Raw genomic sequence first — 115,054 nt, forward strand, 5'->3', positions numbered from 1 at the left:
CTGAACGCCCCATCCTGGGGCGCAGCGCTTGACGGGCATCCATGCCCGTCACCTCCCTCCGCAAGAACTCCGCTCGGCCTCCTGAAGTCGCAATTGGCGTTGCCTGAACTATCGCGCGCTTAGAAGCAAGATCAAGATCAAGATCAACAGACATGAACCAACTATTGGACCACTGGCAGTGTAGCTAAGTTATAGGCTCTCGGCGACTAGCCGGCTCCCACAGGGATAATTGAACCCCTCAAAGCGCAGCGCTAATTTACTGTTGATCGTTGTAATGAAACTTCGGCATCTCCCAATGAAACCGAATCGCCAACAACCGCACCAGAAAACCACCAAACAATGTCAGCAACATGGCCTGCTCCGCCGGCACCTTGAAGTAAACGCACCCCAGGTAGAACCAAGCCGCCGCGAACGACACACTGGCATAGAGCTCACGCCGAAACACCAGCGGAATATCGTTGCAGAAGATATCCCGCAGGATGCCGCCAAACACCCCGGTAATCACCCCGCTGATCGAAGCAACCAGGAACCCCTGCCCCATCTCCAGCGCGGTCATGCAGCCGATCAGGGTAAACGCCACCAACCCCAGCGCGTCGAGCACCAGGAACAGCGACCGCAGGTGACGCATCAAGGGCGCGATGAAAATCGTCAGCAGCGCCGCGAAGCTGGTCAGCACCAGGTACTCCGGGTGCTTCACCCAGGTCAGCGGGTAGTGCCCAAGCAGCACGTCACGCACCGAGCCACCACCGAGCGCGGTGACGCAGGCGATCAGCACCACGCCGAACCAGTCCATGCCGCGGCGGCCGGCGGACAGGGCGCCGGTCATGGCTTCGGCGGTGATCGCGATGAGGTAGAGCATCAGCAACATGGTGCAGGTCCGTGCGGGAAAGGCGCGCAGTCTACCCAGTCGCGCGGGGCACCAAAAGGGGGCGCGCCGACGATCGTCGGCGCACGACAAGGTCAGACCTTGATGAAGTGCTCGCGATAGTGGCGCAGCTCGCCAATCGACTCGCGAATATCGTCCAGCGCCAGGTGGGTGCTGCCCTTCTTGAAGCTGTCACGCACTTCCGGCGCCCAGCGCGCGGCCAGCTCCTTGAGCGTGGACACATCGAGGTTGCGATAGTGGAAGTAGTTTTCCAGCTCGCGCATGTGGCGATACAGGAAACGACGGTCCTGGCAGATACTGTTGCCACAGATCGGCGACTTGCCCTTCGGCACCCACTGTTCGAGGAAAGCGATGGTCTGCGCCTCGGCCTCGGCCATGCTCACCTTGCTCTCCCGCACGCGCTGGGTCAGGCCCGAGGCGCCGTGGGTGCGGGTGTTCCACTCGTCCATGCGCGCCAACACCTCATCACTGTGGTGAATGGCGATCACCGGGCCTTCGGCCAGGGTGTTCAGCTCGCTGTCGGTGACGATGGTGGCCATCTCGATGATGACGTCGTTGTCCGGATCCAGGCCGGTCATCTCCAGATCGATCCAGATCAGATTCTGTGGGTTCTGCATGAAAAGGCTCCTCGAATAGCCCGTCATATTAGCCTAGCGGGGCGGCTCGTGGGCGTGCCGTGCTAAACTGCCCGCCGTTTTCTTTCTGCCCCGCCGACACGGAACCCTCATGGCCAAACGCCAGCTCAATCGCCGCCAGAACTGGCGCATCGAAAAGATCCAGGGCGAGCGCGCCGCCCGCGCCGCCAAACGCGAGCAGCACGTGCTGCAGGAACTGGAGGGTGGCGATCTAGGGCCGGAACAACTGGGCCTGGTGATCGCCCACTTCGGTGTGCAGGTCGAGGTCGAGGCCCAGGACGGCGAGGCCGCCGGCCAGGTCTTCCGTTGCCACCTGCGGGCCAATCTGCCGGCGCTGGTCACCGGCGACCGTGTGGTCTGGCGCGCGGGCAACCAGGGCATCGGCGTGATCGTCGCGCAGATGCCGCGCAGCACCGAGCTGTGCCGGCCAAACAATCATGGCCAGCTCAAGCCGGTGGCAGCCAACGTCGACCTGATCGTCATTGTCTTCGCCCCTGCGCCCGAACCGCACCCAAACCTGATCGACCGGTACCTGGTCGCCGCCGAGCATGCCGGCATCCACCCACTGCTACTGCTGAACAAGGCCGACCTGATCAACGACGAGAACGCCCCGACTCTCAATGCCATGCTCGAGGTCTACCGCGGCCTGGGCTACCCGCTGCTGGAAGTCTCGGCGCACCAGGGCGATGGCATGCAGCGCTTGCAGCAGACGCTCGATGGTCATATCAGCGTGTTCGTCGGACAGTCGGGCGTGGGCAAGTCCTCGCTGGTCAACAGCCTGCTGCCTGATGCAGGCACCCGTGTCGGCGACCTATCGGAATGGTCCGGCCAGGGCACTCACACCACTACCACCGCGCGCCTCTACCACTTCCCCAATGGCGGTGACCTGATCGACTCGCCGGGCATCCGCGAATTCGGCCTGGGCCATGTCAGCCGTGATGATGTCGAGGATGGATTCATCGAATTCCGCGAACTGATCGGCAACTGCCGCTTCCGCGACTGCAAGCATGACCGCGAGCCTGGCTGTGCGCTGCTCAAGGCCCTGGAAGACGGCAGCGTCACGCAACAGCGAATGAACAGCTACCGCTCGATCATCGCCAGTTTGCCGGAAGACACCTATTGAAGTGACGGCAAGCACGCCAGCATCGTAGGAAATTTTACCGGAACAGGTAGGACCGCTCCGGTTTCGCGGTCTCCTATTGTCCCTCCCACGGTTTTCCCTGATGGTCATGACTTTGTCGTCGGCATTGATCAGGGAGGGCAGCACAGATGCCGGTATTCATCAGTTACCACCAGAACGAACGGCTCGATGCCTTCATCTTGAACGAGCGCCTGCTACTAGAAGGCATTCCCACCCAACTCGTCCCCTTCGACAGTGAAGGACAGACCCACGACGACCTGCATGGCAGCTTTTGCCAACACATGGCCGATGCCACTCACTGGATCGGAGTGCTCTGCGAGGCCTATACCGAAGACTTGTGGACGGCCTGGTTACTGGGCGCAGCGGCCATGGCGGATCGGCGGGTGACTTTCTACCACCCTGACTCGACTGAACTGCCGCAGGGCCTGCGCAAGTGGCCAGTAATGCGGGAACGAGCGCATATAGACCTGTTCGTGCGCGCCTATCATGACGAGCAGACCTTTGGCCGGGCCATGGCCTCACCGGCCGGGGACGGCGTAGTGTCGGACAGGGACAATGCAGATTTCTTCCATGCCGATCTCAAGGCCAAGATCAGGCGGGGGTTCTGAATGCATCGGGGCCGCAAAGCGGCCCCTGTCAATTACTGGTCTTTGGCCTCATCCATCTTCAACACGCCATCCTCGAAGATGTTCAGCTTCTGGCGCAGCTCGCGCGGCTGCATCGGCGTATCGCCCGGTGTCGCGGCCGCACCTGGCGCAGCGCCCGCAGGCGGTGCTTCAGCGGCAGGTGGCGCTGCGTCCGGCTTGCCCTGCTCACCTTCGATATCGCGTTGCGCCTTCTTGGTCAGGACGATGATGTCGATACGGCGGTTGACCGGGTTAAACGGGTTGGCACGGTCGAACAGCGACGACGATGCATAACCGACCACACGGGCCACCTGCTCGTCCGGATAGCCACCGGCGACCAATGCACGACGCGCCGCGTTGGCGCGGTTGGCCGAAAGCTCCCAGTTACCGAAATCGCCGGTACCGGAATACGGCTTGGCATCGGTATGGCCACTGATGCTGATCTTGTTCGGGACCGCCTTGATGGTGTCGGCCATGGCCAACAGAATATCTTCGAAATAGGGCTGCAGTCGTGCACTCCCCAGGTCGAACATTGGCCGGTTCTCGGCATCCATGATCTGGATGCGCAGACCATCCTGGGTGATCTCGAACAGGATCTGGTCCTTGAACTTCTGCAGTTGCGGGTTTTCCTCGACCTTGTTCTGCAACTCCTGCAGCAAAAGCTCGAGGCGCTCGCGCTCGACCTGCTCGGCCATGGTCTCGACCTTGTCCTTGTCCAGCTGCAGGCTGGTGTCGGGCGTCGGTTCGGACTTCACTTCCGGGTTGATGGTCTTTTCCGGCGCCAGTTGCGGCGAACCGCCCAGGTCGATGATGTAGGGCGTGCCGCTCTCGGAGAAGCCGATCGGATCCTTGAAGTAGCCGGCGATGGCGATCTTCTGCTCGGGCGTGGCCGTCGACAGCAGCCAGAGCACCAGGAAGAACGCCATCATCGCCGTGGCGAAGTCGGCGAAGGCGATTTTCCAGGCGCCGCCGTGATGGCCGTCGCCAAAGCGCTTGACGCGCTTGACGATGATGGGCTGATTGTTCTCCATGGCTTAGCGACCGCGTACCGCTTGTTCCAGCTCGGCGAAGCTCGGGCGGTGCGCCGGGTACAGCACCTTGCGACCGAACTCGACCGCCAGCGACGGCGGCATGCCGGAGGCCGAGGCCACCAGCGAGGCCTTGATCGCCTCGTAGACGTTCAGTTCCTCTTTCGCATCGTGGCGCAGGGCGTTGGCCAGCGGGCCGAAGAAGCCGTAGGCAGCGAGAATACCGAAGAAGGTACCGACCAGCGCCGCGCCCACGTGCAGGCCGATGGACTTCTGGTCGCCATCGCCCAACGAGGCCATGGTCACCACGATACCCAGTACCGCCGCGACGATACCGAAGCCGGGCATGCCGTCGGCGATGCCGGTCACCGCGTGGGACGGGTGCTCCAGCTCTTCCTTCATGCTCAGCAGCTCCATGTCGAACAGGCCTTCGAGCTCATGGGGCGCCATGTTGCCTGTGGACATGATCCGCAGGTAGTCGCAGATGAACGCGGTCATGCGCTCATCGCCCAGCACGGCCGGGTACTTGGCAAAGATCGGGCTGGCCGCGGCGTCCTCGATGTCCCCCTCGATGGCCATCATGCCTTCACGACGGCTCTTGTTGAGGATCTCGTACACCAGGCCCAGCACTTCGAGGTAGAAGGTGTGGGTGAAGCGGGTGCCGAACATCTTCAGCGACTTCTTGATTACATGCATGGTCATGTAACCAGGGTTGGCCTGGAGGAACGCACCAAAGGCCGCGCCGCCGATGATCAGCACTTCGAACGGCTGGATCAGTGCCGCGATCTTGCCGTGGGAAAGCACGTAGCCGCCGAGCACGCTCGCGAATACGACGATGATGCCGATAATTTTAGCCATAAGTTGGAAGCACTTGCTGTCGTGGTCAGGGTAGGGAACGGAAGCTTGAAAACTCTTCTTCTACTTATCGGCAGAACTGCGCCAGACTATAGCCACTCATTGCGAAAAGCCAGTTCGGACTGATGTCAATATGCCAATTGAAACCAAGGTGCCAAGTCAGGTTCCGTCGAGTCTAGAGGCCTGGGTAAAGCTGCTCGACGGGATTCGAGTACCCGTGCCGAAAGACAGCCACGACCGCGTTCTACAGGCCATCAACGACAGCCGCCGCTCCCTGCGCGACATCGCCGAACTGATGCAGGACAGCCCCGCGTTGGTGCTCTGCGTGCTGCGCGAGGCCAATCACCCAGCCAACGCCAGCCTGGCGGAGCCTGCCGAAAGCCTGGAAATCGCCCTCAATCGGCTGGGGCTGGCCCGCACCAGCCAGTTGCTGGCGCGGCTGCCGTCGATACCGGCCGACGAGATCCCGCCGGTGCTGCGCCAGTTCCTGTTGATCAGCCAACACGCCACCCAACAGGCCAACGGCCTGTTCGCCAGCCGGCTGGCGCGGCTGTGGCAGGAAATCCACTGGGGCAGCCTGCTGTTCCTCTCGCCGCTGTGGCCGCTGGCCCTGGCTTACCCCAAATTGCTGGATAACTGGGAACTGCGGGTCATCCACAAGAGCGAGGACGCCGCCGAGGTCGAACGGGAACTGTTCGGCGTGCGCCTCATGCAACTATGCCAGGCCATGGCCGAGCATTGGCGCCTGCCCGAGTGGGTGACCCAGGGCTATCGCCTGCTGATGGACGAGCGCGAGCAACTGGCTCAGGTGCTGAACATCGCCCGCGAACAGGACCCGCTGGTCCAGCAGCAGCGCCTGGACGACGAGCCAGCGCTGCGTCGCTGGTTCAACCAGCCACCCAACACCGTGCTGCTGGCCAACGGCCTCGCCCTGGCCGCCCAGGTAGGCTGGGACAACCCGCACCTGCTGCGCTGGCAACTGCTCACCGCGCTATACCTGCAGACCACCCTGGACGATGTCCAGCAGCAGGTTCACCAACAAGCCGCGGCCAGTGCCCGTCATCACGCCCGTGATGCGCTGTTCCACCCGGCCGAGGCGCTGATCTGGCCCTGGCACCAGCGCAGACCGCACCCGGACATGCTTACTCCGCCGCCACCCAGCACCGAGGATCTTGGCCGCTGGCGCGCGCTGTGCCAGGAACTGTTGGCCCAGCCCAGCCCGTTCAGCAATGCCGTGCACCTGGCCACCCAGGCCCGCGACGCCCTGCTGGCCTGCGGCATGCAACGCATCATGCTGCTGAGCCTGGACAAGACCACCGATTACCTGCGCGTGCAGCAGACCGCCGGCCTGCCACGCGAGGCCGCCGCCATGGCGCTGCCCGTCGTGCAGAACAAATTGTTGCAAAAGTTGATGGCAAAAGCCGGGCAACTACGCCTGACACCCGAAAACCATGCCCAGTTCAGTGCCCTGCTGCCGGCACCGCTGCGCGCTTTCTTCCGCGGCGAGCACTTGCTGCTGCGCTCGCTGGCGGTGGGCGACCAGGTACTGATGCTGGCGGTGGCCGACCAGGACGGCAAGCCGTTGGCCGACGTCAGCGTGCAGGCGTTCGGCAAGACCGCGCAATGCGTGGAGCGCGCCCTGGCCGTGTTTGCCACCCGCAATGCCTGACCCTTGCGCTACAATCGCCCCTCTTTCCACCCTGGAGAACGTGGATGACTGACTTTTCCGGCCTATCCCTGGTGATCGAAGCCGAGGACCTGCTGCCGCGCCTGGATTCGCCGCGGCTGATCCTGGTCGACCTGACCAGCGCCAACCGCTATGGCAGCGGGCACATCCCCGGAGCCCGCTTCGTCGACCCGAAACGCACCCAGTTGGGCCAGCCCCCGGCACCCGGCCTGCTGCCGGCCCGTGCCGACCTGGAGAAACTGTTCGGTGAACTCGGCCACCGCGACGATGCAGTGTATGTGGTCTACGACGACGAGGGCGGCGGCTGGGCCGGGCGCTTCATCTGGCTGCTCGACGTCATCGGCCACAAGGGATACCACTACCTCAATGGCGGCATCCAGGCTTGGCCGGCGGACAAGCTGTCCACCGAAACGCCCGAAGTCGCCGGCGGCCCGGTGAGCCTGCACCTGCATGGCGAACCCACCGCTACCCGCGAATACCTGCAAAGCCGCCTGGGCGCCGCCGACCTGGTCATCTGGGACGCACGCGGGCCACTGGAATTCAGCGGCGAGAAGGTGCTGGCGGCCAAGGGCGGGCACATTCCCGGCGCGATCAACTTCGAGTGGACCGCCGGCATGGACCTGAACAACCACCTGCGCATCCGCAAGGACATCGCCGACGTTCTGCAAAACCTGGGCATCACCCCCGACAAGGAAGTGATTACCCACTGCCAGACCCACCACCGCTCCGGCTTCACCTACCTCGTGGCCAAGGCCCTCGGCTATCCACGGGTGAAGGGCTATGCCGGTTCCTGGGGCGAATGGGGCAATCACCCCGACACGCCCGTCGAAGTTTAAGGACGCTCAATGAAATCCCGCTTGTTCATCATCAGCCAGTACCTGCTGCCGCACCACCTGCTGTCGCGGCTGGCCGGCTGCGTCGCCGAGTGCCGCGCACGCTGGTTCAAGAACGCCTTCACCGCCTGGTTTGCCAAGCGCTACCAGGTGAACATGTCCGAGGCGCTGGTCGAAGATCTCAGTGCCTACGAGCACTTCAACGCCTTCTTCACCCGCGCCCTCAAGCCGGGAGCCCGCCCGCTGGACGAAACCCCCGGCGCGATCCTCTGCCCAGCCGATGGCGCCGTCAGCCAGCTCGGCCCGATCGAGCACGGCCGCATCTTCCAGGCCAAGGGCCACGGCTACAGCGCCCTGGAGCTGCTGGGCGGCGATCCGGCCCTGGCCGCACCGTTCATGGGCGGTGAATTCGCCACCATCTACCTGTCGCCCAAGGACTACCACCGCGTGCACATGCCGCTGGCCGGTACCCTGCGCGAAATGGTCTATGTGCCGGGTCGGCTGTTCTCGGTCAACCAGACCACCGCGGAAAACGTACCTGAACTGTTCGCCCGCAACGAGCGCGTGGTCTGCCTGTTCGACACCGAGCGTGGGCCGATGGCCGTGGTGCTGGTCGGCGCGATGATCGTCGCCTCGATCGAGACCGTCTGGGCCGGCCTGGTCACGCCACCGAAGCGCGAGCTGAAGACCTTCCGCTACGACGAGGCCAGCCGTGCGCCGATCCACCTGGAAAAGGGCGCAGAACTGGGCCGCTTCAAGCTGGGCTCCACCGCCATCGTGCTGTTCGGGCCGGAGCAGGTGAAGTGGGCAGAGAGCCTGGGTGCCGGCTCCGCGGTGCGCATGGGCGAGCTGCTGGCGCAGCCGACCCAGGCCTGACTATCCGGTAAGCAAAAGGCCCTGCATGATTCAAGTCATGCAGGGCCTTTTTTTGCCTTGGGATTGCTGGGAGGGCTTCGCCCTCCTTGGGCTCAAGATCAACCGCGCGCTTCGCGATCACGCACGCCCAGCAGGTACAGCACGCCATCCAGGCCCAGCGTCGAGATGGCCTGCTTGGCCGACTGGCGCACCAGCGGCTTGGCGCGGAAGGCCACGCCCAGGCCGGCCTGGGACAGCATCGGCAGGTCGTTGGCCCCATCACCAACGGCGATGGTCTGCTCGAGCTGCAGGCCCTCCTGACTGGCCAGTTGCAACAGCAGGTCGGCCTTGCGCTGGGCATCGACGATCGGTTCGACGGCCACCCCGGTCACCTTGCCGTCGACCACCTCCAGTTCGTTGGCGAATACGTAGTCGATGCCCAGGCGCGCCTGTACCTGCTTGGCAAAGTAGGTGAAACCGCCGGAGAGGATGGCGGTCTTGTAGCCCAGGCGCTTGAGTTCGGCAAACAGGTGCTCGGCGCCCTCGGTCAGGCGCAGCGAAGCACCGATCTGGTCGAGCACGCTCACGTCCAGCCCCTTGAGCAAGGCCATGCGCTCCTTGAAGCTGGCGCGAAAATCCAGTTCGCCACGCATGGCACGCTCGGTGATCGCCGCGACCTGTTCGCCGACGCCGGCGGCCTTGGCCAGCTCGTCGATGACTTCGGCCTCGATCAAGGTCGAGTCCATATCGAACACCGCCAGACGGCGGTTGCGGCGGAACAGGTCGTCTTTCTGGAAGGCGATGTCGATGCTCAGCTCTTCGGACAGCGCGAAGAACGCCGCACGCAGGGCCTGGCCGTCGTTCGGCTCGCCACGCACCGAGATTTCCAGCGCGGCCTTGCCCTTGTCGATCTGGGCGTCCAGCGCCACGCGGGCGGACAGCCGTTCGATGCGCTCGATGGTCAGGTCGTGCTCGCTGATGATGGCGCTGACGCGCTGCAACTGCTGCGGGGTGATCCGGCGGCTGAGCAGGGTAACGATGTGGCGGGCCTCACCCTGGCTGTCGGCCCAGTGCTGGTAGTCGGCCTCGGAAATGGGGGTGTAGCGGGCCTGCAAGTTCAGTTCGTGAGCCTTGGACTGCACGCTCTGCAGCAGCGCCGTGGCCACTTCGTTATCGGGGATGTCGACCAGGATGCCGAACGACAGCGTGCCGTGCATGACAGCGAGGCCGATGTCGAGAATACTCACACCGCCCTGGAGCAGGACGCCGGTGATGGCCGCAGTGAGACCCGGACGGTCTTCACCAGTGATGTTGATCAGGACGATTTCGCGCAAGACCGGGGCTCCAACTCGATGAAAAATGCGCATTCTACCGATTTTCCATGACCGCCGGGCGCCAACGATACTTTGCCGACAAAACGCGTGTCGCTATACTGCGCAGCAACTTTCTCGCCATAAAGAGCCGCGCTCTGTGAACCGGCCCACGCCCGTAAAACCCGACAACTTCTTCCTGATGATCTACCGAGCCCTGAGCCAGCGCCGAATTCCATTGGCCCTGCGCATTGCCAGCCACAACATTTTCCTGGTGGCCCTGGCCCTGGTGATCTATGCCTGCGTGATGGGCCTGCAGTTCAAGCAGGCCATGCACGAGCAGGCCGATGCCGTCGGCCAGAGCCTGACCACCCAGACCGCCACCTCGGCCACCGAGCTGCTGGTGTCCAACGACATCCTCAGCCTCAACGTGCTGCTGGGCAACCTGGTGAAGAACCCGCTGGTGGCCCATGCGGCCATCTACAGCGTGGACAACCGCATCCTCGCCGAGGCCGGCCAGCGCCCGCGCAACAGCCTGCTGGGCGAAACCGAAGGGGTCTACCAGACCAAGATCACCTTCCAGGACGTGACCGCCGGCCAGTTGCGCATCAGCCTGGACATGAACCAGTTCCAGCAACCGATGCTGATCAGCTTGCAGAGCATGGGTATCCTCGCCGCGATCTTGCTGGCCCTTGCCCTGACCCTCAGCCTGCGCCTTGGCCGCTTTATCTCGACGCCGCTGCTGCAGTTGCGCGTGTGGTTGCGTGACCCGCACCCTTACACGCCGGGCATCGACCGCCAGGACGAAATCGGCGATCTGGCGCGCCAACTGCACGCGCGCCTCGCCCCACCGCCGCCACCTGAGCCTGAAGAAGAGGACGAGGAAGACGATTTCGACGACGCGCCAGTTGCCAAGGTCGCCCCACGGGCAAAGGCGATGGTACAGACTGCCGGGCACGACGAGGACGACGACGCCTTCGCCGACCTGATGGATGAGCAAAGCGCTCCGGCCAAGCCTGTCATCGTCGAGTCCGACGAGCCGCAGTTCAGTGCCGTGCTGGCCGTGCAGTTGGGCTCCCAGGAGCAACTGCGTCGCCTGCCACGCACCCGCCTGACCGAGCTGCTGGAGCGCTACCGCGACTGTTTGGAGCAGGCTGCATCGCTGTACGAAGGCGAAGTCCACACCCTGAACGACGGCAGCACCCTGCTGTTGTTCCACAGCCGCGACAGCGGCGAGGACTACCTGACCAATGCCATCTGCTGCGGCGAGCTGCTGCGCGCCCTGGGCCACGCCCTGCAGATCGAGGTGGCCGACAGCGGCATCACCCTGCAGCTGCAACTGGGCCTGGTGCTGGCTGACGACCTGCAAGGCCTGGATCAGGTCGACCTGCTAATGACCGAACAGGCCCAGGACGCCCTGGCCCTGTCGCAGCACAGCCGCAACCTGCTGCTGGTGGAGCGCCGCATCAGCGATGACGCCCTGGTGCGCCAGCGTGCGCGTATTCGGCCGATTGCCAGCCCGGAAGGCGCGTGCTGTGTAGAACGCCTGATGGAGCCTTACCCGTCGATGCTGGAACGCCAGCTGGCACGGATGCACGAGCGCCGCGCCTGAGCGCCACCGCTCATCTAGGACTTGCGTGGGAGCGGGCTTGCCCCGCGATAGCGTCGGGGCAGGCAATGTTGCTGCCCTGGCAAGCCCTATCGCGGGACAAGCCCGCTCCCACGCAGATCTGATAAAGCCTCCCGACCAAAGACACAAAAAAGCCCGCATCGCTGCGGGCTTTTTTGTGGCTGCGGATATCAGAAGCGGAACACTTCCATATCGGTACGAATCGGCGAGGCCATCGGAATCTTCGGTTTCTCAGGCTCTTTCTTCACCTGCACCGGCGCCGCCGGCTTGCGTGGCGTCTCCTCGGCGATGGCCGGCTGGTTGGCCAGTGGTTTAACGGCGGTGCTCAGCTGTTCGGCCAGCTTCTGCAACAATTGCCCCTGAGCCTGGACCTGCGCAGACTCGCTGCCCGCATGGGGCTGCTCGAGGTGGACGATGCGGTTGTCACGCACCTGGCCACGGCGGTCCAGCACACGCCACTGGGCGTCCAGGATCGCGGGCTGGTTCTTGCCCGAGTCCAGGCGGGTAATGGACAGCAGCACCTGCACGTCCGGCGTGAAGCCGGCGCTCGCCGGCGCCAGCACCACGCGCTGGCTGTCCAGGCGCCAGGCCAGCTGGCGCACCAGCAACTGGTCGATATCCGACGAAAGGCTGCCGGCCCAACGGCCATCGGTGGCTGCCGTCAGACTGCCATCGACCTGCCGCTGTAGAAAAGTCTCACGTTGCAGGTAGTCGGCCACCGATACCGGGCCGAGCACCACCGCCATGCCCGCCGCCTGGGTCGGCTGGCCGGGTTCACCGCTGTCGAGCTGATACAAGGCGACCGGCTGATGCATGCTGCATCCGCTCAGGCCCAGCAAGCCGGTCACCAGCAACGCAAATGGAAGGCGCAGAAATTTCATTCATCCCATCCAGGCGGTCGTCTCCAGACTGACCGCAGTGATACTCATGTAGATTCATCCGGGCACCCGGCCACGCCGGCGCCACGCGGGCCCTATCATCCGCGAATTAGCCGCCAGACTCCAGCATTTCCGCCTGAAGCGGCGCCGAAAGCGCCGCAGCAGACAGCCCATGCACTCAGGCGGGGGTTTCCACCATCAAGCTATCCACGCGCTGGAAACCACGTGGCAATTTGCTACCGCGGCGACCACGCTCACCCTTGTAGTGCTCGAGATCATCTGGTTTCAGAGAAAGGGTACGCTTGCCAGCTTGCAATACAAGGGTCGACCCCTCACTGATCACTGCCAGGTCAGTGACGAATTCTTCACGACTGGCTACTCGGTCGCCCGGAACGCCGATGATCTTGTTGCCCTTGCCCTTGCCCAACTGTGGCAGGTCGGCGACCTTGAATACCAGCAGACGGCCTTCGGTGGTTACCGCGGCCAGCCAGTCTTGCTCGCGGTCGGCCACCGGGCGCGGGGTCATCACCTTGGCGCCGTTGGGCAGGCTGAGCAGGCCCTTGCCGGCCTTGTTCTTGGCCTGCAGGTCCTCACCCTTGACCACGAAGCCGTAGCCGGCGTCGGAGGCCACCACGTACAGGGCCTCGTCCTCCGGCAGCAGCACGCACTCGAAGGTAGCGCCGGGCGGTGGAGTCAGACGACCGGTCAGCGGCTCGCCCTGGCCGCGCGCCGATGGCAGGCTGTGGGCCGCCACCGAATAGCTGCGGCCGGTGGAGTCGATGAGCACGGCGAATTGGTTGGAGCGTCCGGCGGCGGCGGCCTTGAAACCGTCACCGGCCTTGTAGGAAAGCCCGGTGGCATCGATATCGTGGCCCTTGGCGCAACGCACCCAGCCCTTCTCCGACAGCACCACGGTGACCGGTTCGGTCGGCATCAGCTCGTTTTCCGAGAGCGCCTTGGCCTCGGCACGCTCGACGATCGGCGAGCGACGGTCGTCGCCATAGGTCTCGGCGTCTTCGATCAGCTCGCTGCGCACCAGCTTGCGCAGCTTGGCATCGCTGCCCAGCAGGGTGGTCAGGCGCTTCTGTTCCTTGAGCAGCTCGTCCTGCTCGCCACGGATCTTCATCTCTTCCAGACGGGCCAGCTGGCGCAGGCGGGTCTCGAGGATGTAGTCAGCCTGGATTTCGGTCAGGTCGAAACGGGCGATCAGTGCCTGCTTGGGGTGCTCTTCGGTACGGATGATATGGATCACTTCATCCAGGTTGAGGAACGCGGTGAGCAGGCCTTCCAACAGGTGCAGGCGCTTCTCGACCTTGTCCAGGCGGTGCTGCAGGCGGCGACGGACGGTACCGATCCGGTACTCCAGCCACTCCAGCAGCAGCGCGCGCAGGTTCTTCAGCTGCGGACGGCCGTCGAGGCCGATGATGTTGACGTTGACCCGGTAGGTACTCTCGAGGTCGGTGGTAGCGAACAGGTGCTGCATCAATTCGGCGGCATCGACGCGGTTCGAACGTGGGATGATGACGATGCGGCAGGGGTTCTCGTGGTCCGACTCATCGCGCAGGTCGGCGACCATCGGCAGCTTCTTGGCCTGCATCTGCGCGGCGATCTGCTCCAGAACCTTGGCCCCGGAGACCTGATGCGGCAACGCGGTGACGATGATGTCGCCGTCCTCGACACGGTACACCGCGCGCATGCGGATCGAGCCCTTGCCGGTCTCGTAGAGCTTGAGGATATCGGCGCGCGGGGTGACGATCTCGGCCTCGGTGGGGTAGTCCGGGCCCTGGATGTGCTCGCACAACTGCTCGATGGTGGCCTTGGGCTCGTCGAGCAGGCGCACGCAGGCGCTGGCCACTTCCCGCAAGTTGTGCGGCGGCACGTCGGTGGCCATGCCCACGGCGATGCCGGTGGTACCGTTGAGCAGGATGTTCGGCAGGCGCGCCGGCAGCACCGCTGGCTCCTGCAGGGTGCCGTCGAAGTTCGGCACCCAGTCGACGGTGCCCTGGCCCAGCTCGCTGAGCAGCACTTCGGAATAGCGCGACAGGCGCGCCTCGGTGTAACGCATGGCGGCGAACGACTTCGGATCGTCCGGCGCACCCCAGTTGCCCTGGCCGTCGACCAGGGTGTAGCGGTAGCTGAACGGCTGGGCCATCAGCACCATGGCCTCGTAGCACGCCGAGTCGCCGTGGGGATGGAACTTGCCGAGCACGTCGCCGACGGTACGCGCCGACTTCTTGTGCTTGGAGTCGGCGTCCAGACCCAGCTCGCTCATGGCATAGACGATGCGGCGCTGGACCGGCTTGAGGCCGTCGCCGATGTGCGGCAGGGCGCGGTCCATGATCACGTACATGGAGTAGTTGAGGTAGGCCTGTTCGGTGAAGTCGGCCAGGGAACGGCGTTCGACGCCTTCGAGACTGTCCAGTAAGTCGCTCATGCGAGCCTCGTCATTTCAGGTTCTGGCGCAGCAGCATGGTGCCGCCGCGCTGGGTAAATTCAAGTTGTTTCAGGGCGCTCATGCCCAACAACACGGCCTGGCCATCCAGGCCCGGCACCACCAAAGCGCGCACGTCGCGCAGGTGGATGTCGCCCAGTTGCAGGCTGTCGAGCCGGGTGCGGTAGCCTTCGGTGCGGCCATTGGCGGTACTCAGTTGCACCGGGGCGCCACGGGCCAGGGCCAGGTCGCGGGCCAGCGCCTCGGGGATCGCCACATCGGTGGCGCCGGTATCGAGCATGAAATGCACCACCTGGCCATTGATCACGCCGTCAGCGACGAAATGGCCCTGGCCGTTGCTCAGCAGGCGAACTTCGACGAAGCCGTCGCCCTGCTCGCTCTGCACCACGGCGTTGGGATTCTGCTGACGCGCCTCCCATTGGCCGAAAAAGCGCGTGGCCAAAAACATCGCCGCCGCCCAGGCAACGATCATCAGCACCCTGCCCGCCCGCTTGCCCGCTGGCTGGCTCATGGCTTGGCACTCCAGCCGCCGGCCGGCGCGCCGAAGCGCCAGACGACCGGCCGCGCTTCACCGTCCGCCCGTGGCCGGTCGTTGTTGTCCACGCCGATCCAGGCGCCGTCCTTGTCGATCACCAGCGCCTCGGCCAGGCCATAGGGCTGTGAATAGCGACGCGATTCCACCAGGGCGTCCGCGGCGAACGACCAGCAGCGCTCCACGGTGCCACTGTCAGCGTCGCGTCGGCAGATGCGATAAGCGTTGCGCTCGAGGGTGAACAACTTGCCCTCGAACCAGGCCAGGTCGGCGAAGTCGCGGGAAACCGGGCGTGCCTCGGGGAACTGAGGCGGCTGCATTTCCACGCCGGCTTCGCTGAGCAGCACGCAACCGCGCCCGCAGGTCCATACCGACTGCTGGCGCTGCACGGCGAGCAGCCCGCGTCGCTCACGCTCGGCGGCCAGCCACAAGCGATCGCCCGCCGGGTTGATCGCCAGCCCTTCGAACAGGGCGTTGAAATGCAGCAGCATGCCGCTGGCTCGCGCCTGGCGCACCATGGCCTGGTCGATTCTCAGCCAGTTCGGCTCGCCTTCCAGGGGCAGTTGCAGCACCGCGGCCTGGGCCTCGCTGACGATGAACAGGTTGCCTGCCTGGTCGCAGGTAATACCTTCGAAATCCAGCGCGCCGCCACGAATAAACGACGATGCCCAGTTGCGCGACTTCAACCCCCAGGGCAACCCGGTATCGGGGGCCGGTGGCGGGGTGAAGGTCAGCGGCTGGGCCTGCCAGGCCGCGCCCTCCTGGTCCAGGCGGTAGATACGGTCGTCATCGCGGTCGGACACCGCCCACAATGCGCCCCGGCACCAGGCCAGGCCCGACAGGTTGCCGCCGCGCATGCCATCGACCACGTGCTCGCCGCTGAGCTTGAGCTGCGGCCAGTCGCCGGCCTGGGCCTGCAGGGCGAACAGCGCCAGGCAGGCCATGAGCAACGGACGAATCAAACCAGGACCTCGGCCAGGTTGCCTTTGGTTTCCAGCCAGTTCTTGCGGTCACCGGCGCGCTTCTTGGCCAGCAGCATGTCCATGATCTCGGTGGTGCCCTGCACGTCGTTCAGCGTGAGCTGGACCAGGCGCCGGGTGTTCGGGTCCATGGTGGTCTCGCGCAACTGCGGCGGATTCATCTCGCCCAGGCCTTTGAATCGGGTGACTTGCGGCTTGCCACGCTTCTTCTCGGCGACCAGACGGTCCAGGACACCATCGCGCTCGGCTTCGTCCAGGGCGTAGTAGATCTCCTTGCCCAGGTCGATGCGGTACAGCGGTGGCATGGCCACGTAGACGTGCCCGGCCTCGACCAGCGGACGGAAGTGCTGGACGAACAGCGCGCACAGCAGGGTGGCGATGTGCAGGCCGTCGGAGTCGGCGTCGGCGAGAATGCAGACCTTGCCGTAGCGCAGTTGCGAAAGGTCGGTGGCGCCCGGGTCGACACCGATGGCCACGGCGATGTTGTGCACTTCCTGGCTGGCCAGGACCTCGCCGCCATCGACTTCCCAGGTGTTGAGGATCTTGCCGCGCAGCGGCAGGATCGCCTGGAATTCCTTGTCCCGCGCCTGCTTGGCAGAACCTCCGGCGGAGTCACCCTCGACCAGGAACAGCTCGGCGCGCATCGGATCCTGGCCTGCGCAGTCGGCCAGCTTGCCGGGCAGCGCCGGGCCCTGGGTGATGCGCTTGCGCTCGACCTTCTTGCTTGCCTTCAGGCGACGGCCGGCGTTGCTGATGGCCAGTTCGGCCAACTGCATGCCCAGTTCGGGATGGGCGTTGAGCCACAGGCTGAAGGCGTCCTTGACCACGCCGGAGACAAATGCCGCCGCCTCGCGGGACGACAGGCGCTCCTTGGTCTGGCCGGAGAACTGCGGCTCCTGCATCTTCATCGACAGCACGAAGCTGATGCGCTCCCAGACGTCCTCAGGCGCCAGCTTGACCCCGCGTGGCAGCAGGTTGCGGAACTCGCAGAATTCACGCATGGCGTCCAGCAGGCCCTGACGCAGACCGTTGACGTGGGTGCCGCCCTGAGCGGTGGGGATCAGGTTGACGTAGCTTTCCTGGATGCTGTCGCCGCCTTCGGGCAGCCACAGCAGGGCCCAGTCCACGGCCTCCTTGTTACCTGCCAGGCTGCCGCAGAACGGCTCGTCGGGCAGGCGCAGGTACTCGCTGACCGAATCGACCAGATAGGAACGCAGGCCGTCCTCGTAGTGCCATTCGACCTTCTCGCCGGTGCCCTTGTCCTCGAAGCTGATGGACAGCCCCGGGCACAGCACGGCCTTGGCCTTGAGCACATGCTTGAGGCGGCTGATGGAGAATTTCGGCGAGTCGAAGTACTTCGGGTCGGGGGTGAAGTACACGCTGGTGCCGGTGTTGCGCTTGCCGACGGTGCCGACCACTTCCAGCTCGCTGGCCTTGAAGCCGTCGGCGAAGGTCATCTGGTATTCGTTGCCGTCGCGCTTGACGCGCACCCGCACCTGGCTCGACAGGGCGTTGACCACCGAGATACCGACGCCGTGCAGGCCGCCGGAGAACTGGTAGTTCTTGTTGGAAAACTTGCCGCCGGCGTGCAGCTTGGTGAGGATCAGCTCGACGCCGGAAACGCCCTCCTCGGGATGGATGTCCACCGGCATGCCGCGGCCATCGTCGCTGACCTCCAGCGAGTGGTCGGCATGCAGGATCACCTGCACCGAGCGGGCGTGGCCGGCCAGGGCTTCGTCGACGCTGTTGTCGATGACTTCCTGGGCCAGGTGGTTGGGCCGGCTGGTGTCGGTGTACATGCCCGGCCGCTTGCGGACCGGGTCAAGGCCCGAGAGGACTTCGATGGCGTCTGCGTTATAGGCGCTAGCGCTGGGATTGGCCATGGGTTCTCGTCGTCAGTCAGGTGAATGCAAAAGTCAAAATACAGAAAAATCCAGCGCCGCATACTGCCCACGGGCAATACCGGCGAACGCCAGCAGGGCCGGGAGTTGCTCGGCGAAGCCCTGGTAGCTGTGGTCGCCACCGGCCTGGATACGCAGGGCACAAGCACGGTAATAGTGCTCGGCGTGGCGATAGTCCAGTGTTTCATCGGCGGTCTGCAACCACACTTGATAGCGGGCGGCGTCCTGCGGCGGCGGCACTTCCAGTTCGGCCAGGGCGGCCACATGATCATGGGTCAGCTCCCAGGCCTCGTCGGTATAAAGGTTGCGCTGGGTACCCAGGTAGCCGTCGAACAGGCGGTGCGGGCCGACCGCCGGGTTGACCAACAAGGCCTTGAGGCCATGGCGTTCGGCCAGATGGGTGGCATAGTAGCCGCCGAGTGAGCTGCCGACCAGCAAGGGGGCGCCGAGCTCATCGATGGCGGCCTCCAGCTGGGCGATGGCCTGGCGCGGGTGGTGATGCAGGGCCGGGACACGCAGCTGGTCGGACAGGCCGATCCGCTGCATCACCGCCTCGAGCTGGCGCGCCTTCTTCGACAGCGGCGAGCTGTTGAAGCCATGGATATAGAGGATGGAACCCGACATGCTGCCCCCCGGACGCAAAGACGCGCAGTGTAGCGTGTTCAAAGGGCATTGGCGCAGCGTGGGGATTTTCGCAGCAAATTCTTCAAACAGCCGGGGGCACGATCTCTGTGGGAGCGGCCTTGTGTCGCGAAAGGACCGCAAAGCGGTCCCCCGACTCAGTAGCCCGGGCTGTCGAAATCCAGTTTCACCTCGAAATCGCGCGCCCGCTCCACCCCGGTCTCCAACCGTCCGTCGGCGTGCAGCCGCAGCCAGCGATAGCCCGGCTGCTCCTCGCTCACCTTGAATTCCTCGCTACGCGGCGCGAACTGGATGCAGGTTGAAGGCGTGGCAAGGAAACGAACGCCGTCGCGCACCTCGTCCCATTCCTGATGGATATGCCCCCACAGCAGCGCCCTCACCTGTGGATAACCGCGCAGGCGCTGCAACAGTTCATCGGCGTTTCGCAACCCGATCGGCGCAATCCACGCACAACCGATATCCACCGGCTGGTGATGGCAGCACACCAGGCAATGGCGTTCGCCCGCACTGTTCAGCGCCTGATCCAGCACGGCCAACTGGTCGTCCGCCAACACGCCGAAGGTGGCACCGACCACTGCCGAATCGAGCATGACAATGCGCCATTGACCAATGTCCGTCACCGCCTGCACCAGCTCCGGCGCCACGGCCTGCATTACCTGGGCCTCGTCATGGTTACCCGGCAGCCAACGCGCTGGCGCCTCCAACTTCGAGGTCAGCTCGCTGAAGGCCTGGTAGGAGGCGGCGCTGGCGTCCTGCGACAGGTCGCCCGTGCACAGCAGCAGGTCGATACGCGGCTGCTCGCGACGCACCTGGTCGATCACATGCCCGAGGCTCGCGCGGGTATTCAGGCCCAGCAAAGTGCCCGCCGGGTCGGCGAACAGGTGGGCATCGGTCAGTTGCACCACATGGACGGGTGACGAAAGTGGGTGTGGTTGCGGCAACGGCCGTCTCCTCGAACGGATTCAGCACCGATTATGGCGGCGGATCGGTTTCGAGCAAGTACTCGAAACCGACGCGCATCACAATTTCAGCGCACCGCTTCCAGTTCGTGGCCGCAGGCCAGGCAGTGGCTCAACCATTCGCCGAGAAACAGATTGAGCTGGGCTTTCTCGTCCGGCTGGTGCATCGCCGTGTTGGGGTACGGGTAGATGCTGCGCAGGCGGCGGGCATGCTCGGCGCTGACCACCTCGGCCATGCGCGCGTCATGGTAGACCTGCACTTCCAGTTCGGGCACCGGCAGCCAGGGCAGACTGTGCTCCTGGCGCACCTTGAGGGTCGTGGTATAGGGACAGGCCAGCAGCACTTCAAGCACCAGCACGCCGAGCATCTGGTCGCCCTGGGTCATGCCGATGCGCCGCGAGCTCTGCGTGGTGCGCATGTCCGGCAGCAGACGCATCAGGCGGGCATAGTTGGCCTCGCAGGCCGACTGCAGCCCGACCAGGTCGACCCGATAGCGCTCACGCAGCAGGTTCACTTCCACATACCTCGAACTTCATCACGGTTGAGTGCCAGCCATTGCAGGCCGATGATCGTGGCGGCGTTGCAGATACGCCCGTCGCGCACCGCCTGCAGGGCGTCCTCGAACGCCCACACGCGAACACGGATATCCTCGCTCTCCTCCTCCAGGCCATGCAGGCCGCCGGCACCTTCACTGATGCAACGGCCCAGGAACAGGTGGACGTACTCGTCGCTGCCGCCTGGCGAGGGGAAGTAGCAGGTCATCGGCCACAGCGCGCTGAAGGTCAGGCCAGCTTCTTCATCGGCTTCACGATGAGCGACCTCTTCCGGCTGCTCGTCCTTGTCGATCAGGCCGGCGACCATCTCGATCAGCCAGGGATTATCGATCTTGCCCACGGCGCCGACTCGAAACTGCTCGATCAGCACCACTTCGTCGCGCTGCGGATCGTAGGGCAGCACACAGACGGCGTCATGGCGCACGAACAACTCGCGGGTGAACTCGCGACTCATGCCGCCGGCGAACAATTCGTGGCGAAGGTGCAGCTTGTCGAGCTTATAGAAGCCCTTGAACAACTGCTCACGCCGGGTGATTTCGACCTGGGTGGGCACTGTATTCAACGTGTCCGTCATGCAAACTCCTTGATACCTCGGTTACCGCATCGCGCAATCCTACTCTGCGCGCCGCCCGGTTTCACCCCTTTCTGGCGACCGTTCAGGCAGCCGGGACAGGCGCGCCGCTCTCTGTTAGCTTAGTGGCGAACTGAAGGCCGCGCAGGCGGTCCAAGGCCGATCATCACCGTTGTGAAAGAGGCAACATGACGCTTGTCAAACTGACTTCCGTGGCCGTCCTGGCACTGGCGCTCGGCGCCTGCCAGAGCCTGTTCACGCCCAATTACCGCGCTCCGCTCGAGGTCAAGCGCGAGGCTTGGGAACACGTCAAGCCCGGCTGCAGCGAGAGCGACTGCCCACTGGTCAACATCGACGTGGTGCACTTCCCCGCCCTGCCCAAGCTCGACGCCCTCGTCGAGAAACGCCTGCTGATGCTCACCGAGGACAACCAGCGCGGCACCCCGCCGGCCTCGTTGCAAGCCTATGAACAGCAGTACCTGGCCCGCGCCGACAAGCGCAACAGCAGCTACCTGCAGGCCAAGGTACGCGAGCAGCATGACGGGCTGGTGATCGTCGAGCTGTCCAGCTACCTGGACAGCGGCGGCGCCCATGGCATGCCCGGGCGCGGCTTCATCAACTACTCGCGAAAGCTGGACAAGGTGCTGACCCTGGACGACATGCTGGTGCCCGGCCAGGAAGCGACCTTCTGGAAGACCGCCGAGGAGTCCCACCGCGCCTGGCTGATCAGCACCGGCATGGACAAGGATCCCGAGTTCGTCAAGACCTGGCCGTTCAAGCAGTCGCCGCACATCGCCCTGACCTACGGCGCGGTGGTGATCAAGTACGAGGTCTACGCCATCGCCCCGTACTCCATGGGCCACGTCGAACTGAAGATCCCCTACCCGCGCCTCAACGGCGTGATCAGGCCCGAGCTGTTTCCCGGCCGCGGCTGAGCGATAGCAGCAGATGCAGCCCCCCTGCCAGCAGCAGTGCCGGCAGGGTCGCCCCAAGCTCCGGCGCCTGGCTGGCCAGCAGGTGATAGGCCGCTACCCCCACTGCCCAGGCCAGCAGCGCCCGCCCGTGCCAGCCCTCGACCAGCACCGGCAGGCGACGGCGACGGACCACGAAGTGATCCACCAGCACCACGCCGAACAGCGGCGCGAACACCGAGCCGATCAGCAGCAGAAAGTTCTGGTACTGGGCCAGCGGTGCCAGCAGGGCGATCAGCGTGCACAACACGCCGATGGCCAAGGCCAGGTGCTCGACCTTGAGCTTGATCAACAGCCCGGTGGAAACCGCTGCGGAGTGAATGTCGGCAAAGGCGTTTTCCGACTCGTCCAGCAGGATCAGCAGCAGCGGAATGCCCAGCCCGGCGCCGGCCAGCGCCAGCAGCAACGCATTCACTTCACCGCTCGGCGCGAAGGCCAGGGTATAGGCCACGCCCAGGCTCATCAGCCAGGCATTGCCGATGAAAAAGCCCAGCGCCGTACCGCCGAATACTCGGCTGGCGCGCTGGCCGAAGCGTGAATAGTCGGCGATCAGCGGCAGCCACGACAGCGGCATGGCGATGACGATGTCGAAGCCCAGGGCCAGGGACAGCGAACCATCCCCCGGGCGCTGCCACAACTCGGCCAGGTCGGCCTTGGCGAACAGGTTCCAGGTCAGCCAGCTGCAAGCGCCCAGCAGCAGCCAGATGCCCCATTTGCGCAGGACCTTGCGCACGAACGCCAGCGGCCCGCAGACCGCCAGCAGGGTGGCCAGGGCGCCGAAGCACAGGGTCCACGGCAACGGGCTGCTCCAGCCGCTGCCCTCGCCAAAGGCGCGGGCACCCAGCAGGCTGGCGGCGTCGCGCATGACGATGATCTCGAACGAGCCCCAGCCCACCAGTTGCAGGAGGTTCAGCAAGGCCGGCAGGCGCGCGCCGTGGCGACCCAGGGTCAGGCGCAGGCTGCCCATCGCCGAGAGGCCGGTGTCGCTGCCGATCACGCCGGCCGCCGCGAGCAATAGCACACCCACCGCCGTGCCAAGCGTGATCGCCAGGATCGAGCCGGCCAATCCCAGGCCCGGGGCAAGCAGGGCGCCGACCTGCAGGACCATCAGGCCGATGCCGAGGGAGAACCACAGCGCAAACAGGTCGCGGGCGCCGAACTGCCGGTGGTGGGTGGGGACGCAATGGTCGGGGGAGAAGTGACTGAGTGTTGTCATGGGGGCTCGCCGGAGTATTGGAGTTGTTGCTGGCGAGGACTGCGTCCTCGTATCGCGACACAAGGCCGCTCCCACAGGCTCCGCGTATGACGTGAGCCATATACAGGACCTGTGGGAGCGGCCTTGCGTCGCGAAAGGGCCGCGATGCGGCCCCCAAGGTCTACTTACACCTTCTGGTACAACTGGCTGCCTTCCTGGCGGAACCGCTCGGCCTGCTCACGCATGCCCTGCTCGACCGTCACATCCACGGTCTCGATCTTGGCCGCATACTCACGCACTTCCTGGGTAATCTTCATCGAGCAGAACTTCGGCCCGCACATCGAGCAGAAGTGCGCGACCTTGGCCGACTCCTTGGGCAACGTCTCGTCGTGGAACGAGCGCGCGGTGTCCGGGTCCAGGCCCAGGTTGAACTGGTCTTCCCAGCGGAATTCGAAGCGCGCCTTGGACAACGCGTTGTCACGAATCTGCGCGCCCGGGTGGCCCTTGGCAAGGTCCGCGGCATGGGCGGCGATCTTGTAGGTGATGATGCCGGTCTTCACGTCATCCTTGTTCGGTAGGCCCAGATGCTCCTTGGGCGTGACGTAGCAGAGCATGGCGCAACCGAACCAGCCGATCATCGCCGCGCCTATCCCCGAGGTGATGTGGTCGTAGCCCGGGGCGATGTCGGTGGTCAGCGGGCCGAGGGTGTAGAACGGCGCCTCGTCGCAGCACTCGAGCTGCTTGTCCATGTTCTCCTTGATCAACTGCATCGGCACGTGGCCCGGGCCCTCGATCATGCACTGCACGTCGTGCTTCCAGGCGATCTTGGTCAGCTCGCCGAGGGTTTCCAGTTCACCGAACTGAGCGGCGTCGTTGGCATCGGCGATCGAGCCCGGGCGCAGGCCGTCACCCAGCGAGAAGCTGACGTCGTAGGCCTTCATGATCTCGCAGATCTCGTCGAAGTGCGTGTACAGGAAGTTCTCTTTATGGTGCGCCAGGCACCACTTGGCCATGATCGAGCCGCCGCGGCTGACGATGCCGGTAACGCGCTTGGCGGTCAGCGGCACATAGCGCAGCAGGACGCCGGCATGGATGGTGAAGTAGTCCACGCCCTGCTCGGCCTGTTCGATCAGGGTGTCGCGGAACAGCTCCCAGGTCAGGTCCTCGGCCACGCCGTTGACCTTCTCCAGGGCCTGGTAGATCGGCACGGTACCGATCGGCACCGGCGAGTTGCGGATGATCCACTCACGGGTCTCGTGAATGTGCTTGCCGGTGGACAGGTCCATGACCGTGTCCGAACCCCAGCGGATGCCCCAGGTCAGCTTGGCCACTTCTTCCTCGATCGAAGAACCCAGGGCGCTGTTGCCAATGTTGCCGTTGATCTTCACCAGGAAGTTGCGGCCGATGATCATCGGCTCCAGTTCGGTGTGGTTGATGTTGGCCGGAATGATCGCGCGGCCGCGGGCGATCTCTTCGCGGACGAACTCGGGGGTGATTTCCTTCGGGATGCTGGCGCCGAAGCTGTGGCCGGCGTGCTGCTGGTCCAGCAGGCCGGCGGCGCGGGCTTCCTGCAGCTTCATGTTCTCGCGGATGGCGACGTATTCCATCTCGGCGGTGATGATGCCCTGGCGCGCGTAGTGCATCTGTGTGACGTTGGCGCCGGCCTTGGCGCGGCGCGGGTTGCGCACATGGGCGAAGCGCAGCTTGGCAAGCTCCGCGTCGTTCAGGCGCTGCTGGCCGAAGTTCGAGCTCAGGCCATCGAGGCGCTCGGTGTCGCCACGGGCGTCGATCCAGGCCGAGCGCACATCGCCCAGGCCCTTGCGCACGTCGATGATGACATTGGGGTCGGTGTACGGGCCGGACGTGTCATACACCAGCACCGGGGCGTTTTTCTCGCCGCCGAAGTCGGTGGGGGTGTCGTGCAGGCTGATCTCGCGCATGGGCACGCGGATGTCGGGGCGCGAACCTTCGACATACACCTTGCGCGAATTGGGCAGGGGTTGCACGGACTGTTGGTCGACTTGGGCCGACTCGCTCAGACTGATTGTTTTTTCTTGTTTGCTCATCACAGGCTCTCCAGACAGCTTCCAGGCGGTGGAATGTCGGGGTGAACCTGAAAGGCGTGGACGCACCCGTGTTGACGGGTGCAGTGCCGGACATGGGGTGCCGTGGACTGCAAGCAGCCGTGACGATCCCGGACCTGGCACAAGAGGCTCCCGGGATGTGAGAGCAATCTTGTTCCCTACGCAGGCGCTAACCTGATCAGGTTCAACGGGATCCGCACCTCTGCGATCTCAGCCTTTGCTTCAAGGCACCCCGACAAGAACATGCGCAGTCTAGACTGGAGTGGCCGGCAAAGCCAAGCGGGTAAATCCGGGGGTGATAAATGGCACAAGTGGCGGATTGTTGATGACGGCGCGCGGCACTACACTGGCGCATCGCCCGATACCCGACAGTACAGTAAATAAAATTTGATCAAGGATTGCCCTATGCTGCGCAAACTCTCACTGGCAATTGCCGTGTCTTGTGCGTCCCACGGAGTGGCCTGGGCAGTGGATACGCCCACGACGGTGAAGACCGACCTGGTCAGCGTCTACCAGGAAGCGGTCGACAATAACGCCGACCTGGCCGCCGCCCGCGCCGACTACGGTGCCCGCCGTGAAGTGGTGCCCCAGGCCCGCGCCGGATTGCTGCCGAACCTTTCGGCCGGCGCCGAGATGATGAACACCCGCACCAAGCTCGACGAACCGTCGGTCACCTCCAACCGCAGCGGCAACGCCTGGAGCGCCACCCTGGCGCAGCCGATCTTCCGCGCCGACCGCTGGTTCCAGCTGCAAGCCGCCGAATCGGTCAACGAACAGGCCGCCCTGGAACTGTCGGCCACCGAGCAGAACCTGATCCTGCAGAGCGCCGAGAACTACTTCGCGGTGCTGCGCGCCCAGGACAACCTGGCCTCGACCAAGGCCGAAGAAGCGGCCTTCAAGCGTCAGCTCGACCAATCCAACGAGCGCTTCGACGTCGGCCTCTCGGACAAGACCGACGTGCTGCAGTCCCAGGCCAGCTACGACACCGCCCGGGCCAACCGGATCATTGCCGAGCGCCAGGTGCAGGATGCCTTCGAGGCCCTGATCACCCTGACCAACCGCCAGTACACGGCAATCCAGGGCGTAGTCCACACCCTGCCGGTGCAGGTGCCCACGCCCAACGACGCCAAGGCCTGGGTCGAGACCGCCGGACGGCAGAACCTCAACCTGCTGGCGACCAACCACGCCGTGGCGGCCGCCGAAGAGACCGTGCGCCAGCGCAAGGCCGGCCATGCGCCGACCCTCGACGCGGTGGCCAAGTATCAGAAGGGCGACAACGACAACCTCGGTTTCACCAACCCCTCGCAGAACGGGGTGCGCTACGGTGGCGATGTCGAGCAGACCAGCGTCGGCCTGCAGTTGAACATCCCGATCTACAGCGGCGGCCTGACCAGTTCTCAGGTACGCGAGGCCTATGCGCGCCTGACCCAGAGCGAGCAGCAACGCGAAAGCCTGCGTCGCCAGGTGGTGGAGAACACCCGCAACCTGCACCGCGCGGTGAATACCGACGTGGAGCAGGTGCAGGCGCGCAAGCAGTCGATCATCTCCAACCAGAGCGCGCTGGAAGCCACCGAGATCGGCTACCAGGTCGGCACCCGCAACATCGTCGACGTGCTCGACGCGCAACGTCAGCTGTACACCTCGGTGCGCGACTACAACAACAGCCGCTATGACTACATTCTCGACAACCTGCGCCTGAAGCAGGCCGCCGGCACCCTGAGCCCCCAGGACCTACAGGACCTGGGGCGGTACCTGAAGGCCGACTACAACCCGGACAAGGATTTCCTGCCACCGGACCTGGCGGCGGCGGCGGCGAAGAACTTCGAACGCCGGCCTTGAGCCAAGGGAGCTCGCGGTCGCTGTAGGAGCGGCCTTGTGTTGCGATAGGGCCGCACCGCGGCCCCGGCAATCTAGCAGTAATGCGCAGATCCCGGGGCCGCTTCGCCCCCCTTTGGCGACACAAGGCGGCTCCTACAGGGACCGCATCGCCTCACAGATCAGCGGATTAGCGCAGCCAGCCCATCCAGCAACCGCTGCAACGCCCCTTGGTTGGCCTGCATCACCGCCCTGCCCGCCTCGCCCATGCGCCGCGCATCCTGTGGCAGCTCGACCAACCGACGCACCGCCCCGGCCAGCCCTTCGGCGTCATCCACCTGCTGCAACGCCCCCGCCTCGCGCAGCATCGCGCTGATCTCGAGGAAGTTGAACACATGCGGCCCCATGAGCACCGGCAGCGCCAGCGCCGCCGGCTCCAGCGGGTTGTGACCGCCGGTGGCCACCAGGCTGCCACCGACGAAGGCGATATCGGCCAGGGCATAGAGGAACAGCAGCTCGCCCATGGTGTCGCCCAGCAGCACCTGGGTCTGCGCCGTGACCGTGTCGCCATTCGAGCGGCGCACTGTGGTGAACTGGCCGGCGCACAGTTCATGCACCGCCGCGAAACGCTCGGGATGGCGCGGCACCAGGATCAGCAACGCATCGCTGTGGACCTTCAGCAGCTCACGATGAGCCTCGAGAATCAACGCGTCTTCGCCATCATGGGTACTGGCAGCGATCCATACCGGACGTTGCCGGGCAGCCCACTGTTCACGCAATGCGCTGGCCCGTGGCGGCAATTGATCGTCGACCTTGAGGTCGAACTTGATCGAACCGGTCACCTGCACGCATTCGTCGCGCGCACCGAGCGTACGGAAACGCTCGGCCTCGGTTTCGGTCTGCACGGCGATCAGGCTCATCTCCTCGAGCATCGGCCGGGTCAGGCCGGCGAAGCGGGCATAGCCACGGGCGGAGCGCTCGGACAGCCGGGCATTGGCCAGCGCCACCGGAATGCCGCGCCTGGCGCACTGGTGGATATGGTTCGGCCACAGCTCGGTTTCCATGATGATGCCCAGGCGCGGGCGCACATGGTCGAGGAACCGCCCGGCCGCCCACGGCAGATCATAAGGCAGGTAGCAGTGTTGCACCCGTGGCTCACCCTCGAACATCGCGCGGATGCGCTCGGAGCCGGTCGGGGTCATGCAGGTAAGCGTGATCGGCAGGTCCGGGTACTGCTTGAGCAGGGCCCGGACCATTGGCGCGGCGGCGATGCTCTCGCCCACCGAGACCGCATGCACCCAGATGCCGCCCTGGCGCATCGCCGGCAGCTGGCAGGCGAAACGCTCGGCGATCCGCGCACGGTACGCCGGCGCCTTGCGCCCGCGCAGAAACAGGCGCAGCGCGACCAGCGGCAGGCCCAGGTGAAACAGCAAGGTATAGAGGGTTCTGTTCATGGCGGCGGAGTTTACTAGGAACCGCGCGAAAAGGCCTGTCAGCCAATCGCCCTCAGGTGCACGGCGAAGCGCTCGGCCAGCCACTGCGCGGCCGGGCCCAACGGTTCGTCGCGCCGCCAGGCCAGCTCCGCTACCAGCGCTGGCGGGCGCCACTCGCTGTCCAGCTCGACCATCTGCGTCTGGTAGGTGGGGTACTGCACCACATGCCGAGGCAGCCAGGCCCAGCCCAGACCGCGCATCAGCAACTCGGCCATGGCGTAGAAACTGTCGGCGCGCCAGACCTGCGGGCTGATCGCCTCGCCGCCAGGGTAGCCACTCTGCTGCGGGGTGATCAGCAACTGGCGATGACGGGCCAGTTGCTGGCGGCTGACCTTGGCCAAGTGTGCCAGCGGGTGGTCGATGGCACACACCGTGACCATCTCGACGCTGCCCAGGGCGCGCCGCTCCAACGAGGCGGGAATGCTTTCATGGTGGAAGAACAACCCCAGGTCGGCACGCCGCTCCACCAGCTTGCGCGCCACATCGCCCTGGGCACCGCTGGCCAGCTGCACTTCCAGGTAGGGGTAGTGCGCCGCCAACTCGTCGAGGCTGTCGATCACCGGCTGGTAGGGCATGGCCTCGTCCTGGGCCACCCGCAACAACGCCTCCTGCCCGCGCATCAAGGCCTGTGCCCGACCATCCAGGCGCTCGCACTGACGCAACAGCTCGCGGGCGTCCTCCAGCAACGCGGCGCCGCTTTCGGTCAGGCGCGGCAGCCGGCCGCTGCTGCGCTCGAACAGGGTTACACCCAGGTCCGTCTCGAGCAAGGCGATGGCGCTGCTGATCGCCGACTGGGCCTTGCGCTGTTCGCGGGCCACGGCGGAAAACGAACGCAACTCGGCGGCCCGCACGAACAGGCGCAGTTGCTCGAGGCTCCAGTATTCTGTCATGACCAACCTATCTCCAAAGTAGATAGGTAATGACTTTACCGCATCCAGGGATTCCCTAGAATGCCATCCAGCAACGGAGGACCCGCACCATGAACGCCTACACCTATCTCGCCATCGCCATCTGCGCCGAAGTCATCGCCACCGCCTCCATGAAAGCGGTCAAGGGGCTGAACACGCCGCTGCCGTTGCTGCTGATGGTCTGCGGTTACGGCGTGGCGTTCTGGATGCTGACCCTGGTGGTGCGCAGCATTCCGGTGGGCATCGCCTATGCGATCTGGTCGGGGCTGGGCATCGTGCTGATCAGCATCGCGGCGTTGCTGATCTACGGACAGAAACTGGATGTGCCGGCGATGCTGGGCATGGCCATGATCGTCGGCGGGGTAGTGGTGATCCAGGTGTTCTCCAATACCGCCGGGCATTGATCCACGGGGAACACTGTTCCCATGTGAACTGTATACTGCGCACCTGTCCCAGTTTTCGAGGTGCCCGCATGCCATCCGCCATTACCACTGACGTGCTGATCGTCGGCGCCGGGGTCGCAGGCCTCTGGCTCAATGCCCGGCTGCGCCGCCTGGGCTATTCGACGGTGCTGGTGGAGCGCGCCAGCCTGGGTGGCGAGCAGACCATCAAGTCGCAAGGCATCATCCACGGCGGCACCAAATACGCCCTGCACGGCGCCCTCAGCGGCGCCTCCGAGGCCATCGCCGACATGCCGAGGCGCTGGCGCGAAGCGCTGGCCGGCAACGGCGAGCTGGACCTGTCCGCTACCCGCCTGCTTTCCGATGCCCATTACCTGTGGTCCCCCGGCACCCTGGCCGGCAACCTCACCAGTTTCTTCGCCAGCAAGGCCGTGCGTGGCCGGGTCGACCAGGTCAAGGGCGAGCAACTGCCGCCGGCCCTGCAGGACCGAGCGTTCAAGGGCAAGGTCTATCGCCTGGCCGAACTGGTCATCGACGTGCCCAGCCTGCTGGCCAACCTGGCGCAGCTGGCGGGCGACAGCCTGCTGGCCGGCGAGCGCGTCGAGCCGCTGCGCGACGGCGGTGACCTGGCCGGGCTGGTGGTCGACGGCCGCGAGATCCGCGCCCAACGTATCGTCCTCAGCGCCGGTGGCGGCACCGAAGCACTGCTGCACGCCCTGGGGCTGAGCCAACCGGCCATGCAGCGCCGGCCGCTGCACATGGTCCTGGCCAAGGGTCCCAACCTCAAGCCGCTGTACGCCCACTGCCTGGGCGGCGGGCCCAAGCCGCGCATCACCGTGACCACCCACCCGGCCGCCGACGGCCAGTGGGTGTGGTACCTGGGTGGCGACATTGCCGAGGCCGACGGCGTGGCCCGCGAGCCCGCCGCGCAGATCGCCGCGGCGCAAAAGGAAGTCGCCAGCCTGCTGCCCTGGATCGACCAGGCCCAGGTGCGCTGGGCCACCCTGCGCGTCGACCGCGCCGAGCCGGCGCAATCGGGCCTGGTACGCCCGGACAACGCCTTCCTCGCCGACCAGCAGCGCCTGCTGGTCGGCTGGCCGACCAAGCTGGCCTTGGCGCCGGACTTCGCTGATCGTGTGCTGGCCAGCTTTGAACGTGACGGCATCCACCCGAAGAACCAGCCGGACCTCGCCAACCTGCCTCGCCCACCGCTGGCGCTGCCTGCCTGGGAGCAACTGCTGCCATGAGCCTGCCGACCCTGCACGATCATCACCGCCCCCTGGGCAGCACCGGCCTGCGGGTGTCGCCGCTGGGCCTGGGCACGGTCAAGCTTGGCCGCGACCAGGGCGTGAAGTACCCCAACGGCTTCACCATCCCTGATGACGAAACCGCCCGCCTGCTGCTCGCCCAGGCCCGCGAACTGGGCATCAACCTGATCGACACCGCACCGGCCTACGGCCGCAGCGAGGAACGCCTTGGCCCATTGCTGCGCGGCCAGCGTGACCACTGGGTGATCGTCAGCAAGGTCGGCGAAGAGTTCGAGGCCGGCCAGTCGCACTTCGATTTCAGCGCCGCCCACACCCGCCGCTCGGTCGAACGCAGCCTCCAGCGCCTGGAAACCGACCGCATCGAGCTGGTGCTGGTGCATTCCGACGGCAACGACCTGGCGATCCTCGAGCGAGAGGGCGTGTACGAAGCCCTCGCCGCACTCAAGCAGGAAGGCAAGATCCTGGGCTATGGTTTGTCTGGCAAGACCGTCGCCGGCGGCCTGAAGGCGTTGGAGCAAGGAGATTGCGCCATGGTCACCTACAACCTCAACGAGCAGGCGGAGCGGCCCGTGCTGGACTACGCTGCCGAGCACGGCAAGGCCATCCTGGTGAAGAAAGCCCTGGCCAGCGGGCATATCTGCCTGGCGCCCGGGGTCGATCCGGTGCAGGCCAGTTTCGAGCTGCTGTTCGCCCACCCGGGCGTGAGCAGTGCCATCGTCGGCACCATCAACCCGGTGCACCTGGCCCATAACGTGGCCACCGTCGCCCGCATCCTGGGCCGGCCCTGAGCCGTCCAGGCGGGGGCCCAACGCAAGGAGGAGCCTCGTGCCGCGTACGCTGATCCGCAAGAATCCGAGCAACTTCAAGACCCTGCCGCTGCACGTCGAGGCCACGCCCGAAGGCCTGACCTACCAGAGTATCGGCATGCCGCTGAATTTCGCCCAGACCCTGCAGCGGCGCAAGGCCATCCAGGTCGCCGACCCCGAACACTTCGTGGCAGAACTGGCCAACCTCGGCGTGTCGGTGCGACTGACCCTGCACTGGCAGGGCCGCGACTACTGGGTGCTGGTCCGCCAGCGCCGACAGGACCGTGGCGATGTAGTGCTCAAACTGATTTCCGGCTACGTCCCGGCCCACGAGCTGAACCTGCCGCTGCACACAGCGATCCAGGAAGTGGCCGAGGAATGTCTGCTGGAAACCCCCGAAGGCTGGCTGGGCGGACGCTTCAACGACACCTGGCTGCCAGCGCCCTATGCCGCTGCCCTGCACTACCGTGAGGCGCTGCCGTTCGTGCTGTCGCCCGAGTCGGGCGCTGCCCGCCCGGTGCATTGCGCCAACCTGATGTTGCTGGAGCGGCCACGCGCCTATGTTCATCTGCCCACGGCGTCGTTGCAGCTGATCTACGACTTGCGCCTGCAAGTGCCCAAGGAGGCCAAATCGCTGAGCCTGTTTCATGTCGACGAGCGCCTGGAGGGCGATCAACTGGTGGCCAGGCTCAATCGCAAGCGGCCGGATCTCTACCTGATGCCGCTCAAGGACGGCCAGCCCGTGGCCGAGCTGTACACCTTGAAGAAGGACCAACTGACACCCGCGGGCACGCGCGGACTGTGGCTGGCAGAGAGCTTCGCCCGTCAGGATGGCTGGGTGGTGCGGGATGAGCGGGTGCGCTGGAAGGATTGGCTGAAGCAGCAGGGGCTGGTCGAAAGCAAGCCCGCGCCGGTGTCGCACCTGGAACGGTTCGGGGACAAGGCTCGGGAACTGCTGGCCCGGGCGCGGACCTCGCTGCATAAATGAACACGGGGCAAGCCCGCTCCCAGCGTTTCGTGGGAGCGGGTTTACCCCGCGACTTGCAGCCTATCAGTGCTTGCGGATCTTCTCGACGATCGCCGTGGTCGAGCTGTTTTCCACCAGGCCCAGCACCTTCACCGTGCCGCCGTAGGCCTTGACGATATCGGCGCCGACCACTTGGTCGATACCGTAGTCACCGCCCTTGACCAGCACATCTGGCTTGACCTGGCGCAGCAGGTTCTCCGGCGTGTCCTCGGGGAAGCTGATGACCCAATCCACCGCACCGAGGCCCGCCAGCACGGCCATACGTCGGTCAACGCTGTTGATCGGCCGGCCCGGGCCCTTCAAGCGGCTGACCGAGGCATCGTCGTTGATGGCGACGATCAGCCGGTCGCCCTGGGCGCGTGCCTGTTCCAGGTAGGTCACGTGACCGGCGTGGAGGATATCGAAGCAGCCGTTGGTGAAGACGATCTTCTCGTTGTGCGCACGGGCATCGTCGATGGCCAGCAGCAGCTGCTCCAGGCCCAGCACGCCCCGCTCCGAGCCCTCTTCACGCTGGATGGCGCGACGCAGCTCAGGCGCGCTGATGGCGGCGGTACCCAACTTGCCGACCACGATGCCGGCGGCCAGGTTGGCCAGGGCGACGGCATGCGGCAGGTCTTCACCCGCGGCAATGGCGGCGGCGAGGGTGGAAATCACCGTATCGCCGGCACCGGTGACATCGAACACCTCACGGGCACGGGCCGGCAGGTGCAGGGCCGGGTGGCCGGTGCGCAGCAGGGTCATGCCATGCTCGCCACGGGTCACCAGCAGCGCGCCCAGATCCAATTCGTCGAGCAGCTTCAGGCCTTTGCCGACCAGCTCGGATTCATCGGCGCAACGGCCAACGATGGTCTCGAACTCGCTGAGGTTCGGGGTGATCAGGCTGGCACCGCGGTAGATCGAGAAATCCTTGCCCTTGGGGTCGGCCAGTACCGGAATGCCCTTGCCGCGCGCGGCCTGGATCAGCGCCTGATGGTTCTGCAGCGCGCCCTTGCCGTAGTCGGACAGCACCAGCACCTTGACGCCTTCAAGCAGGGCATCGACCTCCGCGCCCAGCGACAGCGGGTCGGTAGCGAACGGCTCTTCAAAGTCGATGCGCAGCAGTTGCTGGTGACGGCTCATCACCCGCAGCTTGACGATGGTCGGCTGGTGGGCGATGCGCTGGAAGATCGAGCGCACACCGGCGGCATGCAGGCTGTTGGCAAGGCTGTCGGCAGCCTCGTCCTGGCCGGTGACGCCGACCAGAGAAGCGGGCGCGCCGAGGGCAGCGATGTTCAAGGCCACGTTGGCCGCGCCGCCGGGGCGATCCTCGATCTGATCGACCTTGACCACCGGCACCGGCGCTTCAGGCGAAATACGCGAAGTACCGCCATGCCAGTAGCGGTCAAGCATGACATCGCCGACCACCAGTACCGGGGCTTGATCGAAACGCGGCATGGACAACTTCATGGGCAACCCATTTTTGGAAAAGTGAACAGGGGCAGGATATTAGCACAGGGTCGTGGATGGCTTTACCGCCACCTTCGCTGTGGACAACTGCAGTGACAATCGGGGCCGTGCCGGCCCCGATGCTTGGATTTAGGTGATATCGACGTTTTCCGGCGCATCCAGGCCCATGGCATGCAGACGGGCATAGTAGCCATTGGCCTCAAGCAGCTCGGCATGAGTACCACGCTCCACCAGACGCCCCTGCTCCATCACCAGGATCATGTCGGCCTTCTCGATGGTCGACAACCGGTGGGCGATCACCAGTGTCGTGCGCCCCTGCATGACATGGTCCAGGGCTGCCTGGATATGCCGTTCGGACTCGGTATCCAGCGCCGAGGTCGCTTCATCCAGAATCAGCAACGGCGCATTCTTCAGCAGTGCACGGGCTATCGCCAGGCGCTGACGCTGACCGCCTGACAGGAGCACACCGTTCTCGCCGACCTCAGTGTCGAAACCTTTCGGCAACTGGTCGACGAACTCCTTGGCATAGGCATCGGCGGCCGCGGCCTCGATATCGGCACGCGGTGCACCAGCCAGGTCGCCATAGGCGATGTTGTTGGCCACGGTGTCATTGAACAGCGTGACATGCTGGGTGACCTGGGATACATGTCGACGCAGGTTGCGCAGGCGATACTCCTCGATTTCCACGCCATCGAGCAGAATCTGCCCTTCGCTGTGGTGATAGAAACGCGGAATAAGCGCAGCGAGGGTCGACTTGCCGCTGCCGGAACGACCGACCAGGGCAATCATCTGGCCAGGTTCGGCAGTGAAGCTAATGTCGCTGAGCACCTGACGCTCGGTACCTGGGTAGGTGAAGCTCAGATTGCGCACTTCCAGACGGCCCTGCACACGCGCCTTCTCAACGGTACCGGTATCCACCTCAGGGGCTTCATCCAATTGCTCGAAGATGCTCTCGGCACCGGCCAGGCCTTTCTGGATGGTCGAACTGACCTCCGAAAGCTGACGGATCGGCTTGGGCAGCAGCCCCGCGGCCGTGATGTAGGCAACCAGGTCGCCAGCCGATGCGTCCCCACGCAGGAACAGGACCAGGAACATCAGCGCAGCCATGGCGCTGTAAATCACCAGTTGCAGCAGCGGCGTGTAGAGCGCGCCGGTCTTGGTCATGCGCAACTGCTTGTCGGTGTTGCCCTGGCTGGCGGCGCTGAAGCGCTGCTCCTCGTAACGTTCGCCGCCGAAACTGCGCACCACCCGATAGCCCTGGATGGTCTCGGAGGCAACATGGGTGACGTCACCCATGGCCACCTGGATCTTCTTGCTCTGCTTGCGGAATTTTTTGCTGGCAGTGCTCACCATCACGGCGATCACCGGCAGGATTGCGACCATGACCAGCGTGAGTTGCCAGTTCATCCACAGCAGGTAGGCGAACAGGAAGACCACCGTCAGGCCTTCACGGATCACCACCTTGATCGCGTCGGTCGCAGCGCCGGTGACCATCGTCACGTTGAAGGTGATGCGCGAAATCAGGTGGCCGGAGTTGTGGTTGTCGAAATAGCGGTTGGGCAGTACCAGCAGCTTGTTGAACAGCTCCACGCGCAGGTCGTGCACCAGGCAAAGCGATACCTTGGCCAGGAAGTAGTTGCCTAGGAACGACCCCAGGCCCTGCCAGGCTGCGATCAGGATGATCAGCAGCGGCACGGCCTGCAGCAGTTGCAGGTCGCGCAGGTAGGCCACGTTGGGGAACAGGACGGCCTGGGGATTGCTCAGGCCGTCGACGAAGTACTTGAGGATCCCGGCCAGCATCGGCTGGGTCGAAGCGAAGATCACAAACCCGACGATACTCAGCAGGAAGATGCCGATGTAGGGTTTCACGTACCTCAGCAGCCTGAAGTAGATCTTCAGGCTGGAGGTGTTCTCCACCGGTAGCGGTGTTTCGGCCATCATCGAGCTCGCTGTTCAGATTGAACCGGCGATTTTACCACAGCGTCGTTTCTGGTCATCTGCCCACGGCAACAACATTGCCAGGCCTACTGGCAGCCAGCTGATGAACCATTCGGCCCGTGGCGTGGCGGTCAGGCTGGCGGCATCGAATTGCATGGCCAGGGTGGAAAACACCCAGAGGCCAAGCAGCGCCTTGCCGAATACCGTATGGCGGGCTCGTACGATCTCGCCCAGAGTGAAAAGCCAGATTGCCACCCACAGCAGCATCCCTGGCAAGCCAAGCTCCACGGCGACATGGGTGAACATGTTGTGCGTGTGCTCGAACATCTCTCCGAGCGCCTCCACTCGATAGTAGGCCCCCAACCCCAGTCCAGTAAGGGGATGCTCACCGATCATGTGTACGGCGGACATGAAAATCTCTGGTCGGTAGGACGAACCTCGCGCCATGATCAGGTCGTACATCTGGTAAAACGCCGCCCCCGTGGCCAAGGCGGCAAGGAGCGCGAACAGCCCACTTGCACGATCACGGTGCCATAAAACACCCAGTATGACCGTCACGACCAACGCAAATGCCGCGCCGCGGCTCTGGCTCAGAATCACGAACGCTCCCAGACACGCCAGCGCGAGCGTCCAGGCCAGTTGCAGGCCACGATGACGCGGGCAGGCATACAGAATCCACAGGATGGCGGCGGCAATGACGTAGGCACCCAGAATCGGATGGGAGATCTCGCCTATACCGGCCAGGCGCTCCACCCACGACTGGCCAGACATACCATAGAAGCGCACGATCGATATCAAGGCAGCTATGGCCAGCAGCCCACCACCCAGTTGCAACAGTCGCCAGCAACGCGCGATACCCATTTGGGCCATGAGCGGAAAAGCCATGAGGAACAACAGGATGTATAATAACCGTTTGCCTTCACGCAGACCGTCTTCTGCACTAGACCACATCAGGGTCACGGCGCTCCAGGCCAGCAATACGGCGGTTGCGATCCACAAGGCTGGCTGCCGGCGCCAGGCCTGAAGGAATACGTGCCTGGCGGACCATGCCAACCCCAAGGTCGGCAGCCACAGGAACAGGATCATGCCCTGCTGGTACAACTTGTTGGTTGGCGCCAATGCCACCGCCGCCAGAAACCAGACAAAACCCAACCCCAGCCAGGCCTTTGCCCAGCCCTTCTCATACAACATTCCTTTCCCCCGATGAAACGTAAAAACACCGTCATGGTGCTGGCAGATTTTTTTCGGCATTATTGCCGGTCATTTTGCCTGCCATGAAGACAAGGCTCGAATACATGCAATGTTCCCGGCTCTCCCAGGTCGACTTCGATCGATTGACTCTCGGCGCCAAGGTGCTTGAGGCAGATAGCCACGGCGCCAAAGTCTACCTGCTTGGGGATGGAAATATCCTCAAGGTGTTTCGTCGCAAGCGTCTGATTTCATCTGCACTGCTACGCCCCTACTCGCAGCGCTTCATCGACAACGCCATGCGCCTGAGCCAGGCCGGTTTCCCGACCCTGGAAGTGATCAGCCACCACAAGCTGCCGCTCCCGGGCCGCACGGCAGTGCTCTATCGACCGCTGCCGGGCGAGACTCTGCTGCAACTGTCGCGCCAGGCCGACTTCAGCTGGGACCGGCAATTGCCGCGCCTCGTCGAGCTTATTCGGCGACTGCATCACGCGGGGATCTACTTCCGCTCGCTGCATCTGGGCAACGTGGTCGAGACCCCCGAAGGCCTGCTGGGCTTGATCGACGTGGCCGACATGCGCTTCCTGCGCGCCCCGCTCTCTTCCCGAATGGTGCAACGCAACGTACAGCACATGGTTCGCTACATCGAGCGAGAACCCCTCGCCCGAGAGTTTCCCCTCGATCAGTTCCAGGCGGCCCTGGCGGCGCGCTGACACTCAGCGCGCCAACAGGCTGGCCGAACCGGACCGGAACGCTTGCCATCCCTGCTCCGGCGCCAAGGCCTGCCACTGCTCCGAAGCCTTGGCCCCGGCATCCTGAAAGGCGCAATCGTCAATGACGTCAGCCCAGGCATACGGATCGTCCGTCGGCAGGTAGCGGCCCGCATCAGCCAACTGCTCTCGAAAAACCGGCAGGTCACTGCAGACGACCGGCACCTTGGAAAGCACGGCCTCCTGCAGCACCAGCCCGAGGCCTTCCGAGCGGGAGGGCAGCAGCAACCAGTCGAAGGCCGGGTACAGTCGTATCGAATCTTCACGGTGGCCATAGAACCGGACACGATCACCCACGCCGAGCGATCTGGCCTGCGCTTCCAGCTGCCCACGCAACGGTCCATCGCCGAGTATGACCAGGCGAGCGCCGTGCTGCACTGCGCGCGTCCTGGCGAACGCTTCGATCAACATCTCGAAACCTTTACTCTCGACCAGGCGACCCACCGCCCCCAGCACAAGACCGTCCTCCATCAACGACAAGGCCTGCCTGGCCTGCTCCCGATCCAGCGAATGATCGGTGAAGGCCCGAGGATTCAGCGCCACACGCAAGCTTTGCACCGAACGCCCCAACCCCTGGGCCAGCGAAAGCGCCAATGTCGTGGAGACAGCGGCGACCGTCAGGCGCTCTACAGGAAACTGCCGGAACAGGGCTACATCGCGTCGGGTCAGGCGTGTCGTACCGTGGAACAGGACGGCAACCTGCACGTCTGGAAGCCGTCGCAACAATGGCAGCAGCAGCCGGGCAACGCCCAGTCCGTCCAGCAACAGCACATCGGGAACCACCACCTTCAACGCGCGACGCAGACGCCACTTCACCCAGGACAGTAACAGTCGGTGCGCTAGCCGCCCCTTGAGCACGCGTGGCGACAAATGCCAGCTGCGCGTCTGACCCACGCCGCTGCACAAACCCTCTCCGAGCAGAAGCCAGTTGGTCACCTGCGCACCACTCGGGGCATGCGCCAGCACCTGCCGGTGCACACTGTGGATGGAAGCGAAGGGCGAACCACCCGACCACATCACATTGAGGATATTCAACGGCGTAACGCCCCTTTGATGATTCGGTGGGCCTTGAAGCCAGCCGTTTTGCTGATCCGCGAAATCTTGCTCGAACCAGGTCAGAATCCGAGCCACAAACGCAAGCGCTGCCAGCCGGTCAGCGGCGGATGCGCTCGCAGTGCAGGCACCATGTGCTCGACAATGCTTCGGCCCACAGCGGCAAAACTGAAGCGCGAAGTGGCCAGTTCACGCCCATTCGTAGCGATGAACGCCGCCAGCGCAGGATCCTCGCGTAACTGACGCAGTTTGGCCTGCAACGTCGGGATGCTGTCATACAACACCACGTTGCGCATGTCCTCGAGCCCCAGTGCGCGGTTCTCCGCTTCGCCCTGGTCGTAGGCGAACAAGACGCAACCGCAGGCCATCGCCTCGAAGTTCTTGATCATGTACTCGCCCATACCGACGTCGGCACTGACGAAAAAACGGATACGGTTGAGGGTATTGCAATAGTCCTCGCCTGACTTGGTACGGGTGACCACCAGATTCTCCACCTGCCCCAACTCATCCAGCAAGGCTTTGCGGCCACTGTAGGCGACACTCTTGGTGCTGCCGACGAATGCCAGCTCGATATCGCGTTCGCGCCCCTGGTCGGCCAACAGTTGTTCGTCGTAGCCCTTGGGCACGAATACCGCGTCGAAGCCTTCCTGGCGCAGGCGCTCGCTGACCATGTAGCCAGAGCTGATGATTCGGGCCCAAGGCAGTTGGCGGTAATGCTCGCTGAACTTGCCGGTGTATTTGCAGGGTATGTAGTTCTGGTACGCGTCGTGCTCGAGGATCACCAGGTTGGGAACGCTGCGAATGAACGCAACCTGACGGATTTCCTGCTTGAAACGCAGGAAGAACACGATACGGTCGTAGCGCGTGACGTCCACTTCCCGCTTGAAGTAGCGACGCAGGTTGCGCTGGTCCTCGTCGCTCAGCCAACGCAGATCGCAGTCACAGTTGGCCGCGACGCCGTCGTACAGGCGGTCAAGAATCGCCCGTTGTTCCTTCTGCACCAGAAATAGGACTTTCATTGCTTTCCTTGGGCGCTCACAGGTCGCGACGCCAGAACAGTTCATGTCGGCGCACCGCCTTGCGGAAGAATTCATTCTCTCCGTACGGCGATGGGCGGCGCCCTGCCAGCCAGCGTTGCAACGCACGGCGCAGGCGACGCTTGAAGGGGGGGGCAGGTTGCAGGTCATGCATCATGCCCAGGGCCATGGCCTTGTCGCGCTGGGTGTCGATATCCAGCACCAGGCTGCAGGGTGCCCAGGCTTCGGCGGCTTGCAACTGCGGCGGCAGGGCGACGCCATCACCGCTGTCGCCCATCGGCCAGCGGTCGTTGTCATGCAGGTGGTTGGCGTAGCACAACAACGTTTCAGGCTGCCACGCCAGGCCTTGCAGCGCCTCGAGCACTGCGGCCTGGGCACAGATGTGGTCCGGGTGCGGATCGAGCACCGGGTGCGGCATCACCAGCACCTGGGGCCGGGCCATCTCGAACAGGGCACGCAGGTCGGCCAGCAGGTTGTGCCAGCTTGGCGCACCATCGACATCGGCCGGCAGCGGGAACGGATTGAAACGGCGGAAGGGACGAATGTCGGCCAGGTCGGCTTCACGCGAGCCCACCGGCAGATCCGGCGCAGCCTGCATGACTGGCAATTGCAGGCAGAAGTAGCCCAGCTGCACGCAATGCGACTCCGGCACGCCTGCCCAACGTGGCACGGCGATGCTGTCCCAGGCGCGCAGGCGGCCCTTCAGCCTGGCCGCCTCAGCCTTGGCCAGGCCCATGGCCTGGTAGTGTTCGGCCTCGATCTCACCGGCAGTCAGGGTGACAACCCAAGCTTCGTCGGCCTGGCTGTAGAGCCCATAGGCCGCCAACTCGGCGTCGTCGGCATGGGGGGCAATGACCATCACTCGGCGGTTGCGCAGCTTGACCGCTGGGGTTATCCACAAGCGCGCTGACTCTTTCAATCGGCAATGCCGACCACGCAGACGCAACGTGCCGGCCGCCAATGGTTCGGCCAACCCGGTCAGATTGAGGAATCGCACTCCGTTGACGCCACGCTCGAACGTCTGCACGTCGCTGGCGGCCCCCGCCAGCAGCTCGACGCGAGGATCAAGGAAACGCCCGAGCCAACGGCTCCGAATACCGATTTCAAGGATCAGTGTCTCGTCACCTTGCAGTGCAACATCGGTCTGCAGCAGATCGCCCCGCAGGCTCGCCGCGACTTCGCGAGTGTCCTTGGCAAAACGGTAAGCGTAGTCTTCGCCCGGCGAGTAGAACAGGTGATCGGCGAACCAGGCCTCGTGCGCCCCCCACAGCAGCGCCAGCAACAACAGCGGTAACCACCACACACCCAACACGCCCAACGCAACCAGCAGCACCAGGCCCACCAGCAGCACCAGGCGCTTGTTGCGCCGGTGGCGCTTGAGCAACTGCTGCTTGCGGCTCACGACTGGAACACCGGTACAGGGTTGCACCAACGGTCCTTGTACTCACGGTCCGCACGACCGAACGAGAACCGCAATGCCTTGCCGCGGGCCGTGGCTTGCTCCCAGGCAGACTGGGTGTTGAGGAAGCTCAATACGCTCCCAGGGCTGAAGGCCTTGGTCTCTGGATCGACACCGCCGTTTACATATTCGACGCTGATCCATTGCGGCGCCTCGACGCGATACACCAGTTGAATGGCGATGGGCGACCCGTCGAGGAACAGCACCGAACCGACCAGCAGCTCGCGCAAGCGCTCGACCACCTCGGCCATGCGGGCCGCGCCGGTGGCCGGGAAGCCCCAGCGACGCTGGAACAATTCACAGTACATCGCGGCGACCTCGGCTGCAGTGAAATCGCTGATCGGTCGCACCTGACCGCCCGCCTCTTCCAGCAAGCGCAGCTCACGACGCTGGTTGTAGCGGAACTTCTTCGACAGGTCCTCGTGGGGACGTGCCATGGCCAACTGCTCGGGTTGTGCCTTCAAGCCGGCGAAACGCCCCTGGTTCAACTCCGACAGGTAGCGACCGGCGTGGCGCAGCGGCGCCCCGGCATCGGCGGCGGCCGGCAGGATGATCTCGGCATTGCCCAGGTCGAACAGGCCTTTCTTGCCTTCGCGCTTGAGCACGTCCTTGGACAGCGCCAGGTGGCGCCCCCAGGTCGGCAGCGCGGCCTTGAGCTCGGCGCCCTGGAACCAGCCCAGGTAACGCACCGGGATCCCGGCCAGGTCCGCCAGTTGCTCGATCACCAACGGGTGCGTGGCGACACTGCCGCCATAACGCTGCCAGGCGTCGCTGTACGCGGCCACGTCGATCACTTGCCAGCCGCGTTCGCGCCAGGCCTTGAGATGATTGAGCATCAAGCCTCCGCCTTCAGCGCGCGGACTTGCGGCAGTTTCCAGAAGGCATCCCGCACCGCCTGGTCGCTGAAGCGCTGCTGCAGACGCTGCAGCATATGCCCGGCGCATGCCTCGCGCTGCTGCGCATCCAGGCCGGCCATGTGCTTCAGGCCCTGGGCCAGCTGCGCGGCATCGCCCAGCGGGAACAGCACACCCACACCCTCGACCACTTCCCGGGCGCCGCCACAGGCGGTGGCCAGCACCGGCACGCCAGCGACCATGGCTTCGAGCAGTACCATGCCGAACGGCTCATGGTCGGAGCTCAGGGCGAACACGTCGAAAGCGCGGAAGTAACGGCGGGCATCCGGGACCTGGCCGAGGAAGTCGACCTGGTCGGTGATGCCCAGCTCAGCGGCCAGGGCCTTGAGTTTCGCCTCGAGACGCCCCTTGCCCAGAATCGCCAGGCGCGCACCGGTCGGCAGCCCCGGCAAGGCTTCGGCAAAACCGCGCAGCAGCGTGGCCTGGTCCTTGTCCGGATGCAGGCGTCCGACGTTGCCGACCACCCAGGCCCGCTCATCCAGTCCCAGGGCACGGCGCGCCTCGTCACGCGGCACCAGGCTGGCCTGCAGTGCCTCGACGTCGATGCGGTTGTACAGGGTCTGAATACGCTCGGCCGGCCACTGGCCCAAGCAGCGACGCATGTCGTCACGCACCGCGTCCGACACACCGAGCAGGCTAAGGCGCTTGCGGAACAGGTTGGCGAACAGCCGCCGCCCTTTGCGCTCATAGTCGCCGAAGGCATGGTGCACACCGATCACCGGCAGGCCGGTCCCGAGCAGCGCGACATAGATCGGCTTGAAGCGGTGGGCGATGCAAAAGCTGAAATTGCGCTGCGCGGCGATCTTGCGCAGCGCGCGGATCGCGCCCAGCTTCAGGCCGCGCACGGCCTTGGAACTGAACTCGAGAAACAGCACCTCGTCCGAGGCACAGCCAGCCGCGACCTGCGCGTCCGCTGCCCCGGTGAGGAACACGGTAGTGACCTTGTAGCCGCTGCCTTGGAACAGGCTGGCGTATTGACGGGCACAATCGAGGAACGGCCCGTCATAACCATGGCAGAACTGCAGGATGCGCGGTTCAGAGCGGCTGGTCATACGGCGCGGCGCCTTCCTTGACCACCAGGATGTCTTCCATGATCAGGTACTGCAGGTCCGAGCCGAAGAACATGTTCAGGGCGTCGGTCGGCGAGCAGATCATGGGTTCGCCGCGGCGGTTCAGCGAGGTGTTCAACGACACGCCGTTGCCGGTCAGGTCTTCCAGCGCCTTCATCATGTCGTAGTAGCGCGGGTTGTACTCACGCTTGAGCACCTGGGCGCGCGAAGTGCCGTCCTCGTGGACGACTTCCGGCACGCGGGTCTTCCACTCCTCGGCGACTTCGAAGGTGAAGGTCATGAACGGCGCGGGGTGATCGATCTTGATCATCTGCGGCGCGACAGTATCGAGCATCGACGGGCAGAAAGGTCTCCAGCGCTCGCGGAACTTGATCTGGTGGTTGATGCGGTCGGCAACGCCTTCCACGCTCGGGCAGCCTATGATCGAACGACCACCCAGCGCACGCGGACCGAACTCCATGCGGCCCTGGAACCAGGCCACCGGGTTGCCATCGACCATGATCTTGGCGATCTGCTCCGGCATGTTCTCCAGCTTGCGCCATTTCGGCTGGCTCGGGTGACGGGCACAGGCGGCGATCACGTCTTCATTAGAATACGCAGGGCCCAGGTAGACGTGTTCCATCTTCTCGACCGGCACGCCACGGGCATGGGAAACATAGGCCGCGGCGCCAACGGCGGTACCGGCGTCGCCGGAGGCCGGCTGGACGAACAGCTCCTTTACATCATCACGGGCGATGATCTTCTGGTTCAGCTTGACGTTCAGCGCGCAGCCGCCGGCGAAGGCCAGCTTGCCGGTCTCTTTCAGCGTGTCGCCCAGGTAATGGTCGATCATCTGCAGGGCGAGCTTCTCGAACAGCGCCTGCATGCTGGCGGCGTAGTGGATGTAAGGCTCGTCGGCGATGTCGCCTTCGCGTTTCGGACCCAGCCACTCGATCAGCTTGGGCGAGAAGTAGAAGCCCTTGCCCTTCTCTTTATAGCGGCGCAGGCCGATGACGTTGGCGTATTCGGTGTTGATCACCAGCTCGCCGTTTTCGAAACTGGCCAGGCGCGAGAAGTCGTACTTGCTGGCATCGCCGTATGGCGCCATGCCCATGACCTTGAACTCGCCATCGAGCATCTCGAAGCCGAGGAACTCGGTGATCGCGCCATACAGGCCGCCCAGCGAGTCCGGATCGAAGAATTCCTTGATCTTGTGGATCTTGCCGTTTTCGCCATAGCCAAAGAAGGTGGTGGCGTACTCGCCCTTGCCGTCGATGCCGAGGATCGCGGTTTTCTCTTTGAAACCCGAGCAGTGGTAGGCGCTGGAGGCATGGGCCAGGTGGTGCTCGACCGGCTCGATCTTGATCTTCTTCGGATCGAAGCCCAGCTGCTCCAGGCACCAGACGATCTTCTTGCGGTAGCGCTTGTAGCGGCGGTTACCCATCAGCAGCGCATCGAGGGCGCGGTCCGGGGCGTACCAGTAGCGCTTGGCGTAGTGCCAGCGGGCCTTGCCGAACAGGCTGATAGGGGCGAACGGAATGGCCACCACGTCGACGTCAGACGGCTTGATGCCGGCCTGCTCCAGGCAGAACTTCGCCGACTCGTAGGGCATGCGGTTCTTCGCATGCTTGTCACGCACGAAGCGCTCTTCTTCGGCGGCGGCAATCAGCTTGCCGTCGATGTACAGGGCCGCGGAAGGGTCATGGCTAAGGGCGCCGGACAGGCCAAGAATCGTCAGTGCCAAGGGTCTAGCCTCTCAAATCGGTATGAAGTGCGCCAACGGCCATTCGGGCGGATGGCGGCTAAAGGGCGGGATTATAACGCAAAGATGGTCAGGCGCGATGCACTCGCGTGGGAGCGGGCTTGCCCCGCGATAGCGGCGGATCCACCGGCGCCATCGCGGGGCAAGCCCGCTCCCACGAGGGTCACATGCCGTTAGGCTATTCGGCGATCAGCCAGTCCATGCGCAAGCTGCCAGCGGTCTGCGCCAGCTCCTTGGCCAGCCACGGCAGCAGCGTCTTGAGCTCGTCCTCCAGGCCCCACGGCGGGTTGGCGATGGCCAGGCCCGAGCCGTTCAGGCCCTGCGGGCTATCCTGGTGGTGCACGTACAGCTCGACCCGCAGCAGCTTCGGCGCGCCGGTGCTGGTCAGGTCTTGATAGAAACGGGTCAACGAGCGCTGGTCCTTGATCGGATACCAGATCGCCGCGACGGTCTGGCGCATGCGACCGATCGCCTCTTTCATGGCCACGGTGCAGCGCTTGAGCTCGTCGGCCTGCTCGAACGGCGGGTCGATCAGCATGATGGCGCGCTTTTCCTGCACCGGCAGAAGCGCCCGCGGGATGTGCCAGCCTTCGCCCAGGTGAACGGTGACCCGCGGATCCTTCTTCATGTTCTCCTTGAGCAGCGCCCCATCTTCAGGGTGCTTCTCGTTGAGCAGGGCGCGGTCCTGCTGACGCATCAAACGACGCGCCAGCTCGGGCGAGCCCGGGTAGAAGCGCAGCTCGCCATCCGGGTTCAGGCGCTTGATGATGCGCAGGTAGTCGGCGGCCGCTTCCGGCAGGTCGTCACGATTCCACAGGCGGGCCACGCCCTCGAGGTACTCACCGGTACGGCTCGCCTGGTCGCCCTGCAAGTCGTAGAGACCCAGGCCAGCGTGGGTGTCGATGTAGGCGAATGGCTGTTCCTTGCGCGACATCAGGGCGATGAGGCGGGTGAGCACGATGTGCTTGAGGACGTCGGCGTGGTTGCCGGCGTGGAAGGCGTGACGATAGTTCATGAGGACTCCTGCGGGGGCAACAAGTTTACCTTGCCTTGCAGCCGGCAAAAAGCATCGCGGGGCAAGCCCACTCCCACAAATGCCCGAGGACACATGGGAGCGGGCTTGCCCCGCGATAGGGACAACGCCGATTCAGCAGGCGTTATTTGTCAGCGTGATACGCCGCGTCAGCAGTTTCAAAACGCGAAACCATGCTGTTCGACGGGCTGCCCAGCTTGCTCACCACGAAGATGGCGATGCTGGCGAACAGGAAGCCCGGGATGATCTCGTACAGGCCCATGTCCACGTAGTTTTTCCACAGGATCACGGTCAGCGCGCCGACCACGATACCGGCCAGGGCGCCATTGCGGGTCATGCCCTTCCACAGCACCGAGATCAACACCACCGGACCGAAGGCGGCACCAAAGCCGGCCCAGGCATAGGCCACCAGGCCCAGCACTCGGTTTTCCGGATTGGAGGCCATCGCAATGGCGATAAGCGCGACAGCCAGGACCATCAGGCGACCGACCCAGACCAATTCCTGCTGCGAAGCGTTCTTGCGCAGGAAGGCCTTGTAGAAGTCCTCGGTCAGGGCGCTGGAGCACACCAGCAACTGGCAGCTCAAGGTACTCATCACAGCGGCCAGGATGGCCGACAGCAGGATACCGGCAACCCAAGGGTTGAACAGGATCTTGGCCAGTTCGATGAACACGCGCTCGTGGTTCTCGGTGACCGGACCTGCCAGGTCAGGATGCGCCGAGAAGTAGGCGATGCCGAAGAAGCCCACTGCGCAGGTACCGGCCAGGCACAGGATCATCCAGGTCATGGAAATGCGACGGGCGTTGGCGATCGACTTCACCGAGTCGGCGGCCATGAAGCGCGCCAGGATGTGCGGCTGCCCGAAGTAGCCAAGACCCCAGCCCATCAGCGAGATGATGCCGATGAAGGTCGCGCCCTTGAACATGTCGAAGTGCGCCGGGTTCACCGCGTCGATGGCAGCGAATGTCTGGTCGAAACCGCCAGTGGAAATCAGCACGATCACCGGGGTAAGGATCAGCGCGAAGATCATCAGCGAAGCCTGCACGGTATCGGTCCAGCTTACGGCCAGGAAACCACCGATGAAGGTGTAGGCGATGGTCGCGGCGGCACCGGCCCACAGGGCGGTCTCGTAGGACATGCCGAAGGTGCTTTCGAACAGACGGGCGCCGGCAACGATGCCGGAAGCGCAGTAGATGGTGAAGAACACCAGGATGACGATCGCCGAGATGATCCGCAGCAGGCCGGTCTGGTCTTCGAAGCGGCTGGAGAAGTAGTCCGGCAGGGTCAGGGCATCACCGTTGTGCTCAGTCTGCACACGCAGACGGCCGGCGACGAACAGCCAGTTCAGGTAGGCGCCGACGGTCAGGCCGATGGCGATCCAGGCCTCGGAAAGGCCCGCAAAGTAGATGGCGCCCGGCAGGCCCATCAACAGCCAGCCGCTCATGTCCGATGCGCCGGCGGAAAGCGCGGTAACCACGCTGCCGAGACTACGGCCGCCGAGAATATAGTCGGAAAGGTTCTTGGTGGAGCGATAGGCGGCGAAGCCGATCAGCACCATTGCCGCAATGTAGATCACGAAGGTGATCGTTAGTGGATTGCCCATGAGTTGTGCCCTGGCGTTGTTTTTATCTCTTGCGACCGCCGTGCACGACGGTTGCACCCAGGCGGCGAATCCTATGCAACAACATGAATGAGGTGCAACCATTTTTCATTTGCAAGTTGCACCCAGCCATGGTTTTTCGGATAAAGCCCCTTTTTTGCTCCTTTTCGGAGCAAACACAGCGCTTTACATAAGCAAAAGCAGCAAAAAAGACCGTTTCGGCTGTAAGGAAACATCCTTCAGACGAGTTGCACCTTTACCGCGAAGATTTCGGGTTGCACCCGGTTGCACCCGAATTGTCCTACAGGCTAATCTTGCCTTCAGCTTAGGCCACATCCGTGACCAATAACGAGGATAAGAAATGGCGACGACCACCCTTGGGGTCAAACTCGACGACCCGACCCGTGAGCGACTCAAAGCAGCTGCGCAGTCCATCGACCGCACGCCGCACTGGTTGATCAAGCAAGCGATCTTCAACTATCTCGAGAAGCTCGAGGGTGGCGCCACCCTGAACGACCTCAACGGCCATGCCGCCGCTGGCGACGACGCCGGCGAAGTCGCCGCCGACCACGCCCACCAGTGCTTCCTGGAATTCGCCGAAAGCATCCTGCCGCAGTCGGTACTGCGCTCGGCGATCACCGCCGCCTACCGCCGCCCCGAGCAGGAAGTGGTGCCGATGCTGCTGGAGCAGGCCCGCCTGCCAGCCGCCCAGGCCGAAGCCACCAACAAGCTGGCCGCGAGCCTGGCCGACAAGCTGCGCAACCAGAAGAGCGCCGGCGGCCGTGCCGGCATCGTCCAGGGCCTGCTGCAGGAGTTCTCGCTGTCCTCCCAGGAAGGCGTGGCGCTGATGTGCCTGGCTGAAGCACTGCTGCGCATCCCCGACAAAGGCACCCGTGACGCGCTGATCCGCGACAAGATCAGCACCGGCAACTGGCAGCCGCACCTGGGCAACAGCCCGTCGCTGTTCGTCAACGCCGCCACCTGGGGCCTGCTGCTGACCGGCAAGCTGGTCAGCACCCACAACGAATCCGGCCTGACTTCCTCGCTCACCCGCATCATCGGCAAGAGCGGCGAGCCGATGATCCGCAAGGGCGTCGACATGGCCATGCGCCTGATGGGCGAGCAGTTCGTCACCGGTGAGACCATCGCCGAGGCCCTGGCCAATGCCAGCAAGTTCGAAGCCAAGGGCTTCCGCTACAGCTATGACATGCTTGGCGAAGCCGCGCTGACCGAGCACGACGCGCAGAAATACCTGGCGTCCTACGAGCAGGCGATCCACTCGATCGGCAAAGCCTCGCACGGCCGCGGCATCTATGAAGGCCCGGGCATCTCGATCAAGCTCTCGGCCCTGCACCCGCGCTACAGCCGTGCCCAGTACGAGCGCGTGATGAACGAGCTGTACCCGCGCCTGCTGTCGCTGACCCTGCTGGCCAAGCAGTACGACATCGGCCTGAACATCGACGCCGAGGAGGCCGACCGCCTGGAGCTGTCGCTGGACCTGCTCGAGCGCCTGTGCTTCGAGCCGTCGCTGGCCGGCTGGAACGGCATCGGTTTCGTCATCCAGGCCTACCAGAAGCGCTGCCCGTACGTGATCGACTACGTCATCGACCTGGCCAAGCGCAGCCGTCACCGCCTGATGATCCGCCTGGTGAAAGGCGCCTACTGGGACAGCGAGATCAAGCGCGCCCAGGTCGAAGGCCTGGAAGGCTATCCGGTCTACACCCGCAAGGTGTACACCGACGTTTCCTATGTTGCCTGCGCCCGCAAGCTGCTGGCCGTGCCAGAAGCCATCTACCCGCAGTTCGCCACCCACAACGCCCACACCTTGTCGGCCATCTACACCATCGCCGGGCAGAACTACTACCCGGGCCAGTACGAATTCCAGTGCCTGCACGGCATGGGCGAACCGCTGTACGAGCAAGTCGTGGGCAAGATCTCCGAGGGCAAGCTGAACCGTCCATGCCGCGTGTACGCACCGGTCGGCACCCACGAGACCCTGCTGGCCTACCTGGTCCGTCGCCTGCTGGAAAACGGCGCCAACACCTCGTTCGTCAACCGCATCGCCGACCACTCGATCTCCATCCAGGAACTGGTCGCCGACCCGGTCGCCAGCATCGAGCGCATGGGCACTCAGGAAGGCAGCATCGGCTTGCCGCACCCGCGCATCCCGATGCCGCGTGAGCTGTACGGCAGCGAGCGGGCCAACTCGGCCGGCATCGACATGGCCAACGAACACCGCCTGGCGTCGCTGTCCTGCGCCCTGCTGGCCACCGCCCACAATGACTGGAAAGCCACGCCGCTGCTGGCCTGCGCCGCCAGCGAGCAGCCGGCCACACCGGTACTCAACCCGGCCGACCACCGCGATGTCGTGGGCCACGTGCAGGAAGCCACCGTCGCCGACGTCGACAACGCCATCCAGTGCGCACTGAACGCCGCGCCGATCTGGCAAGCCACCCCACCGGCCGAGCGCGCCGCGATCCTCGAACGCGCCGCCGACCTGATGGAAGCCGACATCCAGCCGCTGATGGGCCTGCTGGTGCGCGAAGCCGGCAAGACCTACGCCAACGCCATCGCCGAAGTGCGCGAGGCCGTGGACTTCCTGCGCTACTACGCGGTGCAGGCACGCAACGACCTGCGCAATGACAGCTGCCGCCCTCTGGGCCCGGTGGTGTGCATCAGCCCATGGAACTTCCCGCTGGCGATCTTCTCCGGACAGGTGGCCGCGGCGCTGGCCGCCGGCAACCCGGTACTGGCCAAGCCGGCCGAACAGACCCCGCTGGTCGCCGCCCAGGCCGTGCGCCTGCTGCTGGAAGCCGGCATCCCCGAAGGCGTGCTGCAACTGCTGCCAGGCCAGGGCGAAACCGTCGGTGCCGGCCTGGTCGGTGACGAGCGCGTCAAGGGCGTGATGTTCACCGGCTCCACCGAAGTCGCCCGCCTGCTGCAACGCAACATCGCCGGGCGCCTGGACAACCAGGGCCGCCCGATCCCGCTGATCGCCGAAACCGGTGGCCAGAACGCCATGATCGTCGACTCCTCGGCGCTGACCGAGCAGGTGGTGATCGATGTAGTCTCCTCGGCCTTCGACAGCGCCGGCCAGCGTTGCTCGGCCCTGCGCGTGCTGTGTCTGCAGGAAGACTCCGCCGACCGCGTGATCGAGATGCTCAAGGGCGCCATGGCCGAAAGTCGCCTGGGCAACCCGGAGCGCCTGTCCGTGGACATCGGCCCGGTGATCGACGCCGAGGCCAAGGCCGGCATCGAGAAGCACATCCAGGGCATGCGCGACAAAGGCCGCACCGTCTACCAGGTGGCCATCGCCGAAGGCGAGGAGATCAAGCGCGGCACCTTCGTGATGCCGACCCTGATCGAACTGGAAAGCTTCGACGAGCTCAAGCGCGAGATCTTCGGCCCAGTGCTGCACGTGGTGCGTTACAACCGCAAGGACCTGGACCAGCTGATCGAGCAGATCAACGCTTCCGGCTACGGTCTGACCCTGGGCGTGCACACCCGCATCGACGAGACCATCGCCAAGGTGGTGGACAACGTCAACGCCGGCAACATGTACGTCAACCGCAACATTGTCGGTGCCGTGGTCGGCGTGCAGCCGTTCGGCGGTGAAGGCCTGTCGGGCACCGGCCCGAAAGCCGGCGGCCCGCTGTACCTGTACCGCCTGCTGTCGACCCGCCCGGCCGACGCCATCGCCCGCCACTTCCAGGCCGACGATGCGCGCAGCAAGGCCGACACCACCCTGCGCGACCAGCAGCTCAAGCCGCTGACCACCCTCAAGACCTGGGCGGCCAGCAGCCAGATGAGCGACCTGGCCGCGCTGTGCGAGCAGTTCGCCGAGCAGTCGCAGAGCGGCATCACCCGCGTGCTGCCAGGCCCGACCGGCGAGCGCAACACCTACACTGTGCTGCCTCGCGAACACGTGCTGTGCCTGGCCGACAACGAGGCCGACCTGCTGGCCCAGCTGGCGGCGGTACTGGCCGTGGGCAGCTCGGCGGTGTTCCAGGACGGCGAGCCGGCCAAGACCGTGCGCGGCCGTCTGCCGAAGGAGCTGCAGGCGAAGATCAAGCTGGTGGCCGACTGGAGCAAGGACGACGTGGCCTTCGACGCGGTCATCCACCACGGTCACTCCGACCAGCTGCGCGGTGTTTGCGAGCAGGTGGCCAAGCGTGCCGGCGCGATCGTCGGCGTGCACGGGCTGTCGAGTGGCGATCACCAGATCGCCCTGGAACGCCTGGTGATCGAGCGGGCGGTGAGCGTGAACACCGCGGCGGCGGGTGGTAACGCCAGCCTGATGACCATTGGCTGACGCTGACGGTCGGTGAACGGAAAAGGAGAGCTCAGGCTCTCCTTTTTTGTGGGAGCAACTGTCTTGCCGAGATTTCTCAACCTGGCAGCCCTCACCTAATCAGGAAAAGCCCGCGCAACTAAAGCGAAGCAACCATCACGCAGATTTCTTTTTCACCGTAAAATCAACTTCCAGATCGGCGTTCGCCAGGATATTCACCAGTGCATCCAGCGAGAACTTGTCTATCTTGCCGTTGAGCAAGTCACTCAAACGTGGCTGAGTCAGATGCAGTCGCCGTGCTGCGTCTTTCTGCGGCAGATCCCAGGATTGGACAATCCTGGTCAATACCCGCATCAGCTTCGCCCGAAGCCGCAGGTTCTCGGCCTCTGCGGGTGAGCCGAACAGCGCATCCCACACCGAAGTGGAGCGTTCGTTTGTCATCGCAAATCCCTCTGTGCATCCATCTCGTTCAAACACTGTCGACTCCAGCTCAGCAGGCGCCCAACAATTTGTATCGCGCTCTCGCCAGATCGATATCGCGCTTTTCCGTCTTCTCGGTCGTCTTGCGAAACGCGTGCAGGACATAAACCGCTTCTGGTCGACTCACGACGTAGAACACCCGAAACGCCCCATCCCGACACTTGATGCGGATTTCCCGCGTCCCAGGCCCAACGCTTTCCATTGGTTTCCAGTCGAAGGGGGCCTCACCGTCCTGGATCAGCTCCAGCTGATACCCGGCCCGCTGCCTTGCCACAACCGGAAAGTCCCGCAGGTCCTGCTTGCTGCTACCCAACCATTCGATTGGCTTTTGCCCATCATGCATCCTGCACGCTCCCGCCAATGCACTCGCCTGGCTTGTCCATACCGGAGGCGTAAGCTCTCCATGAGCGGCAAAGATAAAACTATATCGATATCGATATAAGCGCAATTGCGTGACAAGGCTTTGCGACGGGTAACACCCACATCCATAGCGCCCGGCGCAACCCAAGGAGACCTGGGTGATGGCAACTTCTGCCCCTATATCACCCAAACCAATTAACCTGTCCCCTGCCCTATCACCTTGCCTAGACTCGCTGCATCCAGAACCAGGAATGCCGCCATGTCCGAGCAACTCCTCAGCAGCCGCAACCTCGCCTTCGAGCTCTACGAAGTCCTCGACGCCGAGGCCCTGACCCAGCGCCCGCGCTTCGCCGAGCACAGCCGCGAGACCTTTGACGCGGCGCTGACCACCGCCCGCACCATCGCCGAGAAGTACTTCGCCTCGCACAACCGCAAGGGCGATGAACACGAGCCGCGCTACGTGGAAGGCCGTGCCGAGCTGATCCCGGAGGTGAAGCCTGCGGTCGACGCCTTCCTCGAAGCGGGCTTCCTCAACGCCAACCGCGACTTCGAAGTCGGCGGCATGCAGTTGCCCAGCCTGGTATCGCAAGCCTGCTTCGCCCACTTCCAGGCCGCCAACGCCGGCACCACGGCCTACCCGTTCCTGACCATGGGCGCGGCCAACCTGATCGAGAGCTTCGGCAGCGACGAACAGAGACGCTTGTTCCTGCAACCGATGATCGAGGGCCGTTACTACGGCACCATGGCCCTGACCGAACCCCACGCCGGCTCGTCCCTGGCCGATATTCGCACCCGCGCCGAACCCGCAGACGACGGCACCTACCGGCTCAAGGGCAACAAGATCTTCATCTCCGGCGGTGACCACGAACTGTCGGAGAACATCGTGCACATGGTCCTGGCCAAGCTGCCGGACGCACCGCCCGGGGTGAAGGGCATCTCGCTGTTCATTGTGCCCAAGTACCTGGTCAACGCCGACGGCAGCCTGGGGCCGCGCAACGACGTGCTGCTGGCCGGGCTGTTCCACAAGATGGGCTGGCGCGGCACCACCTCCACCGCGCTGAACTTCGGGGACAACGGCCAGTGCGTCGGCTACCTGGTGGGCCAGCCGCACCAGGGCCTGGCCTGCATGTTCCAGATGATGAACGAGGCGCGCATCGGCGTCGGCATGGGCGCGGTGATGCTGGGCTACGCCGGCTACCTGTATTCCCTGGACTACGCCCGCCAACGTCCACAGGGCCGCCTTCCAGACAACAAGGACCCGAACAGCCCCGCCGTATCGATCATCGAGCACAGCGATGTGAAGCGCATGTTGCTGGCGCAGAAGGCCTACGTGGAGGGTGCTTTCGACCTGGGCCTGTACGCGGCCCGGCTGTTCGATGACACCCACACCGCCGCGGATGCCGAGGCTCGCCGGCAAGCCCTGGAACTGCTCGATCTGCTCACGCCCATCGTCAAGTCCTGGCCCTCGGCGTTCTGCCTGAAAGCCAACGAGCTGGCGATCCAGATCCTCGGCGGCCACGGCTACACCCGCGAGTACCCAGTCGAGCAGTACTACCGCGACAATCGCCTCAACCCGATCCACGAAGGCACCGAGGGCATCCAGTCCCTCGACCTGCTCGGGCGCAAGCTGGCGCAGAACAACGGCGCGGGGCTCAAGCAGCTGATCCGCCTGATCGCCGGCACCTGCGAGCGCGCCAGCCATCACCCGAACCTCGATCCGTTGCGCCAGCCCCTGGAGCACCTGGTCAACCGCCTGCAGAGCGTGACCCTCGCCCTGCTCGGCGACCTGGCCAGCGGCAAGGTCGCCGGCGCGCTGGCCAACTCGGCGCTGTACCTCAAGGTGTTCGGCCACTGCGTGATCGGCTGGCGCTGGCTGGAGCAGGCCATTCATGCCGAGGTCGGCCTCCTCAAGGGCAGCGATCGCGACTTCTACCTGGGCAAACTCCAGGCCGCGCGTTATTTCCTCACCTGGGAAGTGCCGGGCTGCCATAATGACCTCGCTTTGCTCGAGGCCCGCGACGATACGTGCCTGGGCATGCAAGAGGGGTGGTTCTAGGCTTTGTACGAAAAGTCGCCGAGCGGCGATCAGGCAAGGCGAAAACAGGCGAGGAAGCGGAGTTTGCTGGTTGCAAATGAGCATTCCGAGCCTGTTTTCAACGCAGCATGATCGACGCGCAGGCACTTTTCGTATAAAGCCTAGGGGGAGCCACCGCACACACGGAGATTTCCATGTTCGACTCCAGCACCCTGCTGCGCCAGCGTTTTGCCGCGCTGCGCAGCACGGCCGAACTGTTCTCGCTTCGCCATGTGAAGCAATCGCACCAGTCACTGTCGGTTCGGCGCAACGTCGCCGAGCCTCCCTTCTTCAGCCAGGATGAAGGCGCCATGCTCACCGTGCGGGTGGAGGGCGTCGAGACCTACGCGGCCACCGCCGACCTGTCCCAGGCTGGGCTGCAACGTGCCCTGGAGCACGCCGAGGCGCTGGCCCGACGGATCAAGGCCAGCAGCCTGCTCGACCTGAGCGGCCAGCCAGCCCCGGACGGACGCCACGACCATGTCTCGCCCAATTTCGAACATCCCCTGCCCAACCTCGCCGAATGCCTGGACCTGCTGGCCGCCGAATCGGCCAGCGTGCCCATGGACGAACGCCTGGTGGACTGGCAGGCCAGCCTGGGCATCAGCGTGGTCGAGCAGACCTACCTGAACTCCGCTGGCGCCGAGCTGCGCCATGCCCAGCGCTTCGTCTACCCGGGCCTGGGTGTCACCGCCAGCGACGGCCAGGACAGCCAGAGCCGCAGCCTGGGCCGGGAGAACTTCGGCCAGCAGGGCGGCTTCGAGGTGATCGAGCGCTGCGGCCTGGTCGGCGCTGCCCGCCGGGTGGCCGACGAGGCGCTGCAACTGCTGCTGGCACCGAATACCCCAAGCGGCCGGCGCGACCTGCTGCTGATGCCCGACCAGATGATGCTGCAGATCCACGAATCCATCGGCCACCCGCTGGAGCTGGACCGGATCCTCGGCGATGAGCGCAACTACGCTGGCACCAGCTTCGTCAAAGCCGAAGACTTCGGCCATCTGCAATACGGCTCGAAGCTGCTCAACGTAACCTTTGACCCAACCCTTCGCGAGGAGCTGGCCAGCTACAGCTTCGATGACGACGGCACCCCGGCCAGCAAGCAGTTCCTGATCCGCGATGGCCTGCTGGTTCGCCCCCTGGGCGGCGCTCTTTCGCAACTGCGCTCGGGCCTGGATGGCGTGGCCAACAGCCGAGCCTGCGGCTGGAACCGCGCGCCGATCGACCGCATGGCCAACCTCAACATCGAGCCGGGCGACCAGTCGCTTGAGCAACTGGTCAGCGGCATCGAGCACGGCATCCTGATGCGTACCAACCGCTCCTGGTCCATCGACGATGCGCGCAATAAATTCCAGTTCGGCTGCGAGTGGGGGCAGTTGATCGAAAACGGCAAGCTCAAGGGCGTGGTGAAGAACCCGAACTACCGGGGCATCTCCGCCGACTTCTGGCGCAACCTCTCGGCCGTGGGCGACAGCAGCACCTACCAGGTGCTCGGCACGCCCAACTGCGGCAAGGGCGAGCCTAACCAGGTGGTGCGGGTCGGTCACGCATCGCCCGCCTGCGTGTTCCGTCAGATCGACGTATTCGGGGGAGACGCCTGATGAGCACCCTGTACCAGCAACGCTTCGAAAACCTGCTCGACAGCCTGAACGCCGCCGTGCAACCGGGCGAGCAGTTCACCCTCGGCTACAGCGCCGAGCATTCGCAGTTCGTGCGCTTCAACCATGCCAAGGTGCGCCAGGCCGGACTGGTCAGCCAGGCCAGCGTGCACCTGCGGTTGGTGCGCGAAGGGCGTCAGGCCGAACAGCAGATCACCCTGGGCGACGATCCCGACCTCGACCAACGGCGTCTGCACGACGCCCTGGCGCAATTGCGCCAGACCTTGCCATTGCTGGCGGTGGATCCCTACCTGAACCTCGACGACAGCGCCTGGCACAGCCATAGCCTGCTGGAACAGCCATTGCCCGAGCTGGACGCAGTGCTGGCCCTCATCGAGCGCGAAGCCGGTGACCTGGACCTGGTCGGCATCTATGCCGCCGGCCCCATCTGCCGGGGTTTCGCCAGTTCCTTCGGGGCCTTCGGCTGGCACCAGGCCAATAGTTTCAACGTCGACTGGAGCCTGTTCCACGCCAACGGCCAGGCAGTCAAGGCCAACTATGCCGGGCAGACCTGGAGCGGCGAGGCCTTCGCCGCGCGCCTGCGTCAGGCCCGCGAACAGCTGGCGTACCTGGGACGCCCGGCCATCACCCTCAAGCCCGGCAGCTACCGAGCCTACCTGGCGCCGGCGGCAATGGACGAGATCGCCGGGATGCTGTGCTGGGGCGGTTTCTCCGCCCAGGCCCTGGCCACGGGCAACAGCCCACTGCAGCGCCTGTACAACGGCGACGCGCAACTGAGCCCACGAGTGAGCTTCAGCGAGCAGGTCAGCGGCTCGCTGAGCCCAGCGTTCTCCGACGAGGGCTCGCCCCGTCGCGACCTGCTGCTGATCGGCGAAGGCCGTGCGCTGGAGCGGCTGGTAAGCGCCCGAAGCGCCGCCGAGTTCGCCCAGCAGGCCAATGGCGCAGACAGCCACGAGTCGCCGTGCGCGCTGAGCCTGGCGCCGGGCAACCTGCCTGGCGAAAAGATTCTGGAGCGTCTGGGCACCGGGCTGTACATCAGTAACCTGTGGTACCTGAACTATTCGGACCTGCCTGCGGCACGCATGACCGGGCTGACCCGCTTCGCCACTTTCTGGGTGGAGAACGGGCAGATCCAGGGGCCAGTGAGCACCATGCGCTTCGACGACAGCCTGTACAACCTGCTGGGTAGCCAGCTCGAAGACCTGACCCAGGAGCGCGAGATGATCCTCTCGACCAGCACCTATGGGCAACGCAGCACCGGATCGAGTCATCTGCCGGGGGCGTTGGTCAAAGGGCTGACCCTGACATTGTGATCGGCAGGATCGGCCTCATCGCTGGCAAGCCAGCTTCCACCATGACCGGCATGCACTGCCCCTGTGGAAGGCGGCTTGCCGGCGGCGAGGTCGGCCCAGGCAACACAGGACATTGAGGTAACCCATGCCCGAACGCGCACCACTGGACCCTGTCACCGCCCGCTGGATCCCCTGGGTGGTGGCCATCGCCTTCTTCATGCAGTCGCTCGACGGCACCATTCTCAACACCGCGCTGCCGGCCATGGCCCGCTCGCTGGCCGAGGACCCGCTGCGCATGCAGGGGGTGATCATTGCCTACATGCTCACCGTGGCTCTGCTGATCCCGGCCTCGGGCTGGATCGCCGACCGTTTCGGCACCAAGCGCATCTTCTTCAGCGCCATCCTGCTGTTCAGCTTCGGTTCGCTCTTGTGCGCCATGGCCAACAGCCTGGCGTTCCTGACCCTGGCCCGGGTCATCCAAGGCCTGGGCGGCGCGTTGATGCTGCCGGTCGGGCGCCTGGTGGTGCTGCGTGCCTACCCACGCTCGGAGCTGGTGCGGATCATGAGCTTCATTACCATCCCCGGCCTGCTCGGCCCGCTGCTGGGTCCGACCCTGGGTGGCTGGCTGGTGGAGATCCTGACCTGGCACTGGATCTTCCTGCTCAACCTGCCGGTGGGCGCACTGGGCTGCTATGCGGTGTGGAAGTTCATCCCCGACCTGCGCGGGGCTGAACGCACACGTTTCGATACCCCAGGTTTTTTGCTGTTCGGCGCGGCAATGGTGCTGATCACCATTGCCATGGAAGGCCTGGGCGAACTGCACCTGCCGCACCTGCGAGTAATGCTGTTGTTGTTCGCCGGCATGGCATGCCTGGCCGCCTACTGGTTGCGCGCCGGGCGTGACCCGGAACCTCTGTTCTCGCCCTCGCTGTTCCGCGTACGGACCTTCGCCATCGGTATCCTCGGCAACCTGTTCGCCCGCCTGGGCAGCGGCGCCTTGCCCTTCCTCGTGCCCTTGCTGTTGCAAGTGGCGCTGGGCTATTCGCCGGCCCAGGCCGGCATGAGCATGATCCCGCTGGCGGCGGCGGCGATGCTCGCCAAGTCCATCGCCCGGCCGCTGATCGAGCGCCTGGGCTACCGCATCGTGCTGACCGGCAACACCCTGCTGCTGGGCCTGCTCCTGGCCAGCCTGGGGCTGGTCGACGAGCAGACACCCTATGCCGTGCTACTGGTGCAACTGGCGCTGCTGGGGGCGGTCAACTCGATGCAGTTCACAGCGATGAACACGGTGACCCTGATCGACCTCGACGATGCCAGCGCCAGCAGCGGCAACAGCCTGCTGTCAGTGGTCGCGCAACTGTCGCTGAGCCTGGGCGTGGCCTGCGCCGGTGCCTTGCTCGGCGGCTTCACCGCAGCCGGCAGCGGCGATGGCGTGCAGAGCACCTTGGGCGCCTTCCAGCTGACCTTCGTCACCATCGGCGTGATGGCCATGCTGGCGGCGGCGATCTTCCTGCAACTGGCACCGACAGACGGAAGGCGCGCTCGTCGTCCGGAAGAGCACGTCGAGTCGTAGGGCGAATGGCCATGAGGCTGGTAGACTGTGCGACATTTTTCGCTCCAGCCGCAGGCCCGCCTCGTGACCGTTGAAACCACCGCTTTTGCCACCCTACCGCTGTCCGCCGCCATGCTGGCCAACCTGGACGCCCTGGGCTACGCCTCGATGACACCAATCCAGGCCCAGAGCCTGCCGGTCATCCTCAAGGGCCAGGACCTGATCGCCCAGGCCAAGACCGGTAGCGGCAAGACCGCCGCCTTCGGCATCGGCCTGCTCAACCCGATCAACCCGCGCTACTTCGGCTGCCAGGCTCTGGTGCTGTGCCCGACCCGGGAGCTGGCCGACCAGGTGGCCAAGGAACTGCGCCGCCTGGCCCGCGCCGAGGACAACATCAAGATCCTCACCCTGTGCGGCGGCGTCTCGCTCGGCCCGCAGATCGCCTCGCTGGAACACGGCGCGCACATCATCGTCGGCACCCCGGGGCGCATCCAGCAGCACCTGGACAAAGGCACCCTGGTGCTCGACGGCCTCAACACCCTGGTCCTGGACGAAGCCGACCGCATGCTCGACATGGGCTTCTTCGACGCCATCGCCAGCATCATCCGCAAGACCCCGTCGCGCCGCCAGACCCTGCTGTTCTCCGCCACCTACCCGACCGGTATCGAGCAGTTGGCCAAGGACTTCATGCGCCAGCCGCAACAGGTCAAGGTCGAGGCCCTGCACAGCGACAGCCAGATCGAACAGCGCTTCATCGAGATCGACCCACAGCAGCGCCTGGAAGCGGTCACCCGCGTGCTCGGCCACTACCGCCCGCAGTCCTGCGTGGCGTTCTGCTTCACCAAGCAGCAGTGCGAGGACCTGGTCACCCACCTGACCGCCAAGGGTATCGTCGCCCAAGCACTGCACGGCGACCTGGAGCAGCGCGACCGCGACCAGGTGCTGACGATGTTCGCCAACCGCAGCAGCTCGGTGCTGGTGGCCACCGACGTGGCCGCTCGCGGCCTGGACATCGACGGCCTGGACCTGGTGATCAACGTCGAGCTGGCCCGTGACGCCGAGATCCACGTGCACCGCGTCGGCCGTACCGGCCGCGCCGGTGAGAAAGGCGTGGCGATCAGCCTGGTGGCCCCGGCCGAAGGCCACCGCGCCCAGGCCATCGAGGACCTGCAGAACAAGCCGCTGCGCTGGGAACAGCTGGACAACCTCAAGAGCAAGGGCGGCGAGCCGCTGCTGCCGGCGATGACCACCCTGTGCATTGGTGCCGGACGCAAGGACAAGCTGCGCCCGGGCGACATCCTCGGCGCTCTGACCGGCGATGCCGGGTTGCCGGGCAAGCAGGTGGGCAAGATCGCCATCTTCGACTTCGTGGCGTTCGTGGCGGTGGAGCGGGCGGTGGCCAAGCAGGCCATGCAGCGGCTGAACAGCGGCAAGATCAAGGGTCGCGCCCTGAAAGTCCGTATCGTCTGAAGACTTTTTGGGGCCGCTTTGCGGCCCCAGTTCTTGAAGAGGTAATTTCGTGCACTCCACCGACGTGATCATCCTCGGCGCCGGCGCCGCCGGCCTGATGTGCGCCCAGCTCAGCGCCCGCCGCGGGCGCCGGGTGCTGCTGCTCGACCACGCCAACAAGCCGGGCAAGAAGATCCTCATGTCCGGCGGCGGGCGTTGCAACTTCACCAACATGTACACCGAGCCCGCCAACTTCCTCTCGCACAACCCGCACTTCTGCAAGTCGGCACTGGCCCGCTACACCCAGTGGGACTTCATCGAGCTGGTATGCAAGCACGGCGTGGCGTACCACGAGAAGAAGCTCGGCCAGCTGTTCTGCGACAACAAGTCCAGCGACATCCTCGACATGCTCTTGGCCGAGTGTGACGAGGCCGGCGCCGAACTGCGCATGAACACCAGCATCGAGCGCATCGACAAGACCGAAGGCGGCTACACCCTGCAGACCAGCGCCGGTCCGTTCGCCTGCCAGTCGCTGGTGATCGCCACCGGCGGCCTGTCGATCCCGACCCTAGGCGCTACCGGCTTTGGCTACCAGGTCGCCCGCCAGTTCGGCCATGAATTGTTGCCGACCCGCGCCGGCCTGGTGCCGTTCACCATCACCGAGCCCCAGCTCAAGGCACTGTGCACCGAGTTGTCGGGCACCTCGCTGGACTGCGTCGCGAGCTGCAATGGCATGAGCTTCCGCGAGAATCTGTTGTTCACTCACCGCGGCCTGAGCGGCCCGGCGATCCTGCAGATCTCGTCGTTCTGGGAAGCCGGCGACACGGTGCAGATCAACCTGCTGCCTGATCGCGACGCGTTGGAGTGGCTGCAGGGCCAGCAAGTCGAGCGCTCCAACAGCGAGCTGAAGACAGTGCTGGGCGAGGTGTTCACCCGCAAGCTGGCCAACCTGCTGGCCGAGCAGTGGTTCGTTTCGAAACCCTTGAAACAGTACACGCCGGCAGAATTGACCCAGATCGCCGAGAAACTGTCGGCCTGGCAAGTGATCCCGGCCGGCACCGAGGGCTATCGCACCGCCGAGGTGACCTTGGGCGGAGTCGATACCCGCGAGGTGTCGTCCAAGACCATGGAATCGCTGAAGAGCCCTGGGCTGTACTTCATCGGCGAGGTGCTGGACGTGAGCGGGCACCTGGGTGGTTTCAACTTCCAGTGGGCCTGGGCTTCGGCCAACGCGGCGGCGCAGTTCGTGTAGAGTAGAATCCATTCAGCAGCACGGAACGCTTCTTGCTGGTCTGTGCTGGAGCGCCATTTTTGGGAGCTGCTGCGCGGCCCCAAGACAGCCTCGACGCTACTCAACCGATCTCAGCCCAGGGCCATCATGTCATCGAGCTCGTTCCGCCATTCATTGCGTCGCCTGTGGGGCCAAGACAAGTTCAGCTACGCCATCCGCGTGACCATCGCACTCACCGGCAGCATGGCCTGGTGCTGGTACCAGAACGAGATGAGCCTGCTCATCCCGCTGTTCCTCGGCATCATCGCCAGTGCCCTGGCCGAAACCGACGATGGCTGGCAGGGCCGGCTCAGCGCCCTGCTGGTGACCCTTGGCTGTTTCGCCATCGCCGCGCTGTCGGTCGAGCTGCTGTTCCCCTACCCCTGGATCTTCGCCGTCGCCCTGGCCCTGGCGGCGTTTTCCCTGACCATGCTCGGGGCCTTGGGCGAACGCTATGGGGCGATCGCCTCGGCCACGCTGATCCTTTCGGTCTACACCATGATCGGCGTCGACCAGCGCGGCGGCGAAGTCAGCGACTTTTGGCATGAGCCGTTGCTGCTGGTGGCGGGGGCGGCCTGGTATGGCCTGCTGTCGGTGCTGTGGCAGGCGCTGTTCTCCAACCAGCCGGTGCAGCAGAGCCTGGCCAAGCTGTTCTTCGAGCTGGGCACCTACCTCAAGCTCAAGGCCAGCCTGTTCGAGCCGGTGCGCACACTCGACGTCGAGGCCACGCGCCTGGAGCTGGCCAAGCAGAATGGCAAAGTTGTGGCGGCGCTCAACGCGGCCAAGGAAATCATCCTGCACCGGGTCGGCAACAGCCAGCCGAACTCCAAGGTCAGCCGCTACCTCAAGCTGTACTTCCTGGCCCAGGACATCCATGAGCGGGTCAGTGCCTCGCACTACCCCTACAACGCGTTGACGGACGCCTTCTTCCACAGCGATGTGATGTTCCGCTGCCAGCGCCTGCTGCGCAAACAGGGTTCTTCCTGCCAGGAGCTGGCCCGCTCGATCCGCCTGCGCCAGCCCTTCGTGCTCGCCAGCGGCTACCCCGAGGCCCTGGAAGACCTCAATGCTTCGCTGGAGCACCTGCGCATCCAGAGCAACCCGGCCTGGCGCGGCCTGCTGCGCTCGCTGCGGGCACTGGCCGCCAACCTGGCCACCCTGGATCGGCTGCTCAGCGCCGCGAGCAACCCGGACAGCCTGGCCGACGCCAGCGACAGCAGCCTGCTCGACCGCTCGCCCCGCAACCTCAAGGATGTGTGGAAACGCTTGCGCACCCAGCTGACGCCGACCTCGCTGCTGTTCCGCCACGCCCTGCGCCTGTCGCTGGCGCTGTCGGTGGGCTATGGCATGGTGCACCTGATCCACCCGACCCAGGGTTACTGGATCATCCTCACCACCCTGTTCGTCTGCCAGCCCAACTATGGCGCGACCCGGCGCAAGCTGGTGCAGCGGATCTTCGGCACCGCCATCGGCCTGACCGTGGGCTGGGCGCTGTTCGACCTGTTCCCCAACCCGATCATCCAGTCGCTGTTCGCGGTGGTCGCCGGGGTGGTTTTCTTCGTCAACCGCACCACCCGCTACACCCTGGCCACGGCGGCGATCACCCTGATGGTGCTGTTCTGCTTCAACCAGATCGGCGATGGCTACGGCCTGTTCCTGCCGCGCCTGTTCGATACCCTGGTGGGCAGCCTGATCGCCATTCTCGCGGTGTTCCTGTTCCTGCCTGACTGGCAGGGCCGGCGGCTGAACAAGGTGCTGGCCAACACCCTGGCCTGCGCCAGCGAATACCTGCGCCAGATCATGCAGCAGTATGCCCATGGCAAGCGCGACGACCTGGCCTACCGCCTGGCCCGGCGCAACGCGCACAACGCCGACGCGGCATTGTCCACCACCTTGGCCAACATGCTGATGGAGCCGGGGCACTTCCGTAAGGAAGCCGATGTCGGCTTCCGCTTCCTGGTGCTGTCACACACCTTGCTCAGCTACCTCTCGGGGCTGGGCGCGCACCGCGACACGGTGCTGCCGGCCGAGGTCCACGAGCAGTTGATCGATGGCGCCGGGCGGAGCCTGGCCAGCAGCCTCGACGAAATCGCCAATGGCTTGGCGGCGCGGTTGCCGGTGGCAATCCACAGCGACGCCGAGGAAGCCCTGGCCAACGCGCTGGAGCAGATGCCGGAGGAGCTGGACGAGCATCAGCGGCTGGTACAGACGCAACTGGCGCTGATCTGCCGACAACTGGGACCGTTACGGACACTCGCAGGGCATTTGATCAAGGAAGGCGAACCCGCCTGATCGCCCCGCGATCAGAACCCATGCTGGCGCAGCAGCCGGTCGTAGCTGCCGTCGGCCTTCATCGTGGCGATCGCCTTCTCGAAGCGGGCGACAATCTTCTGATGCTCCGGGTGCTTGAGGCTGACCAGGATGTGCAGACTGTTCTCGCTCAGCGGCGGGTCGACGAACGCCACCCCCTCCCGCACCGGCTGCGGCTCGCGCTGCAGGTTGTAACGCGCGACGTACTCGTCCTCCACTGCCAGGTTGACCCGGCCGGCCGCCAGCATGCGCACCGCGGACGAGAAGCTGCGCACCGGCACCTTGTTCAGGCGCTCGTCGCTGTCGAATTCTGGGGAGTAGGCGTAATCGCGCACCACGGCGATGGTGTAGGGATAAAGGTCAGACTGGCGTGCATAGGAGAACGCTTCGCCCTCACGCTTGAGCAGGCGGATGCGGTTGACCAGGTAGGCGCCCGAGAACTGGCCGATCAGGGTTCGCTCGTCGTTATACCAAGCGTTGATCAGCACATCGTAGCGCCCCTCGCCCACGCCCATCAGCGCCCTGGCCCAAGGCACCTCCTCGAACTCGATGGCGTAGCCGGCGCGGGTCAGCGCCGTGGTGACGATGCTGGTGGCCAGGCCGCCACCGGGCATGCTGGTGTCGGTAAACGGCGGCCAGCTGTCGGCCACCAGCCGCAGCTTGCCTTGGGCCAGGGCAGGCCCCGCGCACAACAGCCCGAGTAAACCAAGAACGCAAAGCAGTGGCCGCATGCTCAATTCCTTTCGCAGTTGGGGGCTCACGCTGGTGACGGCGGTCTCTACTAGCAACAGAGGTCCAGATTACACAAGCCGCATCCTGGCGACAGCGGGCGATAGTGTCATTTAGCCTCTATTTTGGCCGAGTGCCAGGTACCGTCATTCGATCTCGTCGAACCCAGCAGGATTTGCGATGATCGACGGTCAACCGAAGGAGTACCCATCCATGTCCATCGAGTGGATCTGCAAGCACCATGGCGACCTTGCCAAGGAACAACTCTACGCCATCCTGCAACTGCGCACCGAAGTGTTCGTGGTCGAGCAGCGTTGTGCCTACCAGGAAGTCGACGGGCTCGACCTGTGTGGCGACACATTGCACCTGATGGGCTGGGACGGTGAGCGGCTGGTGGCGTACCTGCGCTTGCTCGATCCGCAATCGCAGGACGGCGAGGTCGTCATTGGCCGGGTGGTGACGTCCCCCGAGGCGCGCGATATGAAGCTGGGCCACCCACTACTGCTGAAGGGACTGGAAGCTGCCGGCCATTGCTGGCCTGGCGTATCGATCTATCTGTCGGCCCAGGCGCATTTGCAGGGGTTCTACGCTCGCCATGGTTTCGAAGCGGTCGGCGAAGAATACCTCGAGGACGATATTCCGCACATCGGCATGCGTAAAGGCTGAGATTGCCGGGAGCTCTGCGCGTACCATCGCGGGACAAGCCCGCTCCCACGGGGAGCCCTTTCAGGGATAACCCAACACTTCGCGCAGCTGGCGCAGGTGCTGGATGATCCACTGCTTGTCGATCGCCCCCCAGTCGCGGATGCGGTAATGCCCGGCATGGTTGCGCGCGCCAGCCTGCTGCTCGAACTCGCAGACGATATCCAGGTCGGCCAGGGCGGCGATGGTGTCCTGGGCGGTACGCCGTGGCATGCCGGTGGCCTCCATCAGCGCCGGCACGCTGGTGGCGGTCTGGCTGTCGATCAGCCAGGCCACGTAGAGGCGGCGGTAGAAGCTGCTGCGGGTCTTGCTCACTTCCGTGGTCATGGGGTGCTTGTCCCTCAGGTGTTGCCCGGCAGCTCCCGATAGGTCAGGTAGACGCGCAGGTCGAATTCCAGTTGATGGTAGTCCGGCTCCATGTGCTGGCAGAGCTGGTAGAAGGCCTTGTTGTGGTCGCGTTCTCTCAGGTGCGCCAGCTCATGCACCACGATCATGCGCAAAAACTGCGGCGCCGCCTCGCGAAACAGCGAGGCGACGCGGATTTCCTTCTTCGCCTTGAGCTTGCCGCCCTGCACCCTCGACACCGCCGTGTTCAGGCCCAGCGCCCGGTGGGTGAGGTCCAGGCGGTTGTCGAACAGCACCTTGTCCAGCGGCGGCGCACTGCGCAGGTACTGCTGCTTGATTTCCTGGGCATAGCCGTACAGTGCCTTGTCACTCTGCACGTCATGGCGCTCGGGGTAGCGCTGGCGCAGGTAGTCGCCCAGGCGATCGCTGGCGATCATCTGGCGCACCTGTTCCTGCAGGTGCGGCGGGTAGGCTTGCAGGTAGCGTAAGGCGGTCATGGCAGGCGTTCGGAACGGGAAGACGCGAGTTTAGCCAATCACGACGCCCATGGGAAAACCACCGGGAAGTTGCCGGCATCGCTGGCGGTCAGCGGACGGGCGACCAGGAACCCCTGCACGTAGGCGCAGCCGGCATCCTTGAGCCATTCGGCCTGGGTCTGGGTCTCCACGCCCTCGGCGATCACCGTGATGTCGTAGGCCGCGCACAGGCCAATGACGCTGCGCACCAGCGCGATGTCCGCCGCCGAGTCCGGTAGCCGCGCAACCAGGTGGCGGTCAAGTTTGAGGGTGTCGATGGGCAGGTCGCGCAGCATGCGCAACGAGCAATCGCCGGCACCGAAGTCGTCCAGTGCCACGCGAATACCCAGCTCGCGCAGGCGGTGCACCTGCTTCACCGCCGCGTCGATGTTGTACATCAGCGACGTCTCGGCCACCTCCACCTCCAGCTGATCGGGCTGCAGTTGGTGCTTGTCGATCACCTGGGCCAGTTCATCGACCAATCCAGGCATGGTGAACTGGGCGCGGCTCAGGCTGATGCCCAGCACCAGCTGCGAACCGAAGCGCTCGCTCCAGGCATTGCGCTGCGCGGCGCCCTTGCGATAGATCCAGCTGGCCAGGCGGTTGATCAGCCGCGCCTCTTCCAACAAGGGAATGAACAGCCCGGGGGGCACATCACCGACACTCGGGTGCTTCCAACGCAACAGCGCCTCGAAGCCGCGCAGCCGACCGTCGGCGAACGCCACCTGGGGCTGGTAGACCAGGCTGAAGTCGTTCTGCTCGATGGCCGTGCGCACGCTGTCCTCAAGCATCAGTCGTGAACGGGCGCGACCATTGAGTTCCTGGTCGTAGAAACGGTACTGCTGGCGCCCGGCCTGCTTGGCCGCATACATTGCGGCATCGGCCGCCCGCAGCAGGCCTTCCACGTTGGCGCCGCAGTCCGGGTAGGTGGCGATGCCGATGCTCACCCCCAGGTTGACCTCCAGGCCATCCACCTGCTGGAAGCTCGACATCCGCTCCAGCAGCTTCTCGGCATAGCGTCCGGCCTGCTCGGGGTATGGCAGTCCGTCGAACAACGCGGTGAACTCGTCACCGCCCATCCTGGCCAACAGCGCCTCGCTGCCCAGGCACTCCTTGAGCTGATCGGCCACCCAGCGCAGGACCTTGTCGCCGGCCTCATGGCCGAGCAGGTCGTTGATCCGCTTGAAGCCATCCAGGTCCATGTACATCAAGGCCTTGGCCTTGTCCGAGCGCTCGTTGCGCAGCAGCGCGCTCTCGGCGGCCTGGTAGAACCCGCGGCGGTTGAGCAGCCCGGTCAGCGGGTCGGTGACCGCCTGGTATTCGAGCTGCTGGTGCAGGTTGCGCACCACGGACATGTCCAGCACCGTCACCACCATGGCCTTCTGTTCGGCGGGCAGCGGCGCGCAGGACAGCGCCACCGGCACCAACTGGCCTGCGAGTGTACGCAGCTGGGCGTCGTGCACGCGGAAGATCTGCCGGCCCAGGTAGGCCTGGTAGAAGTCCGACTCGTGCCACAGGTTGGCGCAGGGCAGCTGGATCAGGTCCAGCATGTGCGCGCCCTGCAACTTGTCCACCGGGGTATCGAGCAGGCGCGAGACGGCCGGGTTGGCGAAGCCGATGCAGCCCGACTCGTCCACCACCAGAATGCCCTCGGCGGCGTTCTCCAGGATCGAGGCATTGAAGGCCCGCGCCGATTCCAGTTCGCGGGTCAGGCGTTGCAGCATGCGCCGGTTGCGCTGCTGCTCCAGCTGGGCCTGGACCTTGGGTTTGAGAATCTGCGGGTCGAAGGGTTTGAACAGGTAGTCCACAGCACCGCTGGCATAGCCTTTGAGCACCGCCGCCTCGGACTGTTCATTGGCGGTGAGGAAGATGATCGGCGTTAGCCGCGTGCGTTGGCTGCCGCGCATCAGGCGGGCCACCTCGAAGCCGTCCATTTCGGGCATCTGCACGTCGAGCAGGACCAGGTCGACTTCGTGTTCGAGCAGGGTGCTCAGGGCTTCCATCCCTGAACTGGCGGTCAGTACCTGCCAATCCTGGCGGGACAGCAAGGCCCGCATGCTGATGAGGTTTTCCGGGTAGTCGTCTACGACCAGCAGCACCGAGCTGCTTTCCGGTGATTGTGAATAAGCGCCATCCATGCTGCTTCTCTTGGTAAGTCCAACTGCGACTTGTGATTGGATCCGATTATTACTCTAGACTCGGCCCCCGAAGACGCAATGCAGGCAGATGGCCGTAAGCCATCTGAACCGATGTTAGCCGACTAACGGTATAAGCGGTGGGCAGTCGACATACGGGCACAAAAAAGCCCGCATCGCTGCGGGCTCCTTCGTTGAACGGTGCCGGATCAGTTGATCTTGGCCGCCAGTTCACCTTTGGCATAACGCTGGAACATGCCTTCGAGGGTGATCGGCTTGATCTTCGAAGCATTGCCGGCGGTGCCGAAGGCTTCGTAGCGGGCGATGCACACGTCACGCATGGCCTTCACGGTCTCGGCGAAGAACTTGCGTGGGTCGAACTCGCTTGGGTGCGCAGCCATGTAGCGACGGATGGCACCGGTGGACGCCAGACGCAGGTCGGTATCGATGTTGACCTTGCGCACGCCGTACTTGATGCCTTCGACGATTTCCTCGACCGGTACGCCGTAGGTCTCTTTGATATCACCACCGAACTCGTTGATGATCTTCAGCCATTCCTGCGGTACCGACGAGGAACCGTGCATCACCAAGTGGGTGTTGGGGATGCGCTTGTGGATTTCCTTGATGCGGTCGATCGCCAGGATGTCACCGGTGGGTGGCTTGGTGAACTTGTAGGCGCCGTGGCTGGTACCGATGGCGATGGCCAGGGCATCGACCTGGGTCTTCTTGACGAAGTCGGCGGCCTCTTCCGGGTCGGTCAGCATCTGGCTGTGGTCCAGAATGCCTTCTGCGCCGACGCCGTCTTCCTCGCCGGCCTGACCGGTTTCCAGGCTGCCCAGGCAGCCCAGCTCACCTTCCACCGACACACCGCAGGCGTGGGCGAACGCCACGGTCTGCTGGGTGACGCGGACGTTGTAGTCGTAGTCGGACGGGGTCTTGCCGTCTTCCTTCAGCGAGCCGTCCATCATCACCGAGCTGAAGCCCAGCTGGATCGAGCGCTGGCACACGTCTGGGCTGGTGCCGTGATCCTGGTGCATGCACACCGGGATGTGCGGGAACTCTTCGATGGCGGCCAGGATCAGGTGACGCAGGAACGGGGCACCAGCGTACTTGCGGGCGCCGGCCGAGGCCTGGACGATGACCGGAGAGTCGGTGGCGTCTGCGGCTTCCATGATGGCGCGCATCTGCTCGAGGTTGTTGACGTTGAAAGCCGGAACGCCGTAGCCGAACTCGGCGGCGTGGTCCAGCATCTGGCGCATGCTAATGAGTGCCATTGTGTATCTCTCTCCCGACAAGCGTCGTTTGTTTCATGCAAGCCTGCCGCAGGGGCGGTTGCTGTTCAAGTAGTGTGGGCCATCTACACGGCCCGGCCAGTCACGGTGCCTTGCAGCCCCGCCCAATCAGATCGTTGGTCGCCACCCAATACACCAGGCCTTCGTCACCTTTGGTGTGGAAGGCCAGCATGCCATCGCTGTACAGCGCGCCGGAGGCACCCGGCTCGGCCTTGAGCCGATGGACTTGGTCGCCGCCGCCGAGACGGACATCGACTGTGTCCTGCTGCGGGTCGGCGAAGCGCCACAGCACTTCGGCCTGGCTGTCGCAGACCCAGCGGGTCCAGTTGTCCGCCGGGGCCGGTTGGGCCGGCTGCAGCAGCGAGCAGCCTGCCAGGATCGCCAAGGCCAGTGCGGCCAGAAGCACTTTCATCAAACTACTCCGCTGGGGGCTGCGCCGCAGCCCCGGTATTCAAGACCACGAAACCCTTGCCAGGTTGCCAACCACCCGATCAAGGGCAGCCCGGGGCCCTGCGCTGGTGTTCGTCGTCATACTTTTCCAGGCCGTCCGGACCCAAGCGCTTGTTGATCACCGGTGCCGTCTCCGCCTGCCACTGGGACTGGTAGCAACCCCCCTTGGGCGGCTGCGCCGGATCGGCCTCGCTGCCCTTGTTGCTGGAACAGGCGCCCAGCAACAAGGCCACGATCATCACAGGCAATTGCTTGACCATCAGGTCGCTCCCTTTGCCAGGCGCCTTCACGCTCAGGCCTTGGCCCGCTCTTCCAGGATTGCCACGGCAGGCAGGACCTTGCCCTCGACGAACTCGAGGAACGCGCCGCCACCGGTGGAAATGTAGGAGATATCGGCACCCACGCCATACTTGTCGATGGCCGCCAGGGTGTCACCGCCACCGGCGATGGAGAACGCGGCGCTGTCGGCGATGGCCTTGGCCAGGACCTGGGTGCCGTTGCCGAACTGGTCGAACTCGAACACACCGACCGGACCGTTCCAAAGGATAGTCTTCGAGGTCTTGAGCAATTCGGCGAACTGCTCGGCGGTCTTCGGACCGATGTCCAGGATCATGTCGTCGGCAGCCACATCGGCGATCGCCTTGACGGTGGCTTCGGCGCTCTCGGCGAATTCCTTGGCGACCACCACGTCCACTGGCAGCGGTACGCTGACCTTGGCGGCGATGGCCTTGGCGGTCTCGACCAGGTCAGGCTCGTACAGCGACTTGCCGACCGGGTGACCGGCGGCGGCAAGGAAGGTGTTGGCAATGCCGCCACCGACGATCAGCTGGTCGCAGACCGCGCTCAGGCTGTTCAGCACGTCCAGCTTGGTCGACACCTTGGAACCGGCGACGATGGCAGCCATCGGCTTGGCCGGAGCTTTCAGGGCCTTGCCCAGGGCATCCAGCTCGGCGGCCAGCAGGGGGCCTGCGGCGGCGACCTTGGCGAACTTGGCGACGCCATGGGTGGAACCCTCGGCGCGGTGGGCGGTACCGAAGGCGTCCATCACGAACACGTCGCACAGGGCGGCGTATTTCTGCGCCAACTCGTCGGCGTTCTTCTTCTCGCCCTTGTTGAAGCGCACGTTTTCGAACAGCACCAGGTCACCGGCCTGCACCTGAACGCCGTCGAGGTAATCGGCGACCAGCGGCACGTCGCGGCCCAGGGCCTTGCTCAGGTAATCGGCAACCGGCTTGAGGCTGTTCTCGGCGGAGAACTCACCTTCGGTCGGGCGGCCCAGGTGCGAGCAGACCATCACCGCCGCGCCCTTCTCCAGGGCCAGCTTGATGGTCGGCAGCGCTGCCAGGATACGCGCGCCGCTGGCTACCACACCGTCCTTCACAGGGACGTTGAGGTCTTCGCGAATCAGTACGCGCTTACCTTGCAGGTCGAGGTCGGTCATCTTCAACACGGTCATGAATGCAGTCCTTCAGGGCTGTTTGCTGCGGGTTGGGTGTACGACGTGCAGATAGTGTTCGGCGACGTCGAGCATACGGTTGGCAAACCCCCATTCGTTGTCGAACCAGGCCAGCAGGTTCACCAGGCGAGGGCCTGAGACGCGGGTCTGGCTGGCATCGACGATGGCCGAATGCGGGTCATGGTTGAAATCACAGCTGGCGTGGGGCAGCTCGGTGTAGGCCAGCAAGCCTTTCAGCGGGCCATCCAGGGCAGCCTCGCGCAGCACCCGGTTAACTTCCTCGGCGCTGGTATCGCGGGAAGTCTGCAGGGTGATGTCCAGGCACGAGACGTTGACGGTCGGCACGCGTACCGCTTTGGCCTGGATTCGCCCGGCAAGTTCCGGCAGCAGGCGTTCGATACCCCGGGCCAGGCCGGTGGACACCGGAATCACCGACTGGAATGCCGAACGGGTGCGACGCAGGTCTTCGTGGTGGTAGGCGTCGATCACCGGCTGATCGTTCATCGCCGAGTGGATGGTGGTGATCTGCACGTATTCGATGCCAAAGGCTTGGTCCAGCACGCGCAGCAGCGGCACGCCGCAGTTGGTGGTGCAGGAGGCGTTGGACACCAGCAGTTCGCTACCGGTCAGGCAATCCTGGTTGACCCCATAGACCACCGTGGCGTCGATGTCCGCCTCGCTGGCCATGGGCTGGGAAAACAGCACCCGTGGCGCGCCGGCATCGAGGAAGCGCTGGCCGTCGGCACGGGTGTGGTAGGCGCCGGAGCATTCCAGCACCAGGTCAATGTCCAGGGCGGCCCAGTCGATGCCTTCCGGGGTAGCGCTGCGCAGCACTTTCACGCAGTCGCCGTTGATATGCAGACAGTCGCCGTCAACCTTCACCTCGCCGGGGAAACGCCCGTGGGTGGAGTCGAAGCGCGTCAGGTATTCCAGACTGGCCTGGTCGGCCAGGTCGTTCAGCGCGACGATCTCGAAACCGGCCTTCGCCCCCCGCTCGAACAGTGCGCGCAGGACACAGCGGCCGATGCGGCCGTAACCGTTGAGTGCAACTTTGTAGGGACGCGGGTGGGGCATTCGATGGCTCGCTAACGCATGATGGCTTTGGGGGCCGCGTTGCGGCCCATCGCGACGCAAGGCCGCTCCCACAGGGTACGGTGTACGCCATACCTTGTAGGAGCGGCCTTGTGTCGCGAAACGAGGGCAACGCCCTCGCCTCGCACAGTCTGAATCAGTCTTCCAGCAGCTCTTCGGCGGTGCCCAGGATGTTGTCCAGGGTGAAGCCGAATTCCTCGAACAGCGCGCTGGCCGGGGCCGACTCGCCGTAGGTGGTCATGCCGATCACGCGGCCTTCGAGGCCGACGTACTTGTACCAGAAGTCAGCGTGAGCGGCTTCGATGGCGATACGCGCGCCAACTTCCAGCGGCAGTACCGACTGCTTGTACGCGGCATCCTGGGCGTCGAACACGCTGGTGCTCGGCATCGACACGACACGGACCTTGCGGCCTTCAGCGGTCAGCTTGTCAAAGGCTTGAACGGCCAGGCCCACTTCGGAGCCGGTGGCGATCAGGATCAGCTCAGGCTCGCCGGCGCAGTCCTTGAGCACGTAACCGCCACGGGCGATATCGGCGATCTGCTGGGCGTCGCGGGTCTGATGCTGCAGGTTCTGGCGCGAGAAGATCAGCGCCGACGGGCCGTCCTTGCGCTCCAGGGCATGCTTCCAGGACACGGCGGATTCCACCGCGTCGGCCGGGCGCCAAGTGTCCAGGTTCGGCGTGCTGCGCAGGCTGGTCAGCTGTTCGATAGGCTGGTGGGTCGGGCCGTCCTCACCCAGGCCGATGGAGTCGTGGGTGTAGACGTGGATCACACGCTGCTTCATCAGTGCCGACATGCGCACGGCGTTGCGGGCGTATTCCATGAACATCAGGAAGGTGGCGCCGTAGGGCACCAGGCCGCCGTGCAGGGCGACGCCGTTCATGATGGCGGTCATGCCGAACTCGCGCACGCCGTAGAACACGTAGTTGCCGCTGGCATCGTTGGCTTCGACGCCCTTGCAGCCTTTCCACAGGGTCAGGTTGGAGCCGGCCAGGTCGGCGGAGCCACCGAGGAACTCGGGCAGCAGCGGGCCAAAGGCGTTCAGGGTGTTCTGGCTGGCCTTGCGACTGGCGATGGTCTCGCCCTTGGCGGCAACTTCGTTGATGTAGGCCTGGGCCTTCTCGGAGAAGTCGGCTGGCAGGTCGCCTGCGGCGCGGCGCTTGAACTCGGCGGCCAGCTCAGGGTAGGCCTTGGCGTAGGCGTCGAAACGCTGGTTCCACTCGGCCTCGACCTTGGCGCCGGCTTCCTTGGCATCCCATTCGGCGTAGATGTCGGCAGGGATTTCAAATGGGCCGTGGTTCCAGTTCAGTTCCTTGCGCGCCAGGGCGATTTCGTCGTTGCCCAGCGGTGCGCCGTGGCAGTCTTCCTTGCCCTGCTTGTTCGGCGAGCCGAAGCCGATGATGGTCTTGCAGCAGATCAGGGTCGGACGATCGCTCTTACGCGCGGTCTCGATGGCAGTCTTGATCTCGTCGGCGTCGTGGCCGTTGACGTTGCGGATCACCAGCCAGTTGTAGGCCTCGAAGCGCGCCGGGGTGTTGTCGGTGAACCAGCCGTGGACTTCACCGTCGATGGAGATGCCGTTGTCGTCGTAGAAGGCGATCAGCTTGTTCAGACCCAGGGTGCCAGCCAGCGAGGCGACTTCATGGGAGATGCCTTCCATCATGCAGCCGTCGCCGAGGAACACGTAGGTGTTGTGGTCGACGATGTCGTGGCCTTCACGGTTGAATTGGGCGGCCAGCACTTTTTCCGCCAGGGCGAAGCCCACGGCGTTGGCGATGCCCTGGCCCAGCGGGCCGGTGGTGGTCTCGACGCCCGGGGTGTAGCCATACTCCGGGTGACCCGGGGTGCGGCTGTGCAGCTGGCGGAAGGCCTTGAGGTCGTCGATGTTGACGTCGTAGCCGGTCAGGTGCAGCAGCGAGTAGATCAGCATCGAGCCGTGGCCGTTGGACAGCACGAAGCGGTCACGGTCGGCGAAGCTTGGGTTGCTCGGGTTGTGCTTCAGGTAATCGCGCCAAAGCACTTCGGCGATATCCGCCATACCCATGGGGGCACCTGGGTGGCCGCTGTTGGCCTTTTGCACGGCATCCATGCTGAGGGCACGAATGGCGTTGGCACGTTCACGACGGCTGGGCATCGCTGAGTCTCCTGGGGCTTGAAATAAGTGGTGAAGCGAAAAAGGCGACCATTTTCGCCCACAGGGGGGGCCGGGGGCAATGACGTATGGTCGCAGTCGGGCTTTTTTCCTGTGATTGATTGGCAAAAGAGCAGAAAAGCGGGGTTGTGGGAGCGAGCCTGCCCCCGCGATGGCGTCAGCCCTGGCCCATCCCCCCGTCTGATCTGACGCCATCGCGGGGCACACCACTCCCACGAGGCATCCCTGGAAGCCACTGATCAGGCAATATCAAAACTTTTTGATATTGCTATTGCGACGACAGCATCCCCTGTCTAGACTCCCGCCCCATGAACTTCAATGCGCCCGTCACCCCACAACGCAGCGACGAACTGGCCGCCCTGTGCAAGGCCGGCGGCGACCCTCTGCGCCTGAACGTACTGCGCGCATTGGCCAACGACTCGTTCGGCGTGCTGGAATTGGCACAGATCTTCGACATCGGCCAGTCGGGCATGAGCCATCACCTGAAGGTGCTGGCCCAGGCCGAGCTGGTGGCGACCCGTCGCGAGGGTAACGCGATCTTCTACCGCCGTGCCCTGCCCGATAGCCAGCGGCTGGGCGGCCGCCTGCATGCGGCGCTGCTCGATGAAGTCGACAATTTCGCCCTGCCTCAAGCAGTGCAGGCCCGCATCGCCCAGGTACAGCAGCGTCGCGCCGCCACCAGCCAGGATTTTTTCCTGCGCGTGGAAGAGAAATTCCGCGCCCAGCAAGACCTCATCGCCGGCCTGCCGCAATACCGCGAGAGTCTGCTGGCACTGCTCGACAAGCTGAGCTTCGAGGATGGCGCCAGCGCCCTTGAGGTCGGCCCCGGCGACGGCGGTTTCCTACCCGACCTGGCCAGGCGCTTCGAGCAGGTCACGGCCATGGACAACAGCCCGACCATGCTCGAGCTGGCCCGCCAGGTATGCGAGCGCCACGCACTGAACAACGTCAACCTGCAGTTGGCCGATGCACTGGGTGCAACGGATGTGGAAGCTGACTGCGTTGTGCTGAACATGGTCCTGCACCATTTCAGCGACCCGGCCCAGGCCCTGCGCCTGCTGGCCAGACGGGTGAAAGCGGGCGGAAGCCTGCTGGTCACCGAGCTGTGCAGCCATGACCAGGGGTGGGCCCGCGAAGCCTGCGGCGACCTGTGGCTTGGCTTCGAGCAGGACGACCTGGCCCGTTGGGCCAACGCGGCAGGGCTGGCCCCAGGGGACAGCCTCTACGTGGGCTTGCGTAACGGTTTCCAGATCCAGGTCCGGCATTTCCAGCGGGCCACTGGCGACATTCAACATCGGTAAATTTCAGGAACCCATCGAGATGAGCGAATACTCCCTTTTCACCTCCGAGTCCGTGTCCGAAGGGCATCCGGACAAGATTGCCGACCAGATCTCCGACGCGGTGCTGGACGCCATCATCGCCCAGGACAAATACGCCCGCGTGGCCTGCGAGACCCTGGTCAAGACCGGTGTCGCGATCATCGCCGGTGAAGTCACCACCTCGGCCTGGGTCGACCTGGAAGACCTGGTGCGCAAGGTCATCATCGACATCGGCTACAACAGCTCCGACGTCGGCTTCGACGGCGCCACCTGCGCCGTGATGAACATCATCGGCAAACAGTCGGTGGATATCGCCCAGGGCGTCGACCGCTCCAAGCCGGAAGACCAGGGCGCCGGCGACCAGGGCCTGATGTTCGGCTACGCCAGCAACGAGACCGAAGTGCTGATGCCTGCGCCGATCTGCTTCTCGCACCGCCTGGTCGAGCGCCAGGCTGAAGCGCGCAAGTCCGGCCTGCTGCCTTGGCTGCGCCCGGATGCCAAGTCGCAGGTCACCTGCCGTTACGAAAACGGCAAGGTAGTGGGCATCGATGCCGTCGTGCTGTCGACCCAGCATAACCCTGAGGTGTCACAGAAAGACCTGCAGGAAGCGGTGATGGAGTTGATCGTCAAGCACACCCTGCCGGCCGAGCTGCTGCACAAGGGCACGCAGTACCACATCAACCCGACCGGCAACTTCATCATCGGTGGCCCGGTGGGCGACTGCGGCCTGACCGGCCGCAAGATCATCGTAGACTCCTACGGCGGCATGGCCCGCCACGGTGGCGGCGCGTTCTCCGGCAAGGACCCGTCCAAGGTCGACCGCTCTGCAGCCTATGCCGGCCGCTACGTGGCCAAGAACATCGTCGCCGCCGGTCTGGCCGAGCGCTGCGAGATCCAGGTGTCCTACGCCATCGGCGTGGCCCAGCCGACCTCCATCTCGATCAACACCTTCGGCACCGGCAAGGTTTCCGACGACAAGATCATCCAACTGGTGCGCGAGTGCTTCGACCTGCGTCCTTACGCCATCACCACCATGCTCGACCTGCTGCACCCGATGTACCAGGAGACCGCGGCCTACGGCCACTTCGGCCGTACTCCGCAGCAGAAGACCGTCGGCGACGACACCTTCACCACCTTCACCTGGGAGCGCACCGACCGCGCCGCCGCCCTGCGCGACGCAGCTGGCCTGTAAACCTCCTACAGCAGTAACGGAAAGCCCCTGCCGAGTGATCGACAGGGGCTTTTTCGTGACATATCGGCTGACAAATCCCCGCCGCTGCCCACACCGTCACCCGCCTAGGCTAAGGACACTTTCCCGCCTTGCAAGGATGCCGGCCATGCCATTGCTGCTGATCTTCATTGCACTGCTGTTGCACCACCCCGTCGCCCAGGCAAGCACCTGCCCGGCCTGGGACACGGCGCAGGCCGAGGCCGAGGTCGCCCAGCTGCGTGCCACCCTCGCCCACTGGGACGAGCAGTATCACCGCCAAGGCGTCGCCCTGGTGGCCGATGAGCTCTACGATCAAAGCCGCCAGCACCTGCTGGAGCTTCAAGCCTGCTTTGGCCTCTCCCACAGCGATTCCCCGCTGGCCAGCGCACGCGGCACAGCCCCCCACCCGATACCTCACACCGGCGTCGGCAAGCTCGCCGACGAGCAGGCCGTAGCCCGATGGCTGCAGGGCAAACGCAATGTCTGGATGCAGCCGAAGGTCGATGGCGTCGCGGTCTCGCTGATCTACCGCCAAGGCCAGCTGACAGGCCTGCTCAGCCGTGGCGATGGAATACTGGGGCACGATTGGAGCCGGCACATCCCCTTGCTGAGCGGCATCGTGCAGCAACTTTCCCAACCGCTGGACGCGGTGTTCCAAGGCGAGCTGTACTGGCGCCTGAACAACCATGTGCAGGCCGAGGCAGGCAGCGCCAATGCCCGCGGCACCGTCGCCGGGATGCTGGCACGCACGCGGATGAGCGAAGAGCAGGGCGCAAGCATCGGACTGTTCGTCTGGGACTGGCCACACGGCCCGGATAACCAGGCCGAGCGCCTAGCACGCCTGGCAGCACTGGGCTTCACCGACAGCCAGCGGCTGAGCGTGGCCATCGATGGCTTTGCCGAAGCCGCGCGCTGGCGCCAGCACTGGTACCACTCGCCCCTGCCCTTCGCCACCGACGGCGTGATCCTGCGCCAGGACAGTCGCCCGGCGGCGCAGCGCTGGCGCGCCCAGGCGCCCTATTGGATCGCTGCCTGGAAATACCCCTTCACCCAGGCGCTGGCGCAGGTCAGGGATGTGCAGTTTCGAATCGGCCGGACCGGGCGCATCACGCCCTTGCTGGTATTGCAGCCAGTGACCCTGGACGACCGCCGGATAAACCAGCTCAGCCTCGGCTCGCTGGCGCGCTGGAAGGAGCTGGATATCCGCCCGGGTGACCAGATAGCGGTCAGCCTGGCCGGCATGACTATCCCACGCTTGCATAGCGTGGTGCATCGTGCCGCTCGACGCCCCATCGTGCAGGCTCCGGATCCGGCGACCTACCACGCCTTCAGCTGCTGGCAGGCAGTCGAGGGATGCCAGCAGCAGTTCATCGCCCGCCTTGCCTGGTTGAGCGGCAAGCAGGGCCTCGACCTGCCTGGCATGGGGGCCGAAACCTGGAAACGCCTTGTCGAAAGTGGCCACATCGTGCAGTTGACCGATTGGCTGAGCCTCGATCAGAAGCAGCTGCTCGAGGTACCCGGGATCGCCGAGGCACGAGCCAGGCAATTGCATGCGGCTTTCGCTCAGGCCCGCCAACAGCCCTTCCAGCGTTGGCTGCGGGGCCTCGGCATACCCGCGCCGTCCAGCCTGCAACTGGGCCCCGACTGGCCCACACTGGCCTCCAGAAACATCGAGCAATGGCTTGCCGAACCTGGCGTCGGGCCCGGTCGTGCCGAGCAACTGCAGGCTTTTTTCGCCCACGAGCAGGTCCAGGGACTTGTCGGAAACCTGCGCAACCATGCAATCGAGGGTTTCTAATTTGCGCGGATCAGGGCAGCATTTCGCTTTCCGCTGCCCTGCCCGATATGGAGCCCCCGATGAAACTGCTTTCGTCCCTCGCCCTGTCCACCCTGCTCGGCTTCGCCGCCAGCCCGCTGCTGGCTGCCCAAGAGCAGCCGGGCCTGACCGGCTGCGCAGCCAAGCGCCAGGCCATCAGCGAACAGATCGAACAAGCCCGCGCCCATGGCAACAGCGACCAGCAAGCAGGCCTGGCAAAGGCCTTGGACGAAGTCACCGAGCACTGTACCGATGCCGGTCTGCGCAAGGAACGCGAGCAGAAGGTGCTCGACGCCCGCCACGAAGTGAACCAGCGCACCAAGGACCTGGACAAGGCCATGAAGAAGGGCGACGCGGAGAAGATCAACAAGCGCAAGGACAAACTGGCCGAGGCGAAGAAGGAGCTGCAGGAGGCCGTGGACGAGCTCGAACGCTAACCGGATAGCTTCCCACAAGAGCCCCTTGGCTCAGTGATTGCGAAACTCGCTATGACAGGCCTTGCACGCCGCCTCGACCTTGTCCATCGGCGCCTTCACCTGGGCTGCGTCCAGTGGCTGGGTACGGGTCACCGCGACCAGCTCGCCAGTGACGCCCTCCAGTTGCCGGGCCAGGTCCTGAAATCGCGCCTGGCGCTCCCAGACCGCGGCCCGCGCGCTGCTATCACCCGCGTCGCGCGCCTGTGGGAAGTGCTGCCACGGTGCATGGGCCAGGCTGTCCAGCTTCGCCGCGCCATCGGCGAACTTCACGCCGTCGAAGGGCAAGCGCCCGCGCAGCATGCCGCCCATGTCTTCGCTGGTCTTGAGCATCTGCTTGAAGATCGCCTTGCGCTGGCCCAACGGCGAGTTGGGGTCGACGCCGTCACAGGCGCTCAGGGCAAGGGCGGCGAGCAGTACTACGGTCAATCGCTTGAACATCACGGTCTCTTCGGCCAGGAAAACGGGCGGCCAGTATCGCCGCCCCGGGGGCAAAGACCAATAGCCACACAGAAAACAGGGGTGAATCTTCATGCTTTTCCCCACACAGGATCGACAACATGAAATCTGCATTGCGCCATTTCGCTTGGGCACTGCCCGCCCTGGCGCTCCTGGCCGGCTGCAACGGCGGTGAAAGCGCCAAGCCCGAACCCCACGCCATCGCCACCTACGTACCAGCTACTTTCAAGGATCTGCCCCAGGTCAGCGACGACGACCTGTTGGCCGGCTTCTACGCCTGGCGCAATGGCTGCGAGAAGCTAAGGCGCGACCCGGTGTGGGCCGCCACCTGCGAAGCAGCCGGCTCGGCAACGGCGAATGCCGCCCAGGTGCGCACCTTCCTCGAACAGAATCTGCAGGTCTATGCCCTGCGTTCGGCGCAGAACAGCGCCAACGGCCTGATCACCGGCTACTACGAGCCGGTCTACCCCGGCAGCCTGGCCCGCACCGACAGCGCGCGTGTACCGGTGTATGGGGTGCCCGAGGACATGATCGTGGTCGACCTGGCCAGCGTGTACCCCGAGCTCAAAGGCAAACGCCTGCGCGGGCGCCTTGACGGACGGGTGCTCAAACCCTACGACACCGCCGAGGTGATCAACCGCGACGGCGCCAAGGCGCCGGTGCTGGCCTGGCTGACCGACCCGATGGACCTGCAATTCCTGCAGATTCAAGGCTCGGGCCGTATCCAGCTGGAGAACGGCCGCCAGTTGCGCCTGGGCTACGCCGACCAGAACGGCCACCCGTACCGCCCGATCGGACGCTGGCTGGTGGAACAGGGACAGCTGCCGAAAGAGGAGGTGACCATGGGCAGCATCCACGCCTGGGCCCAGGCCAACCCGCAGCGCGTGCCCGAGCTGCTGGCCAGCAACCCGAGCTACGTGTTCTTCAGTACCCGCCCGGACAGCAACGAGGGGCCGCGCGGCTCGCTCAACGTGCCGCTGACCGCAGGCTACAGCGTCGCGATCGACCGCAAGGTAATCCCCTTGGGCAGCCTGCTGTGGCTCTCCACCACCCGCCCGGACGGCAGCCCGGTGGTGCGTCCGGTCGGCGCCCAGGACACCGGCGGCGCCATCACCGGCGAAGTGCGCGCGGACCTGTTCTGGGGCACCGGCCACGAGGCCGGCGAGCTGGCGGGGAACATGAAGCAGCAGGGACAGATCTGGATGCTGTGGCCCAAAGGTCAGCCTTTGCCTGAAGTGCCGAAAGTACCCTGACAGACGCTATCGCGGGGCAAGCCCGCTCCCACGATGATTGCGTGGGAGCGGGCTTGCCCCGCGATCCATTCAGATCGATACGACGAAGAACGACACAATCAGCGCCATCCCAACGAACCACACCAGCGAACGCAGCACCGCCCAGTCCGCCAGGTAGCAGATGATGTAGAGCAGCCGGCTGGTGATGTACACCACCCCCAGCACATCCTGGGTCACCTGCTCGGCATTGCCGACGATATCGGCCACAAGAACCGCCGCGGCAAACGCGGGAAACGCCTCATAGCCGTTCAGCTGGGCAGCATGGGCGCGTCGAGGCAACCCTTCCAGCTTGTCCAGGAACGCACGCGGGTCGTGATTGGCGCGCAGGCCAAAATACCCGCTGCTGAGCTTGGCGATCAATGCGCACAGCGGCGGCAGGAACAGCGCGACGAGAATGCACCACAGGGCAACGGTCATCTACAGGACTCCTTGTTCACAGAGGATCGGTTCACAGCTTCATCACCAGCATGCCGGCCAGGACCAGCCCGCAAGCTAGGAGTCTCGGCCCGCCAAAAGGTTCTTTGAGGTAACGCATGCCCAGCAACACCACGAGGATCACGCTCAGCTCGCGCAGCGCCGCCGCCTCCGCCACCGATCCCAGGTGCATGGCCCACAGCACCAGGGCGTAGCTCAGCAGCACGCACACCCCCACCGTCAGCCCGAGACGCCACTGAGTGCGCCAAAACATGGCGAACGGTGCCCGCCGCGCCACCCCGGCCAGCAACGGGAACGGCCAGGCGCTGAGCAGGGTCAGCCACACCAGGTAATCCCAGGGCTTGCCCCACAGGCGCACGGCCTGGCCGTCGAACCAGGTGTAGCAGCCGATGCACAGGCCGATCAGGGCCACCACCGGCAGCATCGACCAGGGCAGGCGATCACCGCCACCACCCTGCCACAACAGGCAGGCCATGCCGCAGGGGATCAGCAGGATGCCGATGATCTGCTGCTGGCTGAGCGACTCGCCGGCAAAAGCCAGGGTCAGTCCGAGCACGACCAACGGCGACAAACCACGCATCAACGGATAGACCAGCCCCAGGTCACCGACGCGATAGGCTTTGATCAGCAGGTAGCGGTAGAGCTGCTCGGCCAGCGCCGATGCCAGCAGCCAGGGCCAGATGCCCGCCGGGGGAAAATCGACGAACGCCACCGCCAGAATGGCGAAGACCAGTGCGACCAGGTCCATGCTGGCGATCACCAGAAGGCGTTCGCCGCTGAATTTGATGAGGGTGTTCCAGGTCGCGTGGAGCAGGGCTGCGACCAGTACCAGGGAGGTTGCCAGCACGCGGGGCTCCTTGCGCAATGACCAGGCGGCTGCACGCACTATAACGCTTGCTCCCATAAAGAATCTGCAATCCGTTCTGAGGAACGAATTTGGTATTTCCGGTCATAAGGTGTGTCCCGAGCCCCGCGCCAGATCATCCAAGAACTGCCCGAGTTACTCGGGAAACGACTTGGAAGCCACTGTTACAGGATTCGGGATGCTTGAATTAGTTGCCGCGTTTATCTGCCTCACCACCCTCCTCACCTATGTGAACTACCGCTTCATCGGCCTACCGCCGGCCATCGGCGTGATGGTCACCGCATTGCTGTTCTCCCTGATACTGCAGGGCCTGAGCCTGATCGGCTTCCCCGGCCTGGAAGAGCGCGTCGAAGGCCTGATGAACCAGATCGACTTCAATGACCTGTTGATGCACTGGATGCTGTCGTTCCTGCTGTTCGCCGGCGCCCTGCACGTCAACCTCGCTGACTTGCGCAGCTACCGCTGGCCGATCGGCCTGTTGGCCACTATCGGGGTGCTGATCGCCACCGTGGTGATCGGCTACCTGGCGCACTGGGTGTTCGCCCTGTTCGGCTGGAACGTGCCGCTGATCTACTGCCTGCTGTTCGGCGCGCTGATCTCGCCAACCGACCCGATCGCCGTGCTCGGCGCGCTGCGCACCGCCAACGCCTCGAAACCGCTGAAGACCACCATCGTAGGTGAGTCGCTGTTCAACGACGGCACCGCGGTGGTGGTGTTCACCGTGCTGCTGGGCATCATCCAGCTGGGCGAGACCCCGAGCGTGTCTGACACGGCCCTGCTGTTCGCCCGCGAAGCCATCGGTGGAGTGGTGTTCGGCGGGCTGATCGGCTACGCCACCTACCGCATGATCAAGAGCGTCGAGCAATACCAGGTCGAGGTCATGCTGACCCTGGCGCTGGTGATCGGTGGCTCGGCCATGTGCTACGAGCTGCATGTGTCGGCGCCGATCGCCATGGTGGTGGCCGGCCTGATTATCGGCAACCTGGGGCGCAACCTGGCGATGAACGACATGACACGTCGCTACATGGACGGATTCTGGGAACTGATCGACGACATGCTCAACGCCCTGCTGTTCGCCCTGATCGGCCTGGAGCTGTTGCTGCTGCCCTTCAACTGGCTGCACCTGGCGGCCGGTGGCGTGCTGGCGCTGGCGGTGCTGGCCTCGCGCCTGCTGACCGTGGCGCCAGCCATCGTGTTGCTGCGCCGCTGGCGGACCGTGCCGCAGGGCACCATCCGCGTGCTGACCTGGGGCGGCCTGCGTGGTGGCGTGTCGGTGGCCCTGGCGCTGTCCCTGCCACAGGGCGATGAACGTGACCTGCTGCTGTCGATCACCTACATCGTGGTGCTGTCGTCGATCCTGGTGCAGGGGCTGACGGTCGGCAAGGTGGTGCGCAAGGTCAGCACACAAACCGAGTAATAGCGAGGGAGCGGCGGTGCGCCGCTCCCACGAACGCTCCAGCGCTTATTCGACCGCGCTGTCCGGGAACTGATCCTGGATGTACTTGATCTCGGTACGCCCGTGCGGCGCCGGCAGCCCGTCCTCGCCGAGGTTGACGAAGACCATCTTGTCGACTGTGAGGATGGCCCTGCGAGTGATCTTGTTGCGCACTTCGCACTTGAGGGTGATCGAAGTGCGGCCGAACTCGGTGGCGGTAATGCCCAGCTCGATGATGTCGCCCTGGCGCGAGGCGCTGACGAAGTTGATCTCGGAAATGTACTTGGTCACCACGCGCTGGTTGCCCAACTGGACAATGGCGTAGATCGCCGCCTCCTCGTCGATCCAGCGCAGCAGGCTGCCGCCGAACAGGGTGCCGTTGGGGTTGAGGTCTTCGGGTTTTACCCATTTGCGGGTGTGAAAGTTCATCTGTACTCCTGACCTGCCTGGCTCACATGGGCTAATGATGGCAGACCGCTCGGCCACCCTCCATTGAACATCGACTATCGTCTCGATTAATCGACAGAAAGTCTTGGGTGTGTCACACGCCCGCGGCTATAATCCCTGCCGTTTCACATGGTCTCCCGCAGTGGTGGCCATCCCGCCACCCGACCGAGGGGCGCTGCAGCAGGCTCGGCCTGTCAGGCTCGGTTGGGGCGTTGTCCGCGCAAGCGGACGCTTAACGCACAACGGCGCCCATTCGCACACTACGAATGGAGGCTCTCAATGAGCGCTGTAAACACGCCTGCTGGTTTTTCCGACTTCAAGGTCGCCGACATCTCCCTGGCCGACTGGGGCCGCAAGGAAGTCATCATCGCCGAATCGGAAATGCCGGCACTGATGGGCCTGCGCCGCAAGTACCAAGCCGAGCAACCGCTCAAGGGCGCGAAGATCATCGGCTGCATCCACATGACCATCCAGACCGCCGTGCTGATCGAGACCCTGGTCGCCCTGGGCGCTGAAGTACGCTGGTCGTCGTGCAACATCTTCTCCACCCAGGACCAGGCCGCCGCCGCCATCGCCGCCGCCGGCATCCCGGTGTTCGCCTGGAAAGGTGAAACCGAGCAAGAGTACGAGTGGTGCATCGAGCAGACCATCCTGAAAGACGGCCAGCCATGGGACGCCAACATGGTCCTGGACGACGGCGGTGACCTGACTGAAATCCTGCACAAGAAATACCCGGCCATGCTGGACAAGATCCACGGCGTGACGGAAGAGACCACCACCGGCGTGCACCGCCTGCTCGACATGCTGGCCAAGGGCGAGCTGAAAGTCCCGGCGATCAACGTCAACGACTCGGTCACCAAGAGCAAGAACGACAACAAGTACGGCTGCCGTCACAGCCTCAACGACGCCATCAAACGCGGTACCGACCACCTGCTGTCGGGCAAGCAGGCCCTGGTGATCGGCTACGGCGACGTGGGCAAGGGTTCGGCCCAGTCCCTGCGCCAGGAAGGCATGATCGTCAAGGTCACCGAAGTCGACCCGATCTGCGCCATGCAGGCCTGCATGGACGGCTTCGAAGTGGTCTCGCCGTTCAAGGACGGTATCAACACCGGTACCGAAGCCGGCATCAACAAAGACCTGCTGGGCCGCATCGACCTGATCGTCACCACCACCGGTAACGTCAACGTCTGCGACGCCAACATGCTCAAGGCCCTGAAGAAGCGTGCCGTGGTCTGCAACATCGGCCACTTCGACAACGAGATCGACACCGCCTTCATGCGCAAGAACTGGGCGTGGGAAGAGGTCAAGCCGCAGGTGCACAAGATCCACCGCACCGGCGCTGGCGTATTCGACCCGCAGAACGACGACTACCTGATCCTGCTGGCCGAAGGACGCCTGGTGAACCTGGGCAACGCCACCGGCCACCCAAGCCGCATCATGGATGGCTCGTTCGCCAACCAGGTGCTGGCGCAGATCTTCCTGTTCGAGCAGAAGTTCGCCGAACTGCCAGCCGCCAAGAAGGCCGAGCGCCTGACCGTGGAAGTGCTGCCGAAGAAGCTGGACGAAGAAGTGGCCCTGGAAATGGTCCGCGGCTTCGGCGGCGTGGTCACCCAGCTGACCCCACAGCAGGCCGAGTACATCGGTGTGACCGTCGAAGGTCCGTTCAAGCCGGACGCCTACCGCTACTAAGCAGCGGCGCCAGCGCCGGGCTATCGCCCTGGCGCTGGCTGGCAACGCGTCGTACCGATGTCCGAGCCAGGCCGGCCCCAACCGTCCTGGCTTTTATTTGCAGGTAGCCGCCCCGGGCGCGCCACCGAAGGAACGAGAGATGTCTCAAGAACGCCGCTACAGTTTCGAGTTCTTCCCAACCAAGACCGACGCCGGCCACGAGAAGCTGATGGGCGTCGCCCGCCAGTTGGCCAGCTACAACCCGGACTTCTTCTCCTGCACCTACGGTGCCGGTGGCTCGACCCGCGACCGCACGCTGAACACCGTGCTGCAGCTGGAAAGCGAAGTGAAGGTCCCCGCCGCCCCGCACCTGTCCTGCGTAGGTGACAGCAAGGACGACCTGCGCGCCCTGCTCGCCGAGTACCAGACCGCCGGCATCAGGCGCATTGTCGCCCTGCGCGGCGACCTGCCATCTGGCATGGGCATGGCCAGTGGCGAGCTGCGCTACGCCAGCGACCTGGTCGAGTTCATTCGCCAGGAAAGCGGCGACCACTTCCACCTGGAAGTGGCCGCGTATCCGGAGATGCACCCACAGGCGCGTAACTTCGAGGCAGACCTTGCCAACTTCGTGCACAAGGTCAAGGCCGGCGCCGACAGCGCCATCACCCAGTACTTCTTCAACGCCGACAGCTACTTCTACTTCGTCGAGCGCGCACAGAAGCTGGGCGTGGACATCCCGGTGGTGCCCGGCATCATGCCAATCACCAACTACAGCAAGCTGGCACGCTTCTCCGACGCTTGCGGCGCCGAGATCCCGCGCTGGATCCGCAAGCAGCTGGAAGCCTATGCCGACGACACCGCCAGCATCCAGGCCTTCGGCGAGGAAGTGATCACCCGCATGTGCGAACAACTGCTGCAAGGCGGCGCACCGGGCTTGCACTTCTACACCCTCAACCAGGCCGAGCCGAGCCTGGCGATCTGGAACAACCTGAAGCTGCCACGCTGAAAGATGTTGCCGGTAACAATTAATTAGAGCCATGAAGAAGGCTTTGCCTTAGGCTAAAGCCTTCTTCACTTCCGCCTCGCAATAGGTTACCGGCCAGCATGCAGCACCCTCATTCCGCTCACCCTCAGCTCGTCTACCTGGCATTCGGTCCGGCCACTTACCATCAGGAGGCCTGCTTCAGCATCGTCAGTGCCTTGGCACACCTGCGATCCACCCCCGGCGTGTCCATGGACATCCAGGTCTACACCGACAACGCCGAGCCCTATTACAACCTGCCGGTCACCGTTCACCTGCTCGACGAGGCCACCCGCAGAACCTGGAACCAGCCACACGGCTACCATTTCCGCAGCAAGCACGTGCTGCTGCGCCAAGTCCTTGGGCACCACCCGCTGGCCGTGCTCATCGACACCGATACCTTCTTCCGTACCTCCCCCAAGTACCTGTTCGACCGTGTCACAACCGGCAGCCTGCTGTGCAACGCTATTGGCGGACGATACGGCGAGAACCAGAAATGCCCGCTGTACAAGAACCTGGTCGGCATTCTCGAAGAGCGCGGTCTGGCCGACCGCCAGATGCCGCTGGTCAACTCCGGCGTGATCGGGCTCACCGCACAGGATGCCCCGATCCTGGACCAGTCCATCGCCCTGATGGACGAACTGCACCCATTGGCCAGGGAAGCCTATACGCTCGAGGAGTTCTGCCTTGCGGTGGTGGCTTACCGTACGCTCAAGCTCAACGAGTGTACCGACGTCATCCACCATTACTGGAGCCGCAAAGCCCAGTTCCGCGCAAAGATCCAGGCCTGGCTGCACAAGCACGGCGACGCGCCGTTGAGCGAGGCGGCACTGGCGGACGTTGCGCTGGTCAACGACCAGCTCCCCCGCCCACCGGCTCTGCAACGCCTTGCATACAAGGCCTTGAGCCTTACACTTCCCAGCAAGGAGCGGCAATTCGCTCGCGAACTGTTGTATGGCTGCTACCCCTACGAAAACGAATTCGATCGGGCGTGCGCCTGCGCATGGTGGGACAAGGCCCTGGAAAACCTTACCCAACGCGAGGGGCAACCGGCCCCTGAGCAATTGCGTAAGTGCCTGCGCCACCCCGGACTGCGCCTAGCGCTGGGCCAGCGCAGGCAAGAGATCGAGACGCACCTGCTGAAACAGCGGCAGGCCTGACCCGCATGCCGGGCGTGCTACTGCGGGGGCTCCCCACGTTGACCCCGCCACGCGCCAGGTACAAGGTCATCCATGCTCTCTGCCTGTTATGGCTTGCCTGCCTGACTTCCCTGGCCCACGCCGAACGCCTGCGCATCGTCAGCGACGACTGGGCGCCCTACCTCTACCAGGAAAACGGTCAGCCCAAAGGCATCGACTACGAGGTTACCGAAGAGGTATTCAAGCGCCTGGGCGTCGAGGTGCAATGGCAGTTCCTGCCCTGGCGGCGCTGCCTGGCCATGGTCGAGCAAGGCCAGGCGGACGCGGTAATGGACATTTTCCGCGTCGACTCGCGCCAGGGTTACCTGGTCTACCCGGACGAACCCATGTCAGAGGTCGAGTTCGTCCTTTACCAGGCCCGCTCGCGCCCCCATCCGGTCAAACGCCTAGAAGACCTGGCCGGGCTGACCGTGGGCACCTCGCCGGGCTACGTCTACGACGGCGACTTCGCTGAATCGCCGCTGTTCCGCCGGGAACCGGCGCCGAGCCACCAAGCCAACTTTGGCAAGCTGGCGCTCGGGCGCATAGACCTGCTGGTGACCGACCGCAAGGTGGGTCGCTATGTCAGCCGCCAGCTTGGCCTGGAGCAGACCGTCGAGGCGCTGCCCCTGGTGATCAGCCGCCGCCAGCAGTACCTGGGGCTGGCCCGCAAGCCAGGGCGCGAGCATCTGGCACAGGCGTTCAGCGAAGAACTGCGACGCTTCAAGCAGGAGCCGGTCTATGCGGCGATCAACGCCCGCTACCTGGGCAATCAGGACTTTCCTTTCGCCGTTGAGCAGCAGGAACGCAGCACACCCTGATTGCTCTGTTATACTCGAGCCTTCCCGCCAGGCTCACGCCCGGACGCTCGGCCTCGCAACAGGCATCTCGACCCGCAGCAGCGCACCTTGCGCGCCGCCTGCTGGCATCCAGGATGCGCCGTGAACGCCCAGCTGGACCGGACGCGATCGCATCCTTCCGATGCCCGTCGCGCCAGGCAGTACACCCCATCGGGCCCAGCCCCCACGAGAACAGGATTGCCCATGTCCTTTGCTTCCCTCGGTCTCTCCGAGGCTCTTGTCCGCGCTATCGAGGCAGCGGGCTACACCCAGCCCACTCCGGTGCAACAGCGGGCCATTCCCGCCGTGTTGCAAGGTCGCGACCTGATGGTCGCCGCCCAGACAGGTACTGGTAAAACCGGCGGCTTCGCGCTCCCCATCCTCGAGCGCCTGTTCCCGGGTGGCCACCCCGACAAATCGCAACGCCACGGCCCGCGCCAACCGCGCGTGCTGGTGCTGACCCCGACCCGCGAGCTGGCCGCCCAGGTGCATGACAGCTTCAAGGTCTATGCCCGCGACCTGAACTTCATCAGCGCCTGCATCTTCGGCGGCGTCGGCATGAACCCGCAGGTCCAGGCCATGGCCAAGGGCGTCGACGTCCTGGTCGCCTGCCCGGGCCGCCTGCTCGACCTGGCCGGCCAGGGCAGCGTCGACCTCTCGCGGGTCGAGATCCTGGTGCTGGACGAAGCCGACCGCATGCTCGACATGGGCTTCATCCACGACGTCAAGAAAGTGCTGGCGCGCCTGCCGGCCAAGCGCCAGAACCTGCTGTTCTCGGCGACCTTCTCCAAGGACATCACCGACCTCGCCGACAAGCTGCTGCACAACCCCGAGCGCATCGAGGTCACGCCGCCAAACACCACCGTCGAGCGTATCGAGCAGCGTGTCTACCGCCTGCCGGCCAGCCACAAGCGCGCCCTGCTGGCGCACCTGATCACCCTGGGTGCCTGGGAGCAGGTACTGGTGTTCACCCGTACCAAGCACGGCGCCAACCGCCTGGCCGAGTACCTCGAGAAGCACGGCCTGACTGCCGCGGCGATCCACGGCAACAAGAGCCAGAACGCCCGCACCAAGGCCCTGGCCGACTTCAAGGCCAACACCGTGCGCGTGCTGGTCGCCACCGACATCGCCGCCCGCGGCCTGGACATCGACCAGTTGCCCCACGTGGTCAACTTCGAGCTGCCCAACGTCGAGGAAGACTACGTTCACCGCATCGGCCGTACCGGCCGTGCCGGTCGCTCGGGCGAGGCCATCTCGATGGTCGCCCCAGACGAAGAGAAGCTGCTCAAGAGTATCGAGCGCGTCACCAAGCAGAAGATCCCGGACGGCGACCTGATGGGCTTCGACGCCTCCCAGGTCGAGGCCGAGAAGCCGGAAGTCCGCGAGCGCCAGCAGAACACTGGTCGCGGTGGCCGCAACCAGCAACCTCGCGGCGAAGGCAGCAAGGAAGGCAGTGGCGGACGCAAGGACAAGGGCAAGGACAAAGGCCGCAACAAACCTGCGGGCGAGAAGCAGGCCGACAAGGAAAAGACTGGCGACAAGCAGCAGCAAGGCCAGCAGCAGCGCAAGCCGCGTGACAAGAAGCCACGCCAGCAGCAGGTCGCACAGGGCCAGAAGGCCATCCCCTCGGTCCCCGCCGATCGTGACCCGGAAGAGTTTCTGGACGACGATGTGGATAACTTCGGCAACCGCGCCGACTACGTCAGCCCTTACCAGAACGCCAAGAATCAAGGCCGCAACCGTCGCCCAGGTGGCAATGGCGGACAAGGCCAGGGCCAACGCAGTGGTGGTGGCCAGGCTCAAGGTCAAGGCCGTGGTAATGGCCAACAGCGCCAAGGCCAAGGCTCGGGTGAAAAACGCCCGCGCAACGGTGGTGGCAGCAATGGCGGCGCTCGTCGTGACAACAACGGAGGCCGTAACCGCCGTGACGAATCGGCTCGCCAGGAACCCGCCGTGCGCAATCCGCGCGAGTCTCAGAGCGCGCCGGTGATCATTCGCAAGGAATCCAAGCTCGACCGTTACCCGACGCCCGAGCAACTGGACGACCTGCCGAGCCGCCCACGGGGTGAGCGTCCGGCGCTGCTGACTCGCAAGGGTTAAGAGCGCAATCGCGGGCCTGTCCCATGCGGAACCCAAACAAAAACGCCGCCCAATGGGCGGCGTTTTTGTTTCCAGCGTAGCGAACTACTTCTGCTTCACACCTTCGACACTGATATCCAGGTCCAGGGTCTGGGAGGTCGGGCCTGGGCCTTTGATCCCGAAGTCGTTCAGGTTCAGCGTAGTGGTGGCGTTGAAGCCAGCGCGCTCGCCACCCCATGGGTCCTTGCCTTCACCGTTGAACACAGCCTTGAAGGTGACCGGCTTGGTCACGCCGTGCAAGGTCAGGTCGCCGGTGACGTCAGCGGTCTTCTCACCGGTCGACTTGACGCTGGTGGAGACGAATTTGGCCTGAGGGTACTTCTTCACATCAAGAAAGTCGGCGCTGGCAATGTGCTTGTCACGCTCGGCGTGGTTCGACCACAGGCTGGCGGTCTTCAGGTCGACGCTGATCTTGCTGGCCTCGGGCTTGGCGCTGTCCCAGGTGAAGTTGCCGTCGAAGTCCTTGAAGGTGCCGTGGATGAAGCTGTAGCCCAGGTGGCTGATCTTCCAGTCAACGAACGCGTGCTGGCCTTCCTTGTCGATCTTGTATTCGGCGGCCATGGCCTGGCCGGCGGAGATCAGGGCGGTACCGAGCGCCAGAGCGGCAAAAGTCTTTTTCAACATCCTTACTTCCTTCCTTTGCAATTGAGGTTGAGAGTCAAGCTTTGCGGCCCAGCATGCGAGTCAGGGTCGCGTCACGGTCGATGAAATGGTGCTTGAGTGCCGCCAGGGCATGCAGCACCGCGAAAATCACCAGGCCCCAGGCCAGCCAGAGATGGATTACCCCGGCGGTGTCGGCCTGGTCAGGCAGGTCGCTGATCAGCGCCGGCACCTCGAACAGGCCGAACACCGGAATGCCGACACCATCGGCAGTGGAAATCAGGTAGCCGGCGACCATCACCGCGAACAGGCCCAGGTACAGCGCCAGGTGACCCAGCTTGGCGGCCAGGCGGGTGACCTTGCCATGGTTGGCCGGCGCCGGCGGTGGCGGGCTGATGAAACGCCAGAGCACACGCAGCAGCATGGCAGCCAGCAGTACCAGGCCGATGCTCTTGTGCAGGTCGGGGCCGGTCTTGCGCCATGGGTTGTAGTAGTCGAGGCCGACCATCCACAGGCCCAGGCCGAACAGGCCCAAGACCGCCAGCGCCACGCCCCAGTGCAGGACGATGCTGACCAGGCCATAGCGGGAAGATGAGTTGCGCAGTTGCATGTTGGCGTATTCCCCGTGAAAGCTGCGCACAAGACTAGCGCTTAACGCATCGAATAAAAGCGTAAAAAATTGCTTCGGATTATCTAAAAACCCGATATTTAGTCTGCAAGCTTCCTATTAAGGAAACATTAACGATAGTCGTTTGGATGTGCCGACGCCATCACGGGAGCCCGCGATGGCGTCAATAGCGAGATCAGCCGGCCTTGGCCTGGCCGTTGACCACCGGCTTCTTGGCCGGTTCCGACTTGGCGGTAGCCTTCTTCACCGGCGCCGGCTTGGTACCGGGCTTGTGTGCCTGCTTGGCCGCAGGCTTGGCTGGAGCAGGCTTGGTGGCGGCAGGTTTAACCGCTTCCTCCTTGGCCACAGGTGCCGGGGCGACCGGGGCCGGTGCAGGCGCCGGGGCGATCTCCTCGGCCTTGGCGATCGGCGCGGCCTTCGCCTCTGGCTTGTCAGCACCGCCGAACAGACGCGAGAAGAAGCCTGGATTGTCCTGCTTGGCCTCCTCGACCTTCACAGGCTCCGCCTTGGCCGGAGCCTTGTCGGAGCCGCCACCGAACAGGTTGGAGAAGAACCCGCCCTTATCCTTTGCCGCCACGGCACCCGCTGCTCCAGCGGCGGCTGCGGCGGCAACCGGTGCGGCCTTGGCCGGGTCGAAGGACTTGCCTGCCGCCAGGTCCTGGACCTGGCTCGCAGCGCGCTGGCCGCTGCGCAGGGCACCTTCGAGGGTACCAGGGTAGAGTGCGTCGGTATGCTCGCCGGCAAAGGCGATACGCTGGACCGGACGCTCCCACAGACGCCAGTACTTGCTGATTTGTCCTGGGCCGTAGGCCAGGTAAGCGCCTCCCATGCCGGCATCGGTGCTGTAACGACGTACTTCGTAGCCGGTGAAGGCGCCACGGGCCTGCGGGTAGAAGGCGTGCAGACGGATCAGCACCTGGTCGACCATCTGCTTGTCACCGAAGGCCTGCAGCAGACGAGCGTTGTCGCCGGACAGGTTGATCACCACGTTGGCGCCGCCCTTGAGCGCAGGTTCGATCCACAACATGCCCAGGCCGGTGTTGGAGAAGATCTCGCCGGACATGCGCGCACGGCTTTCCCACACCGGGTTCTTGAACTTGAGCATCAACTGGTCGCGCCAACCGTAGTTGGTGCCCTTCAGCGCGGCCAGGTGCTGGTTGTCCAGTCCCGGGGTCATCTGGATCTTGGCCAGGGCCCGCAGCGGCACGGCCATGACCAGATAATCGGCCTGGTAGCCCACGGCGCCGACCTTCACCGTCACCCCGTCCTTGTCCTGGACGATGGCGGTGACCGGCGAGCTGGTCTTGATGGTCTTGAGCTGCTTGACGAAGGCCTGGGCCAGCACCGGGCTGCCGCCCGGCAGGCGCGCGGCGCGCAGGTCGCGGTCGCTGACGTTGCGGTAGACGCGGCTCTGCTGGGCGAAGTACAGCAGCGACAAGCGCGACGGCTCGTCATAACGGCTACGGATCTGCTGGTTGACCAGCTGACGTGCGGTCGCCGGCAACTGCAGCTTGTCCAGCCAGGTGGAAACGTTCATCTGGTCGAGGGCGAACAGGGTGCTGTTAGCCGCCGGATTCAGCGGGTCCTCGATGGAGCGGGCCAGGTCGTCGAGGGTCTTCTCGTAGCGCTTGAGGGCCTCGGCAGTGGCCGGTTGCTTGGCCACCAGATCGGTTGCGCTGAAGTACTCGCCGTCGATCAGGTAGCCCGGGGTTCGCACGAATTCCGGCGCCGGCAACGTGCCGACCTTGAACCGCTCCAGATACTGGTTGAGCACCGGCTGGGTCTTGCTGTTGCCAATCCACTCGCTGGTGGCCAGCCCCGAACGCCCACCCATGCCAGATTTGGCTTCCAGCAGGGTGACCTGCCAGCCCTTGGCCTGCAATTCATAGGCCGCGGTCAGGCCTGCCAGGCCACCACCGACGACGATCGCCGTCTTGTCCTTGGCCAGCGCGGCACCGCTGGACACCCCGATCAATACCAACGCGCACAGGCGCACCCAAGCAGCAGCCATGATGGCGAACTCCGGTTAGAGAAGCGATAGAAGATACGGGGAGGAACGCCCCGGGAGAGATGCGTTAAGAATACGTCACCTCTGCCCACCCTGCCACCGCAGTGACATCAAGTGCTTTTTGCAACTGGTATTTTTGTCAGTAGCTGACTGTCGCAAGGGTAGGCAGTCTTGGTTAGCACACCCGAACCAGGCCGGAGAAACAACGGTGATCTACACGGAAGACTTTGCCAGGTGGCAGCCTTCAGCGCCGATGCCGGAAATCACCTGGCGCACGCCCTCGGGCCTGAACATCGTCTCCAATGGCATCGCCTACAGCTCGCGCTACAAGACCGACGAAGGACGTAGCGGCACGGAACTGATTGTCCTGGGCCAATCCGATGTCGAGATCATCTTCGGCCAGACGGTCGATTGCCTGCTGCTCGAGGTGGAGATCAGTACCCTAGGCAGCGCCGTCTCAACCGCCTACTGGCTGACCCTGCGCGACCATGACTACACCGAGTTCATGCCCGGTCCCGGCGCGCTCGGAACCTTCTGGCACGATGTGCCCGGCCCCTTGGAGCGCCTGGTCCTCTCCACCCTGCCGCTGTGCACCGTGCACGTGCGCCAACTGGAGTGGCGCCCGGCCTGGCGTCATTGAGCGGTTGTCCTGCCCCCCGGCATTGCTTAGGCTTACGCGGTCAAACCGAGCCGTAACGCCAGGAGAAGTGCCCATGGGCCTCAATGATCAGTGGATGCAACGCGACCTCAAGGTCCTGTGGCACCCCTGCACCCAGATGAAAGACCACGAGCAGCTGCCGCTGATTCCGATCCGCCGTGGCGAGGGCGTGTGGCTCGAGGACTTCGAGGGCAAGCGCTACCTGGACGCGGTCAGCTCCTGGTGGGTCAATGTGTTCGGCCATGCCAACCCGCGCATCAACCAGCGCATCAAGGACCAGGTCGACCAGCTCGAGCACGTGATCCTGGCCGGCTTCAGCCACCAGCCGGCGATTGAGCTGTCCGAGCGGTTGGTAGCCATGACGCCGTCTGGCCTGGAGCGGGTGTTCTACGCCGACAATGGTTCGTCGTGCATCGAAGTGGCGCTGAAGATGAGCTACCACTACTGGCAGAACATCGGCAAACCGCAGAAAAAGCGCTTCGTCACCCTGACCAACAGCTACCACGGCGAGACCATCGCGGCGATGTCGGTGGGCGACGTGCCGCTGTTCACCGAGACCTACAAGGCCCTGCTGCTGGACACCATCAAGGTGCCCAGCCCGGACTGCTACCTGCGCCCCGAAGGCATGGGCTGGGAGGAGCACTCACGGAACATGTTCGCGGCCATGGAGCAGACCTTGGCCGAACATCACGCCAGCATCGCCGCGGTGATCGTCGAGCCGCTGATCCAGGGCGCCGGCGGCATGCGCATGTACCACCCGGTGTACCTCAAGCTGCTGCGCGAGGCCTGCGACCGCTACGACGTGCACCTGATCCACGACGAGATCGCCGTGGGCTTCGGCCGCACCGGCACGATGTTCGCCTGCGAACAGGCCGGCATCCGCCCGGACTTCCTGTGCCTGTCCAAGGCCCTGACCGGCGGCTACCTGCCCCTGGCCGCCTGCCTGACCACCGACAAGGTGTACCAGGCCTTCTATGACGACTACCCGACCCTGCGCGCGTTCCTCCACTCGCACAGCTACACCGGCAACCCGCTGGCCTGCGCCGCGGCCCTGGCGACCCTGGACATCTTCGCGCAAGACAACGTGATCGAGGCCAACAAGGCCCTGTCGGCGCGCATGGCCAGCGCCACCGCGCACCTGGCCGACCACGCCCATGTCGCCGAGATTCGTCAGACCGGCATGGCCCTGGCCATCGAGATGGTCCGGGACAAGGCCGGCAAGACCGCCTACCCCTGGCAGGAGCGTCGCGGCCTGAAGGTCTTCGAGCATGCCCTGACACGTGGCGCGCTGTTGCGCCCGCTGGGCAGCGTGGTGTACTTCCTGCCGCCCTACGTGATCACCCCGGAGCAGATCGACTTCCTGGCCGAAGTGGCCAGCGAAGGGATCGACATCGCCACCCGTGATAGCGTCAGCGTGGCGGTGCCGGCCGACTTCCACCCCGATTTCCGCGATCCGGGCTAGGCCCCAACACCTCCGTCCCCCTGTAGGAGCGGCCTTGCGTCGCGATAGGGCTGCGCAGCAGCCCCAGGCTTTCAGCTTCGCAGCAGAAGTTTCCGGGGCCGCTTTGCGGCCCTATCGCGACGCAAGGCCGCTCCTACAGAGGACGATGCCCCCATTCAGATTCCGAGTAGAACCATGAGACTCTCCCGCTTCTTCATCGACGCCCCGCTTGGCCTTGGCGAACACGAGCTCCCCGAAGCCCAGGCCCACTACATCGGCCGTGTCCTGCGCATGGCCGCTGGCGACGCCGTGCAGCTGTTCGACGGCAGCGGCCAGGAATACCTTGGCCAACTGCTCGAGGTAGGCAAGAAAAGCGTGCGCGTCAGCCTCGACCAAGCCGTCCCCGGCCAGGCCGACTCGCCGCTGCGCATTCACCTCGGCCAGGGCCTGTCCCGCGGCGAGCGCATGGACTGGGCGATTCAAAAGGCCACCGAACTGGGCGTAAACGAAATCACCCCAATCGTCAGCGAACGCTGCGAAGTGCGTCTGAAGGATGAGCGCGCCGACAAGCGCCTGGCCCACTGGCGCCAAGTGGCGATCAGCGCCAGCGAGCAGTGCGGTCGCTCGACCCTGCCGGTCATCAACCCGCCGGTTACCCTGGCCGAATGGCTCAAGGACACCGAGGCCGACCTCAAGCTGGTGCTGCACCCGGTGGCCGAAGCGCTGACCCGTCACGAAAAACCTGCAAAGCTGGCCTTCCTGATCGGCCCGGAAGGCGGCCTGAGCGATGCGGAGGTCGAACAGGCCAAGGTCAGCGGCTACCACGCCGCTCGCCTCGGCCCACGGGTGCTGCGTACCGAGACAGCGCCGGTGGTGGCTTTGTCGGTAGCGCAGCAGTTGTGGGGCGATTTCTAAGACACGTAGAAGAACACCGCGACGAAGTGCATCAGGCTGCCGGCGATAACGAACAGGTGCCAGATGCCATGCCAGTGGCGGAACCGGCTGTCGAAGGCGAAGAAGATGATGCCGACGGTGTAGAACACGCCGCCGGCCGCCAGCCAGGCGAAGCCGGCACCGCCCAGGCTGTGCAGCAGCGGCTTGACCGCCACCAGCACGATCCAGCCCATCAGCGCGTAGATGATGATCGACAGGATCCGTGCCTCCGAACGCGGCTTGATCTCCTGCAGCATGCCGACCAGCGCCAGCCCCCAGACCACCCCGAACAAGCTCCAGCCCCACGGCCCGCGCAAGCTGACCAGGCAAAAGGGCGTGTAGCTTCCGGCAATCAGCAGGTAGATCGACAAGTGGTCGAGCTTGCGCATGATCCGCTTCGCTCGTCCGCGGGTGCTGTGGTAGAGGGTGGAGATGCTGTAGAGCAGCAGCAGGGTAAAGCCGTAGATGGAGAAACTGACGATCTTCCACGGATCGCCCTGCAGGCCGGCCACGACGATCAGCCAGACTGCGCCAATACAGGCCAGCACCGCACCGACCAGGTGGGTCCAGGCGTTGAAACGTTCACCGTAGTACATGCAAGCACAGACCTCGCTACGCCGTTCGGGTTCCTGAAACCCCTATCACGGGGCAAGCCCAGACACCATCCTAGCCAGCGGCAGGTTGCAGTTGCCCGTCACGCACCAATCTTTCCAGCCCCGCCAGGTCCGGCACCCGCGCCACCTGCTCGCCCACCTGCACCGCCGCCAACTCCAACCCGGCCAACGGCACGTCGACATAGTTCAGCTGGCTGTCGAGCTTGCACGAGCGCGGGATACCCTGCAGCAGCAACGCCAGGTAGCGCAGCCCGGTATCTCCCAGGGCGTTGAGCACCATCACCCGCGCCCGCTCGCCGCAAGGGGTCTGCCCGCCGCAAGCCGCCTCGAAGCCGATCAGCGGCAGCCGTTGCTGGCGCCAGTCGACCCAGCCCAGGTGCCAGGCCGGCTCCCCTGGCTCACAAGCAATGACACGGTGTCCGATCAGCTCAGCCACCGCCACGTTTGGCAACACCAAGGTGCGGTCGCCCAGCGGCAGCAGCAACCCGGTCAGGCTGCTGCGCTGGCCGGCAATATGTTCAAGCATGGGGTTGGCTCCAGTGGGCGATGCTCTGCAGCAGCACCGATTCCTGGTACGGCTTGCCGAGGTATTCATTGACGCCAATGGCCATGGCCCGATCGCGGTGCTTCTGGCCGGTACGCGAGGTGATCATGATGATCGGCAGCTGGCTCAGGCGCTCATCGCGACGGATCCGCGTGGCCACTTCGAAGCCGTCCATGCGCGGCATCTCGATATCCAGCAACAGCACATCCGGACGGTGCTCCTCGAGCAGCGCCATGGCATCGACGCCGTCCTTGGCCGTCAGCACGCTCATGCCGTGACGCTCGAGCAGGCGGCTGGTGACCTTGCGCACGGTCACCGAGTCGTCCACCACCATCACCAGCAATGGCCGCCGGGGCACCGGGCCAGTGAGCGCATGCGCCGCCTCGGCCACGCCCGGCAGGCGCGCCAGACGCCGTTGCTGTCCGCGCAACTGGCCGAGCAGGTCGAGAATCAGCACCACCCGCCCGTCCCCCAGCAGGGTGGCGCCGGACAGCCCCGGCACTGCGGCGAACTGCGGGCCGAGGCTCTTGACCACGATCTCGCGGCTGGGCGACAGGCTGTCGACCTGGATGGCGAACGACTGCTCATGGGAGTGGGTCAGCAGTACCGGCAGCGGCACGCTCTGGCCCAGCAGGCCAGGCTGGCCGCCGCCCTGCAGCAGGTCACCGAGGTAGCGCAGCGCGTAGTCGTGGCCCGCGTAGCTGTAGCGCGGCGGGTCGAGCCGGTAACAGGCCTCCAGCTCCGCCGGTGGCACGCGCACGATGCCCTCGATGGTGTTCAGCGGAATGGCATACTGTTCCTCGTCAACGTGCACCATCAGCGCTCGGTTCACCGACACCGTGAACGGCAGGCGAATCAGGAAACGCGCGCCCTTGCCGGGACTGGACTCGATGCTCATCGAACCGCCCAGTTGCTTGACCTCCTCATGGACCACATCCATGCCCAGGCCGCGGCCAGAGATCTGGGTGATCTTCTCGGCCGTGGAGAACCCGGGACGCAGGATGAACTGCAGGATCTCGTGGTCGCTCAGGCGCGCCTGCGGATCAAGCAGGCCACGCTTGATGGCCTTGTTGCGTACCGCCTCCAGCGGCACCCCGGCGCCGTCGTCGCTCATCTCGATGACGATGTCGGCGCCTTCGTGCAGCAGGTTCAGGTGAATGGTGCCCTGCTCCGGCTTGCCGGCGGCCAGGCGTGCCTCGCGGGCCTCCAGGCCATGGTCGACGGCGTTGCGCAGCATGTGCTCCAAGGGCGCCACCATGCGCTCGAGCACGCTGCGGTCAAGCTCGCCCTCGGCGTTGCCGACCACCAGCTCGACCTGCTTGCCCAGCTCGCTGGCCACCTGCCGTACCACCCGCTGCAAACGCGGTACCAGCCGCTCGAAAGGCACCATCAGGGTAGCGGTCAGGCCCTCCTGCAGCTGGCTGTTGACCCGCGCCTGCTGCTGCAGGAGGCTGTAGGCTTCCTGGGCCCTCTGCAGCAGGGTCTCCTTGAGGTCGAGCAGGTCCGAGGTGGATTCGAACAGCGCCCGCGACAATTGCTGCAGCTGGGAATGGCGGTCCATCTCCAGGGGGTCGAAATCGTCATAGGTGTCACCCTCGAACTGGTGACGGCTGGAAATCCGTCCCTGGGTCTCGATGTCCAGGCGCAGCAGCTGGTCGCGCATGCGCTCCAGCGTGGTTTCCATCTCGTTGAGGGCGAACTGCGCATCGTTGACCTGCTGCTCGATACGCCCACGAATGACCGAGTGCTCACCGGCCAGGTTGCCCAGGTCGTCGAGCAGTTCGGCATCGACCTTGACCATATCGCCCGCCCGCTCGGGGGCTACGGCCGGGATTTCGGCGGGGGCCGGCTCGACCTGGGCCTGGCCGGCCACGCTGTCGGTCAGGGCGGCGCTGGAGAAGTTGCGGATGTAGTCGATCAGCGCCGTGGCCGCATGCAGCGGCTCGCCCAGGCGCGCCGCGTCGAGCATGTGCGCCAGGCGGTCATGGCAATTCTGCAGCAGGCTGAACAGGGCCGGCGTCGACGGCAGGCGCCCGGCGGCGAGCAGTTCGTAGAGGAATTCCAACTCATGGGCGAGGTCGCCGATGGCGGCGATCTCGACCATGCGCGCGCCGCCCTTGAGCGTGTGCAGGTCGCGCAGCAGGTTCTCCACCTCGACCGTGTTGCGCGGGTCGACCTGCCAGCGCGCCAGGGACTCGGCCGCGCTCTCGAGGATATCGGAGCTCTCTTCGAGGAAAACCTCCAGCAGCTCCTTGTCGCCCTCGGTTTCTTCGTTGTCCTCCTGCGGCTCGGAGGCGACGGGAGGCGGGGCGCTGTGGCGGAACTCGCGCAACTCGCCCAGCAACTCCACCGCCGACAGCGGTGGCTGGCCCTCGCGCAGGCTGCGCAACATTTCGGCCAGGGCGTCATGGCTGCGCCGGAGCAGCTCGAACAGCGCCGGGCCGGCACCTAGCCGACGGTCCACCAGGCCTTCATAGAGCAGCGCCAGTTCCTGGGCCAGCACCTCGACGGCGCCGATCGCCGCCATCTGCGCCCCGCCCTTGAGGGTGAGCACATCGTGCTGCAGCGCCGACAGCGGCGACAGGCTGTCCGGATCGGACTTCCATTGCCGCAAGGCCTGGTCGGCACCGTCGAGGATATCCCCGGCTTCTTCGAGGAACAGCTCGACCACCGCGGGGTCCGGCAACTCGCCTGGCGCTGTCAGCGCTGTCACGCCGTTCGCCCCGACCAGCCCCAGGGCGGCAGGATCGAGGGCATCGTCGAGCAGGCCATGCAGGGCTGCCAGGCATTCAGGCCGTGGGTTCGGGTCCTGGCCGGCGGCAATCTCGTCGAACAGGTCGAGCAGCGCTTCGTGGGCTTGCCGGGCGACAGCGAAGAAGCGTGGCGTGACCGCCAGGCTGCCCTCCTCAACCGCGCCATACAGGTCCAGCAGCCCTTCGCAGACCTCATCGACCTGCCACAGCTCGGCCTGGTGCGCGCCATGACCGAGGGTGGTCATTTCCTCGAGCAGCAGGTGCAGCTCGTGGTGCTGCGCAGGATCGCCCTGCCAGTTGGCAAGCCGCGCCTCGGCATCGAGCAGGATGTCCATGCCCATGGTCAGGAAGGTGGCCGTCAGTTGCGGGTCGCGTCGGGCCCGCCGCGGCGGGTGCGGTTCGGCCTGGAGCTGGGCCAGCCGGGCGTCTACCGTCTGCCCGACCTGCTCGATAAGCCCGGCGGCCCCGGGGATGGGCGCCAACGGCGTGCTGCCCAGCTGGGCCAGGCCCAGGTGGAACAGCGCACGCGCCGCCTCCAGCAGTTCGATCTCGGCCACGCGCAGGGGTAGCTGGTGCCCCTTGTATTCGCGCACCAGGCGGTCGAGGGCGGTGGCCAGCTCCGCCACCGGCATCACGCCGGCCATGGCGGCGCTGCCCTTGAGGGTGTGCAGGGCGCGTTGCAGGCTGTCACTGACCGCGCTGCCCCGCCCATCGACCGCCTGCAGGAAGCCATCAAGGCCGGCCAGGTGGCCCTGGGCTTCGTTGCGGAAAATTTCCAGCAACTGCGGGTCGAGACCATCGATGCTGGCGCTGGCCGGCGTGTCGTTGAGCGCCAGCGCGTGCAGGTGCCCGGCCAGCTGTTCGATCTCGGCCGTGGGCGGCAGTTGGCTGGCGGCGAAGTCGGCCAGCAGGTCGGGCAGGCGCACGAACACCTGCTGCAGGGCCACCAGGCCTTCGGCGCTGAGCACGATGCGCCCTTCCAGCACCCGATTGAGCAGGTGCTCGGCGCCCCAGGCCAGCTCGGCCACGGCTTCGGCATGGACCATCCGCCCGCTGCCCTTGAGAGTGTGCAGTGCCCGGCGCACCTCGATCAACGCCTCGCGCAGACCATTGTCGGCGCGCCAGCGCAGCCATTGGCGCTCGATCTCCGGCAGCAGCTCGCCAGCCTCTTCGAGGAACACCTCGCGCAATTCATCGTCGATACCGTCCAGCGCCTGCTCGCCGCCGGCGGCTGCCGTGTCGCGCGCACACTGCACGCCCAGCGCGGCCAGGCTGGCGTGGGCCATGGCGATGAAGCGCTGGGCGTCGGCCAGCGGATCGGCCACCCGCCATTGCAACCAGGCTTCGCCGGCACTCAGGGCATCTGCCAGATGCGCCAGTTCGTCCGCTTGCGGCTCATCCTCCAGGTGCACCAGCCAGCCCTGCACATAGCCCGCGCAACCGGCAAATACCTCGGCGGCCGCCGGCAACATCAGCATCGCCAGCGCCCCGCGCACCTGCTGCAACAAGCCGGGCAGGGCCTGCAGGCGCTGGCGCGACCAGTCGGACTCCAGGCAATCGCCGATCAGGTCCTTGGCCTGCTGCAGCACGTTGAGCGACTCGTTGAGCACCAGCTGGCGGATTTCGGCCAGGTCCGAGCCGGGCAAACTGCCGGGGTTGGTTTCCTCCAACGGGCCGACCATGCCGTTGAGGGTGGCCTCGACATACAGCAGTGCCCCGGCGACATCCATCAGCAGCGCTTCATCCACGGCGCTGTCCTTTTCAACCAGTGCCTGCAGCGCCAGCACCTGGTCGATGATCACCCGCCGCGGCTGCTGGAAGCCCAGCACCGCCAGGGTATCGGCCACATGCCGCAAGGGCGGCAGCAGCGACTCCAGTGGCTCGCTGGGCGAGCGCTCGCCGCCGACGAAGGGGTCAAGGCGGTCCTTGATGCGCATCAGGTCGTCGCACAAGGCCATCACCACCGAGCGCAGCGCATCGCGCCCCGGGCCGGCCTGCATGTGCTCACGCCAGCTGCCCAGGGACAGGTCGAGGTTGGCCAGGTCCGCCGCCCCGGCCAGCCGTTGCCCCAGGTCGCCCAGCAGGCTGCCCTGGGCCAAGGGCTCGGCACCACGGCAGACCCGCAACTGGTTGAGCAGCGGCATGACCACCAGCGGCAGGTCGTGGCGCGCGCCGCGCAGGCGGTCCAGGTACGGCGGCAATTGCTCGAGCCCGCGGAACAGCGCCCCCAGGCAATCGCCGCGTGGGCTCACTTGACCGTCGGCCATGGCCCGCCCGAGCAGCTCCAGTTCCTCGGCCAGGCGCATCGCGCCCGGCAGCGCGAGCATGTGCAGGCAGCCGTGGACCTGGTGCAGGTTGTCAACGAAGAACGCCAGCATCGACAGGTCGCCCGGTTCCGCCGAGAAGCGCTCCAGGGCCTGGCGCGCCTGGCCCAGGCAATCGAGGATCGGCGCCTTGGTCCAGGCCAGGGCCACCGTGTCGTGGCGCTCGCCGGACGGGTTCAGGTGCGCCTCGCTCACGAGCGCTCCACCGGCTTGGGCAGGGTGAAGCCGGACACCGAGCGGCGCATCTCGCTGGCCATGCGCGCCAGGTGGCGGATACTGTCAGCGGTGGCGCCGGAGCCGGCGGAGGTCTGCGCGGTGATCTGCTGGATCACCGCCATGGTGTGGGAAATCTGCCCCGCCGAGGAGGTCTGCAACTGGGCGGCGTCGGAGATGCTGTGGATAAGGTCGGCCATGGTCTGCGACACACCCTCGATTTCCGCCAGGGCCACCCCGGCATCCTGGGCCAGGCGCGCACCACGCACCACTTCGGCGGTGGTCTGCTCCATGGAGATCACCGCCTCGTTGGTATCGGCCTGAATGGTGCGCACCAATGCCTCGATCTGCCGCGTCGCCGAAGAGGAGCGCTCGGCCAGGCGTTGCACTTCATCGGCCACCACGGCAAAGCCGCGACCAGCCTCGCCAGCCAGCGAGGCCTGGATCGCCGCGTTGAGGGCGAGGATGTTGGTCTGGTCGGCAATGTCGTCGATCAGGCTTACGATGTCGCCGATCTCTTGGGAGGACTCGCCCAGACGCTTGATCCGCTTGGCGGTGTCCTGGATCTGCTCGCGGATGTTGTCCATGCCGTGGATGGTGTTGTGCACCACCTCGTTGCCCTTGTTGGCGATTGCCACCGAGCGCTCGGCCACCTTGGCCGACTCGTAGGCGTGGGCCGAGACGCGGTCGATTGACTCGACCATGTCGCCCACCGCCTCGGAGGCCTCGCTGATCTGCTCGGCCTGGTGCTCGGAGGCCTTGGCCAGCTGGCGGGCGGTGTTCTGGGTGTCCTGCACGGCGGCGGCGACCTGCTCGGCGCTGTGGTTGATGGTGGCCACCAGGTCGCGCAGCTGGTCGACCGAGTAGTTGATCGAGTCGGCGATGGCGCCGGTGAAGTCCTCGGTGACCGATACGGTGACGGTCAGGTCGCCGTCGGCCAGCTCCTCGATCTCGTCGAGCAGGCGCATGATCGCCTGCTGGTTGCGTTCGTTCTTCTCGGCGGTCTCGCGCAGCTGGCGGTGGGTGGCGCGCACCATCACCAGGCCGATAAGGATGATCGAAGCCAGCGCCAGCAGGCCGAGCACGTAGCCGCCGACGGTGTCCAGGGTGCGCCCGCCGGCCAGGTTCTCGAAACCGTTGGCCAGGTGCGAGGCCTCGTCGAGCAGGGTCTGCGACAGGCTGAAGATGTTTCCGGCGGCCTCACGTACCCGGAACAGCTCGGGTGATGTCTCGAGGATCTCATCCACCGAGCCCGAAACGAATTGGAACAACTCGGCGATCTCGGCCAGCCGCGCCCGGGCGTCGGCGTCCTCGACCCGGGTGACCTGGATCGCCGGGTTGCCGGCGAGCATGCCTTCGAGCACCTGACCGAAGCGGCTGGCGTCGCGGCCGAAGGCATCGGCGGCCTGCACCGAGGTTTCGTCGCCGGCCAGCACAGTATTGACCGAGCCGAGAATGCGTTCGGCCAGCAGCAACTGGCGTTGGGCCACCGCCACCTGGTTGGCAGGCGCGCCGCTCTGCAGCAGGATCTCCACCACCTTCTCGTACTCGACCTGCAACTGCGGCACGGTCTCGGCCAGGGTGGCCGCGACCTGGTGCAGCGACAGCACGGTCTGTTCGCTGGCGAGGATGGTGTCGGTGTTCTTGCGCAGGTTCTCCCAGTCCTGGCGCACCGCGTCCATCTCGTCGCGCACCGTCACCGGCGCGGCTGGCAGGCCGGTGGTCTTGTCGCCCTCGCGCAGGTAGCCCCAGCGCCGCTCGAAGTCGTTGCGCGCGTCGCTGAGCAGCTTGAACGCCAGCGCCTTGCCCGCCGCCGCCTCGGTGGCGTTCTTGGCAATGCGCTGGGACAGCACGCGCAGCTCGCCGGCATGGCCAATGTACTGCTTGTCGTGGTTGGCCTGGGTGTTGAGGTAAGCGAAGTTGGCGAACAGCAGGACGATCGACAGGATCAGCACCACGAACAGCACGGTAATCTGCGCGGTGCTGCGCGGGCGCTGGGCCAGGGCGGCTGGCGAGACGCCTGCGGTGGCTACGGAAGGTCCTGGCTTGTTCACGTCGAAAATCCTCTACAACGCCACATCGAGAAAACCCGGGGCCTGTGCCAGGGCGAACGGGCTGAAGATCGCCCAATTGCGTTCACGGGGGAAATGGCCCTGCACGAAGGGCGTGGCCGCGCGAATCAGCGGTTGCGGCGGCGACAGCTCGAGGCTGCTCAGGGCGAAGTGCTGCAGGCCGACCACCTCGTCCACCAACAGCCCGGCGAACAGCTCCTCATGGTCCAGCACCAGTACCCGCCGTTGCTTGCCCGCCGCCGCCGGGCCGAGACCGAAGAACGCGCACAGGTCCATCACCGGCAACAGCCGGCCGCGCAGGTTGGCCACCCCGCGGACCCACGGCTGCACCCCCGGCACCCGGCTGCTGCGGGGCTCGCGCAGCACCTCGGCAACCTCGCCCATGGGCGCGACGAACCACTGCCCGGCAATGCGAAAGCCGATGCCGCTCCACTGCTGCAGGCGGGTGTCCTGCGGTGGCTGGTCGGCCACCAGCAGGCGGCAGCGCCGGTCGATGTCCAGCAACAGCTCGAAGGCGGTCAGCGACGCGCCCTGGGGCCGGGTGGTCAAGCGCCGAGCACTTCTTTCAACTTGGCGATCAGCGCCTCCTCCTCCACCGGCTTGGTCAGGAAATCGCGGGCGCCCTGACGCTGGGCCCAGATTCGGTCGGTTTCCTGGTCCTTGGTGGTCACCACGATCACCGGAATGGCGCTGGTTTCCGGGTCCTTGCTCAGTTGCCGGGTGGCCTGGAAGCCGTTCATGCCAGGCATGACGATGTCCATCAGCACGGCATCGGGTTTCTCCTGGCGGGCCAGGGCCACGCCGTCGGCGCCATTGTCGGCCTTGAGCACCCCATAGCCGCTTTTCTCCAGCCATTCGGTCAATCTGTACATCTCTGTCGGCGAATCGTCGACAATCAGAATTCGGGCCATGCTGTTTCCCCATCAGGAAATAGAGACGCCGTCCGGCGAGGGCGGCGTCAGGGTGCGTGTGGGTCCTGCGCGGCGAAACCAGGCACGCTGGCACGGATCGCGTCGAGCAGTTCTTCCTTGCTGAACGGTTTGGTCAGGAACTGGTCGGAGCCGACCACCCGGCCGCGGGCCTTGTCGAACAGGCCATCGCGGGAAGACAGCAGGATCACCGGGGTGTCCTTGAACGTATTGTTGTGCTTGATGATGGCGCAGGTCTGGTAACCGTCAAGGCGCGGCATCAACACATCGACGAAGATGATCCGGGGCTTGTGATCGACGATCTTGGCCAGGGCGTCGAAGCCGTCACTGGCGGTGATCACCTCGCAGCCGGCCTCGCCGAGCAACATCTGCGCGGTGCGGCGGATCGTGCGGGAGTCGTCGATCACCATCACCTTCAGGGGTTGTTCCATAGTTGCGCTTCTGCCTGGGAGCGAATTCGCCAAAAGGCCGTGCAGGCCATGTGCCTGGCCTTTTTAACACAGTCCAGAGGGCCATTCCATCCGCCCGCCCCTTGACCGTGGGCGCGCCCGGCGCCACCCTGAGCCACTTTTCTTTCGTGCCATCGCGGCCACCCGCCGCCAAGAGGAACTACCCCATGAGCGTTCGCCTCGGGATTGTCATGGACCCCATCGCGTCCATCTCCTACAAAAAGGACAGCTCGCTGGCCATGCTGCTGGCCGCCCAGGTCCGTGGCTGGAGCCTGTTCTACATGGAACAGCGCGACCTGTACCAGGCCCAGGGCAAGGCCCGCGCGCGGATGCGCCCGCTCAAGGTGTTCGCCGACCCGGCCCGCTGGTTCGAGCTGGACGAGGAGCAGGACAGCCCGCTGGCCGAGCTGGACGTGATCCTGATGCGCAAGGACCCGCCCTTCGACATGGAGTTCGTCTACAGCACCTACCTGCTGGAGCAGGCCGAGGCCGAAGGCGTGCTGGTGGTCAACCGCCCGCAGAGCCTGCGCGACTGCAACGAGAAGCTGTTCGCCACGCTGTTCCCGCAGTGCACGCCGCCGACCCTGGTCAGCCGTCGCCCGGACATCATCCGAGAATTCGCGGCCGAGCACGGCGATGTGATCCTCAAGCCGCTGGACGGCATGGGCGGCACCTCGATCTTCCGTCACCGGGCCGGTGATCCCAACCTGTCGGTGATCCTCGAGACCCTGACCGCGCTCGGCGCCCAGCAGATCATGGCCCAGGCCTACCTGCCGGCGATCAAGGACGGCGACAAGCGCATCCTGATGATCGACGGCGAGCCGGTGGACTACTGCCTGGCGCGCATCCCGGCCAGCGGCGAGACCCGCGGCAACCTGGCCGCCGGCGGACGCGGCGAAGCCCGGCCGCTGAGCGAGCGCGACCGCTGGATCGCCGCCCAGGTCGGCCCGACCCTGCGCGAGAAGGGCCTGCTGTTCGTCGGCCTGGACGTGATCGGCGACTACCTCACCGAAATCAACGTCACCAGCCCGACCTGCATTCGCGAGATCGATGCTGCCTACAACACCGACATCGGCGGCCGTTTGATGGACGCCATTGATCGCAAGCTGCAGGCGCGCTGACCGCCGACACGTGGCAAACCCGCGGAGTGGGGTATGATGCCGGTCCTTTTTCGCTGACCTGCGCCCTGTTTCGCGGTTGCTGGATACCTGATGACGCTGCCTGCCGACATCCCCGCCGACCTGCTGCCACCCCGCGTTCGCCCGGTGGACAGGCTCGGCTTCACCCTGTTCCTGGCCGCCCTGGTGCACCTAGCGCTGATCCTGGGCGTGGGTTTCACCGTGGTCAAGCCGGCCGACATCCGCCACACCATGGACATCACCCTGGCCACCTTCAAGAGTGAGAAGGCGCCCGAGAAGGCCGACTTCCAGGCCCAGGACAACCAGCAGGGCAGCGGCACCCTGGAAAAAAAGGCGGTGCCCAAAACCACCGAGGTCGCGCCGTTCCAGGACAGCAAGATCAACAAGATCACGCCGCCGCCGGCGGCGAAACCAGAGATCCCGCCCGCACCGGCGAAGTCCGTGGTCGCCACCCAGGCGCCGAAAACCCAGAAGGTCGAGCCCAGGCCGAAGGAAAGCAAGCCGCAGCCCAAGCCCGAGGCCAAGGTGCCGGACTTCGACAGCTCGCAGCTGTCCAGCCAGATCGCCAGCCTCGAGGCCGAGCTGTCCCATGAGCAGCAACTGTATGCCAAGCGCCCGCGCATCCATCGCCTGAACGCCGCCTCGACCCTGCGCGACAAGGGCGCCTGGTACAAGGAAGAGTGGCGCAAGAAGGTCGAGCGCATCGGCAACCTCAACTACCCCGAGGAGGCCCGGCGCCAGCAGCTGTACGGCAGCTTGCGGATGATGGTGTCGATCAACCGCGACGGCTCGTTGTACGAAGTGCTGGTACTGGAATCGTCGGGCCAGCCGGTGCTGGACCAGGCGGCCCAGCGCATCGTGCGCCTGGCGGCGCCATTCGCGCCGTTCACCGGCGACCTGGCGGAGTTCGACCGCCTGGAGATCATCCGCACCTGGCGCTTTGCCCGGGGTGACCGGCTGTCGAGCAACTGATCGGGGCCGCGTTGCGGCCCATCGCTGGCAAGCCAGCGCCCACAGGGACAGCGCATGGCTTGAGTTCTGCACGATCGGTGTGGGACCCCGCTTGTCAGTCTCGTCACCTGGCGCCACACTAGCGGTCATGAAAACCCTCGCCCCCAGCTACCTCAAGCACCAGTTCCTGATCGCCATGCCGCACATGGCCGATCCGAACTTTGCCCAGACCCTCACCTACATCGTCGAGCACAATGCCCACGGCGCCATGGGCCTGGTGGTCAATCGCCCGCAGGAGCTGAACCTGGCCGACATCCTCGAGCAGTTGCGCCCGGACGACGAGCCGCCCGCCAGCACCCTGCATATCCCGATCTACCAGGGTGGCCCGGTGCAGACCGACCGCGGTTTCGTGCTGCACAGCAACGACCGCAGCTACCAGGCCACGGTCGAGCTGGAGGGCCTGTCGCTGTCCACTTCCCAAGACGTGCTGTTCGCCATCGCCACCGGCGATGGCCCGCGCAAGAGCCTCATCACCCTGGGCTACGCGGGTTGGGAAGCCGGCCAGCTGGAGGCGGAGCTGGCCGACAATGCCTGGCTCAACTGCCCCTTCGACCCCGAGATCATCTTTGGCCTGGCCAGCGACCAACGCCTGGGCGCCGCCGCCGCGAGCCTGGGGATCAACCTCAGCCTGCTGACCAGCCAGGCGGGCCACGCCTGATGGCCGAACTGCGTCTACTGCTGGGCTTCGACTATGGCACCCGACAGATCGGCGTGGCCGTCGGCCAGGTGATCACCGGCCAGGCCCGCGAGCTGTGCACGCTCAAGGCCCAGAACGGCGTACCGGACTGGAACCAGGTCGAGAAGCTGATCAAGGAATGGAAACCCGACGCGATCGTTGTCGGCCTGCCGCTGAACATGGACGGCACGCCCAGCGAGATGAGCGAACGCGCCGAGAAATTTGCCCGGCGCCTGCACGGCCGCTACAACCTGCCGGTGCACACCCACGACGAACGCCTGACCACCTTCGAGGCCAAGGGCGAGCAGATGGCCCGAGGCGGGCGCCACGGCAGCTACCGCGACAACCCGGTCGACGCCATCGCCGCCGCCCTGCTGCTGCAAGGCTGGCTGGAGGCCAACACTTAAATCCGCTTTGCCGCCGGCTGGAGCCGGCGCCCGCCTTCCGAGGAGCACGCAATGAGCCTACCCAATCCCGCCGATCTGATCCGGCAGATGGCCGTCGACCTTCGCGCCCACCTGGCCCGCCGCGGCATCAGCGAGCCGCGCTTCATCGGCATCCGCACCGGCGGCGTGTGGGTGGCCCAGGCCCTGCTGGCCGAGCTGGGCGACCAGGGCCCGCTGGGCACCCTGGATGTGTCCTTCTACCGCGACGACTTCAGCCAGAACGGCTTGCACCCGCAGGTGCGCCCTTCGGAGCTGCCGTTCGAGATCGAAGGCCAGCACCTGGTGCTGGTAGACGACGTGCTGATGAGCGGGCGCACCATCCGCGCCGCCCTCAACGAGCTGTTCGACTATGGCCGTCCGGCCAGCGTGACCCTGGCCTGCCTGCTCGACCTGGATGCCGGCGAATTGCCGATCCGGCCGAATGTAGTCGGCGCCACCCTGTCCCTGGCCGCCCATGAACGGGTAAAATTGACCGGACCCACGCCGCTCGCCCTCGAGCGCCAGGACCTCGCTCCCGCTTCCGCCCTTTAAGAGTCCCCCGCGATGACGCCACTCGACGCCAAGCGCCCGCTGCAGCTCAATGACCAGGGCCAGCTGCGCCACTTCCTCTCGCTCGACGGTTTGCCCCGCGAACTGCTCACCGAGATCCTCGACACCGCCGACTCGTTCCTCGAAGTCGGCGCCCGGGCCGTGAAGAAAGTCCCGTTGCTGCGCGGCAAGACCGTGTGCAACGTGTTCTTCGAGAACTCCACCCGCACCCGCACCACCTTCGAACTGGCGGCCCAGCGCCTGTCGGCCGACGTGATCAGCCTGAACGTGTCGACTTCCTCGACCAGCAAGGGCGAGACCCTGTTCGACACCCTGCGTAACCTGGAGGCCATGGCCGCCGACATGTTCGTCGTGCGCCACTCCGATTCCGGCGCCGCCCACTTCATCGCCGAGCATGTGTGCCCGGACGTGGCAGTAATCAATGGCGGTGACGGCCGCCACGCCCACCCGACCCAGGGCATGCTCGACATGCTCACCATTCGTCGGCACAAGGGCGGCTTCGAAAACCTCTCCGTGGCCATCGTCGGCGACATCCTGCACTCGCGGGTGGCGCGCTCGGACATGCTCGCGCTCAAGGCGCTGGGCTGCCCGGACATCCGCGTGATCGGCCCGAAGACGCTAATCCCGATTGGTATCGAACAATACGGGGTGAAGGTCTACACCGACCTCGCCGAAGGTCTCAAGGATGTCGACGTGGTGATCATGCTGCGCCTGCAGCGCGAGCGCATGGCCGGCGGCCTGCTGCCCAGCGAGGGCGAGTTCTACCGCCTGTTCGGCTTGACCACCTCGCGCCTGGCCGGGGCCAAGCCGGATGCCATCGTCATGCACCCGGGTCCGATCAACCGCGGCGTGGAAATCGAATCGGCGGTGGCCGACGGCCAGCACTCGGTGATCCTCAACCAGGTCACCTACGGCATCGCCGTGCGCATGGCCGTGCTGTCCATGGCCATGAGCGGGCAGAACGCGCAACGTCAATTCGACCAGGAGAACGCCCAGTGACCATCAGCATTATCGGCGCCCGGGTCATCGATCCTGCCAGCGGCCTGGACCGCATCACCGACCTGCACCTGGACGGCGGGCGCATCGCCGCCATCGGCGCGGCGCCGGCCGGTTTCAACGCCAGCCGCACGATCCAGGCCGACGGTCTGGTAGCCGCGCCGGGCCTGGTCGACCTCGGCGTCTCCCTGCGCGAGCCGGGCTACAGCCGCAAGGGCAACATCGCCAGTGAAACCCGCGCCGCCGTGGCTGGCGGCGTCACCAGCCTGTGCTGCCCACCGCAGACCAAGCCGGTGCTGGACACCTCGGCAGTCGCCGAACTGATCCTCGACCGCGCCCGCGAGGCGGCCAACAGCAAGGTTTACCCGATAGGCGCCCTGACCAAGGGCCTGGAAGGCGAGCAACTGGCCGAACTGGTAGCCCTGCGCGACACCGGTTGCGTGGCCTTCGGCAACGGCCTGAAGGAAATCCCCAACAACCGCACCTTGGCCCGCGCCCTGGAATACGCGGCGACCTTCGACCTGACCGTGGTGTTCCACTCCCAGGACCGCGACCTGGCGCAAGGCGGCCTGGCCCACGAAGGCCCCATGGCCAGCTTCCTCGGGCTGCCGGGCATCCCGGAAACCGCCGAGACCGTGGCCCTGGCCCGCAACCTGCTGCTGGTCGAGCAGAGTGGCGTGCGCGCCCACTTCACCCAGATCACCAGCGCCCGCGGCGCCCGGTTGATCGCCCAGGCCCAGGCGCTGGGGCTGCCGGTCACCGCCGACGTGGCGCTGTACCAGCTGATCCTCACCGACGAAGCGCTGCGCGACTTCTCCAGCCTGTACCACGTGCAGCCGCCGCTGCGCACCGCCGCCGACCGCGATGGCCTGCGCGAGGCGGTGAAGTCCGGGGTGATTCAGGCGATCAGCAGCCATCACCAGCCTCACGAGCGTGATGCCAAGCTGGCGCCGTTCGGTGCCACCGAGCCGGGTATCAGCAGCGTCGAGCTGCTGTTGCCGCTGGCCATGACCCTGGTCGAGGACGGCCTGCTCGACCTGCCAACCCTGCTGGCACGCCTGAGCAGCGGCCCGGCTGCCGCGATGCGCTTGCCGGCCGGCGAGCTGAAGGTGGGTGGCGCGGCGGACCTGGTGCTGTTCGATCCGAACGCGTCCACCGTGGCAGGCGAGCAGTGGTTCTCTCGCGGTGCGAACTGCCCGTTCATCGGCCACTGCCTGCCGGGCGCGGTGCGTTATACCTTGGTCGATGGGCACGTCTGCCACGAGGCCTGAGTAACGCCTATCGCGGGGCAAGCCCGCTCCCACGCAGGAGCTCCCACGCAAGGTCGACCTGGCGTGGGAGCGGGCTTGCCCCGCGATGGGGCCGGCAAAGACCTGAAACAACCATTCATCCCCGCTGGTTGAAATCCTTCCCCCCTCCCCCCATATCAGTCTGCATCAGGCATTTTCGCCCCGCTGCGTGGAGACTCTCCCTTGACTACCATCGTTTCTGTCCGCCGTAACGGCAAAGTCGTCATGGGCGGCGACGGCCAGGTTTCCCTCGGCAACACTGTGATGAAAGGCAACGCCAAGAAAGTCCGTCGCCTGTACAACGGCCAGGTCATCGCCGGCTTCGCCGGTGCCACCGCCGATGCCTTCACGCTGTTCGAACGCTTCGAAGCCCAGTTGCAGAAACACTCCGGCCATCTGGTGCGCGCCGCCGTCGAGCTGGCCAAGGAATGGCGTACCGACCGTACCCTGA

Annotated in this window: 99 protein-coding genes and 2 riboswitches (1 of these 101 cut by a window edge); of the genes, 44 read left to right on the forward strand and 55 right to left on the reverse strand. The window is 65.0% G+C overall.

The features are described from left to right. Positions 1-256 precede the first annotated feature (256 nt). A complete protein-coding gene (locus tag AC25ND_RS15365; protein WP_023630647.1) occupies positions 257-868 on the reverse strand; it encodes a trimeric intracellular cation channel family protein in 612 nt (203 codons plus the stop codon). A gap of 92 nt (positions 869-960) precedes the next feature. Beyond that, positions 961-1,503: an oligoribonuclease gene (gene orn / locus AC25ND_RS15370; protein WP_028688268.1), complete on the reverse strand. Its 543-nt coding sequence runs from the start codon at positions 1,501-1,503 to the stop codon at positions 961-963. A 109-nt stretch (positions 1,504-1,612) separates the two neighbouring features. Between orn and rsgA the strand changes: the two genes are divergently transcribed. Together rsgA and AC25ND_RS15380 are read left to right on the forward strand one after the other, a co-directional pair. After that, positions 1,613-2,644: a small ribosomal subunit biogenesis GTPase RsgA gene (gene rsgA, locus AC25ND_RS15375; RefSeq protein WP_028688269.1), complete on the forward strand. Its 1,032-nt coding sequence runs from the start codon at positions 1,613-1,615 to the stop codon at positions 2,642-2,644. Between the two features lie 146 nt (positions 2,645-2,790). Next, on the forward strand, positions 2,791-3,270 hold the full coding sequence (locus AC25ND_RS15380; RefSeq protein WP_084943295.1) for a molecular chaperone Tir: 480 nt from the start codon (positions 2,791-2,793) through the stop codon (positions 3,268-3,270). Positions 3,271-3,302: 32 nt separating this feature from the next. Here the strand turns inward: AC25ND_RS15380 and motB are convergent, their stop codons facing one another. Together motB and motA are read right to left on the reverse strand one after the other, a co-directional pair. Next, complete coding sequence (gene motB, locus AC25ND_RS15385) at positions 3,303-4,319, reverse strand: flagellar motor protein MotB (protein WP_062360151.1); 1,017 nt, start codon at positions 4,317-4,319, stop codon at positions 3,303-3,305. A 3-nt stretch (positions 4,320-4,322) separates the two neighbouring features. Beyond that, complete coding sequence (gene motA / locus AC25ND_RS15390; protein WP_023630652.1) at positions 4,323-5,174, reverse strand: flagellar motor stator protein MotA; 852 nt, start codon at positions 5,172-5,174, stop codon at positions 4,323-4,325. Between the two features lie 130 nt (positions 5,175-5,304). Here motA and AC25ND_RS15395 point away from each other — a divergent pair, with 130 nt between their 5' ends. Genes AC25ND_RS15395 through asd form a run of 3 tightly spaced genes read left to right on the forward strand, consistent with a single transcriptional unit; the run spans position 5,305 to position 8,567 of the window. After that, on the forward strand, positions 5,305-6,840 hold the full coding sequence (locus AC25ND_RS15395; protein ID WP_062360153.1) for an HDOD domain-containing protein: 1,536 nt from the start codon (positions 5,305-5,307) through the stop codon (positions 6,838-6,840). Between the two features lie 44 nt (positions 6,841-6,884). Next, complete coding sequence (locus tag AC25ND_RS15400) at positions 6,885-7,694, forward strand: rhodanese-like domain-containing protein (RefSeq protein WP_028688273.1); 810 nt, start codon at positions 6,885-6,887, stop codon at positions 7,692-7,694. Positions 7,695-7,703: 9 nt separating this feature from the next. Then, positions 7,704-8,567, forward strand: coding sequence for an archaetidylserine decarboxylase (asd, locus tag AC25ND_RS15405; RefSeq protein WP_028688274.1), 864 nt, complete (start codon positions 7,704-7,706; stop codon positions 8,565-8,567). A 98-nt stretch (positions 8,568-8,665) separates the two neighbouring features. On the opposite strand, the gene serB is transcribed toward asd, so the two are convergent. Continuing rightward, positions 8,666-9,880, reverse strand: a complete 1,215-nt coding sequence (gene serB / locus AC25ND_RS15410; protein ID WP_028688275.1) for a phosphoserine phosphatase SerB — start codon at positions 9,878-9,880, stop codon at positions 8,666-8,668. A gap of 136 nt (positions 9,881-10,016) precedes the next feature. On the opposite strand from serB, the gene AC25ND_RS15415 reads away from it, so the two are divergent. After that, positions 10,017-11,468, forward strand: coding sequence for a histidine kinase (locus AC25ND_RS15415; RefSeq protein WP_028688276.1), 1,452 nt, complete (start codon positions 10,017-10,019; stop codon positions 11,466-11,468). Positions 11,469-11,656: 188 nt separating this feature from the next. Here the strand turns inward: AC25ND_RS15415 and AC25ND_RS15420 are convergent, their stop codons facing one another. From AC25ND_RS15420 to AC25ND_RS15460, 9 genes are all read right to left on the reverse strand, one after another. Then, positions 11,657-12,367, reverse strand: coding sequence for a PqiC family protein (locus AC25ND_RS15420; protein ID WP_028688277.1), 711 nt, complete (start codon positions 12,365-12,367; stop codon positions 11,657-11,659). Positions 12,368-12,542: 175 nt separating this feature from the next. Beyond that, complete coding sequence (parC, locus tag AC25ND_RS15425; protein ID WP_028688278.1) at positions 12,543-14,798, reverse strand: DNA topoisomerase IV subunit A; 2,256 nt, start codon at positions 14,796-14,798, stop codon at positions 12,543-12,545. Positions 14,799-14,808: 10 nt separating this feature from the next. Continuing rightward, positions 14,809-15,327: a retropepsin-like aspartic protease family protein gene (locus AC25ND_RS15430; RefSeq protein ID WP_028688279.1), complete on the reverse strand. Its 519-nt coding sequence runs from the start codon at positions 15,325-15,327 to the stop codon at positions 14,809-14,811. Continuing rightward, positions 15,324-16,310, reverse strand: coding sequence for an esterase-like activity of phytase family protein (locus AC25ND_RS15435; RefSeq protein ID WP_069016021.1), 987 nt, complete (start codon positions 16,308-16,310; stop codon positions 15,324-15,326). The genes AC25ND_RS15430 and AC25ND_RS15435 overlap by 4 nt, the downstream gene beginning before the upstream one ends. Further along, the gene (gene parE, locus AC25ND_RS15440; protein ID WP_186596466.1) at positions 16,307-18,211 is read right to left on the reverse strand and encodes a DNA topoisomerase IV subunit B; all 1,905 of its coding nucleotides are present in this window, start codon (positions 18,209-18,211) and stop codon (positions 16,307-16,309) included. The genes AC25ND_RS15435 and parE overlap by 4 nt, the downstream gene beginning before the upstream one ends. 33 nt (positions 18,212-18,244) lie before the next feature. Beyond that, positions 18,245-18,853: a YqiA/YcfP family alpha/beta fold hydrolase gene (locus AC25ND_RS15445; RefSeq protein ID WP_062360166.1), complete on the reverse strand. Its 609-nt coding sequence runs from the start codon at positions 18,851-18,853 to the stop codon at positions 18,245-18,247. A gap of 155 nt (positions 18,854-19,008) precedes the next feature. Beyond that, a complete protein-coding gene (cpdA, locus tag AC25ND_RS15450) occupies positions 19,009-19,812 on the reverse strand; it encodes a 3',5'-cyclic-AMP phosphodiesterase (RefSeq protein WP_028688283.1) in 804 nt (267 codons plus the stop codon). An 86-nt stretch (positions 19,813-19,898) separates the two neighbouring features. Beyond that, complete coding sequence (locus AC25ND_RS15455) at positions 19,899-20,351, reverse strand: DUF1249 domain-containing protein (RefSeq protein ID WP_023630808.1); 453 nt, start codon at positions 20,349-20,351, stop codon at positions 19,899-19,901. Then, positions 20,342-20,959, reverse strand: coding sequence for an NUDIX domain-containing protein (locus AC25ND_RS15460; RefSeq protein WP_028688284.1), 618 nt, complete (start codon positions 20,957-20,959; stop codon positions 20,342-20,344). The genes AC25ND_RS15455 and AC25ND_RS15460 overlap by 10 nt, the downstream gene beginning before the upstream one ends. Positions 20,960-21,144: 185 nt before the next feature. Here AC25ND_RS15460 and AC25ND_RS15465 point away from each other — a divergent pair, with 185 nt between their 5' ends. Next, a complete protein-coding gene (locus tag AC25ND_RS15465) occupies positions 21,145-21,891 on the forward strand; it encodes an RsiV family protein (RefSeq protein WP_028688285.1) in 747 nt (248 codons plus the stop codon). On the opposite strand, the gene cytX is transcribed toward AC25ND_RS15465, so the two are convergent. Beyond that, positions 21,860-23,143 carry a putative hydroxymethylpyrimidine transporter CytX gene (gene cytX, locus AC25ND_RS15470; protein ID WP_186596468.1) on the reverse strand — a complete coding sequence of 428 codons (1,284 nt, stop codon included), beginning with the start codon at positions 23,141-23,143 and terminating at the stop codon, positions 21,860-21,862. The genes AC25ND_RS15465 and cytX overlap by 32 nt on opposite strands. Before the next feature lie 164 nt (positions 23,144-23,307). Beyond that, positions 23,308-25,188, reverse strand: a complete 1,881-nt coding sequence (gene thiC / locus AC25ND_RS15475; protein ID WP_062360170.1) for a phosphomethylpyrimidine synthase ThiC — start codon at positions 25,186-25,188, stop codon at positions 23,308-23,310. 156 nt (positions 25,189-25,344) lie between these two features. Beyond that, positions 25,345-25,451: riboswitch (TPP riboswitch) on the reverse strand. A gap of 160 nt (positions 25,452-25,611) precedes the next feature. Here thiC and AC25ND_RS15480 point away from each other — a divergent pair. Continuing rightward, positions 25,612-27,045: a TolC family outer membrane protein gene (locus AC25ND_RS15480; RefSeq protein ID WP_028688288.1), complete on the forward strand. Its 1,434-nt coding sequence runs from the start codon at positions 25,612-25,614 to the stop codon at positions 27,043-27,045. Between the two features lie 158 nt (positions 27,046-27,203). Here the strand turns inward: AC25ND_RS15480 and waaA are convergent, their stop codons facing one another. Further along, positions 27,204-28,475, reverse strand: a complete 1,272-nt coding sequence (gene waaA / locus AC25ND_RS15485; protein WP_062360171.1) for a lipid IV(A) 3-deoxy-D-manno-octulosonic acid transferase — start codon at positions 28,473-28,475, stop codon at positions 27,204-27,206. A 38-nt stretch (positions 28,476-28,513) separates the two neighbouring features. Further along, positions 28,514-29,404, reverse strand: coding sequence for a LysR family transcriptional regulator (locus AC25ND_RS15490; RefSeq protein ID WP_028688290.1), 891 nt, complete (start codon positions 29,402-29,404; stop codon positions 28,514-28,516). A gap of 89 nt (positions 29,405-29,493) precedes the next feature. Between AC25ND_RS15490 and AC25ND_RS15495 the strand changes: the two genes are divergently transcribed. The 4 genes from AC25ND_RS15495 to AC25ND_RS15510 all read left to right on the forward strand — a co-directional run bounded on the left by AC25ND_RS15495 (position 29,494) and on the right by AC25ND_RS15510 (position 32,885). Continuing rightward, positions 29,494-29,826, forward strand: coding sequence for a DMT family transporter (locus tag AC25ND_RS15495; protein WP_028688291.1), 333 nt, complete (start codon positions 29,494-29,496; stop codon positions 29,824-29,826). A 68-nt stretch (positions 29,827-29,894) separates the two neighbouring features. Then, positions 29,895-31,070: an NAD(P)/FAD-dependent oxidoreductase gene (locus tag AC25ND_RS15500; RefSeq protein WP_186596470.1), complete on the forward strand. Its 1,176-nt coding sequence runs from the start codon at positions 29,895-29,897 to the stop codon at positions 31,068-31,070. Continuing rightward, positions 31,067-31,879, forward strand: a complete 813-nt coding sequence (locus tag AC25ND_RS15505) for an aldo/keto reductase (RefSeq protein WP_186596473.1) — start codon at positions 31,067-31,069, stop codon at positions 31,877-31,879. The genes AC25ND_RS15500 and AC25ND_RS15505 overlap by 4 nt, the downstream gene beginning before the upstream one ends. Before the next feature lie 37 nt (positions 31,880-31,916). After that, complete coding sequence (locus tag AC25ND_RS15510; RefSeq protein WP_028688294.1) at positions 31,917-32,885, forward strand: hypothetical protein; 969 nt, start codon at positions 31,917-31,919, stop codon at positions 32,883-32,885. Positions 32,886-32,948: 63 nt separating this feature from the next. Here the strand turns inward: AC25ND_RS15510 and hldE are convergent, their stop codons facing one another. The 3 genes from hldE to AC25ND_RS15525 all read right to left on the reverse strand — a co-directional run bounded on the left by hldE (position 32,949) and on the right by AC25ND_RS15525 (position 37,499). Then, positions 32,949-34,370, reverse strand: a complete 1,422-nt coding sequence (gene hldE, locus AC25ND_RS15515; protein ID WP_028688295.1) for a bifunctional D-glycero-beta-D-manno-heptose-7-phosphate kinase/D-glycero-beta-D-manno-heptose 1-phosphate adenylyltransferase HldE — start codon at positions 34,368-34,370, stop codon at positions 32,949-32,951. 129 nt (positions 34,371-34,499) lie between these two features. Then, a complete protein-coding gene (gene msbA, locus AC25ND_RS15520) occupies positions 34,500-36,308 on the reverse strand; it encodes a lipid A export permease/ATP-binding protein MsbA (RefSeq protein ID WP_028688296.1) in 1,809 nt (602 codons plus the stop codon). Positions 36,309-36,323: 15 nt separating this feature from the next. Then, a complete protein-coding gene (locus AC25ND_RS15525) occupies positions 36,324-37,499 on the reverse strand; it encodes an O-antigen ligase family protein (protein WP_069016043.1) in 1,176 nt (391 codons plus the stop codon). A 104-nt stretch (positions 37,500-37,603) separates the two neighbouring features. Here AC25ND_RS15525 and AC25ND_RS15530 point away from each other — a divergent pair, with 104 nt between their 5' ends. After that, positions 37,604-38,209: a BUD32 family EKC/KEOPS complex subunit gene (locus AC25ND_RS15530; RefSeq protein ID WP_186596475.1), complete on the forward strand. Its 606-nt coding sequence runs from the start codon at positions 37,604-37,606 to the stop codon at positions 38,207-38,209. A 3-nt stretch (positions 38,210-38,212) separates the two neighbouring features. Here AC25ND_RS15530 and AC25ND_RS15535 read toward each other — a convergent pair whose 3' ends face one another. The 8 genes from AC25ND_RS15535 to putP all read right to left on the reverse strand — a co-directional run bounded on the left by AC25ND_RS15535 (position 38,213) and on the right by putP (position 48,176). Further along, positions 38,213-39,301, reverse strand: a complete 1,089-nt coding sequence (locus tag AC25ND_RS15535) for a glycosyltransferase (RefSeq protein WP_186596483.1) — start codon at positions 39,299-39,301, stop codon at positions 38,213-38,215. 80 nt (positions 39,302-39,381) lie between these two features. After that, complete coding sequence (locus AC25ND_RS15540) at positions 39,382-40,338, reverse strand: glycosyltransferase family protein (RefSeq protein ID WP_241411149.1); 957 nt, start codon at positions 40,336-40,338, stop codon at positions 39,382-39,384. A gap of 16 nt (positions 40,339-40,354) precedes the next feature. Next, positions 40,355-41,758, reverse strand: coding sequence for a PIG-L deacetylase family protein (locus AC25ND_RS15545; protein WP_028688301.1), 1,404 nt, complete (start codon positions 41,756-41,758; stop codon positions 40,355-40,357). Continuing rightward, positions 41,755-42,651, reverse strand: coding sequence for an antimicrobial resistance protein Mig-14 (locus AC25ND_RS15550; protein ID WP_186596487.1), 897 nt, complete (start codon positions 42,649-42,651; stop codon positions 41,755-41,757). Before AC25ND_RS15550 ends, AC25ND_RS15545 begins: the two co-directional genes overlap by 4 nt. Then, complete coding sequence (locus AC25ND_RS15555) at positions 42,651-43,781, reverse strand: glycosyltransferase (RefSeq protein ID WP_088852028.1); 1,131 nt, start codon at positions 43,779-43,781, stop codon at positions 42,651-42,653. Before AC25ND_RS15555 ends, AC25ND_RS15550 begins: the two co-directional genes overlap by 1 nt. Beyond that, the gene (locus AC25ND_RS15560) at positions 43,765-45,522 is read right to left on the reverse strand and encodes a carbamoyltransferase family protein (RefSeq protein ID WP_028688304.1); all 1,758 of its coding nucleotides are present in this window, start codon (positions 45,520-45,522) and stop codon (positions 43,765-43,767) included. The genes AC25ND_RS15555 and AC25ND_RS15560 overlap by 17 nt, the downstream gene beginning before the upstream one ends. A gap of 196 nt (positions 45,523-45,718) precedes the next feature. Next, on the reverse strand, positions 45,719-46,555 hold the full coding sequence (locus AC25ND_RS15565; RefSeq protein WP_028688305.1) for a 23S rRNA (adenine(2030)-N(6))-methyltransferase RlmJ: 837 nt from the start codon (positions 46,553-46,555) through the stop codon (positions 45,719-45,721). A gap of 142 nt (positions 46,556-46,697) precedes the next feature. Next, positions 46,698-48,176, reverse strand: coding sequence for a sodium/proline symporter PutP (gene putP / locus AC25ND_RS15570; protein WP_028688306.1), 1,479 nt, complete (start codon positions 48,174-48,176; stop codon positions 46,698-46,700). Positions 48,177-48,534: 358 nt separating this feature from the next. Between putP and putA the strand changes: the two genes are divergently transcribed. Further along, on the forward strand, positions 48,535-52,485 hold the full coding sequence (putA, locus tag AC25ND_RS15575) for a trifunctional transcriptional regulator/proline dehydrogenase/L-glutamate gamma-semialdehyde dehydrogenase (RefSeq protein WP_062360185.1): 3,951 nt from the start codon (positions 48,535-48,537) through the stop codon (positions 52,483-52,485). A 135-nt stretch (positions 52,486-52,620) separates the two neighbouring features. Here the strand turns inward: putA and AC25ND_RS15580 are convergent, their stop codons facing one another. Beyond that, positions 52,621-52,905, reverse strand: a complete 285-nt coding sequence (locus AC25ND_RS15580; protein WP_486976422.1) for a helix-turn-helix domain-containing protein — start codon at positions 52,903-52,905, stop codon at positions 52,621-52,623. Between the two features lie 49 nt (positions 52,906-52,954). Next, on the reverse strand, positions 52,955-53,287 hold the full coding sequence (locus AC25ND_RS15585; protein ID WP_028688309.1) for a type II toxin-antitoxin system RelE/ParE family toxin: 333 nt from the start codon (positions 53,285-53,287) through the stop codon (positions 52,955-52,957). Positions 53,288-53,563: 276 nt separating this feature from the next. On the opposite strand from AC25ND_RS15585, the gene AC25ND_RS15590 reads away from it, so the two are divergent. From AC25ND_RS15590 to yccS, 7 genes are all read left to right on the forward strand, one after another. Continuing rightward, positions 53,564-55,360, forward strand: a complete 1,797-nt coding sequence (locus AC25ND_RS15590) for an acyl-CoA dehydrogenase (RefSeq protein WP_186596489.1) — start codon at positions 53,564-53,566, stop codon at positions 55,358-55,360. Positions 55,361-55,533: 173 nt separating this feature from the next. Next, positions 55,534-56,976 carry a TldD/PmbA family protein gene (locus tag AC25ND_RS15595; protein ID WP_486976423.1) on the forward strand — a complete coding sequence of 481 codons (1,443 nt, stop codon included), beginning with the start codon at positions 55,534-55,536 and terminating at the stop codon, positions 56,974-56,976. After that, complete coding sequence (locus tag AC25ND_RS15600) at positions 56,976-58,307, forward strand: TldD/PmbA family protein (protein WP_182321839.1); 1,332 nt, start codon at positions 56,976-56,978, stop codon at positions 58,305-58,307. Before AC25ND_RS15595 ends, AC25ND_RS15600 begins: the two co-directional genes overlap by 1 nt. A gap of 124 nt (positions 58,308-58,431) precedes the next feature. After that, complete coding sequence (gene mdtD, locus AC25ND_RS15605; protein ID WP_028688312.1) at positions 58,432-59,859, forward strand: multidrug transporter subunit MdtD; 1,428 nt, start codon at positions 58,432-58,434, stop codon at positions 59,857-59,859. 111 nt (positions 59,860-59,970) lie between these two features. Then, positions 59,971-61,308 carry an ATP-dependent RNA helicase DbpA gene (gene dbpA / locus AC25ND_RS15610; RefSeq protein ID WP_232108831.1) on the forward strand — a complete coding sequence of 446 codons (1,338 nt, stop codon included), beginning with the start codon at positions 59,971-59,973 and terminating at the stop codon, positions 61,306-61,308. A 49-nt stretch (positions 61,309-61,357) separates the two neighbouring features. Then, positions 61,358-62,539, forward strand: a complete 1,182-nt coding sequence (locus AC25ND_RS15615; protein ID WP_028688314.1) for a BaiN/RdsA family NAD(P)/FAD-dependent oxidoreductase — start codon at positions 61,358-61,360, stop codon at positions 62,537-62,539. A 126-nt stretch (positions 62,540-62,665) separates the two neighbouring features. Further along, complete coding sequence (yccS, locus tag AC25ND_RS15620; protein ID WP_062360196.1) at positions 62,666-64,849, forward strand: YccS family putative transporter; 2,184 nt, start codon at positions 62,666-62,668, stop codon at positions 64,847-64,849. An 11-nt stretch (positions 64,850-64,860) separates the two neighbouring features. On the opposite strand, the gene AC25ND_RS15625 is transcribed toward yccS, so the two are convergent. Further along, positions 64,861-65,598 (reverse strand): substrate-binding periplasmic protein, encoded by a 738-nt coding sequence (locus tag AC25ND_RS15625; RefSeq protein WP_028688316.1) that lies wholly within the window; start codon positions 65,596-65,598, stop codon positions 64,861-64,863. A gap of 211 nt (positions 65,599-65,809) precedes the next feature. On the opposite strand from AC25ND_RS15625, the gene AC25ND_RS15630 reads away from it, so the two are divergent. Beyond that, positions 65,810-66,262: a GNAT family N-acetyltransferase gene (locus AC25ND_RS15630; RefSeq protein WP_028688317.1), complete on the forward strand. Its 453-nt coding sequence runs from the start codon at positions 65,810-65,812 to the stop codon at positions 66,260-66,262. A gap of 60 nt (positions 66,263-66,322) precedes the next feature. Here the strand turns inward: AC25ND_RS15630 and AC25ND_RS15635 are convergent, their stop codons facing one another. The 9 genes from AC25ND_RS15635 to tkt form a co-directional block, all read right to left on the reverse strand. Continuing rightward, the gene (locus AC25ND_RS15635) at positions 66,323-66,625 is read right to left on the reverse strand and encodes a winged helix-turn-helix domain-containing protein (protein ID WP_028688318.1); all 303 of its coding nucleotides are present in this window, start codon (positions 66,623-66,625) and stop codon (positions 66,323-66,325) included. A 14-nt stretch (positions 66,626-66,639) separates the two neighbouring features. Further along, on the reverse strand, positions 66,640-67,140 hold the full coding sequence (locus AC25ND_RS15640; RefSeq protein ID WP_023631708.1) for a M48 metallopeptidase family protein: 501 nt from the start codon (positions 67,138-67,140) through the stop codon (positions 66,640-66,642). A 38-nt stretch (positions 67,141-67,178) separates the two neighbouring features. After that, positions 67,179-69,296 carry a putative bifunctional diguanylate cyclase/phosphodiesterase gene (locus AC25ND_RS15645; RefSeq protein ID WP_028688319.1) on the reverse strand — a complete coding sequence of 706 codons (2,118 nt, stop codon included), beginning with the start codon at positions 69,294-69,296 and terminating at the stop codon, positions 67,179-67,181. 206 nt (positions 69,297-69,502) lie between these two features. Then, the gene (gene fba / locus AC25ND_RS15650; protein WP_028688320.1) at positions 69,503-70,567 is read right to left on the reverse strand and encodes a class II fructose-bisphosphate aldolase; all 1,065 of its coding nucleotides are present in this window, start codon (positions 70,565-70,567) and stop codon (positions 69,503-69,505) included. 100 nt (positions 70,568-70,667) lie between these two features. Next, entirely contained in the window at positions 70,668-70,997 is a 330-nt protein-coding gene (locus AC25ND_RS15655; RefSeq protein ID WP_186596493.1) for an MliC family protein, read from the reverse strand. 79 nt (positions 70,998-71,076) lie between these two features. Then, the gene (locus AC25ND_RS15660) at positions 71,077-71,295 is read right to left on the reverse strand and encodes a hypothetical protein (RefSeq protein WP_062360254.1); all 219 of its coding nucleotides are present in this window, start codon (positions 71,293-71,295) and stop codon (positions 71,077-71,079) included. A gap of 32 nt (positions 71,296-71,327) precedes the next feature. Then, positions 71,328-72,491: a phosphoglycerate kinase gene (locus AC25ND_RS15665; protein ID WP_486976424.1), complete on the reverse strand. Its 1,164-nt coding sequence runs from the start codon at positions 72,489-72,491 to the stop codon at positions 71,328-71,330. Positions 72,492-72,503: 12 nt separating this feature from the next. Further along, a complete protein-coding gene (gene epd, locus AC25ND_RS15670; RefSeq protein ID WP_028688324.1) occupies positions 72,504-73,565 on the reverse strand; it encodes an erythrose-4-phosphate dehydrogenase in 1,062 nt (353 codons plus the stop codon). A 154-nt stretch (positions 73,566-73,719) separates the two neighbouring features. Next, positions 73,720-75,717: a transketolase gene (tkt, locus tag AC25ND_RS15675; protein WP_028688325.1), complete on the reverse strand. Its 1,998-nt coding sequence runs from the start codon at positions 75,715-75,717 to the stop codon at positions 73,720-73,722. 326 nt (positions 75,718-76,043) lie between these two features. On the opposite strand from tkt, the gene AC25ND_RS15680 reads away from it, so the two are divergent. The 4 genes from AC25ND_RS15680 (at position 76,044) to AC25ND_RS15695 (ending at position 80,517) form a co-directional block, all read left to right on the forward strand. Beyond that, positions 76,044-77,036 carry an ArsR/SmtB family transcription factor gene (locus AC25ND_RS15680; protein WP_028688326.1) on the forward strand — a complete coding sequence of 331 codons (993 nt, stop codon included), beginning with the start codon at positions 76,044-76,046 and terminating at the stop codon, positions 77,034-77,036. Positions 77,037-77,055: 19 nt separating this feature from the next. Further along, positions 77,056-78,246 carry a methionine adenosyltransferase gene (gene metK, locus AC25ND_RS15685; RefSeq protein WP_028688327.1) on the forward strand — a complete coding sequence of 397 codons (1,191 nt, stop codon included), beginning with the start codon at positions 77,056-77,058 and terminating at the stop codon, positions 78,244-78,246. A 145-nt stretch (positions 78,247-78,391) separates the two neighbouring features. Then, positions 78,392-80,062, forward strand: a complete 1,671-nt coding sequence (gene ligB, locus AC25ND_RS15690; RefSeq protein WP_062360201.1) for an NAD-dependent DNA ligase LigB — start codon at positions 78,392-78,394, stop codon at positions 80,060-80,062. A 59-nt stretch (positions 80,063-80,121) separates the two neighbouring features. Continuing rightward, positions 80,122-80,517: a DUF1090 domain-containing protein gene (locus tag AC25ND_RS15695; RefSeq protein ID WP_028688329.1), complete on the forward strand. Its 396-nt coding sequence runs from the start codon at positions 80,122-80,124 to the stop codon at positions 80,515-80,517. Between the two features lie 30 nt (positions 80,518-80,547). On the opposite strand, the gene AC25ND_RS15700 is transcribed toward AC25ND_RS15695, so the two are convergent. After that, positions 80,548-80,994, reverse strand: a complete 447-nt coding sequence (locus tag AC25ND_RS15700) for a c-type cytochrome (RefSeq protein ID WP_028688330.1) — start codon at positions 80,992-80,994, stop codon at positions 80,548-80,550. Between the two features lie 119 nt (positions 80,995-81,113). Between AC25ND_RS15700 and mltA the strand changes: the two genes are divergently transcribed. Beyond that, positions 81,114-82,265, forward strand: coding sequence for a murein transglycosylase A (mltA, locus tag AC25ND_RS15705; RefSeq protein ID WP_062360204.1), 1,152 nt, complete (start codon positions 81,114-81,116; stop codon positions 82,263-82,265). Between the two features lie 69 nt (positions 82,266-82,334). On the opposite strand, the gene AC25ND_RS15710 is transcribed toward mltA, so the two are convergent. Together AC25ND_RS15710 and AC25ND_RS15715 are read right to left on the reverse strand one after the other, a co-directional pair. Then, positions 82,335-82,721 (reverse strand): MAPEG family protein, encoded by a 387-nt coding sequence (locus tag AC25ND_RS15710; RefSeq protein ID WP_028688332.1) that lies wholly within the window; start codon positions 82,719-82,721, stop codon positions 82,335-82,337. A 31-nt stretch (positions 82,722-82,752) separates the two neighbouring features. Then, on the reverse strand, positions 82,753-83,586 hold the full coding sequence (locus tag AC25ND_RS15715; RefSeq protein ID WP_182321842.1) for a DMT family transporter: 834 nt from the start codon (positions 83,584-83,586) through the stop codon (positions 82,753-82,755). A 196-nt stretch (positions 83,587-83,782) separates the two neighbouring features. On the opposite strand from AC25ND_RS15715, the gene AC25ND_RS15720 reads away from it, so the two are divergent. Then, positions 83,783-85,021: a cation:proton antiporter gene (locus AC25ND_RS15720; RefSeq protein WP_028688334.1), complete on the forward strand. Its 1,239-nt coding sequence runs from the start codon at positions 83,783-83,785 to the stop codon at positions 85,019-85,021. Positions 85,022-85,066: 45 nt separating this feature from the next. Here AC25ND_RS15720 and AC25ND_RS15725 read toward each other — a convergent pair whose 3' ends face one another. Further along, the gene (locus tag AC25ND_RS15725) at positions 85,067-85,468 is read right to left on the reverse strand and encodes an acyl-CoA thioesterase (protein WP_028688335.1); all 402 of its coding nucleotides are present in this window, start codon (positions 85,466-85,468) and stop codon (positions 85,067-85,069) included. A 179-nt stretch (positions 85,469-85,647) separates the two neighbouring features. After that, positions 85,648-85,744, forward strand: a riboswitch (S-adenosyl-L-homocysteine riboswitch). Between the two features lie 21 nt (positions 85,745-85,765). Here AC25ND_RS15725 and ahcY point away from each other — a divergent pair. The 5 genes from ahcY to rhlE2 all read left to right on the forward strand — a co-directional run bounded on the left by ahcY (position 85,766) and on the right by rhlE2 (position 92,292). After that, positions 85,766-87,175 (forward strand): adenosylhomocysteinase, encoded by a 1,410-nt coding sequence (gene ahcY / locus AC25ND_RS15730; RefSeq protein WP_028688336.1) that lies wholly within the window; start codon positions 85,766-85,768, stop codon positions 87,173-87,175. A 139-nt stretch (positions 87,176-87,314) separates the two neighbouring features. Beyond that, positions 87,315-88,160 carry a methylenetetrahydrofolate reductase [NAD(P)H] gene (gene metF, locus AC25ND_RS15735; protein WP_028688337.1) on the forward strand — a complete coding sequence of 282 codons (846 nt, stop codon included), beginning with the start codon at positions 87,315-87,317 and terminating at the stop codon, positions 88,158-88,160. 98 nt (positions 88,161-88,258) lie between these two features. Continuing rightward, positions 88,259-89,335 carry a hypothetical protein gene (locus tag AC25ND_RS15740; protein WP_186596506.1) on the forward strand — a complete coding sequence of 359 codons (1,077 nt, stop codon included), beginning with the start codon at positions 88,259-88,261 and terminating at the stop codon, positions 89,333-89,335. Between the two features lie 5 nt (positions 89,336-89,340). Continuing rightward, on the forward strand, positions 89,341-90,174 hold the full coding sequence (locus tag AC25ND_RS15745) for a substrate-binding periplasmic protein (protein WP_486976425.1): 834 nt from the start codon (positions 89,341-89,343) through the stop codon (positions 90,172-90,174). Between the two features lie 222 nt (positions 90,175-90,396). After that, complete coding sequence (gene rhlE2, locus AC25ND_RS15750) at positions 90,397-92,292, forward strand: RNA helicase RhlE2 (protein WP_486976426.1); 1,896 nt, start codon at positions 90,397-90,399, stop codon at positions 92,290-92,292. 84 nt (positions 92,293-92,376) lie between these two features. Here the strand turns inward: rhlE2 and AC25ND_RS15755 are convergent, their stop codons facing one another. From AC25ND_RS15755 to AC25ND_RS15765, 3 genes are all read right to left on the reverse strand, one after another. After that, positions 92,377-92,955 (reverse strand): YceI family protein, encoded by a 579-nt coding sequence (locus AC25ND_RS15755; RefSeq protein WP_028688341.1) that lies wholly within the window; start codon positions 92,953-92,955, stop codon positions 92,377-92,379. Between the two features lie 34 nt (positions 92,956-92,989). Beyond that, a complete protein-coding gene (locus AC25ND_RS15760; RefSeq protein ID WP_486976427.1) occupies positions 92,990-93,541 on the reverse strand; it encodes a cytochrome b in 552 nt (183 codons plus the stop codon). Positions 93,542-93,734: 193 nt separating this feature from the next. Beyond that, complete coding sequence (locus tag AC25ND_RS15765) at positions 93,735-95,570, reverse strand: flavin monoamine oxidase family protein (protein ID WP_088851759.1); 1,836 nt, start codon at positions 95,568-95,570, stop codon at positions 93,735-93,737. Positions 95,571-95,775: 205 nt separating this feature from the next. Between AC25ND_RS15765 and AC25ND_RS15770 the strand changes: the two genes are divergently transcribed. The 3 genes from AC25ND_RS15770 (at position 95,776) to AC25ND_RS15780 (ending at position 98,581) form a co-directional block, all read left to right on the forward strand. Beyond that, complete coding sequence (locus tag AC25ND_RS15770) at positions 95,776-96,207, forward strand: hypothetical protein (RefSeq protein WP_143496085.1); 432 nt, start codon at positions 95,776-95,778, stop codon at positions 96,205-96,207. 73 nt (positions 96,208-96,280) lie between these two features. Then, entirely contained in the window at positions 96,281-97,687 is a 1,407-nt protein-coding gene (locus AC25ND_RS15775) for an adenosylmethionine--8-amino-7-oxononanoate transaminase (RefSeq protein ID WP_028688345.1), read from the forward strand. 174 nt (positions 97,688-97,861) lie between these two features. Next, a complete protein-coding gene (locus tag AC25ND_RS15780) occupies positions 97,862-98,581 on the forward strand; it encodes a 16S rRNA (uracil(1498)-N(3))-methyltransferase (RefSeq protein ID WP_062360215.1) in 720 nt (239 codons plus the stop codon). Here the strand turns inward: AC25ND_RS15780 and trhA are convergent. From trhA to pilG, 7 genes are all read right to left on the reverse strand, one after another. After that, the gene (gene trhA / locus AC25ND_RS15785) at positions 98,578-99,195 is read right to left on the reverse strand and encodes a PAQR family membrane homeostasis protein TrhA (RefSeq protein ID WP_028688347.1); all 618 of its coding nucleotides are present in this window, start codon (positions 99,193-99,195) and stop codon (positions 98,578-98,580) included. The two genes, AC25ND_RS15780 and trhA, sit on opposite strands and share 4 nt — an antisense overlap. Before the next feature lie 70 nt (positions 99,196-99,265). Next, positions 99,266-99,739, reverse strand: a complete 474-nt coding sequence (locus tag AC25ND_RS15790; RefSeq protein ID WP_486976428.1) for a chemotaxis protein CheW — start codon at positions 99,737-99,739, stop codon at positions 99,266-99,268. After that, positions 99,732-105,029: a hybrid sensor histidine kinase/response regulator gene (locus AC25ND_RS15795; RefSeq protein WP_486976429.1), complete on the reverse strand. Its 5,298-nt coding sequence runs from the start codon at positions 105,027-105,029 to the stop codon at positions 99,732-99,734. The genes AC25ND_RS15790 and AC25ND_RS15795 overlap by 8 nt, the downstream gene beginning before the upstream one ends. After that, complete coding sequence (locus AC25ND_RS15800; protein ID WP_088851767.1) at positions 105,026-107,050, reverse strand: methyl-accepting chemotaxis protein; 2,025 nt, start codon at positions 107,048-107,050, stop codon at positions 105,026-105,028. The genes AC25ND_RS15795 and AC25ND_RS15800 overlap by 4 nt, the downstream gene beginning before the upstream one ends. A 63-nt stretch (positions 107,051-107,113) precedes the next feature. After that, positions 107,114-107,668 carry a chemotaxis protein CheW gene (locus tag AC25ND_RS15805; protein WP_028688351.1) on the reverse strand — a complete coding sequence of 185 codons (555 nt, stop codon included), beginning with the start codon at positions 107,666-107,668 and terminating at the stop codon, positions 107,114-107,116. After that, positions 107,665-108,030: a twitching motility response regulator PilH gene (gene pilH / locus AC25ND_RS15810; RefSeq protein WP_028688352.1), complete on the reverse strand. Its 366-nt coding sequence runs from the start codon at positions 108,028-108,030 to the stop codon at positions 107,665-107,667. Before pilH ends, AC25ND_RS15805 begins: the two co-directional genes overlap by 4 nt. 47 nt (positions 108,031-108,077) lie before the next feature. Then, on the reverse strand, positions 108,078-108,479 hold the full coding sequence (gene pilG, locus AC25ND_RS15815) for a twitching motility response regulator PilG (protein ID WP_028688353.1): 402 nt from the start codon (positions 108,477-108,479) through the stop codon (positions 108,078-108,080). A gap of 185 nt (positions 108,480-108,664) precedes the next feature. Between pilG and gshB the strand changes: the two genes are divergently transcribed. The 8 genes from gshB to hslV form a co-directional block, all read left to right on the forward strand. Continuing rightward, on the forward strand, positions 108,665-109,618 hold the full coding sequence (gene gshB / locus AC25ND_RS15820; RefSeq protein ID WP_182321844.1) for a glutathione synthase: 954 nt from the start codon (positions 108,665-108,667) through the stop codon (positions 109,616-109,618). Between the two features lie 90 nt (positions 109,619-109,708). Further along, positions 109,709-110,608 (forward strand): energy transducer TonB, encoded by a 900-nt coding sequence (locus tag AC25ND_RS15825; protein WP_028688355.1) that lies wholly within the window; start codon positions 109,709-109,711, stop codon positions 110,606-110,608. Positions 110,609-110,735: 127 nt separating this feature from the next. Further along, complete coding sequence (locus tag AC25ND_RS15830; RefSeq protein ID WP_028688356.1) at positions 110,736-111,305, forward strand: YqgE/AlgH family protein; 570 nt, start codon at positions 110,736-110,738, stop codon at positions 111,303-111,305. After that, positions 111,305-111,730: a Holliday junction resolvase RuvX gene (ruvX, locus tag AC25ND_RS15835; RefSeq protein ID WP_028688357.1), complete on the forward strand. Its 426-nt coding sequence runs from the start codon at positions 111,305-111,307 to the stop codon at positions 111,728-111,730. The genes AC25ND_RS15830 and ruvX overlap by 1 nt, the downstream gene beginning before the upstream one ends. Before the next feature lie 51 nt (positions 111,731-111,781). Beyond that, positions 111,782-112,300: a bifunctional pyr operon transcriptional regulator/uracil phosphoribosyltransferase PyrR gene (gene pyrR / locus AC25ND_RS15840; protein ID WP_028688358.1), complete on the forward strand. Its 519-nt coding sequence runs from the start codon at positions 111,782-111,784 to the stop codon at positions 112,298-112,300. A 12-nt stretch (positions 112,301-112,312) separates the two neighbouring features. Continuing rightward, positions 112,313-113,317, forward strand: coding sequence for an aspartate carbamoyltransferase catalytic subunit (locus tag AC25ND_RS15845; protein ID WP_028688359.1), 1,005 nt, complete (start codon positions 112,313-112,315; stop codon positions 113,315-113,317). Further along, positions 113,314-114,585 (forward strand): dihydroorotase, encoded by a 1,272-nt coding sequence (locus tag AC25ND_RS15850; protein WP_028688360.1) that lies wholly within the window; start codon positions 113,314-113,316, stop codon positions 114,583-114,585. Before AC25ND_RS15845 ends, AC25ND_RS15850 begins: the two co-directional genes overlap by 4 nt. Before the next feature lie 201 nt (positions 114,586-114,786). Beyond that, on the forward strand, positions 114,787-115,054 hold the 5' portion of the coding sequence (hslV, locus tag AC25ND_RS15855) for an ATP-dependent protease subunit HslV (RefSeq protein ID WP_028688361.1). Its footprint extends 263 nt past the window's final position; only the first 268 of its 531 coding nucleotides appear in the window; it begins with the start codon at positions 114,787-114,789; its stop codon lies off the right edge, out of view.

The organism is Pseudomonas sp. P110(2024) (assembly GCF_057480795.1).

What these genes read in the sequence shown, in the direction of transcription:
- AC25ND_RS15465 (WP_028688285.1), top strand. Translation starts at nt 21,145, where the DNA reads ATGACGCTTGTCAAACTGACTTCCGTGGCCGTCCTGGCACTGGCGCTC.
- AC25ND_RS15755 (WP_028688341.1), bottom strand. Translation starts at nt 92,955, where the DNA reads ATGTTGAAAAAGACTTTTGCCGCTCTGGCGCTCGGTACCGCCCTGATC.
- tkt (WP_028688325.1), bottom strand. Translation starts at nt 75,717, where the DNA reads ATGCCCAGCCGTCGTGAACGTGCCAACGCCATTCGTGCCCTCAGCATG.
- AC25ND_RS15725 (WP_028688335.1), bottom strand. Translation starts at nt 85,468, where the DNA reads ATGAACTTTCACACCCGCAAATGGGTAAAACCCGAAGACCTCAACCCC.
- AC25ND_RS15830 (WP_028688356.1), top strand. Translation starts at nt 110,736, where the DNA reads ATGAAAACCCTCGCCCCCAGCTACCTCAAGCACCAGTTCCTGATCGCC.
- AC25ND_RS15695 (WP_028688329.1), top strand. Translation starts at nt 80,122, where the DNA reads ATGAAACTGCTTTCGTCCCTCGCCCTGTCCACCCTGCTCGGCTTCGCC.
- pilH (WP_028688352.1), bottom strand. Translation starts at nt 108,030, where the DNA reads ATGGCCCGAATTCTGATTGTCGACGATTCGCCGACAGAGATGTACAGA.
- AC25ND_RS15780 (WP_062360215.1), top strand. Translation starts at nt 97,862, where the DNA reads ATGAGACTCTCCCGCTTCTTCATCGACGCCCCGCTTGGCCTTGGCGAA.
- parE (WP_186596466.1), bottom strand. Translation starts at nt 18,211, where the DNA reads ATGGCCAATCCCAGCGCTAGCGCCTATAACGCAGACGCCATCGAAGTC.
- AC25ND_RS15720 (WP_028688334.1), top strand. Translation starts at nt 83,783, where the DNA reads ATGCTTGAATTAGTTGCCGCGTTTATCTGCCTCACCACCCTCCTCACC.
- AC25ND_RS15845 (WP_028688359.1), top strand. Translation starts at nt 112,313, where the DNA reads ATGACGCCACTCGACGCCAAGCGCCCGCTGCAGCTCAATGACCAGGGC.
- AC25ND_RS15765 (WP_088851759.1), bottom strand. Translation starts at nt 95,570, where the DNA reads ATGGCTGCTGCTTGGGTGCGCCTGTGCGCGTTGGTATTGATCGGGGTG.
- pilG (WP_028688353.1), bottom strand. Translation starts at nt 108,479, where the DNA reads ATGGAACAACCCCTGAAGGTGATGGTGATCGACGACTCCCGCACGATC.
- AC25ND_RS15635 (WP_028688318.1), bottom strand. Translation starts at nt 66,625, where the DNA reads ATGACCACGGAAGTGAGCAAGACCCGCAGCAGCTTCTACCGCCGCCTC.
- waaA (WP_062360171.1), bottom strand. Translation starts at nt 28,475, where the DNA reads ATGAACAGAACCCTCTATACCTTGCTGTTTCACCTGGGCCTGCCGCTG.
- pyrR (WP_028688358.1), top strand. Translation starts at nt 111,782, where the DNA reads ATGAGCCTACCCAATCCCGCCGATCTGATCCGGCAGATGGCCGTCGAC.
- AC25ND_RS15590 (WP_186596489.1), top strand. Translation starts at nt 53,564, where the DNA reads ATGTCCGAGCAACTCCTCAGCAGCCGCAACCTCGCCTTCGAGCTCTAC.
- msbA (WP_028688296.1), bottom strand. Translation starts at nt 36,308, where the DNA reads ATGGCCGAAACACCGCTACCGGTGGAGAACACCTCCAGCCTGAAGATC.
- thiC (WP_062360170.1), bottom strand. Translation starts at nt 25,188, where the DNA reads ATGAGCAAACAAGAAAAAACAATCAGTCTGAGCGAGTCGGCCCAAGTC.
- AC25ND_RS15400 (WP_028688273.1), top strand. Translation starts at nt 6,885, where the DNA reads ATGACTGACTTTTCCGGCCTATCCCTGGTGATCGAAGCCGAGGACCTG.
- AC25ND_RS15380 (WP_084943295.1), top strand. Translation starts at nt 2,791, where the DNA reads ATGCCGGTATTCATCAGTTACCACCAGAACGAACGGCTCGATGCCTTC.
- motB (WP_062360151.1), bottom strand. Translation starts at nt 4,319, where the DNA reads ATGGAGAACAATCAGCCCATCATCGTCAAGCGCGTCAAGCGCTTTGGC.
- AC25ND_RS15760 (WP_486976427.1), bottom strand. Translation starts at nt 93,541, where the DNA reads ATGCAACTGCGCAACTCATCTTCCCGCTATGGCCTGGTCAGCATCGTC.
- mdtD (WP_028688312.1), top strand. Translation starts at nt 58,432, where the DNA reads ATGCCCGAACGCGCACCACTGGACCCTGTCACCGCCCGCTGGATCCCC.
- cytX (WP_186596468.1), bottom strand. Translation starts at nt 23,143, where the DNA reads ATGACAACACTCAGTCACTTCTCCCCCGACCATTGCGTCCCCACCCAC.
- AC25ND_RS15665 (WP_486976424.1), bottom strand. Translation starts at nt 72,491, where the DNA reads ATGACCGTGTTGAAGATGACCGACCTCGACCTGCAAGGTAAGCGCGTA.
- dbpA (WP_232108831.1), top strand. Translation starts at nt 59,971, where the DNA reads ATGCTGGCCAACCTGGACGCCCTGGGCTACGCCTCGATGACACCAATC.
- putP (WP_028688306.1), bottom strand. Translation starts at nt 48,176, where the DNA reads ATGGGCAATCCACTAACGATCACCTTCGTGATCTACATTGCGGCAATG.
- AC25ND_RS15745 (WP_486976425.1), top strand. Translation starts at nt 89,341, where the DNA reads ATGCCGGGCGTGCTACTGCGGGGGCTCCCCACGTTGACCCCGCCACGC.
- ruvX (WP_028688357.1), top strand. Translation starts at nt 111,305, where the DNA reads ATGGCCGAACTGCGTCTACTGCTGGGCTTCGACTATGGCACCCGACAG.
- AC25ND_RS15490 (WP_028688290.1), bottom strand. Translation starts at nt 29,404, where the DNA reads ATGACAGAATACTGGAGCCTCGAGCAACTGCGCCTGTTCGTGCGGGCC.
- AC25ND_RS15640 (WP_023631708.1), bottom strand. Translation starts at nt 67,140, where the DNA reads ATGACCGCCTTACGCTACCTGCAAGCCTACCCGCCGCACCTGCAGGAA.
- AC25ND_RS15480 (WP_028688288.1), top strand. Translation starts at nt 25,612, where the DNA reads ATGCTGCGCAAACTCTCACTGGCAATTGCCGTGTCTTGTGCGTCCCAC.
- AC25ND_RS15460 (WP_028688284.1), bottom strand. Translation starts at nt 20,959, where the DNA reads ATGACGGACACGTTGAATACAGTGCCCACCCAGGTCGAAATCACCCGG.
- yccS (WP_062360196.1), top strand. Translation starts at nt 62,666, where the DNA reads ATGTCATCGAGCTCGTTCCGCCATTCATTGCGTCGCCTGTGGGGCCAA.
- asd (WP_028688274.1), top strand. Translation starts at nt 7,704, where the DNA reads ATGAAATCCCGCTTGTTCATCATCAGCCAGTACCTGCTGCCGCACCAC.
- AC25ND_RS15680 (WP_028688326.1), top strand. Translation starts at nt 76,044, where the DNA reads ATGAACTTCAATGCGCCCGTCACCCCACAACGCAGCGACGAACTGGCC.
- AC25ND_RS15625 (WP_028688316.1), bottom strand. Translation starts at nt 65,598, where the DNA reads ATGCGGCCACTGCTTTGCGTTCTTGGTTTACTCGGGCTGTTGTGCGCG.
- trhA (WP_028688347.1), bottom strand. Translation starts at nt 99,195, where the DNA reads ATGTACTACGGTGAACGTTTCAACGCCTGGACCCACCTGGTCGGTGCG.
- mltA (WP_062360204.1), top strand. Translation starts at nt 81,114, where the DNA reads ATGAAATCTGCATTGCGCCATTTCGCTTGGGCACTGCCCGCCCTGGCG.
- AC25ND_RS15565 (WP_028688305.1), bottom strand. Translation starts at nt 46,555, where the DNA reads ATGAACTATCGTCACGCCTTCCACGCCGGCAACCACGCCGACGTCCTC.
- AC25ND_RS15700 (WP_028688330.1), bottom strand. Translation starts at nt 80,994, where the DNA reads ATGTTCAAGCGATTGACCGTAGTACTGCTCGCCGCCCTTGCCCTGAGC.
- AC25ND_RS15585 (WP_028688309.1), bottom strand. Translation starts at nt 53,287, where the DNA reads ATGCATGATGGGCAAAAGCCAATCGAATGGTTGGGTAGCAGCAAGCAG.
- AC25ND_RS15550 (WP_186596487.1), bottom strand. Translation starts at nt 42,651, where the DNA reads ATGCTCAATCATCTCAAGGCCTGGCGCGAACGCGGCTGGCAAGTGATC.
- AC25ND_RS15505 (WP_186596473.1), top strand. Translation starts at nt 31,067, where the DNA reads ATGAGCCTGCCGACCCTGCACGATCATCACCGCCCCCTGGGCAGCACC.
- orn (WP_028688268.1), bottom strand. Translation starts at nt 1,503, where the DNA reads ATGCAGAACCCACAGAATCTGATCTGGATCGATCTGGAGATGACCGGC.
- AC25ND_RS15790 (WP_486976428.1), bottom strand. Translation starts at nt 99,739, where the DNA reads ATGCTTGAACATATTGCCGGCCAGCGCAGCAGCCTGACCGGGTTGCTG.
- AC25ND_RS15530 (WP_186596475.1), top strand. Translation starts at nt 37,604, where the DNA reads ATGCAATGTTCCCGGCTCTCCCAGGTCGACTTCGATCGATTGACTCTC.
- AC25ND_RS15630 (WP_028688317.1), top strand. Translation starts at nt 65,810, where the DNA reads ATGTCCATCGAGTGGATCTGCAAGCACCATGGCGACCTTGCCAAGGAA.
- motA (WP_023630652.1), bottom strand. Translation starts at nt 5,174, where the DNA reads ATGGCTAAAATTATCGGCATCATCGTCGTATTCGCGAGCGTGCTCGGC.
- gshB (WP_182321844.1), top strand. Translation starts at nt 108,665, where the DNA reads ATGAGCGTTCGCCTCGGGATTGTCATGGACCCCATCGCGTCCATCTCC.
- AC25ND_RS15775 (WP_028688345.1), top strand. Translation starts at nt 96,281, where the DNA reads ATGGGCCTCAATGATCAGTGGATGCAACGCGACCTCAAGGTCCTGTGG.
- parC (WP_028688278.1), bottom strand. Translation starts at nt 14,798, where the DNA reads ATGAGCGACTTACTGGACAGTCTCGAAGGCGTCGAACGCCGTTCCCTG.
- rsgA (WP_028688269.1), top strand. Translation starts at nt 1,613, where the DNA reads ATGGCCAAACGCCAGCTCAATCGCCGCCAGAACTGGCGCATCGAAAAG.
- ahcY (WP_028688336.1), top strand. Translation starts at nt 85,766, where the DNA reads ATGAGCGCTGTAAACACGCCTGCTGGTTTTTCCGACTTCAAGGTCGCC.
- AC25ND_RS15420 (WP_028688277.1), bottom strand. Translation starts at nt 12,367, where the DNA reads ATGAAATTTCTGCGCCTTCCATTTGCGTTGCTGGTGACCGGCTTGCTG.
- AC25ND_RS15540 (WP_241411149.1), bottom strand. Translation starts at nt 40,338, where the DNA reads ATGAAAGTCCTATTTCTGGTGCAGAAGGAACAACGGGCGATTCTTGAC.
- epd (WP_028688324.1), bottom strand. Translation starts at nt 73,565, where the DNA reads ATGCCCCACCCGCGTCCCTACAAAGTTGCACTCAACGGTTACGGCCGC.
- AC25ND_RS15555 (WP_088852028.1), bottom strand. Translation starts at nt 43,781, where the DNA reads ATGACCAGCCGCTCTGAACCGCGCATCCTGCAGTTCTGCCATGGTTAT.
- AC25ND_RS15365 (WP_023630647.1), bottom strand. Translation starts at nt 868, where the DNA reads ATGTTGCTGATGCTCTACCTCATCGCGATCACCGCCGAAGCCATGACC.
- AC25ND_RS15595 (WP_486976423.1), top strand. Translation starts at nt 55,534, where the DNA reads ATGTTCGACTCCAGCACCCTGCTGCGCCAGCGTTTTGCCGCGCTGCGC.
- AC25ND_RS15395 (WP_062360153.1), top strand. Translation starts at nt 5,305, where the DNA reads ATGCCAATTGAAACCAAGGTGCCAAGTCAGGTTCCGTCGAGTCTAGAG.
- ligB (WP_062360201.1), top strand. Translation starts at nt 78,392, where the DNA reads ATGCCATTGCTGCTGATCTTCATTGCACTGCTGTTGCACCACCCCGTC.
- AC25ND_RS15710 (WP_028688332.1), bottom strand. Translation starts at nt 82,721, where the DNA reads ATGACCGTTGCCCTGTGGTGCATTCTCGTCGCGCTGTTCCTGCCGCCG.
- AC25ND_RS15825 (WP_028688355.1), top strand. Translation starts at nt 109,709, where the DNA reads ATGACGCTGCCTGCCGACATCCCCGCCGACCTGCTGCCACCCCGCGTT.
- AC25ND_RS15500 (WP_186596470.1), top strand. Translation starts at nt 29,895, where the DNA reads ATGCCATCCGCCATTACCACTGACGTGCTGATCGTCGGCGCCGGGGTC.
- AC25ND_RS15740 (WP_186596506.1), top strand. Translation starts at nt 88,259, where the DNA reads ATGCAGCACCCTCATTCCGCTCACCCTCAGCTCGTCTACCTGGCATTC.
- AC25ND_RS15645 (WP_028688319.1), bottom strand. Translation starts at nt 69,296, where the DNA reads ATGGATGGCGCTTATTCACAATCACCGGAAAGCAGCTCGGTGCTGCTG.
- hldE (WP_028688295.1), bottom strand. Translation starts at nt 34,370, where the DNA reads ATGAAGTTGTCCATGCCGCGTTTCGATCAAGCCCCGGTACTGGTGGTC.
- AC25ND_RS15580 (WP_486976422.1), bottom strand. Translation starts at nt 52,905, where the DNA reads ATGACAAACGAACGCTCCACTTCGGTGTGGGATGCGCTGTTCGGCTCA.
- rhlE2 (WP_486976426.1), top strand. Translation starts at nt 90,397, where the DNA reads ATGTCCTTTGCTTCCCTCGGTCTCTCCGAGGCTCTTGTCCGCGCTATC.
- AC25ND_RS15495 (WP_028688291.1), top strand. Translation starts at nt 29,494, where the DNA reads ATGAACGCCTACACCTATCTCGCCATCGCCATCTGCGCCGAAGTCATC.
- metF (WP_028688337.1), top strand. Translation starts at nt 87,315, where the DNA reads ATGTCTCAAGAACGCCGCTACAGTTTCGAGTTCTTCCCAACCAAGACC.
- AC25ND_RS15430 (WP_028688279.1), bottom strand. Translation starts at nt 15,327, where the DNA reads ATGAGCCAGCCAGCGGGCAAGCGGGCGGGCAGGGTGCTGATGATCGTT.
- fba (WP_028688320.1), bottom strand. Translation starts at nt 70,567, where the DNA reads ATGGCACTCATTAGCATGCGCCAGATGCTGGACCACGCCGCCGAGTTC.
- AC25ND_RS15655 (WP_186596493.1), bottom strand. Translation starts at nt 70,997, where the DNA reads ATGAAAGTGCTTCTGGCCGCACTGGCCTTGGCGATCCTGGCAGGCTGC.
- AC25ND_RS15600 (WP_182321839.1), top strand. Translation starts at nt 56,976, where the DNA reads ATGAGCACCCTGTACCAGCAACGCTTCGAAAACCTGCTCGACAGCCTG.
- AC25ND_RS15660 (WP_062360254.1), bottom strand. Translation starts at nt 71,295, where the DNA reads ATGGTCAAGCAATTGCCTGTGATGATCGTGGCCTTGTTGCTGGGCGCC.
- AC25ND_RS15445 (WP_062360166.1), bottom strand. Translation starts at nt 18,853, where the DNA reads ATGTCGGGTTCCATCCTCTATATCCATGGCTTCAACAGCTCGCCGCTG.
- AC25ND_RS15525 (WP_069016043.1), bottom strand. Translation starts at nt 37,499, where the DNA reads ATGTTGTATGAGAAGGGCTGGGCAAAGGCCTGGCTGGGGTTGGGTTTT.
- metK (WP_028688327.1), top strand. Translation starts at nt 77,056, where the DNA reads ATGAGCGAATACTCCCTTTTCACCTCCGAGTCCGTGTCCGAAGGGCAT.
- putA (WP_062360185.1), top strand. Translation starts at nt 48,535, where the DNA reads ATGGCGACGACCACCCTTGGGGTCAAACTCGACGACCCGACCCGTGAG.